Source organism: Marinicellulosiphila megalodicopiae (genome assembly GCF_045862395.1).
GTDB lineage: Bacteria > Pseudomonadota > Gammaproteobacteria > Pseudomonadales > Natronospirillaceae > Marinicellulosiphila > Marinicellulosiphila megalodicopiae.
Window position 1 is genome coordinate 3,287,274 of record NZ_AP023087.1, and the last position, 115,343, is coordinate 3,402,616.

Consider the following 115,343-nt stretch of genomic DNA (forward strand, 5'->3'; position numbering starts at 1 on the left):
TATGACTAAGTTCTGGATTATTGATATCTTCAAAGTCTTCGAATACAGGAAAAGCAGCAACTATAAAAACCAAACCAACAAATCTAATAAAAATATCCCTATGCATTAAATATTTCTTTTTTAGTGTAGGTCGGATTGAATTATATCGATAATCTGATCTTTTATTTTTATTATTTTTTTTCATTTTAATACCCATTAATTTCCCCCCCCTGCACCCATAAATATAACTGGGTACGAGGATGATTTTATTTCATATATCAAACTAAACCAACATGGCTGTCCCTTGTTGTTGCTGGCCCCCTCTTTAGACCTAATTCAACTCTAATCTGCAATACTTATATTTTCATTCAATGTTTGTTTATTAAAAAACGTTAAGAGCTTATCATATTTCTCTACAGAAATTTCACACCCGCCCTTGCCTCTTTCGTTCGAAACATATTTCATATGAGTTATTCTATAATCACACCAATCATTATTTAAATATAACTGAAGGTGATATGTTGATTGAAAACATAACCCCTGCCTAACATCACGTTTTATTATCCTTAAATCCCCATTGTATTTATTTATTACAACCTTAAAAATATAAAAAAGTACAATTCCAACCACAATTAAATGGACACAATCCATTGTAAACATAATATCAACCAAAAAGTTAACTATATAAAAAAACATAAATATTAATGCATAAACAATAAGCATACCATCGCTTTTACTCCCGAAAAATAATTTCGCTCTCTCCCTGGAATATTTTAAATTGATATGAAATTTATTGTTAAAAATATATTTAAAAAACTCCATCACTCCCATCTTTTTTATTCGGATCTTACTTGATTCAACAACAGTTTCAGTAATTTCTTTTTCCATAGTCAACCTATCAAAATCAATCATAGCATCTCTTTGCTCATCGATCTCTCTAAGATCTACCCAATTTGATTTATCAGTAGGTCCTAACGACTTATTAAATGAAAAACACTGAACAATTTTATAATAATGCTTGGATTTTAATTTTTTATTAGTCACCTTTACTATTTTATAATATTTACATCTACTTACTCTCCATAGGTAAAATATTAGCGCACAAGTAACAATCAACAGATAAAATGGAAGTTTCCAAATAACAACCATATGACTAAGTTCTGGATTATTGATATCTTCAATATTGTCAAATACTGGAAAAAAAGCAACGATCATGATCAAACTAAGATAACGAAAAAATATATCCCTAGGCATTAAATATTTCTTTTTTAGGGTCGGTCGAATTATATCAAAACACCCAGTCATGGTTTTATTTTTATTACGTTTTCGCATATTTTTACTCATTAATCCCCCCCCTGAATACATAAATATAACAGGGTACGGGGATGATTTTATTTTATATTACAAACTAAAGAAATCACACAACTTTCAGCACACCACCTTTTCCAATCTTAACTGCTTTACCATTAATTACTGCATTTTTTGTAGTAATAGTAAGATTATCAGGATTGAAATTTATTGTATGTTTACCATTTGATAGATGTAATTTTTGATTCTTTTTAGTTTGAATATGAACACCACCTGTTGATCTTAGTTCGATTTTTTGTTTTTCAAATTTTTTAGACTTTAAAATAATTTCTCCTCCTTTTTCACCAGCACCTTTGGCAGAACTAATTTCTACTTTATTATCATCCATTGTGAATAAACACCCAGCTTCATCACCTTTAATATCCCAATCACCTTCAGATTTTAATTTTTCCACATCAAGTTTTGTACCAATTTTAACCATGTTCTCATTCATAAAAATTTCATTTTTAATTATTTTTCCATCACCTATTGCCATACCAATAAAATCTTCTTGCATGACAAATTGTGATGGTCTCAAATGTTCCTCTTTTTGATTCTGTATATTTTCTTTCATTATTCTAGTTAAAACAGCAGCCATGGCCATGCTAGCCCCGTGCCCAAGACCTACATATGGCGCAGTCCCTTTACCTGACAAACCGCCTGATACAGTAACACCACAACCAATTGCAGCCAATCCTGCCCCCCATAATTTAATATTTGAGAGTTCTTTTTTCACATCAACAGTGGGATTTGCGTCCTTATCCACCACCATTTCAATTTTTTCAATAGCTTGTGTAAAGCTACTACTTGAAAAAGCATGATCCTCTTTTTCTACCCAATCATAGTTATTTTCTTTACCAAATTTAATTGAATTATCACCTTTAAACGAAATAGTTTGATCAAACCCAAACTCAACTTTCCCTCCCCATGACAGAGAAGTACTCATACCAACCATCGCATCCATTTTAAAACCTGCAAAAAATGTTTCTACATCGCCATAAGAGTAGGTATCTGAGCTGATATGCTCCACACAGGTTCTACGCCAGCCATAACCGGTATCATAAAATGATAAATGGTGTAAAGGTCCCGCATCTTCCGTACTCAAACTGCCTTTATTTATAATTAATTTATAAGGGCCGCCATTAATTATTTCGGTTTTTTTGCCTTCAGTTACAGTTGTTCTATTTCCTGAAGTGTAATCAACCCATCCAGTGCCTGCTGTGTCAATAACAGCCTCTCTGCCATCATTCAAATCTTGTCCGGTATATTTTATTATTTCCGAAGAACTTTCTCCGCCCATCCTCAAATATGAAACACCCGGTCTTAATGTTGGCTCGGTTTCACCAGTAATTTTTCTAGAAGACATATAAGGCACATTAATTTTAAAGTTGTTTGACCCTTCATTTTTATAAGTTTCTTGTGATTCAATTGTTTTATTATTTGTGATTATGACTTCATTTTGTTTTTGTTTTTCTAATTCAGAATAATGTTGAACTTCGATTGATTTTTTATTGTTGTTTATATCATCGTTCTTTATTTCTCTGTTATTTATTAAATCTGATTTATTTATATTTTGGTTATTTTGCTGCTGCGCAGCACCACCAGATGATGTGATCGCAGTAGATTCTTTATTCTCAACGCCATCATTAAAGCTCATCGTAATACCACTGTTGGTTCTTATGATATTACTTTGACTGTTTGCTGATGTTGTAATGGCTGGTTTAGCTGGATTATGTACTGCGCCTACAATAATTGGACGGTCCACATCACCATTTATACAGGAAATGATTACTTCGGTATCTTTAATCAGTGGAAAACTGATTCCTGTATGTTCACCTGCTGAAGGTTGTGCCATTCTCACCCATCTTGATGATTGCATAAAAAAAGGGGGTCAAAGCTTGACTTCGGACATCGCTAGTGTGTTCCTGCGGTCTGAAGTCAAATAGAGTAGAAGACAGCCACATCTAAAAAAACATGACAGCCTCCCCTCATCAAACCGTACGTGCGGTTCTCCCGCATACGGCTTTCCGATATCCTTCTTCTCAAGCATGCACAACTTTCCAACGCGGTTTTACTGGTGGCTGATACAACCCTAAATAACCGTACAAATACTGCCTTGGAAATTTATGATAACTCGCCCCTCTATTTCTCACCTTGTGTCTGTACCTTAGTTGGTGTCGCAGACTTTCTTCCATATAGTATCGGATCTTCTTTATTTTTCGATGACCGTAACCATAATAAAAATAATTGCACCAGCCTCTGACTGTTGCATTTAATTGTCTAACCACTTCATTTATCGGTACTGGATTCATCGCTCTTCGAGTGTAAAATTTAATCTTCTCACTTACTTTTTTCATCGGTTTCTGTGACGGCTCAACCATCGGGAATACTTTTCCTGATTGTTTGCTTTTTGCCATTGAAATTTCAAAACCTAGAAAATTAAACTTCTCTTTTAGCGAATCTACCACTTCAGTTTTGTCTCCATTAAGTTGTAAATCTAATTTACCCAAAACTTGTGTTAACACTTTATATGATGCATCTGTTTCATTTTTACAAAGAATCACTAAATCGTCAGCGTATCGGACTATTTTCGCTTTTAATTTAAATGCTAAATTGTGTTTGTCCCATATTCTATCCAATACATCCAGATAGATATTGGCCAATAATGGCGAGATAACACCACCTTGAGGTGTGCCTAATTTACTTTTCTTACCACCTGCAATAACCGTTTGTTTTCCGCTCTTTTCTACTTTGATCACCACCGACTTTAACCATTGATTTAATAACGCTAATACTTTCTTATCAGAAACTCTCAGCGATACTAACTTCATGAGCTTAACGTGCGCGATGGTATCAAAGTATTTCGACAGGTCAGCATCAATCACTTGTGTATGTCCCGATCTTAACGATTGAGTAATACTGTTCATGGCTTGATGAGCCGATCGATTAGGACGAAATCCGTAACTGTTATTACTGAAGCCCGATTCAAAAATTGGTTCAATGACAATTTTAACAGCCATTTGGATGATTCGATCTTCAATATTCGGGATACCCAACGGACGAGTTTCGCCATTACCTTTCGGTATGTCGACACGTTTAATTGGACTGGATTGATAGGAATTAAATTTAAGCTTAGATTGTAAAATATTTAAGTAACGCCACTTTGATATTTCTCGTTCTATTGTTTCAAATGTCACCCGATCTAAACCAGGTTTGCCATTGTTTTTCTTAACAAGTTCGTAAGCATATTGCAGGACATCCAAACGATAAACCTTGTCATAGATTGAATAAAAGCAAAATGTGGATTGTTGTTTGGCTTTTTGAAATAGTTTCCTCTGAAGGTCACCGACTCGTTTTTTCAAACTGGAAGATGTTAATAGCATAATGCAATCATCTGAGCCTTTTCCTCTTTGGTTACATGAATAAAGTAGAGCCACTTCCCTTGGGTGTCGTTATGTTGTCGCTCACCCTCAAACGGTACTATTAGCCCCTCTGACTTCCAATAAAGCCCGTCATCATTTCGCTCTTCGCTTATAAATGACCGTTGATTCTGCAAAAATCACCTTATTGGATCTCCCGTCCTGCACAATGTATCTTCCACCACATACCACTCTTATAACCCCGAAGGACTCTTTCGTTCATGCTCATTAAACATGTTTGTGACTGTCTAAAAAAGACAGATTAGAAATCATATTTTTGATTGAAAGATGACAGCTTTCCCCTTCAAATCAGAGAGTCAGCGTCCTTATTTAGTTAACGAGGCTAAACAGATTCACTTGCGTTGCGGTCTGCGGTTTCGCCTTTGAAAAACTTACAGCATCCAATTACTTGAACACTGCTTTTCAGTGCTACCTAGGTGAATGAGTAATTCCTAGGACAGGACTTTAACCCGCTAGATATATTGCCGGTAACGGCGTACGATTTGACCCTATTGAATTTCTTGACCCTATTGAATTTCAGGTCAAAGGGTCAGCGTCCTTATTTGGTTAACGAGGCGCTATTAAATTCAAAAGAGTAGATTCACTTGCGTTGCGGTCTGCGGTTTTGCCTTTGAAAAACTTACAGCATCCAATTACTTGAACACTGCTTTTCAGTGCTACCTAGGTGAATGAGTAATTCCTAGGACAGGACTTTAACCTGCTAGATATATTGCCGGTAAAGGCGTACGATTTGACCCTATTGAATTTCCAGCAAATTCAATTCTTAACGGCCTAGCCATACATTACCCGCCCATAATTCAAATACATTAGTATAAGTTAATATCGCGCCACGTCAAATGTAAGGCCTGACCCCAAAAGTATTTATGACCCTAATTTTTTTAGGATAGATCAAAATGGTTGAATGGCCATTTTTTATTTGTGTCTAAATATTTCAAACGTGTGTGTCAGACTAATGAGACAATAAGTTTGTTTAAATTGAGGCTTTTCAAAGTTTAGGAGGTTCCTTGTTATTTACCCTAAATGATTAATATGTATTAATTAAGAATTTCAATATCACTTGTGAAGTATCTATTTTCAAAATCAATAGCACTACTAATAATGGGAGCAATAACACAAGTAATTTATACTCAACATGTTTATTACCTTTAATATATTTAAAAAGTACAGAGCCGACCCCTAATAAAAATACATATAAAATAATTGCAAATATGTATATAAAAAACCAAAACTCTCTTAAATAACTCTCCCCGGCTAGCTGGATATAATATGTGAACTGAGTACCACTATTAGAACCAAATTGATAGCTATAAGTTTCATAAGTTATATTTGAATTAATAATCCAACCAACAGGAATAGTAAAAATCTCTGGGACAGATATTCCCATTAACACTATAAATATCGTTATCCAAAATACATATTTACCATTTTCTTTCAACAATTCTTTATATGATTTATTTTTCATACATTAACCTCCTTCAATCTAATTAGTGGACAACTACATTCTCTAACATTGGTACTTTATTTTAATAGCTACATGCACCATTTTTATAATTAATGTTTCATATTATAAAAAATGGAGCACCTAGAAAAAAGGGGGTCAAAGCTTGACTTCGGACATCACTAGAAAGAAAAAGGGGGGTCAAAGCTTGACTTCGGACATCACTAGTGCGTTCCTGCGGTCTGAAGTCAAATAGAGTAGAAGACAGCCACATCTAAAAAAACATGACAGCCTCCCCTCATCAAACCGTACGTGCGGTTCTCCCGCATACGGCTTTCCGATATCCTTCTTCTCAAGCATGCACAACTTTCCAACGCGGTTTTACTGGTGGCTGATACAACCCTAAATAACCGTACAAATACTGCCTTGGAAATTTATGATAACTCGCCCCTCTATTTCTCACCTTGTGTCTGTACCTTAGTTGGTGTCGCAGACTTTCTTCCATATAGTATCGGATCTTCTTTATTTTTCGATGACCGTAACCATAATAAAAATAATTGCACCAGCCTCTGACTGTTGCATTTAATTGTCTAACCACTTCATTTATCGGTACTGGATTCATCGCTCTTCGAGTGTAAAATTTAATCTTCTCACTTACTTTTTTCATCGGTTTCTGTGACGGCTCAACCATCGGGAATACTTTTCCTGATTGTTTGCTTTTTGCCATTGAAATTTCAAAACCTAGAAAATTAAACTTCTCTTTTAGCGAATCTACCACTTCAGTTTTGTCTCCATTAAGTTGTAAATCTAATTTACCCAAAACTTGTGTTAACACTTTATATGATGCATCTGTTTCATTTTTACAAAGAATCACTAAATCGTCAGCGTATCGGACTATTTTCGCTTTTAATTTAAATGCTAAATTGTGTTTGTCCCATATTCTATCCAATACATCCAGATAGATATTGGCCAATAATGGCGAGATAACACCACCTTGAGGTGTGCCTAATTTACTTTTCTTACCACCTGCAATAACCGTTTGTTTTCCGCTCTTTTCTACTTTGATCACCACCGACTTTAACCATTGATTTAATAACGCTAATACTTTCTTATCAGAAACTCTCAGCGATACTAACTTCATGAGCTTAACGTGCGCGATGGTATCAAAGTATTTCGACAGGTCAGCATCAATCACTTGTGTATGTCCCGATCTTAACGATTGAGTAATACTGTTCATGGCTTGATGAGCCGATCGATTAGGACGAAATCCGTAACTGTTATTACTGAAGCCCGATTCAAAAATTGGTTCAATGACAATTTTAACAGCCATTTGGATGATTCGATCTTCAATATTCGGGATACCCAACGGACGAGTTTCGCCATTACCTTTCGGTATGTCGACACGTTTAATTGGACTGGATTGATAGGAATTAAATTTAAGCTTAGATTGTAAAATATTTAAGTAACGCCACTTTGATATTTCTCGTTCTATTGTTTCAAATGTCACCCGATCTAAACCAGGTTTGCCATTGTTTTTCTTAACAAGTTCGTAAGCATATTGCAGGACATCCAAACGATAAACCTTGTCATAGATTGAATAAAAGCAAAATGTGGATTGTTGTTTGGCTTTTTGAAATAGTTTCCTCTGAAGGTCACCGACTCGTTTTTTCAAACTGGAAGATGTTAATAGCATAATGCAATCATCTGAGCCTTTTCCTCTTTGGTTACATGAATAAAGTAGAGCCACTTCCCTTGGGTGTCGTTATGTTGTCGCTCACCCTCAAACGGTACTATTAGCCCCTCTGACTTCCAATAAAGCCCGTCATCATTTCGCTCTTCGCTTATAAATGACCGTTGATTCTGCAAAAATCACCTTATTGGATCTCCCGTCCTGCACAATGTATCTTCCACCACATACCACTCTTATAACCCCGAAGGACTCTTTCGTTCATGCTCATTAAACATGTTTGTGACTGTCTAAAAAAGACAGATTAGAAATCATATTTTTGATTGAAAGATGACAGCTTTCCCCTTCAAATCAGAGAGTCAGCGTCCTTATTTAGTTAACGAGGCTAAACAGATTCACTTGCGTTGCGGTCTGCGGTTTCGCCTTTGAAAAACTTACAGCATCCAATTACTTGAACACTGCTTTTCAGTGCTACCTAGGTGAATGAGTAATTCCTAGGACAGGACTTTAACCTGCTAGATATATTGCCGGTAACGGCGTACGATTTGACCCTATTGAATTTCTCAATCGTGTGTTTCAGACTAATAGACAATGTCATTAAGCAACAAATTCCAAAATTGTATATGATAAATCAATTTTTAGTAAAATTAGAAAAATATAAGAAGGTGACCATATTATGAAAACTCTAAAACTAATCAACCATAATTTCTTTATCATGGTCGAGATTAAAACCAATATGGATATAATTGCTCCAAAAAAAATGGCACCAATTATATTGTAAGAAAGTGCATTTATTGGTTTCATTATGCCTTCATTTATCTGGTAGAAACTGGAAATTATATTCCCTGAAACAGAACCATATTGATAACTTTCACTAGTTTGGGTTACAACTGAATTAGTAAGCCAACTTAATGGTACTGTAAGTATTTGCTCAATTGACATTGAGGATAATAACAAAACAATAAACAATAAACTGAATACAATACCATTAATTGCCAATATAGTTTTAAAAGTATTTTTAATTACAAAATCATGCACAATCATATTTTTCACTCTTCATATTGTATTATCCTCTCAAAAACCGTTATAAATCAAAATGATTTTCTATATATTTAATCCAATTAAATAGATTACATATTTTATTCAACTGTTAATGAACTACTTTTACCCAATTTACATTTACCAGTAGATTTAATATCATCAGCTTTTATATTAATACTTTTTTTCTTTATAGTTATAGTTTGATTACTATTAGAGATCTTTAAATCTTCTCCATCTTTAGCTCGAAGCTGTACATTTCCTTTTTTATAAAATTTAATAAATTGTTCTTTATCAAATGTGCTTAATTCAATTTCACCGCCTTTACCCGAACGAATATAGGTTTTCTTTTCGTCCATATTTAAAAAACTACCCTCACATTTATTATCAACCACTTCAATTTCTGATTGGCTATCAAATTTATTTTTCTTTAAACCCGTTCCTATCGTAACTTTTTCATTATCTAAATAAACTTGATTATTTACTTTACTGCCATCCCCTACTGCCAAACTTGATAAAACTTTATCCATTTTTAATTGAGAATTTCTTTTTTCGGGTGTAAACCCTTTACTAACCTTACTATTTTTATTTGCAACTTTTGCTGCTAAGGCTAATAAACCTGCTGATAGTAACCAGCCGCCACCTGAAGATAATTTCTGTGCCGCTATATCTTCAATATCTCCACCGCCATCACTTGCACCTACCATACCTAAAGCAAAACCTCCCAGAGCTGCAACTGTAGAAACACCAGCCACACCATTTTTTGAAAAATCTTCGAAATCAGTATTTAGCGTATCATGATTAGCAACATACAAATCAACCTTATCATCAGCACCTTTTGAAACTTCTTTGGAAATTGACGTTATTGCCCCTTTAGTCCACGTAAGGTCAAGTGAAGCACCTACATTTACTTTCACATCAGCACAAACAGAAACTTGGGTACCTGTAGAAATATCAGTTTTCACACCTCCAAAATATGATGTAACTGACCCTATTATACCTTCTATTTTACCTCCTAAGATAAACTCTTCTTTATAGTCTCTTAGAAATTTACTTTGTTTAGTATTATCGACTGTGACCACTTTTGTTTTATCAGTACTTTCATCATATGAAATAACTTTTTTATAAGCAATTTTTTTCTTACTTTCCTCAGGTGTTGGGCTATACACAACAAAAGTACTTTTCCCACCATTAATAATTTCCGTTTTTTCACCATCAGTAACTGTAGTTCTATTCCCAGAAGTATAATCAACCCAACTAGAATTTTTTGTATTTATTTCAACATTTTCAGGGCTCGTTTGAGTATTACCTGCTCCATATTCAATTTTCTCACCTTCCCCATGGTTCCCCATTCTTAAATACGAAAACCCTTTTTTAGCTTCATCCACTACCCCAGTTTTATGATCCATATGCAAATAAGGCACATGCAATTTAAAATTATTCCCCTTACCTAATTGTTCATTCATTACATAATTATCTTGTTGCGTTAATAACACTTCTTGCTGTTGTTGCATTTCTAAAGATTGAACTGATGTTTGATTTATCACATTAAAGTCTTCAACTAATACTTTTTCTGTTTCGTCTAACTTAATATTGACACTATTATTTATCACTGAATATTTTTGTGTGTCTTTAATCTTTATTGAAGGTTCAGTATCAATTTCTTTTTCATGAAGTGCATTTTCACTAGTTTTTACATTTGAGTGTGTTCGGATATTTTCTACTGGCTCAATACGTTGATTGCCTTGCTGCCCATTTGATGAACCATTTGATTGTTGTGCGACTCCTTCACCATCGTTAAAACTCATGGTGATACCACTATGAGTTTTAATTATTGCGCTTCTGTTGTTATTTATATTGGTAGGGCTTCTATGTTCTGGGTTTGGAACGACACCAATAATAATTGGACGGTCAACGTCACCATCTATGCATGCCCAAATTATTTCTGTACCTTTTAAAATCGGAAAACTGAAACCAGCATTTGCTCCACCATAAGGTTGTGCCATTCTTATACGTTTTGATTTTTGACCTTCTGCAGTATCACTGATATCAAAAGGCATTCTTACTAAATAACGTCCCATCTCATCAAGATCGGCCCTAGTTCCGTCTTGTTCAGAATCAATAAAGCCATTCATTATTCCATACATTTTTGGAACTGCTGTATTTCGAATAGGCCTAAATTGTATGTCTGCTTCTGTTGATTCAAACTCATTATAATATTCTGTAGCACCTACATTTCCAGATGGATCTATCACTTGTTCCCCAAAATGATTTACCTTAGTCAGCAAATAATTAAAATCTTGTTTTATAGTTGAAATCATTAAAACTGATGCTGATTTTAAAGTGAATATATGACCCGCACTAAAACGTGGATTAAGCCCTTTGCCTTCAATACTGTTCATACGACAGGCTGACTCTTGTGTCCGTATTTCAGTAATCTTTTCTAATTCCTGAGGTGATTTACAATGTTCTCCATAGGTTTGTAAAACGCCAATTCCATTTGAGCTGCCTGTTATTTGCGCCTGCTGATTCACATGACTTTGCGTAAAACTAAAATCAGTTGAAATAACATTCGAGAGCACATGATTATGAATTTTATTTAATTCATAAATAATATTTTGTTGCGCTGATTTCACATTATAATCAGGGTTATAAACTGCAACAGAATCACCAGTTATTGGAAAGTCATCCATTTGATCACAAAAAACAATTCGCTCTTTATCTTCGAGTTGTTCAAAATAATAATAAATACCATGATGTTCAAGTAGCCTTGAAATAAACGCAAAATCTGATTCATTATATTGAACTTTATATTCTATTACGTCTAATTCTTCTTCTAATAAAAAGACAACATCATCTGATGACTCCCCTAATTGTGCTTTAGCCTGTGGGTTATCAGATACGACTAATCCATTTGGCGCTTCAAGTACTTCGTTTATTATTTCAATAATATTTTTATTTTGGAATATACGATATTGAGATGACTGGGTTGATACCCAAAGCTTAGGAGATAAAATAATTTTATAACGATATAACACCCCTTTATCGTCATCAAGTTTGATTGGCTTTAATTGACAAAATCTAGAAACCACTCCATGAATTTTTCTTTCAACTACATTCGAGTCAGTAATTAGATCTTTTTCACCAATAATTAAAGTACAATTGCTGCCCATAAAATCTTCATGTTCAATTTCATGATTTTTAACAGTTAATATGATCTCATACCTATATAATTCAGAAATTTCTTCTGTGCCTGAGAATTTTTCAACTACAAGTAGATCATTATTAATGCACCCTGAAGAAGTTTCAAATCTAAATTCATACATACTAAATACCTTTTAAATTTTGTAATTAATTACCGATTTCAATCATGCTTTTTTATTTTAAAATACTTAAAATTCACATAAATCTAATAAATTTTAATTATTAGATTAAATCCCCTTCGAGTTAATCCGAAGGGGGGATGTTCATTTAAACCATCACAAACTCATACTCAAACGTATTCGCTTTTTCGCCTTCGCCCACACTCACTGTCACAGTATCAATATCACCCTCTTCTAACATTTTGTTTAAAAATGCTTCTGATAAATCTGGCAAAATCGTATTGTTTATAATTTGATAAATATTACGCGCACCTGAGTCGACTTCGGTGCAGCGTTGTACGATATTAATGGCAACTTCGTCGGTAAATGTTAGTGTCGCGCTGTAGTTGTCTTTTACGCGTTTGCTTAGTTTACCTAATTGAATTTTGGTGATATTTAACAATACGTCATCTTCTAATGGTAAGTATGGTATCACTTTGATTCGGCCTAAAAATGCAGGTTTATACGCGCCTAATAAGTCATCACGAATCGCTTCTGATAAACCTTGTTCGTCTGGCATTGGCTGTCCAGATTTTTTAAGGTTCATGATGGTGTCGGTGCCAACATTGGATGTCATGATGATGATGCAGTTTTTAAAATCGATGTCTCGACCTTCTCCATCTTTTAACATGCCTTTATCAAACACTTGGAAGAAAATATCGTGCACACCTGGATGCGCTTTTTCCATTTCGTCTAATAATACGACGCTGTAAGGTTTGCGACGTACGGCTTCGGTTAAGATGCCACCTTCGCCGTATCCTACGTAACCTGGAGGCGAGCCTAACAATAACGATACTTTGTGCTCTTCTTTAAACTCTGACATGTTAATGACTGTCACGTTTGCTTCGCTGCCGTATACGTTTTCGGCTAAGGTTAATGCAGTTTCTGTTTTACCTACCCCACTGGTGCCTGCCAACATAAACACACCAATTGGGCGACTTGGGTCGGTTAATTTCGCTTTTGAGGTTTGTACGATTTTGGTGATGGCTTTTAGTGCGTGGTCTTGGCCCACTACTCGTTCGCGCATGCGATCTTCTAAATCTAATATGCCTTGTACTTCATCTGATTGCATACGCCCTACTGGAATGCCTGTCCAGTCTGCTACCACTTCGGCAATCACTTGGGCATCGACGGATTCAAATACCATGGGTTGGTTGTTTTGTAATTCTGATAATTGCGTTTGTTTCGCTTTTAAGTCTGCAGCTAATGTTTTGATTTTGTCTTGGTCGGGCTCTTGCGCTGCAAACTGTTCTTTTAGTTCGTCTTTTACGGCGCTGATTTCTTTTACTAACGCTAATTCGCTTTCAAGCAATGTTTGTAATTCGGACAGTTGTTTTTCTAATACGATGTCGTCTTCTTGGATGTCTTGAATTTGTTGTTCGTATTCACCTGTGACGATATTTTCACGCTCTAAGGAGGTTAACTCGGTTTTGTTTTTGAATAATTTGTAATTTAATTCTTCAATTCTTGCGGGTACGCCTGCTTGAGATAATTGCACGCGCGCACAGGCAGTATCTAATAAGCCAATGGCTTTGTCTGGCAGTTGACGACCTGTAATGTATCGATCAGACAATTGCACCGCTGCGATGACCGCTTCGTTTAAAATATCAACACTGTGATGTTTCATCATGGTGCCTGATAAGCCGCGTAACATTTGAATGGCTTTTTCGGTTGATGGTTCTTCAATTTTAACCACTTGAAAACGACGCGCTAATGCTGGATCTTTTTCAAAGTATTTTTTATATTCTGCCCATGTAGTTGCAGCAATGGTACGTAACTCGCCACGAGCTAACGCTGGCTTAATTAAGTTCGCTGCATCGCCTTGGCCGGCTGTACCACCTGCGCCAATTAATGTGTGAGCTTCATCAATAAAGATAATAATGGGTGTCGCGGATGATTGTACTTCTTTGATTACGTCTTTTAGGCGGTTTTCAAATTCGCCTTTTACGCCAGCGCCTGCTTGTAACAAGGCTAAATCTAATGTGCGTAATTCAATATTTTGCAAACTTGGTGGCACTTCGCCCGCAACGACTTTGTTTGCAAACCCTTCTACGACAGCAGTTTTACCTACGCCTGCTTCACCGGTTAAGATTGGGTTGTTTTGACGACGACGAGACAAAATATCGATGATTTGACGCACTTCATCGTCTCGACCAATCACTGGGTCAATTTTACCGTCGCGTGCACGTTGCGTTAAATTTACTGTGAATTGATCTAACGCTGGGGTTTTGCTGTTTGTGTTGTTTGAGCTGGATTGATTTGCAGAATTAGCGCCAAGTGGCTGCTCGCTTGAATCGCCAATAATCTCATTAAAGTTTAATTTTAAATGGGCTAAGTCAATTTTATCTAACTGCGCTGAAATAGGGTTGCCTGTGGTTAATGCGTTATTTTGTGACAATACAGACATTAAAATATAAACAGAGCGAATTTGAGTGTCACTGAATTCAAGTGACGCAATTGCCCAAGCTTCGTTTAGCACTTTGACTAAATGTGTTGAAAACGCTGGGGTTTCGTCGCTGCCCGTGCGTTGGTTTTCTAGGTATTTGTTGATGTCATCGACTACGGTTTCAAGAGATACGCTGTAGTAGCCAAAAATAAGATTAATGTCTGCTGTTGGCTCTTCAATTAGTTTCATCAACCAATGTTCGATCTCAACGTTTTGATGCGTTCGAGACAGGCATAAACCCGCAGCGCCTTCTAATGTGCGCTTGCAGTATTTGTTATTTTTAGAGATAAGTGTTTTAAGATTGACTTGTGACATGTCTATATCCTTTTAAGGGAGTAAGGGGCTTAACTATTTGGCTTGAGCCGATTAAAGGGTCAATTAAATAGAAACCATTAAGTGAATTTATCAAGGCAAACAATACCAAATTACCTCCATGAATACAGTAAAAAAATCCATCAATTTTTGTACATGGCTTGTATTTTTAAAAATTGCTAGTAAGAATGAAAGGCACTGGATCACCGATAACAAACCATCGAGGATGACCGATTATTTTAGTTTTTTTGTGCATCGATTGCATGCTCTTCGGCTTGGCATCCTCGATTATTTGTTCCAGACATAATTCTACTACCTAAATCGATTTAGGCATGCGTCGCTCTACCACCTAAGTCCATTTAGGCGCGCACAATTCTAATTAGTCACATCCCTTTGTCTATGAATCCCGAACCACAGATGGTTTTTTCGAATGAATCCGAAACCTACAGATTAAGGTTTGTTTTTTCACAATAAATCCCGAACTTACAGGGTCGGGATTCATTGTGAGATTTTCAACATATTTGGTTTTAATGATTGGGTTAGTTTTTTCGGAACGATTGCATGCTCCAGGCACAATTCTAATTAGTCACATCCCTGTGACGATAAATCCCGAACCTACAGGTGTGTTTTACAATTATTGAACGATCTAGGCACAATTCTAATTAGTCACATCCCTGTGTCTATGAATCCCGCACCACAGATGGTTTTTCCGAATGAATCCGGAACCTACAGAATGAGGTTAGTTTTTTCGGAATAAATCCCGAACCTACAGGTGTGTTTTACAATTATTGAACGATCTAGGCACAATTCTAGTTAGTCACATCCTTGTGTCTATGAATCTCGCACCTACTTTGATGGTGCAGGGCGAAAGGGATGGGTTTTATGCGGATTGATTGTTTCGATTAAAATCGGCTTTTACTAAATATTCCATTTTTTCAAGGGCGCTTGAATAGGAGATAAAGGCATCTAGGTAATTATCATTTTCTACGGACTTTTCTGATGCGTTTAAAAATTCTAACATTTGCATGGCTGATACAATGCCTTGCTCTTTTGAAAATAGTTCACGTACTAGCACAACTAAGTGTCCTATTCTAAAGTTGACTCCTTTTTTTTGTGCTGCGTCTATGTCGTCTTGGCTGTTAACAATCGAATATTGATCGCCTTCGATGATATACATTTTTGTTGAATCCGAAGGGATATTACGCACGTCCAACCAGTTTAATACAAACTCTTTATAATGTTTAATTCCAGCTGATATGTGGCTGTTCATTTGTTTGGTATCTTGTTTTGACTCAACTGATTGTTCAGTTTGTTTAACGGTATCTTGGGTCACTTAACACTCCTATTTTTATTAACAGTTTAAAACTTAGTTGCTAAATTTATTCAAAAAAAATGCGCTAAATTCTTAAGAATCTAGCGCATTGTTTACGGCAATTAAAGTGAGCTTAATGGGTTTTCTAAAAACCACTCAACTTTTTGTGAATTGCCTTCTTTCTTTTTGCGTTTACGGATATGGGTTTCTACTTCATCTTCTTCATCGTCATCTTGAACATTAAATTGACCATGAGAGAAAATCCAACCGCCATCGGTTTTAATTAATGTCGGTACAGTTGGTACTAATGAGGCAATCGTATAGTTACCGTCAATATCCATGTCATTAGAATTAACACCTGGTGCATAGACTTTACTTGAATCTTTTGAATCTACAGAATCCTCATCATCGGCTTGATCAAAACTGATCGTTGATAAAGTATTTGCAGTGTCAGTAGTTTCAATACGGTCTTTACGTGGATCAATCACTGTTAAACCAGGGGAGCTTACAATATTGGTTTGGGTTAAGTTATCAATATAAGCAATGGGTGCATCAACATTTAACGTAATGCCGTTTTCAATACTGACCACTAACGGATTACTTGCACTGACACCCACACCAGAAGAATTAATTGTTAACTTCTCACCCGTTACCACAATCGAATCATTAATGGTATTGCCTGTAAATACAGTGTCAGATGCGATGACCGTACCTGAACTATTTAAAACAACATTACCATAAGGGTTATCGATTTCAGTTAATTTAATGTCACCATTTAAAGCATTCACTTCAATATTACCGCCACCTGATTGAATCACTGAACCATCTTTATAGGATTCATTCATCGTGACGCTTTTACCAATAATGGTTAAGTCATATTCGTATGTATTAATTAAAGAGTTACTCAACAATACATCACCACCCACACCTGTTGATGATTCGTAAGACTTAAATGTCACATCTGACGATAACTCACCATTAATTGAATTAAACGACATACCTTTAGAGCCTGTTGACGTGATGTCTCCATCAAAAGTGTAGACACCTTCAAAGGTTAGGTAGTCTGCGCTGACGTTGCCGAGGATGATAGTATTTGTATTTTTTTGAGTTTCACCTGATTCATCGACCCAAATATAAGCACTATTGAATTTTAGACCTGAGTTGCTTAATGAACTGACTTTAACATCTGATAAATCTAAATCACTATAAGCATTCACATTTTCAGATAAAGTAAGATCATAACTACCAATATCCGAATCAGTTATAAACTTACCACCAAGTGATAACCTTGAGGAATCTAATGTAAGTGCTATGTTTTGGCCATTAATTATTTCATCAGCACTAAGTGTTAAACTACTGGAGGTTGAAATATTACCAAATAAATTCAGTTTACTGCTCTCTACTGATAATGATTTTATTTCACCAGCAAACCCAATATTTTCACCTAATGTTACCGAACCATTCGTTGAAAGTTTCAAATTATTCTGTGCATTTTCATTAACTTCAACATTTGAATTATTAAATTGATCTGTAGCTGAATTAAATCTAATATCACCTTGATCTAAATTTATTTCAGTTGTCGATGACAAACCAATCACACCAACATTAATTAGATCCAAGTCAATTGATTCATTACTAACAATGAATTGATCATCCACTATATTTTTAAATTCTGTATCATCAATTAAATTAATATCTTTAATATTTGAAGGTAGATTTAACTTATTTACATTAAAAGTAACATCATTCATTAGAACTATATCATTGTTAAAACTCATAACCGCGCTTGTTGCAGCAAAGTTTCCTGATAAATAAATATTTTCAGAATTTACATTTACAGACGTTGCTGCAGGTATTTTAATTCCACCATTAATTATTAAATTGGTTGTTGAAAAATCAAGAGTTAATAAATCACTTGCATTTACATTCCCTTTAATAATTGTAGTATCTGAATCAAACTTCAAATTAGCTTTTAATGCATTAGCTTCAAAATCACCTTCAATCTGGAATAATTCACCCTCAATAGAAGTTGACCCTATATTTAAAGTAGTAAATTTACCGTCCAAATCAAACTCATTCACCTTAAGGTTAAGGTCGCTGCCTATATTATTAAAGTTCAAATCCGCATTTACTGTAAATTTATTAGCATTTACATTTAGCTCATTATATTCAACAGAATCAGAATTCACATTTAATGAATTTACAGTATTTAATTCATTAATAATTACATTCTGTGCATTAATTGATACATCACTTTCTCTGACTTTTAAAGAAGTAGTCTTATCAAAATTGACTGCACCCGAAGTGTAAATATCTTGAGTTAAAATTACATCCCCTGAAGTGGCTGCTTTTAAAATTTTGCCTTCATCTAATATATTCTTATTATCATCAGTATGAATATCGTCAGTTGTAATAATAACTCTTAGCGAAGTGACTGCTTCGTTAATTTCACTTCCACCAACTTTACCTAAAGTCACATCACCACCAGCGATAATAATAACATTCTTATCTTTACTTGGTTTAGTAACATCACCAATGATATTAAACTGTGAAAGGTTCAAATCATTTTTTGACTGTAAGGTTAAATCATTTTCAATAATAACCGCTTCGGTAGTATTAAAAGACAAACTACCATTCGCAACTAATTTTGATTCTACACTTGTCACACCATTAACAAATGGCGATTGACTTAAATATTGTTTATCAGAATTAAGAGATAGATCATTATCAGTAGTTACATTACCAATAACGTAAGTTTCACTAATTGTTTTTTCAGTATTTGGATTTAATTTAAGGAAATCTTCTCCAGAATAACCAACATGTAAATTATCTACAATCAAGTCACCTTGTTTATATTTAAATAAATGATCAAAACTTGAATTCAATACAATATTATTTTCACCTAAAACCGATGATTGATATTCAGTACCAGTCACAGCTGCATCTGTTTTCATAACATCATCTTCAATATAATAAATGGATTCAACAGTACTACCAATAAAGACCTGCCCACCATCATTATCATTATCTAAATCACTAATATTTAAAAATAAATTTAAATCCAATGCTTTACTGTCTGATAGAGAAGCAAAATCACCTGCAACATAAACAAGATCGTCGGCTTTAAGATGCAAATTAATATTTTGATTACTTGTGAATGAATTAATTTTATCAAATTCAGAAAAAGTGAATTTGAATGCATCATCAATTGCATCATCATTTAGTGGTGCATTTACGGAATATACACCATCAGTTTCACTTACGGTTGCCCCATATAAATTATGAGATTGGAAAATTAATTTATTTTCATTTGTTGCAGTCAATGTGACAAAATCAGCACGAATTACACCGTTCAAATCCAAATCTGTTGCTTCAATATTAATTCGACTTTCACCATCATTTTCTGTAATTTCAGTAAAATAATATTCTGAGAAAAGAACCTCATCAAATTCTTCGCCACCTTCGTTAATTTTTACTTGTCGGATTATTTCTTTGTCGGCTAAATCACTTGCATTTTGATTTGCAATAATTTGTACATCGTCATTTATAATCAACCTACCTTTTTCATTTTTAATGTCGATATAAGATGAAGAAATACTGGTTCCAATTACGATATCTTCATTTACATTTTCTATTGTTAAATCTGTAGAAGACAAATTAGCATTACCGCTAAGTGATACACCATTATTAGCACTTATCATCAAATGCTCTGCATTTATGATATTACCTAAACTTAGCTTTCCAGTTTTTGAAACAATATTGTCAACATTATCAGCTGTAGCAGTCGCAAAATCTAAATTTCCTGAAACTGTTAAATCTCCACCCACTACAATATCGCTTGAGCTATTTATTTGAGAAGCCGTTAATGTCAATTCATGAGAATCAGTCACGTCACCTAAGTGAGCGTTAACGCCAGCAATAGTTATTTGTTTACCTGATTCTGAAGCAGAAATACTTGAAGGACCAGCTAAAGTAACTGTACCCAATGTGATATTTTGTGATCCAGACTGTAACGTACCTGCAATTTCTGTATTGCCCGTAATATGAGTTAAACCATTTATAAAGTTGGCTGTACCATTTATTGTTACACCGCCAGTATTAGTAAGTGTCGTAGCATTAATAATATTTGTACCATCTCCAAACACTATAGAGAAATTTTCATATTCAGAAGTTAAGTTTGTTGCAAATGAAGTGGCTGTTAATCCATTTAAGAATGCAATAGATTTAGCATCATTAGTCGCATTAACTACTACATCATTAGCAGTTACAGACTTTGAAAACTCCACTCCACCTGAGTTAGTAACGGTTAAATCGTTAACCGCCACTGCAGCTTCAAAATCAACTGAACCGGTGGAATTAATCACTAAATTTCCAGTCCCTGCATCACCTAATCCATCAGTTGTTGTAACAACACCTGACACGGTCGTTTTCGAACTTTTACCTAAGGTTAATGTGTTTGAACCTTGAATATCGGTGTCACCAATGTTTAAAGCATTGGTTCCAGCTGAGATTGTGACGCTTTTTTTAACAGTGGTTTTCCCTAAGGTTAAATCACCATTCACCGCTGTTAAATTACTATTTAAAATTAAATCCACGCCAGATAAATCATTTGCCCGAATTTCTTCTTGAGCAGTTACCTCTAATGATTGAGTACCAGTTCCGGAGCCAACTGAACCATTAAAACTAATTAAACCAATATCATTTGATTCAGTATTACTTGCATCTGAAGCAGTTATTGAACTTTCTCCAGCAATACTTAGTTCATTAAAAGTCACATTACCATTTGATGCCGATAAATCACCATTTAAAGTTGTGGTTGTAACATCTGAGTAATCTTGATTACCTGTGGTTGTTACAGATTTTAATGAAGCGGTATTTGCTGAAATAGTTAGGGAGTCTAAATTAATAACATTACCATCAATGTTTACAGCCCCTGTTGCAGTTGTAGTTAAACTTAATGCACCAGCACCATCAATTGTATTTAAATTAATATTTGCTGCGGATAAATCTCCATTCAAAATTGTATTGGTTACTTTTGTTAAGTTGATTTCTCCAGTCGCTGTTACAGTTTGAAGATCGACTGAATCAGATTCAATCACAACATTTTTAGCATTATCAATAGCAATAGTCTCAAAACTATTAGCTGAAATAACATTGATATTTTCAATATTATTAATAGCTGTTAGAGCCTGCCCATCTTTATTTTTAATAACAACATCACCTAAGCCAGCGACAAATGTAATTGATTCATCATCACCACCATCTTTTCCAGCTAATGTACCAATAATCGAAATATTCGTGTTTTTATTTGTACCGGTATTATCACCAAATAAAACATCGGTGCCGTCCATTATTTCAATATTACCTATAATTTCTAATTTTTGATTACCATCTATATCAACCGTACTAGAAGTTATTTCTATTAATTCATCATTATACTCATTACCAATAATTATATTGGTTGAGTTAATTTTCCCTGGAGATAGCTCCGTACTTTGGTCAATAAAAAATTGGTCAGCGATAATTGAAACGTCATTAACATTATCTGTATTATTTATTTTTAATCTTCCACCCGATGCAATTATCAATTCATTAATATTAATAATATCTTCGCTTACAGTCACATCTCCTGAAGATTTAATTGTAAGGTTAGTGCCACTTGCATTTGGATTTGGAACTAAAGTAGCCAGTCCAGTAATTGTCCCGTCAATCAGAATATCTCCAGCAGGATCTAAAATCAACTCTCGCAATTCTGGCTTCACATATCCATCATCACCTTCATTAGAGCCTCCTGTATAGTCACTAATTAAACTCAAAGATGTTTGAATAACAACGTCTGTTCCGCTACTAGTATCGCCAACTTTTAGATTTTCAAGTTTAATATTCCCTGATGTAGAAATTAACTCAGTCGAAACAGTTGTGGTACTTTTACTGCCTCCTTCTAATCCATCCGAATAAGTTTGATCACCCGTTGTATTAACAGAAGTTAATCCAATGGTATTTGCAGTGATCGTCAAAGATTCTAATTTATCTACCGCCTTATCAATCTTCACAGAACCGCCTAGAGCAGTAAGGGTTAAATGCTCAGCGTTGTTATTAGTAGTGTCTTGGCCAGTAACTGTTCCAGAAATGGTAATCGATTCAGCAGTTGTTTGATCATTATCTGCAGGGTTAATCTGAATTAAAGCATCAGAATTTGTTAATAATTCTAAATTGTTGATTGATATGGCTTCATTTTTAGTAATGATTGAACTTGCTTGACCTAATGAAATTGTACCCACACCACCCAAATCACCAGTACCAATATACTGACCATGTAGAGTCAATGAATCTGAATCATTAGCTGCGTTTAATGTTTCGATTTGAATATTTTGAGTATTATTTGTTTGACCTAAAATTAACGATTCATTCGCATCTAAATTTACATTTGTAAATGATAAATTATTTGAAGAATTAAAAGTGGCTGACCCAATGACATTTACAGTTGTAAAATCATTATTAAAATCAGAAGTTACCGTACCTTGTATCGCTAAAGTATCTACCCCAGTTACGCCGCCATTAGCATCTTTAAAAGAAATCGTGCCAGAACCAGCTTGAAGAGTTAAGGTATCACCAGCAGAGCCAACGACAGAATTAATTGAGATATTGCCACTACCACCAGTAGCATCAAGAACCAAGTTTGCTGATGCCCCGTTTGCTGGTGACCCAATAGTTAATTTATTTAAATTAATCGCACTGCCAGCGGTTAAATTTCCATTTACAGTTGTTATCCCAATAACATCTAAATAATTTTGTTCACCTGTACTTGTCACCGAACCTATGGCTGCTGTCGTACCTGCATCAATATCAACAGTATTTACGTTAGTCACTTCACCTGTTATCGAAACAAAAGTATTAGCATCTACATCAAATGTATTTCCATTACCTGTCACACCACCCGTAATTATGATACTTGTACCTGTCGCCGATAATGCCTCGTTAGTTAATAAATTAATTTCAGCAAAGCTCAAACTCGAACCACTTAACGCACCATTTAATGTTGCTATTCCAGAGTAATTTTGTAGGCCAGAAGTCGTCACAGTATTTAAACTGACGTTGTCGCCACTAGTCGTCAAACTCTCTAATTTTGTAACCTCACCTTTAACCGTAGTATTCGTTGAAGTTAACAAAACACTCTCTGTATTGTTTGCTGCCAAACTACCCTGCAATGTGCCGTTGATTACAATCGCACCTGCAGCTGAATTAATTGAAACATCTGTGGTTTTAGTTGTTTCAGCAATTTTTACATTCCCATCGACTTTTGTAATATTTGTCCCAGCTTCACGACCAAATGTAATATCACCTGATGTAGCTGTTAAATCCCCAGTCAAAGTCGTTGTACCAACACCTGAATAATCTTGACTGCCAGTACTTGTAATCGCACCAAGTATTGCCGTTGTTTTAGCATCAACATCAATGGATGAAATATCTTCTACTGCACCTGTTATCGAAACAAAAGTATTAGCATCTACATCAAATGTATTTCCATTACCTGTCACACCACCCGTAATTGTGATACTTGTACCTGTCGCCGATAATGCCTCGTTAGTTAATAAATTAATTTCAGCAAAGCTCAAACTCGAACCACTTAACGCACCATTTAATGTTGCTATTCCAGAGTAATTTTGTAGGCCAGAAGTCGTCACAGTATTTAAACTAACGTTGCCGCCACTAGTCGTCAAACTCTCTAATTTTGTAACCTCACCTTTAACCGTAGTATTCGTTGAAGTTAACAAAACACTCTCTGTATTGTTTGCTGCCAAACTACCCTGCAATGTGCCGTTGATTACAATCGCACCTGCAGCTGAATTAATTGACACATCTGTATCATTACCCGTTTCAGCAATTTTTACATTCCCATCGACTTTTGTAATATTTGCCCCAGCTTCACGACCAAATGTAATATCACCTGATGTAGCTGTTAAATCTCCATTTAAAGTCGTTGTACCAACACCTGAATAATCTTGACTGCCAGCACTTGTAATCGCTCCAAGTGTTGCCGTTGTTTTAGCATCAACATCAATGGATGAAATATCTTCCACTGCACCTGTTATCGAAACAAAAGTATTAGCATCTACATCGAATGTATTTCCATTACCTGTCACACCACCCGTAATTATGATACTTGTACCTGTCGCCGATAATGCCTCGTTAGTTAATAAATTAATTTCAGCAAAGCTCAAACTCGAACCACTTAACGCACCATTTAATGTTGCTATTCCAGAGTAATTTTGTAGGCCAGAAGTCGTCACAGTATTTAAACTGACGTTGCCGCCACTAGTCGTCAAACTCTCTAATTTTGTAACCTCACCTTTAACCGTAGTATTCGTTGAAGTTAACAAAACACTCTCTGTATTGTTTGCCGCCAAACTACCCTGCAATGTGCCGTTGATTACAATCGCACCTGCAGCTGAATTAATTGAAACATCTGTGGTTTTAGTTGTTTCAGCAATTTTTACATTCCCATCGACTTTTGTAATATTTGTCCCAGCTTCACGACCAAATGTAATATCACCTGATGTAGCTGTTAAATCCCCAGTCAAAGTCGTTGTACCAACACCTGAATAATCTTGACTGCCAGTACTTGTAATCGCACCAAGTATTGCCGTTGTTTTAGCATCAACATCAATGGATGAAATATCTTCTACTGCACCTGTTATCGAAACAAAAGTATTAGCATCTACATCAAATGTATTTCCATTACCTGTCACACCACCCGTAATTGTGATACTTGTACCTGTCGCCGATAATGCCTCGTTAGTTAATAAATTAATTTCAGCAAAGCTCAAACTCGAACCACTTAACGCACCATTTAATGTTGCTATTCCAGAGTAATTTTGTAGGCCAGAAGTCGTCACAGTATTTAAACTAACGTTGCCGCCACTAGTCGTCAAACTCTCTAATTTTGTAACCTCACCTTTAACCGTAGTATTCGTTGAAGTTAACAAAACACTCTCTGTATTGTTTGCTGCCAAACTACCCTGCAATGTGCCGTTGATTACAATCGCACCTGCAGCTGAATTAATTGAAACATCTGTATCATTACCCGTTTCAGCAATTTTTACATTCCCATCGACTTTTGTAATATTTGTCCCAGCTTCACGACCAAATGTAATATCACCTGATGTAGCTGTTAAATCTCCATTTAAAGTCGTTGTGCCAACACCTGAATAATTTTGAGCACCTGAAGTGGATACTGAGTTTAATGAAGCGGTATTACCTGTAAGCGTTAAGCCGCCTAATGAAGAAACAGTACCGTCAATTTCAATAGCATTCCCCTTAGCAATTATTGATAACGTTTCATTATCACCATTACCTGTCACAGTACCTAATACATTCACTGCACCACTTTGAGTGGTAATAGAAATATTTTCATCCACTACAACATTGCCAGCAACTGCACTTAATACAGGAGCTGTACTTGCTTCGCGACCAAAGGTAATTGAACCAGAGGTGGTTGAATGTAAATCACCATTTAATGTAGTTTGAGTCACAGCCGAGTAATCTTGCGCACCAGTGGTTGTTACAGAATTTAAAGTTGCTGAATCTGCATCCAATGTGAATGAAACTAAGTTTGATACAGCATCATTTAAAGCAATATTTGACAACACACCATCAGCATCATTTGCTGTAATTTCTAATGATTCCGTTCCTGCAGAACCTTGTAATTCAGAGTGAATCGTAATATTACCATTATTTGCAGTAATTGAATGTCCAGTAGTATTAACCGTTACTTTTTCAGTACCCGCACCATCACCAATTGTAATATCACCAGCTGCACTTACTTCCAATGAATTATTTAAAGCCAGTAAATTAACAGCTGAATAATCTTGTGCACCTGTTGTAGTCACCTGACCCAGTTCAGCACTTGCACCTGAAACAGTTAGCGAATCTAAAGATACTGATTGATAAGTATCTGTTGGTTGTAAAGTGAAATCTCCATCTTTAAAATAAACACTACCCGTACCTGCCGTCAAGTTTAGATGCTCTGTACCAGCACCAGCACCCGATCCATCTGAAGTGTCAACAATACTATCTAATTCACTTACTTCAGATAAACTTAAAACAGAACCTTTAAACTGAATATCGCCATCTGTCACACCACCACTAAGAACGGAATTTAATGACAATGTGACTCCTTCAGCTAATGCAACATCATTTTCAAAAATGAAATTTTGCCCTGCCGAATTTAAATTTAAAGTGTTATCAATTACGATTGTGTCGTTATATAGATCTGAATTATTAGTATCTGAAAAAGTAATATCCCCACCGTCAGCAGAACCACTTAATCCATTTAAAGTTAAATCTTCAATTCCATTTATTGCCCCACCTAAATTGATAGTGCCTGAGCCTGTTTGAATGGATACTATTTCGTCCTCAGCACCATAAACGGGAGTTGCTTCATTATCTATTACATCATCATAATTAGTCGCTTTTTCAGAAATATCACCTGAAAATGTAATATTTCCCGCTGAGTTTTCTCCAGTGGAAACAGTTAAATTTCCATCTTCTGCAATTAGAACATTTTCTTCAAAAGTAATATTATGATTGTTATAAGTTAAATTTAAATTGCTAACAGTTAAAACCTGATTCGCTTCTTCATTTACTTTATCCCTAAAAATTAAATTACCTGAGGCATCTAAATCAGCAGTAATATCATTAATAATGATTGTCGATAATCCAGTACTACTATAATTTAAATTATTTATAGAAATATTCGAAGCACCTGCTGATAATGTTAATGACTCTGCATCATTACCATCTACACCTTCAACATTATTTAAAGAAATACCCCCATCAGAATTAGTGATAGAAGCCGTTGTAGCTTCGGCAATTATAATTTTATCATCAGTTGTTGAACTAAAAGTAATGTCGCCCGTACTTGATGAATTTAATGAACCATTCAAAGTTAAGGTATTTACTGCTGAATAATCTTGTGCTCCTGATGTGTTTACATCACCAAGAAATAAAGAATTTGCAGTCACTGTTAAAGAATTTAAATCAGCATCACTACCAATATTACCAATAGTGATTATTCCATTAGTTGTATTTGCAGTTAATTGTAAATCTTGACCAGCTGCCGAAATGCTCCCAGCAGAAATATTTCCTGATGTTGAAGATAAAGTAGTTAAAGGCGCCGTTCCATTAGTTGTTAAAGTTGTTAAAGTTGTTACCTTTGAATAATCCTGATCATAAGTGGTTGTAACAGATTTTATATTTGCAGAAGTTGCATCTAAGGTTAAGGTATTTAGCGTTGCAGTTTCTGAATCTATATCGATAGTATCAGCAGTTAAATTTATATCAACTGAACTATCATTTAAAAGACCGTTAAGATTTATAGTTTTAGAACTACCTCCACCAGTTAAATAGGCTAAGTTTAAATCTTGGTCTGCTGTCAAACTGGTACTATCAATATCTATTTGGTTATTTGTTTCTTCTATATTAATTCCATTAACATCAAAATTTGTAATACTCGAAACTAAATTGCCAAACGTAACTTTGTTAAAACCCGCATCAATCGAAACCGTATCTAGATTAGATACTTCACCAGTAAAAGTTATTGCTCCACCAGTAGAAGTGACATTTAAAGATTCCTTAGCGTTAGTTGTTGCATCCCCAGTCACAGAAGCAAAATTAACAGCCTGATCAGATGACACTGACAAAGTTTTTCCGTCTTTTATTTGAAGTGCCGAAATGAAAGAAACATCTTGCCCAGAGAATTCAACGTTTAAGTTATTATCGATAGTTGTTGTAACAAATACTAAATCACCGTCATTGTCAACATTACCATCATCTACTCCATCAACATTAAAAGTGACATCCAATCCATTTAAATTAATTTCGCCAATATTTGCATTAACTAATTGATTATCAAATGTGATTTTTCCAGTAGCAGTACCACTATTTGTATCAAGAGTTAGATTATTTGAATTTACTGCATTAAAAGTAGTGCCTGCAAAAGTTATGTCACCACCTAGATAGGTTAAACCTAAGTTTGAAGATAAAACGCCCGATGAAAAATTCAATTCATTCACCGTCTCGCTATCAACAATAGTAGAAACGCCGCTCCCAACCATTCCATTTATAGTAATTGTTGAAAGTTTTTCTTTATCTCCATTTTTAAGTGAATTAACAGTATCTAACGAATTCTCGTCAAAGTTTGTTGATGTTAAAACAATGGCCTCTCCATTAGTATCAAAGGTTATTGATTCATCTGAATTTGCACTCTCATCCGTATTTGAAGTAGATTTAAATTCACCTGAAATTTCACCAGTAATAGTTGCTGTATACTTCCCTTTTGTCGTTACTTGTTCGTTTACTTTGGTACCTACATTAAAAGTCGCTTTAACTCCGTCCGTTACAACAATATTATTTGCTATAAATGCATCATCCCCTTCTGCATCCGAGTCAATTGTATAAGTTGTCCCTTGTAAATATGTAGTATCTACAGCAGCATAATTTTGATCACCACGGGTACTTATAACTCCAGTCTTCCCTAAATAAGCAGAATCAGCAGTTAAAGTTAATTTACCCACTAGGGCATTGCCGATTGCGATAGAACCTGATGCAACACCTTCAGAATCAATAGCATTAATGACTACTTGTTGATAAATATTGTTGTTATTAACTGTATTTAAAGAACCGATATTTATTACATTACCATCTACTGAATTAGTAACATTAACATTACTAATTGAAGCAACTTGATCACCAACATTTTTATTACTAAAAAAGCCACTATCCGCATCCGCTTGGGTTTTAATGTGCAGAAACTCAAGGTTTTCAGCATTCAACCCTCCGCCATCTGTAACGGTTTGTGTTGCTCCAGTAATAGCTAAATCGCCATAAACAGTAGTAATACCTGTATATTTTTGGCTTGAAACTGTCGTCACATTTTTAACTGAACTTGTTCCATTTAATTCAAATGAATTTAAATTAGTAACGTCCCCACCAATTTCAATATTATCAGCGGCAAAGCTTACGTTTCTTAATTCTAAGTCTTGAGAATTATCCGAAAGACCACTCGTTACTATTCTCGATGTTTTAGTTGTACCGATTTCAACAAATTTTGTTGAAAAACTGATATTTAAATCAGTACTTAATACTGAATCAGGAATAATCAAATCATATATTTGATTCCCATTCCCAGCATTTGTATATGCTGTTGTCACTGTTAACCCATTTAATTTTGTAAACATTAATGGATTTTCATTATTACCGTCACCAACACCAATCAAGTTATTAAACGACATCAAACCTGAACCAGTAGTTAAATCTAAGTTGCCATTGTCATCATCAACATCAATGATGATGTAACCATTAAATGTAATATCATTTCCTTCATTGACGACTGTTAAGTATGAATTATTATTAAAAGCTAAATTTTCTTCAAAAGTTAGCGTCCCAAATCCATAATTAAATTTAAGGGTATCGTTGACTATAAATTTTTCAGCATCTGAGGTCTTATCAGTACGTGACCCAGTAAAACTACCAAATGTTAAATTACCACTAATTGATGTAATTTCAGTAAAGTTATTTAACGTTAAACTTTGACCGGACTCCGTAGTTCCTACTGCACCAGTAAAATCAATTAACCCTGTCCCACTTTGAATACTTAAAGAATGACCACCTAAATTTAAACTGCCAAGTGACACTGCATCATCACTTGTCGTTAACGTTACAGTTGATCCTATGGTCACATCCCCAGATGCTGAATAATCCTGCGCACCAGAGCTAGTCACACTTCCATTTAGAGTTAAACTTTTACCTGTCACAGTTACAACATCAGCATCTGTTATCGCACCCAACGTAACAACACCGTCAGCACCAGCATCAACTGTTAAATCACGAGCTGTAGTGCCAGTGCCATTTGCATCAACTGCACCTAAAGTAATATCAGTACCTGTAGAGTCTAAAGTCACGTCTGCATTTAAACCTACCGCACCCAAATTTTGACTGCCACTAGTAGTTAAATTACCCGTTAAATTTGTATTAGTTGCAGACACCGTATTATTAGTACCAGTAACTTTCAATCCTTTAGTATTATTTTGATTTAACGTACCAACTGAGATACTAGAATTAATTTTTAACGCGTTTTGATTACTGGTTACTGAATTATTCTGTATGGTTAAAATACCAGTCCCGTTAGAAACTGTGGTGTTTTTAATGCTTCCAGATGTAATTTCACCTGTTTGATTTGCGCCAATGGTTAATTCTTTAGCATCTGTTATTGCTATGCTGGTCGCAAGAATCGCATTTGTTCCAGTATCTAACAAACTATTATCAGTAACAGAAACCACGCCTAAATTAGCAGCCCCCCCAGCAACTATCTTACCTTTCAAAGTTGTTGAACCTGCAGTAACACTGCTTGTTACATTAATGCCGTCAATAGTGGTATCACCATCACCATCATCAACAGTCAATGAACCTACATCAATATTTCCAACAATGCTCAATGTGTCATTTGATGTGATAGACAAAGCACCTTTATTTGTACCCGTATTTGTCGTTGTTTTTTTAATTCCGTTTGTGACAGTAACTTCTCCAGTTTGACTGCTATCAATCGTTAATGTGACATCATCATTAATAGTGATGCCATTAGCCTTTATTGTATTCCCACCAGCACTTAACGTGCTATTACCAGCAACCCTCACCAAACCAGTAAATGTAATATCGTCTTTTAATGTTAAATTTTGATTTAGAGTCGCAGTTGTAGCCGTTAATGTTGAACCAGAGTCTATTACTGATGCAGCATTTACTGTCAAAGCACCCAACGACAACCCACCTGTTGCCGTTAAATTACCTGACAAACTGGTTGCATTGGCCGTGACAGATGTTAAACCTGTTACACCAGATTCTTCATTTTGGTTGAATGTTTCAACATTAATAGCGCCAGTGATTGAAAGTGCATTACTAACGTTTGAATTATTTTGGATGGTTAACGTTTCAGTACCATTACCGCTTGACGCTTTATTAATACCTTGCGTTGCTGTAATTGCTCCCGAATGAGAGTTAGAAATTATTAGGGTTGTATTATTAGTTAAATCAATTTTGTTTGTATTTAAAGCATGGGTATTATTATTTAATGTTAGCGATGAATTGACTGTGACATCGCCCAATGTAGAAGTACCCGTTGCAGTGTAATCACCAGATAAATTTGTAACCCCTGAAGTAATGGTTTTATTGCCTGTAAGGTTCACACCTTGATCATCTGCAACCGTTAACGTATCTACATTAATTAATGCATCAATTTCTAAAGCACTTGCTCTTGAAGAGCTTTCAATTAAAAGTGTCTCTTTATTACCATCAGAACCATCACCTGTTTTATTAATACCGTTTGTTACTGTGATTTTTCCTGATTGGGTTGAGTCAATTGTGAGTGTCGCTCCATTATCCAAATCTATTTTATTAGCACTTAATGTGCCTGTGCCTGAAGTTAATGTATTTGAGCCTGATACTGTCATATCACCCAAGATATTATTACTTGATGATAAAGTAAGGTCTTTATCTAAAGTCACTGCACCTGTTGTAATCGTACTATTAGAAGAAATTGTAAGATCTGCTTGCAAATCAACAGCACCCAAATTTAAAGCGCCATTAGTTGACGTTAAATTACCATTTAGATAGGTTGCTCCGGCAGTAATGGTTGAGTTAGTTGTTAAACCACTTGCATGATCAACCTCTAATTTTCCGATATTGATTGCGCCATTCACATCTGCATTTGTTAATAATTTCAAGACACCTTCAGTACTGTCATTACCAAAACTATCAGCTGTGATTTCCCCGGTTGTATTACCGGATAATGTCAATTGATCAGTTGCGTTTGCGAAACGAACATTACCTAAGTTGATCTCACCTGTTCCAGAAGAAGTTAAAGCAACGGTACTCGCAATATTAACTGTGGTATTTCCTGTTTCAGTAAAACTTTCAGTGGTTGAACCATCGCCAGATAAACTACCATTTTTATGGATATTGATGCTTCCATTTGCAGTGGTAATATTTGTACCAGCACCTAGATTGATCGTACCTGCATCTGTGCCACCCGCTGATGTTTGTAAATTAACAGAGCCCGTTCCGCTTAAATTAATTTTAGAGTTTTCAATATTAATTTGATTTGATATCAGGGTAAAATCATTATCAACTCCACCATTAACAACAACTTCAGCACCAAGTGAGTCACCAACAGTGATAGAAGTTGTCGCAGCAAACGAAACAGATGAAGACAATAGTAAGTCGTTTATTTTTGCATCTGAAATAGTAAAGTCTGAATCACCATAGCTTAAAATAATTTCAGCAATGTCAACATCATCATTTGGATCAAGTGGGTCCCCCCCTCCAATAACATTATGTTCTATAGCAATAGTATCTGGGTCTAATAACAATTCACCTTTTTTACCATTGACAGCATCAGTCGATACACCACCATAAAAAGCTAAATTCTGTTTACCCGACACTTCAACAAAGCCACCATCTCCCGACTCAGAACCACCTTGAGCTGAAATATCACCGTCATATATAGTGGTTTGGTCTGCCCATACAATAACTTTACCGCCATTACCGCTTTGGGTAGCATCTGCTGATATTACAGAATCACTACTTACATAAGTATTGGTTGCGTTTTTAATTTCAGAGTTTGAACCTTGAAAGTCTCCCCCTATTAAAATTTCACCCCCACCTACTGCACCACTTGCATCTATGGTTGCAGACTCAGTAATTAAAACGGTGTCACCTAATATTTGCACCTGTCCACCAGTGTCAGTTGCAGTTAAACCGTCTACATTCACGGCACCGCTATTTTCAACAATACCAATACCACTTAGGTGAATCACCCCACCGATGTTTTCCATACGCCCTGCTGAAATCACGCCGTCGTTATTCACAGAGCGATCAAAAATGTCTTGTGCGACATTACCTTGCAATAACACCTGCCCACCTTGGGTAGAGATGGTGCCGCTGTTGTTAATGGCCGTGCCTTTTTGCACTTCGCCATGTTCATCAATGGTCGCAATTGAGTTTTGTAACACTTCACCAGAGACTTCAAATTTGATTAAGTTGCTGCCATCAAAATCCACCACGACTTTTTCACCCGAGGCTAAGTTCACCGAGCCATAGTTCGCAATGATCACTCCTTGGTTATCAACACCGTCTGCAACCAAATTGACCGAGCCGCCGGATGCCGCGTTGATTAAACCATGGTTGACCACCATACCGCCTAAGCCTTTACTTTCAGCAGTATGCTCTAAGTTATAATCACCCTGCATGAAATCATTGGCATTCACATTCATGCTGGTAGCCACAATATTGGCTACGTTCACCTGAGCGGTTTCACCAAATACCACACCATGCTGATTGGTTAAAAACACCGTACCGTTCGCATCAATTTGCCCGAAAATTTGCGAAGGGTTTTGATCGTTAATCTGGTTTAAAATCACCGAGCCCGAGCTGGGTTGAATAAACTGCACCGACTCATTGGCACCCACGTTAAAGCTGTCCCACTGGACAACCGCTTTGTTCGTGCTTTGGTTAATTTGAGTATGGTTTTGGCTTTGGGTAATCGTCGCACCACCATTGGTGACCACTCCACCACTTGGCCCTGCGATTGCAACACCCGACATCATAGATGCCGCCGCTCCCAATATTAAGACAGGTTGTTTTAAAGAGGCTAACAACGCACTATTAAGTGCGTGTCGTTTTACCATCAATGGTAAGCTCTCATTCCTTTTAGAATTCTGGATGTTAGTTTGTTTAGAATTCTTTGCTTTATTTAACTGTCTTAATTTCATTTTTTTACATCTCTTAAAATAATTTTTAATTTTTCACTTTGAAAAATTAAATTAATTTGTTGCGTCTTTGCATATTAATCGCAGGGAAAATCCCTTTAAACATTTGCGATTTTTTCTACCTTCGTCCTCGAGCATGACTCGAGGATCTTATATTTCATTAAATTTATTCTGCTGGTTTGAATTGCTGAAACCCATAAATCAAATACGCTTTACCTGCTCGACTAAACCCATTTGGATCTGGCCAGTTAGTACCAGTAATTAGATCATTGATGCCATCACCATTTACATCCCCTACATAATCTACGTTTTGTCCAAAATGATCATTTTCTTCTTCACCATCTATAATTAAACCTTCTTCAGCAGTCATTTCGAAAAGATTCATACTTGCAGGCCAAACTTGTTCTTTACCATACAATACATACGCACGGCCTACTAAATCTATTGAATTTACAGAGCTTTGCTGTGCACCAATTAATACATCATCAATGCCATCACCATTAAAATCACCTAAACCCGTTACATCTCGACCAAAATAATCCCCAGTGCTTTGCCCAAGTAAAACCAAACCATTAATTCCATCTAAACTTGAAAGATCTACAGTGGCATCCCATGAGGCTGACTTTCCAAAAATCAAATATGCTCGACCAATTCTGCTTGAGCTTTCCCCACCGTAACCTAGAAGTAAATCGCTCAGACCATCATTATTGATATCGGCATGTGATAGACGGTTTCCTATCAAGTCATTTTCTAACTCACCAGTCATTGAAAACCCATTTGTACCATCCAAAGCATTTAAATCTATAGTTTCAGTTTCTAAATTATTTCGGCCAAATAAAACACTTACTAAGCCTACTTGAGTCCCTAAAACCCTGTTAGCAAACATTACTTCGTTGATACCATCACCATTAATATCACCAGCACCACTTAACTCATACACCAAATCAATTGTCTGAGCATAATTAGATAAATTTTCAGTATCGGTTAAATCAATCATATCGGGCCAAGCTTCATCGCGACCAAAAAACAAATACGCGGTATAGCCAACGGAGTACCCAAAATCATCAATACCATCTCCATTAATATCTCCTAGGCCTGCCGTATATTGGTCTTCGTCAACAATTCCTTTTATTTGAAAACCCTTCTCTCCATTAACAGTACTCAAATCAAAACTCGCATCCCAACTCTCTTGATGTCCGAAAATCACATAAGTGTTACCTATATCATCAGACACCATAAAATCATCTATGCCATCAGAGTTAATGTCATTTAATTCCGAGATATTAACACCTAATTTGTCACCTGCATTTAAGCCCCTAATCTCAAACCCATTAATTCCATCTAACTCATCATCTATTGAAAAATTTAAATTAGCTTTATTTTTTGTTGCTGACCCAAAAAACACATAAACTTGACCTTTAAATGTATCTCCATCTTCAGTTTGACCAGCAGCTGGAAAAGCATAATCATCAAAACCATCTTTATTAATATCACCAAGCCCGGATAGATATTGTCCAACTACTGAAATAGCACCTTCACCCTCAACAACAAAACCATTATGCCCTTGTAATTGAGAGGCACTAATTTGATTAATTCCCAGCTCAACTTGATCACAGCCATCCATTGAATCGCTGTCGGCATCATCCCCATCGGCATCACTCCAACAATCTGCATCTGTAGGGTAATGATCAGAATTATCACCCACTCCATCTAAATCAGAATCAAGCCATTCACCCACTAAAAACACAAACGCATCATCCCCATCCAACACACCATCATTATCATCGTCGTCGTCATTTAAATTCGACACATAATCTTTGTCGGTATCTAACGGTTTGCTGAATTTATCTAGCGGGTCAGTGCCGTTATCGATTTCATCGGCATCGGTGTAACGGTCGTTATCGTCGTCTAAATCTGAAAAATCAGGATCACCGTCCAAATCTGTATCAACCGGTTTACTTTGATCATCAAACGGATCGGACATGGCCTCGGTTTCTACTAAATCTGAATATCCGTCATTATCGTCATCCAAATCGGCGTTATCACCTGTGCCGTCGCCATCAAAATCTGATGATTCTGTGGCGTCTAGTGGAAATGCATCGTTTTCATCATCAACTGAATCGCCATCTTTATCTAAATCTTGCACATCAGGAATCCCATCGGCATCGGTATCAAGGGGAGTGCTGGCTGAATCTAGCGGATCAAACTCTAATTCGATTTCGATTAAATCGGAAATGCCATCGCCATCGTCGTCTAAATCGGCATTATCGCCTGTGCCATCGTTGTCTGTATCAAGCCATTCAAGCTTATCTTTTGGAAACGCGTCTTGGGAATTTTTGACGCCATCGCCGTCATCGTCTTTGTCTCCTGCCTTGGTACAAGACACCGTACCCAACGCCAACACAGCAATTAACGCAGAAGAAGTTAAAGTTTTGACACTTAATAGCTGAGATATTTTTGACTTCATACTATTTTCAGACTCCAACAACTCTAAACATGTTCCAAATTTGACCACTTCAAACAATGACTTTTTAAATAATGGTAGCTTCATGATTCCCTCACAAACTGATGGTAACAAGGCCGATACGTAAGCAAGCACTTACTCGCAAAATCAACCAATTCAACAAACTAAACAGCTCGAAACAATATCAGATTTAGAACATCCGATACAGTAAAAAAGTGTCATTTTCTTGATTTCAGATGAGTTTTTTGTAACTGGAATTTACAATTGCAAACAGAGACATTGAGCCATTTTTATAACGCTATTTGGTAGAAAAAGGCATAACAAAATGGAAAGGATATTAAATGGCTGAATAAATTGGCAGCGGGCTGGATTTTTCGTGAGGGTTATACAAATTGGTTTTTTAAATGATTTTGATAGTTTTTTCAAATAAGCAAAAGTGGGTGTCTGTTTTGGGTCCGTTTTCAAATAAGCAAAAGTGGGTGTCTGTTTTGAGTCGTGTTTTGAGTCGTGTTTTGAGTCGTGTTTTGAGTCGTCTGTCTGTTTTGGGTCGTCTGTTTTGAGTCGTGACGATGAATCCGGAACGATCGTTTTCAACACTGTAGGCTCGGGATTCATTCCGAGGGTTTTTACTAATTTTGTTTTTTGAATGTTTTTGTTAGTTTTTCGGAATAAATCCCGAACCTACAGATTAAGGTTTGTTTTTTCGGAATAAATCCCGAACTTACAGGGTCGGAATTTATAGTGGGAGTAAGCAAAAGTGCGTGTCTGTTTTGAGCCTTCCTATATTGTAGGCTCGGAATTCATTCCGAGGGTTTTTACAAATTTTGTTTTTTTGAATGATTTTGTTAGTTTTTCGGAATAAATCCCGAACTTACATGGTCGGAATTTATAGTGAAAATAAGCAAAAGTGGGTGTCTGTTTTGAGTCGTAGTTTTCAACACTGTAGGCTCGGGATTCATTCCGAGGGTTTTTACAAATTTTGTTTTTTGAATGATTTTGTTAGTTTTTCGGAATAAATCCCGAACCTACAGATTGAGGTTTGTTTTTTCGGAATAAATCCCGAACTTACAGGGTCGAGATTTATTGTGGTAGTAAGCAAAAGTGGGTGTCTGTTTTGGGATCTTTGTTTGGTGTCTGTTTTGGGATCTTTGTTTTGGGATCTTTGAACTTACAGGGTCGGAATTTATAATGAGAATAAGCCAAAGTGGGTGTCTGTTTTGAGTCTTGTTTTGGGATCGGTGACGATGAATCATGTTTCTAAAGGTTTTTAGGCATTTTTAATTAATTTGTTTATTTGATCACTACCTAGCCCAGTAATTTCTTGAATAAATTCAACACTTGAGCCGCTTTGATGCAATGCTAATGCTGTTTTAATTTGATTATTGTATTCACCCTGCTCTAGCCCCTGCTCTAAGCCCTGCTCTAAACCATCATCAAATGCAGTATCAATTACGTTATTTAAATCACGGTAGTACTTTAAACTGTTTTCATAGGACATTTCAGTTGCAAACTCAGATCTGTCTCTATCTAGTGCTTTTTTAAACGATTCTTGAAAATCTCCCCGAATCGACTCATTTAGATATTTAGTTATTTCTTTCGACATTATTAATCTTGTTTTTTTGATAACGGTTTGATTTAGTTTTAAATCATTTTTTATAAAATAGTGCATATCAATTTCTAAGACATTATTTTTTTAATTTCAAGACCAGTAATTTCTTGAATAAATTCAATACTTGAACCGCTTTGATGTAAAGCTAACACGGTTTTAATTTGAGTATTTAGCTCTCCTTGCTCTAAACCATCATCAAATGCAGTATCAATTACGTTATTTAAATCTCTATAATATTTCAAACTATTTTCATAAGACTGTTTTGCCTCTGGCTCTAGCTGTGCAATCTCTGCTTTTTTGAAAAATTCTTTAAATATCTTCTCTTGTAGTTTATTTGGATATTGATCCAATTTTTCAAGATTTCTTAGTACGTATAAACAACGATCAAAATGCGTTTCTAATTCGTCAATTGTTTTTGAAAACTTTGGCATTTCTAAATAGATAAAGGTTAATTTATCGTAGAATATTTCATTTGTATCTATGTCTTTTAATTTTACTTTATAGAAATATTTATCAGGACTATTTTTATCCTCATCAAATACAAAATCTAAAATCCCAATGGTATAAACTGCCTTTAAATTATAATTCCAATCGCCCTTTAACGCTTGTTCGCGAATTGGGAATGTTGAGTAATATAAGCTTCGCTCTTTGAAAAAATTCTGTTTGGATTTTTGTAATTCGACAATGAATTTCTCGCCTTCTTGATTTTCGCAATACAAATCGAAAATGGCCCGACGATCAACAATGCTCTCGCCTAATTGTTCATTATTGATGAATGTTAAACTGACAATTTCTGATTCCTCACCCTGTAATAGTGTATTCAAGAAGTCTATTAACGCTTCTTTGCTAGACTCTTCGCCAAATAATTTTTTGAAACCAAAATCGGTAAACGGGTTAATGTATTTGTCAGTTAAACTTAGCATAATCACTCGATAACAGTAAAAGTCGTAGTCAGAAGTTCGAAATCCAATAATATCGTAATAGTTTAAATATGCCTTAAAAATTAGTGTTTTTGCGCTGATGGAACAAAAAGGCTGAATCAAAAAGGGAGATTCACTTTCATTGTTGATTAGCTTTAGATCAAAATCGCTGAATTCCCGACTGAAAAACCATCGAGAATAGCGAGCCGACAAAAGTGGCTGGGATATTGATGGTCCACCCTAGAGGATTCGAACCTCTCTCACACCCTTCGGAGGGTACAATTCATAAAACTTCGATTTATTAGAATAATCGAACACTAAATAAAAATACACTACATATACAGCATATTAATGAATTTCAAATAATTTAAAATCGATGACAATTTTAGCAATAAAAAATTTGTGACAAGATTGTGACAGATTTGTGCCAAAGCACAATTAATCAATAGTTTTTAAATGAAAATTGAGTGTTTTTTGACCACATGGTAAAAGTTTAATTTTAGCCTTTGATAAAACAACCAAACCCCATATAATAAATTCAATCCACCCTTAGTTTATTTGGATAAAATAAGCCCCTCCGAAGGGCTAGAGAGAGGTTCGAATCCTCTAGGGTGGACCAATTTCAAATAATTAAGTAACTCAGGTAACTTTTAAATTATCTGTATTTTCCCAATCTAACCAGCGCCTAAAACCCATCAATCTATATCTTACCAGCACTTTTCAGGAGTAAAAATCTGGAACCGATCCATCCTAAGTTATTTCAAACTTTGCTGATATAAACTCAATTAACAAAACGACTCGCACACAACCTTAGTTATACTTCGCCTAAATCAGCAACAATTAATATCACAATTATTTTTCCTACCATCTTTGTGAGACTCTTCATGTCCAGACTAGATTCATTTCATGCTGGGCAAGGCTGTAACTTTTACTTAATCAGCTTATACGATATAATAACCGCCTGACATTACTATAAAAGTATTAAGTGATTATATATGACGGATCTAGTCTTTAACGAAGCAGAATCGATAGCACTTCTAAAGTTTCATTTAAAAAAACAGGATTTAGAAAGCGCGCTTTCTTTAGGTAAACGGGCAGTCATTTCATTTCCCGAAAACAACATCATTCGATTTATATTGGCCAGTGTTCAAAGTGATATTGGACTATATGAGCAAGCACAAAAAGATTATTTACACTGCTTAGATGCTGACCCTGAGTTCCATTTAGCTCGATTCCAATTAGCATTAATGTATTGGAACCACTCACATCAAACACAATCAGTCGATGAATTTCAACAGATTGCAAATAGTGAACAGGAAACATTTCTCAACCATTTTTCTCGTGGTTTTATTCAACTAAGTGAAAACAACCTTTCTGAAGCAAAAACACACTTTCAAACCGGTATGACCAACAACCTACTATTACCAGATTTGAACACTGACATACAAAAATTGATCAATAATTTAGAAACTAATAAAACAGACAATAATGTAGAAAGTGAAATGTCTGATAACGCCGCATCAGAATCAATCACCCCGGCACATTTAAGTAAATACTTTTCATAATGAAAATCGATAAATACCAAGCACTTTCTCAAGTAACGAAAACAATAAATGAGAAAGTCGCTAAAAAAAAATCCGATCAGCCAAATAAGGTCAAGCTAAAGGTCTCTTTAGAGTCATTGTTAAAAGCGGAATTTATCGATCAACAAGATCTTGACCCAGAACAAACGGTTAAAAAATTTATAAAGGTTGTGTTAATCCAAGCGTTAGGTGAAACCATAATTGATCACAGTAGATATTCGGATATGAACCAAAGTATTTATGACGCTTTAAAATCACAATCTAAAACGTTACAAACATTAATCTCGGAGATTAAAGACTGTGTTAAATGAACATGATTTTAAGCAAACTATTAAAATTGCAATGAACGAATTAAGTACCGAGCAATTTGAATCTGCGTTAAATACGCTAAAAAATATTGAAAACGAAAATATCGCAAAAAACAATGAAATATTTTTAGGGCTTTTATCAAGTGTGTATTCAAGCCTGCAATTGTTTGATACTGCACGAGAGTATTTAGAAAAGATTTTAATGATTAACGCTGACAATCATTTAGCACGATTTCAAATAGGCATGACCCACTTTCAACAGAATAACTTAGACCAAGCTAAACAATATTGGTTACCTATTTTAAGTTACGAAAAAGATTTCACGACTCATTTTTATTTTTCATTTATTGAAGAAGCACAAGGCAATAAATCAAAAGCTTTAGAATTGATTCAAATTGCTAAACAACGCTGTGAGCCCAATCATCCAATTTACCAACAAATTATGAATAGAGAAACGAGCCTAGTATGAATAAAATTGAATTATACAAAGGCTATTTAGCCCAAGACCCGACTAATGAAATTCTTATTTTATCACTTGCTCAATTGCTTCATGAAAATGGTAAATTTACTGAATCTTTATCGTTATTAGATAATCTTTTATTAGATCAACCAAACCATGAAATTGCCTTATCTAGAAAAGCCAGTGTATTAATTTCTAATGGATCAGCCTCTGAAGCTAAAGAAATTTTACAAAGCTTAACTAACACGAATACTATATCGGTTGAAATCAAACATAATCTGGCTGTGGCAATTTTTTACAATAAAGAAATTGATCATGCAATATCAGAGTTTGAAAAACTCCAGGAGATTACAAACTTAGAAGCATCCAGCAATAAGTACTTAGCCGCTTGTTTTTATTCAAAAGGTGATTTTGAAAAAGCAATCGATTATATCAATAAGGCAATATCCATAGAGCCAACTGATTATTTGAAAGGGTTTGAATCGGTTATTTTATACACTAGCGGACAAATCAAACATGCAATTGAGGTTGCAAACTCGGTATTACAAACCTCCCCTGAAAACTTAGATGCTCTCTCAGTTATGGGGACCTATTGCATTGAGCAATTTGAAACAGCTAAGGCAATATCACATTTTGAAAAAATGAGATCTATAAATAAAAATGACTGTCGTGCATTTAATGGATTAGGTCTTTGCTTAATGCAAAATGGCAACTCACTTGAAGCCATTAAAAACTTCAACCAAGCCGTTTATTTATCTCCAACAAACCTAGGATATATCGCAGTTCTTGCTTGGTCTTACATCAACACTCAAAATTTTGATCAAGCAGTATCCACCTTTAAGCAAGCACTAGAAATCGAAAACAACTTCGCAGAAGGCCATGGTGGATTAGCAACTGCCTATATGTATCGCTCACAAATTGATTTAGCAGAAAAACATTGTGCTATTGCTTTTAAGTTAGATAAACAGTGTTTCAGTGCTATTTACTGCCAATCAGTTTTACTAACATTAAAAGGCAAAATGGAAGTAGGTCAAAAAATATTAGCAAAAGTATTAGACCAACCTCTTCGACCTGGCGAGCCGTCATTAGCTCAAATGATACAAAAACAAGCGTTAAAGCAACAACCTGCCACCACCAATCAATCGAGATTAAATTAATGACTCAAGAACTTGCCATCACTTTATCATCCGAATTACTTTGGCTTGCCATCAAAGTGATGGCACCTGTTTTAGGTCTTACTATGTTAGTTGGATTAATCATCAGCTTTTTTCAAGTGATTACACAAATCCAAGAAATGACGTTAACTTTCATACCGAAATTAGCCATTGCCGCGTTTTCTTTAATTGCTTTTGGTGGATGGATGCTAGCTTTATTAGTTGATTATGCTCGTGAATTGATCGCAAATATTCCTAACATGTTTTAAATATGGATTTAATCGAGCTTAACAATATTAATCAAACACTAATTGTCTCATTAAGACTATTACCTGTTTTTTTATTCAGTGCAGTTTTTGCATTTAAAGGCATCCCTTTAAATGTAAAAATTTTGTTAAGTATTGGTTTTGCTTTAGTGAGTGCCGGCATAGTATCTAGCCAAGTAATTTTTCCAAAACTCACGCCTATCATTGTATTTACTGAAATAATGTTTGGATTGTTTATAGTTCTTGCCATCAATATTACCTTTTCAACGTTCCAAAATGCTGGAAGAATGCTCGATCTTACAATCGGCTTAAGCACGGCTAATTTGATCGATCCTAGCACTAAAGAAATGGGGGCATTATTTGGTGTATTTTTAAATCTATTAGCAATCATAATGTTTTTTAGTATCAATGGTCACCACGCATTACTTAAAGCAATTTTTTCGATGTATGAAACTTATCCCCCAGGTAGTTTATTACAAAACAGTGCCTTAAATACAATACTGATATTATTCAGCCAAAGTTTTGCCTATGCATTCATGCTTATCACTCCGATCATAACCGCTGTATTTATTATTGATTTGATTATGGCCGTATCCGCTAAATCTATGCCTCAACTAAATATATTTATATTAAGCATTCCAATTAAGATCACGGTGGGCATCATAGTTTTAGCCATTTCACTTCAATACTTAATTCCATTAGTTAATCGTATTTTTTCCAATTTATTTATATCTCTTGGAGTTTTGTAATGGCAGATGAAGACGAGGACAAAACCGAACAAGCCAGCGAACACAAACTACGTGAAGCAAAAAAACAAGGCAATATTCCTAAAAGCATTGAGTTTAATAGTTGGGTAGTACTGGTATCTGGTCTAGTTGCATTATTATTTATTGGCAGTGAAATTTTAGAAGGCTTAAAACAACTTTGGTCGTTTTGGTTTTCACAATCTGCCAATATTCAAGTTAACATTCAATCCGTTGAATATACGTTTTATAGAGCTTTAAAAGTTATTGCTATTTTACTGTTCCCCTTTATTCTTATTTTAATCATTGCATCCATTATTGCTAACATTATGCAAACTGGACCAATATTTACTACTTTCCCAATTAAACCTGACATAAAAAAAATCAATCCAGTCACTGGGTTTAAAAAGCTATTCTCTAAAAAAACTCTGTTTGAAGCTGTAAAAACTCTGATTAAATTCACGGTTATATTTACAGCAGCAACATTGATTTTAATCAATGCCATTCCTACTTTTACGCAACTGCCCTCTCTTCCTTTAGAATCGGCTATGAAATTCATGTTTAATGAATTTAAATTCACATTAATTATATTATTAGCTGCATGGGCAGTGATTGCATTGATTGATTTAATTTATTCAAGACGATCATATAGTAAAAAAATGATGATGAGTAAGCATGAAGTAAAAGAAGAATATAAAAAACGCGAAGGTGATCCTGATATTCGATCAAAGCGCAAACAAATTCAACGTGAATTAAATGAACAATTAAAATCTCTTGGTAATGTCAAACAAGCAGATGTCATCATTACCAACCCAACCCATTTTGCCATTGCATTAAAATTTGATCGGTTAAAATCACCTGCACCAATTATTATTGCCATGGGTAAAAACAATCATGCTTTAAATATCAAAAAAGAAGGAAGAAAACATAATATTAAACTTGTTGAAAACAAACCATTAGCACGAAAAATATGGAAATCTGGTAAACTGAATCAAAATCTCCCAGCAGAATTATTTGCTGAAGTCGCCAGCATTTATATTAAACATAAATTAGTTAAGTAGTCATCTATGAAAATATTATCAACCATCAAACGCCTTTTTGGCAAACATTCAGACATTATTTTTGTACTGGGCATTATGGGTATATTAATGGTGTTGTTCACACCAATTCCTGCAATGTTATTGGATATATTAATAATCATAAATATAAGCATTGCGTTATTAATATTACTACTTACCTTTTATGTTGATAAACCGATTAGGTTTTCAACCTTCCCTTCTATTTTACTGATTGCAACACTATTTAGATTATCTCTCAATATTGCTTCAACACGACTTATACTAGACAACGGTAATGCAGGTGAAGTGATTAATGCTGTTGGTGATTATGTGATTTCAGGTAACTATGTCATTGGCTTAATTGTATTTATAGTATTAATTGTTGTGCAATATGTCGTTGTAACCAACGGTGCACAGCGTGTAGCAGAAGTTGCTGCACGTTTTACGCTAGATAGTATGCCAGGTAAACAAATGGCCATTGATGCCGATTTGAATATGGGCGTCATTGATGAAAAACAAGCTCAAGCAAGACGCAAAGAAATCGAAAAGGAAAGTAGTTTTTATGGCTCGATGGATGGAGCAAGTAAATTTGTAAAAGGCGATGCGATAGCAGGTATTATTATTGTAATAATAAATATTGTAGGTGGTTTAACCATTGGCATAGCACAGCTGGGTTTAAGCTGGGGAGAAGCATTAAACACTTATACATTATTAACAGTAGGTGATGGTATTGTAACGCAAATTCCTGCATTAGTTATTTCAACAGCAACAGGTATTATTGTAACAAGAGCCTCTTCTGATGCATTTTTAAGTAAAGAAATTCAAAGCCAATTTATTGCCCAACCTAAAATTTTATTTATAGTTGCCGCTACCTTGTTAGTCATGTTATTTCTGCCAGGCATACCTAAAGCACCGATCATTGTTATTTCAATCATTTTATTTGCTGTAGGATATTATGCCTATAAAAAGAAAAAAAATGGTGAAACGGTAGAGGATTCGGTTACAGGTGAAGACGATCAAAACGACCCCCTTGCATGGATTGATGTTCATGAATTCTCAATCCATTTAGGATCAGAAGTCTACCAAGCACTACAAAATCAATCGGCTTTATATCTACAAAAAATTGAAGCATTACGTGAAAAATTAGGCATGACTTATGGCGTCATCATTCCTGATATCAAATTAATTGAAACTAAGTCTATTGAAAAAACGAGCTATCAAATACAAATTCACGGTGTACAAGTTGCTCAAGGGGAGATTTTGTTTGGTAAATCGCTGGCCATTGACCTTGGAGTAAAAAACAAAATAACCGATGGGATAGAAACAACTGATCCAACCTATCAATTACCAGCAATTTGGATTGATGACACACAAATATCAATAGCAAAAAAATCAGGTTACAAAATAGTAGATGCAAGTACTGTTTTATTTACCCATTTGAGTGAAATTACTGAGCAAAAATTAGCAGATTTATTTGGCTTGTCTCAGATGGATTTGTTATTAGATCGAATGCGTAAACGTTCAGAAGAAATGGTCCAAGATGTGTTAACTCAAAAAGTACCTAAAGCGGTACTGCATCAAATACTTAAAAAGTTATTATTACAAAAAGTATCCATTCGTCGAATAGATCCAATCATCCAAACATTAAGTCAATTTGATAAAGTGTCAGCAGAAAATATTGATACGGCTATACAGTTAATACGTATGAACCTGTCAAACAATATCATTCAAAACCTATTAAATGAAAAACAAGCACTAGAAGTAAAAGTGCTTGCTCCAGATCTTGAAAGACAAATTATCAGTTCATTACAAAACAACAAAATATCTTTACCACCTAGTGATGCTGAAAAGTTAATCAGAGAGATCGCACAGTTCCATAAACAACGTCAGGCACAATCACTAGAAAGTATTATTGTGACGGCACCAGAAGTTAGAAGTGTATTTTGGGAGTATTGTTCAAGGTTTGTGCCTGGCATTCACATAATTAGTATGGGTGAAATTGGATCAACCACAAATGTTCAGTCTTTAGGCACACTTAAAATTTAATATCGGATATTAAACGTAACTCTTGTATAGATTGCTTATGGATTTGTGAGATACGTCCCTTGGATAGTTCAAGGGACTCACCCATTTGAGCAAAAGATTGTCCATGAAGATAGATGCCTTTTAATACTTGCTTGGCCTTTCCATCTAATCTTTCAATATTTTCATATAATCTACTGACATCTATCGCACTATCAATCTCGTTATAAAGTTTATCTTCTGCTTCTTCTGGTTCAATTATTTCATCTAAGATAAAAGAAAAAGCCAAATCAACAACTGTATTAGCTGCTTGATTTAAACTGATGGAATCTGAGTTAGGCGTAATAGATTTTTTACGTTCAGTTGTTAAATGTCGATTATATAAAGATAACTCTTCTGAATATTTAGCCAGTAAATTAAGTATCTCACCTTTTATTCTTTTTCCTGCATACCATTGAAATGGGATATCTTTTTTTAGATCGAACTTTTTCTCACAGATCAAAAGACCAACAAATCCACTTTGGACAAGATCAGAAAAATCAACGGATGCATTTTTAATTTTGATAAAAATGACTTTAGCAATAATTGTACAAATTTCGTGCTGTTCTTTATAACTTAGCATAATACATCACCGTTTATGTGAAACTACCAAGCAGACTTCTAGCGATTAAAGCCCAACCATCAATTAGAATAAAAATTAAAAGTTTAATTGGCAACGACATCATCATCGGCGGAACCATCATCATCCCCATTGACATCAATAAACTAGACACAATGATATCAATTAATAAAAAGGGTAAAAATATAATAAAACCTATTTGAAATGCCGTGAATAATTCACTCAACAAAAATGCGGGAGCCAGATCAAAAATATTGACTTGCTCAATTGATGTCGGCAACGATTCGGCTTTTAATTCGTATATTAATTTTAAATCTGACTCTCTGGTTTGATGAATCATAAATTCTTTAATCGGTTTTTGCGCCTCTACAATGGCACCATCAAAACTTAGTTCACCACTTTTATAAGGTTGATAAGCCTGTTCATAAACTTCCGTGTACACACCACGCATTGCAAAAAAAGATAAAAAGATAGCCAGGCTAATCAATACCGCATTTGGAGGGGTTTGCTGTAAACCTAATGCCTGCCTTAATAATGATAATACAATAATAATACGGGTAAATGCCGAAGTAATAATTAAAATAGAGGGCGCTAAAGAAAGCAAAGTAATGAAAAAAATAATTTCAATTGGACCTGCAATCGTTTGATCCGATACCGCAGAAATAGCATCCGATGCTAGGTTACTACTATCCGCAGCTGAAGCGTTTAAAAAAACAAATGGCAACAACAGTAACAATACGACACTAAATTTATTTTTTAGAAATTGAAACATGCTTACTAGACTCAGTTAAAATATATTGTTGACCATCACACTCAACAACATAAATTGAGGTAAACCTATTGATCATTTTTTTATCTATTACTTTAATATTGGAATCAGGTTGACCATCTTGTTTCATTTTATATTTTGCGTACATATAAGATGCAATAGCAATACACAATAAAACAGCGCACACGATAATGAACATTGTAAAATCAAAACCTTGTGTTTTTAAAGCTAACCCTTCATTCACAATTAAATACTCAGCGATGCAATATCAGTGACTTTAATTGAGAATTCACCATCCTCGATGGTTAATACTCCTTTACCCACTTCAATGCCATTGGCTTTTAAAACGACTAAATCATCTATACTTTGATTTAATTTTATTATTTCACCCGATTTTAATTCACTTAACGTTTTTAAACTAATCTCACCTTCACCTAATTCGATAGAAATTGGTACTTGAATCGATTCTTGAAGTTGATTAACACCAATAATTTGCGTGGATTTATCGCTATCTTGTACTAACTCTTGATACTCTATGTTTGATTCTTTTGATGATACATCAGTCATATTCGACTCCAATAGTAAGGATTTTTTACCCTGTTGCTGTCCTAAAAAACCAGTTAATTTTTGATCTAACACATGGATATTTAAAGGAATATTTATTTTGTGGCCGGATTTTAAAACGTCGCCTATTTTTAACGATTGAATCCGCTGATAACTGTGTAAAGTTGTCAGAGTACTGACCTCAACCTTTGTCAGTTTTTTTGAAATTAATCGATTAATATTCACCGAATGTTTTTTTGTCGATGAAGATTGCAGGCAAAACTTTTCAATCATTGATTGATTAGGTACCACATAAAACTGCAGATCTTCTTGTATATTTTTGATCGTAATATAAAAACCTAAATAAACATATTCTTGTGCTGGCAACTTAAGTGTATAACCGAAATTTTCAAATGCAGACTTTGAATTCTCAGTCCATTTTCGCTCCATAGCGTTTGGCACAGCGTTAAATTTCTGCTGAATTAAAAATGAAATATCATTTATATTATCAGAAACATTAATTGTATTAAGAGCAAATTCAATCGAGACATTATCAAAATCGAACCAGTTTTTACACCAAGACTTTAAATCTGTAGTCAGTTGATTTTCAATAAATTTTAAAAAATTATTACCTATTAACATCCATTAACCTTTAGTCGCTTCAAGCAATTGCTGTAACATTTCATTAGCTGTTGTCATAACTTGAGATGAAGCTTGATAACCACGTTGTACAATAATCATTTCTGAAAATTCCTGTGATAATTCAACGTTAGATAATTCCAATTTACCGCCTGAAATTGTTGCACCAATTGCTCTTGGGTCAACAAGTTTTAAATCCAATGAATTATCTAAACGAAACATATTATTCTCAAATGAAATTAAATGATCAGGCGAAGTTATATTTGTAATTGCTAATTGAGGGCCTGTTCGCTCCTCTTCATTACTATAATTGAATTGAAATCTTCCATACTCATCAATTGAAATATTTGATAACGAGCCAAGTTCATTACCATCTTGCTCTTCAAAAGCAGCGGTGCTTTCACCTGTATTTGAGTTTGAATTTTGAACACCTGAATATAAGCCTGCTTCACCAAAATTTATAGTAAAATCAGATTGTATACCTCTGTCGCTTTCAATCGACATCGAAATTTTATTAAAACCCTCTTTTGGCGTACCATTTTGTAAAAACTCAATAGAGACAGGGCCAGTTAATAATTTATCATCTTCATACACTTCAACAAACCACTGATTATCTATTTCAGTATCCAAAGTAGTCATTTCAATTGTCAGGGTTCTTTTGTTTCCAGATCCATCAATGACTATCACATCACTAATCGTATGATTATCATACTTAGTAAGTAACTTACCTTTTAATTCTACTTCAGATGTCACCTTGAATGGGCCATCTTGATAATTTTCTGAATTAACTTTTTGTAGAGATCCATTAACGTTGACCATAACAAACGCATCGTCATCTCTTAATGTTAAAAATCCATCTTGTGAAAATCGAAACTGTCCATCTCTCGTCAATAAATATTCACCATTTTTTTCAATGACAAAAAACCCAGCCCCTTCAATACTTACATCAGTGTTTTCACCTGTTTCTTTTAGGTCACCCTGAGCTAAAATCATTTGCGGGGCTAATGATTTTACGCCATCGTTTTGTGTTCCATTATGCGAAACTAATGATGTAAAACTGTTGTCATTTTTTTTATAAGCAGTTGTATTTAAGTTTCCAACATTTGAACTAATGCCACTTAACCCGTTTGAAAACGACAGCATTCCAGCTAGGCCTTTATAAATTGATCCAAGCATATTAGTTAGTCTCAGTATTTAAAGTATCGATAATTTCAATTTGTGACATCGTTATACCACTTTTAAAATCTCCTTGATCATCTACAATCGTGAATTCAGGTATGCCCTCATTGTAGGTAATCGTAATTACTTTCCCTTTAACCACCGCTTCTTCAGTTGTAGCTTGAATAATTCTGTCCAGTAAATCAATACCTAAATTAGAACTTGATATTTGAATTAAATTTTCAATACTATCATTAAGCTGCTTGGTTTGCTCCAAAGTCGTAAATTGAGCCAACTGTGCAATAAACTCCTGATTATCCATTGGTTTTAATGGATCTTGATAATTTAATTGAGTTAACAAAATTTTAAATAAATCTTCTGACCCAATACTGCTATTTGCTTCAACTGGCATATTATTTCTCCTGCACCTGATTCCCAGATACCACTAATTTTGATAATTTAATTCCAAACTCTTTGAAAATATTAAAAATACTATTCCCATCTTTTTGAATTAATTCATACTTTTTTTTGGTTAGAAAAAGCTTATTTTCTTTTTTAACAAAAAGAAAAGACCTAAGCACATCTTGATTTATTTCAGCCACAGGGACAGCACTTCTAGAAGAAGCATCCATTTTATTAATATTTGATTCAACGTTTTTTGTTTGCATGCTTTGAACAGGGGTACTTTTCACATCAATATTTACAATCTGTTTTGAATAAATACGATCACCAGAAATATTCATTGTTATATTAGAAACAGGTTGAATATTAGATTGATGTAGCGATTTGAATTGCAAAACATCTAATTTTTCATTCGCCACTAAATTATAAACGTCAGAATTTTCTAAAAGATTTTTTTCTTCCAACGTCTCATGTTCGACATCCGCATTTAATAAAGTCTCAAAGGTTTTATCTTGTTCACGTTTAAAAATACTATCATTTAAACTCTGTTTTTCAGTGATCAAAGTTTGAATATTCATATTTGGCCTACTAATTCACGGGAAATTGCTTGATCATTAACAATTTGATCAACGATTTTGTTTTGTTTCTTTTCTTTCAATTTAATTATAGATTTTGTTAAACTTTTTTGAGCATTTTCAAGTACATTTAACTCTACAATTTGTGTATCTTTACCTAACTCTTGCTTTACAATTTCTTTTTGTAGCAGTTCAATATGAAAATCTAATTTTTTAACATGCGCATCTATTAAATTTATTTGTTGAGTGACCATTTGAATAAGATTAAAATCCATACTTTGAGACTGATATAATTCATCACATTTTTGGGTATATTGGTTTAGTTTCTGATTAGCTTCATATTTTTCTGTTTCAATTGTTATTTTTTTAGCAACATACAGATCAATTTTTTTTTCGATTTCAATTAACTTTTGCTTCACTTCTAATTGTGAAAGTTCGATTACACTTTGCATCCTAACGCCCCACCAAACTGGTTAATTGAGATAAATTCACTTTTTTTTCATTTTGATACAAAAGTTTAATAATTTGTTTTTCTAATTTAATATCATTATCAAGTTGATTATTACTGCCCGTTTTATATATACCTAATTCAATGGCTTGACGATTTTCTTCAACATTTGAAAGTATATTAAGTACTTTTGTCACTACTATGTTTTCTGCCTGAGTATAAATTTTTGAAGCCAAGCGAGAACGGCTTTCTAAAATATCGATTGAAGGGTACAACCTTTTATTTGCCAATCGACGGGTTAATACAATATGCCCATCTAATGTTGCGCGCATTGTATCAGAAACCGGCTCATCAAAATCTTCGCCTTCAACTAATACAGAGTATATTCCTGTAATACTGCCTGAGTTTTTCTTTTTTCCTGCGCGCTCAAATAATTTAGGAATTTCTGTAAATACTGACGCAGTGTAACCACGGGTGGCAGGTGGCTCCCCTGAGTTAATATTTTTTTCTCTTAATGCCATCGCATATCGAGTCATGGAATCGACAAACAATCCTACTTTTTTATTTTTATCACGATAATATTCAGCAATTCGAGTGGCAGTTAAACAAGCATACACACGTTGAAGTGCAGGAGCATCACTGGTCGCAGCGACTACAATCGTATTTTTAATATTCCCGTTTTTTGTCAGTTGCTCATAAAACTCACTTACTTCACGTCCCCGCTCACCCACTAATGCAACCACGTTTATATCCGTTTGCATATTATTAATTAATTCAAGCATTAACGTGGATTTACCCACACCGCTGCCTGCAAATATACCAATACGCTGACCTTCTGCAATGGGTAATAGACAATCAAAAATTGGAATGTGGGTTTTGATCGGTTCAATTTTAGTGCAACGCTCCAAGGGGGAAATAGCACTGGATTTAGCTTCAATCATTTGTGACTGTGATTTATTTTTTAATTCAGTTTGCACGCGCCCTAAACCATCAAGCATTGAACCTAATAAATGATCACCAATTTCAAAAGATAATTTTCGACCCGTGCCAATCACTTCACTGCCTACTCGAATGCCTTCAATATCATCATAAGGCATTAGTACCACATTACCCTCTTTGATACCTATAACTTCAGCAAAAACTGGCGTTGAATCTAAGCCACAATATATTTCACAACATTCACCTAAAAAAACATCTGGACCTTTAGCCAAAATAGTATTACCAAAAAATTGCTGTATACGACCTATCTTACGGATGGTCTCGCATTTTTTGATGGATTGTCGCAAAGGTTCAAATATTGATTCAGCCAGCATGAGTGTCTCGAATAATAGGAGAACGAGCGTCATTTAAGCTTTGATGAATGGCTTCTAATTGTGCCTCTATTCGACCATCAAAAATAGCGTGATCCAATTCTATAATACATCCACCTAGTTTTACCGAATCGTCAGCAATTAATTTAAAATTAGCAATGGCTGGTAATCTTGATTGATAACGCTCAATTAAAAGTAATTCTTGAGGAGCAACTTTAATGATTATATTTTTTTGCGGACCGATTTTTTCAATTACTTTTTGAACAATAGCAAAAGGCACTTCTCGTTTAGTTAGTAACGAGCCTAAAATTTTACTAATCGCAACAAAGATAATATCGTGGACATGCTTACTTAATTCGTAAGTTAATTCACCCTGATAGGATGTCACTATTTGATTGATCGAAGCAATTTCAGTTGTAAATTCAGCTCTTATATCATGAATTTTACTTTCAACTTCTTGTTTTGTTTTTTGTTCCACTTGTTGATCAAAATTTGAAAATGTTTCAATTGTTTCTTTCAGAGTATTATTTTGACTGTGCAATAACTGATTTTCTTTTTTAACTTCAATCAACTGTTGTTTGAGCAATGCCAATTCTTGACAAACTTCATCATATTGTGTGGCCTCAATTAATCCAGACTTAGTCGGCAATGTCACTTTATCCATATTATCCATGCCAACTTTCCTTTATTGACTGCCATGCAGTACTAGGCATATTCGATTTTAGCACTTCCATTTGCAGTAACTCTTTTTCCAAAGAAGTCGCAAATAAATATTGATAATCCGAACAGGTTTCAACCAAATTAAAAACATTCTTTTCTCTATCTTCATCTTTTGAAGATTTAATTGTCATAAATTCAGTATTTAAGTTTTGTACCTGAATTATAAAAGCATCAGTACTAATAATTTGAACAGCTGTATGAATTTCAGCTAAATCTAAACAATTGGAATCATTAATATCATCTAATACTTCAACATGTAGGCTATCCAGTCTTACTAAATTAGGGCGCACTTTAGCTAAGTTTAAAAATTGTTTTAAAAATACTAAAGGGTTATCAATTGAATCTATTTGTTTTGCCATTTTTCAACCAATGCTGTTATTTGATCAGAATTAACATCTTCATTTTTAGATTGGTTAGTTTTTGTCAATCTAACAATCAAAATAATAATAAAACCAAATAGAATAATATAACCGGCCCACCAATATGTACTTAACCAAGTATTATTAATGTTCGCAGTTTGATGACTTTCGTTAATATCAGATGTATTTTCCATTGATGTTGATTCAGTAGTTTCAATGTCATAGACCGGCTCTTGTAATTTAACTTGAGTAAAACGACTTTTTGCTGCAAAAATAAACAATGAATCGCCACGTTGTTTATCTAAACCAATTGCAGATCTGACCAAATAATTCAACTGATCAATTTCTTGTTCTTTTAAATCTTCATCAATATAAATCGAAACATCCATTTTAGAAATATTATCTGCCAATTCTTCAACTCGGCTAATCAATTGATGATTAAACGCCCATTTTTCTTCTGTGGTAGATGTTGTATTACCACTTTGTTCAGATGTTTGTGATGTGGTTTTTGACAGTAATGCACCTTGTTGATTATTTACTGGTAACCAATTTTCCTCTTTAATTTCACTACGAGAATAATCATAACTGATTGTTGCAATCACTTTTATATTTTGTTCAGGCAAATAGCCTGACAAAATAGTGTGTACTTTTTTCTCTAAAGCTTCTTGAGCCTGATTGCCGTTTGAGCTTTGTCTACCGGTTAGTTCTACGCCATTATGATCAAAAACAGAAACATTCTCAGATGAAATCTCTGGAACTGAATTAGCAACCAACTGTTTAATCCCAGCGATCTGGTTGGTTGTTAAAAATTTATCAATGACTGTCCACATGGTGATTGCTGCAGAAGATGGCGTGCTCTCTTGAAATAACACTTGTCTTTGTATGGCCAAATGTACTCTTGCTTTTTGAACTTCAGGCATTGCCATTAAAGTGTTAGCAATCTCACCTTCTAAAGCACGTCGGTAATTGACCTGTTGAGCAAAATCCGTAATACCAAAATCTGATTCATCAAATAATTCATAGCCTTTTTGACGTTCTTCGACAACACCATTATCAAATAGCAATCCAGATACTTTTTGCGCGTCAGATTTAGCGACTTTAATTGTTTGAGTCTCTGGATCAATTTTGTAATTAATTTGATTGTGATCTAAGGTGTTTGTTGCTCTTGCCAAAGCAGCATCATCTAAATTACTAGCAACATTTTGATAGCCTTCTTTTGATGTCACCATGTAGATAACTATTATTGCAATGACCAAGATCACACCTGCAAAAACAGAGAACAACTTTACATTTTGCGAATTCATTTTAATCTCTTTTAGTTTTAATTTTTCTGCCAAAACACAATGATATTTTTTATAACTGCATTCTTAGTAATTCTTGATAACCTTCCAATAGTTTATTTCTCACTTCAACCATTAGCTCTAACTGCATACGACTACTTTGTATATCCATCATCACTTTATGGACACTGATATCGTCACCTTTAGCTAATTTTTCAAATGATGATTGCGCAACATTCACATCTTGATTAACTTTTGATAACCATTGGCCAAAGTCATCTTGAATCGATGATGTTTGAGTTTGAGTTAAACTTGAGCCTGCTACTTCTAAAGTATTAATTGAATTTATCGCATCAATCATTTACCTATCTCCAATGCAAAACCTGCCATATCTAGCGAAGCTTTATAACTTTTAACATTCGCTTCATATGCGCGACTTACCTTTAATAAATCAACCATTTCTGTCGCCAAATCTACATTTGCCAACTCAATCATCCCTTCACTGTTAGCCAGTGGATGATTAGGATCGTATTTTAATTTTTGATCATTATACCGGTTCACAACGGATACCACTTGATCTAAAGTCGATGCCGAGTCCAGTGCTTGAATGAATGAAACCGATTGAGCCTGATAGCCGTCACCCACTTTGGATGAACTATTTGCCATGGCAATATTCGTATTAATCAAATCCATTCTTTGTTGTTCTAATTGCATACCCAATCGAGAAATAGCAAGTAAATCAAAATCAGACATTAACGACCTCCTTTAATTGCAATTTGGTACAAACTCAACATTTGTCCCGTTGATTGAGATACTGCTTTATAACGCATTAAAATTTCAGAAGTTTCGGCCATCAAATCTGCAAGGTTTTCTTTGTCAGTGGATTGATTAACAAATTTTTTATTTTGTAAAAATTGTTCTGCTGATTCAACACCTTGAGAATGCAAAATGGAATTGGCTTGATCTAACACTGAAATAAAATCTATCGACTGGGTCTTAGCATTGGGATTGTTAATATTTGCAATATTGACTGCATTTAACTGATGTTGCAAAATCGTTGTATCTAAACTGATTTGCCCCACATTTAATATATTTTCGATCGACATAGTTTTTACCTTATTGAACCACTAATTCAGCATGCAAAGCGCCACTTTCTTTTAAAGCTTGCAACACGGAAATAATATCTCGACTTGAAAGTTTTACTTGGCTTAGCGCCACAATCAAATCTTCAATTTTTACAGAATCATCAAAACTGATGACATTGGTTGTTTCTTCATAGTCTAATGAGCTTCGCATAGTGGTGTCTCTGCTATAACCACTTAAATCATCTTCTTTATGCTCATAGGTTGAAATAGACGATCCGATTTGAATTTTCAATGCACCATGACTCAAAACGATTGGACTCACACGAACATTGGCTCCAGAAATGACCGTGCCTGTTTTTTCATTAATGACGACTTTACTAACAAAATCAGGCTCGATACTTAACGCTTGAATTTTCGATATGGTTTCAAAAATAGAATTACTTTTAAACTGCAAATTTATTTTGCTTGGGTTAATTATGCTAGCAGTCACATCAGAAGAAAGTTCGCTATTGATCTTTTTTTCAATTCTGATTGCGGTTGTAATATCGGCACTATTAAGTAATAAATGGGTTTGATGGTTTTCAAATAATGCACTTTCAATTTCAACTTCAACAATTGCGCCATTTGAAATGATGGCAGAGGTAGTATGATTTTTAGACACACTGACATTTTGATTGCCTTGTTGAAATCCTCCGACAGATAAAGCACCTTGAGCTAATGCATATATTTTTTGATCCGCGCCTTTAAGTTCAGTCAACAATAAACTTCCACCTGCCAAGCTTCTCGCATCGCCTATGGAAGTCACTGTAATATCTAATTTATCACCAGGTTGCGCAAAAGGAGGTATGATAGCTTGAATACTGACAGCCGCTACATTTCGACTTCTGATGTCCGTACTTGATACATTCACGCCAAATCGTTTAAGCATATTAGATACAGATTGCAACGTAATTCTATTGCCTGCGGAATCACCTGTTCCTGATAAACCGGTAACAATACCATTACCAACTAACATGTTATCTCTACTGCCTTCAATACGTGATATATCTTTAACACGTACGTCAACTGCAAAAGTTGACTGAGTCATCATGATCATTATTAAAAACAAATTAAGCTTTTTCAAAATATAAAATTCCAAAATTTTGTAAATAAACCCGGCTTCTCAGCTGAAGACAAATCCCCTTCACCTATAAATTCAATTTCAGCATTTGAAATGCGAGTTGAAGCTATGCTGTTATCTGAAGCGATATCTTCAGGTCTTACCGTGCCTTTAATTTTTATGTTGCGTGATTCATTATTTAAATGCAGTAACTGTTGCCCTTCAATATTAAAATCGCCATTAGAATTGATACCGATAATATTAACGGAAATACTTGCAACAATTTCTTCATTTCGAACGGTTGATCCACCACCATCAAATTTTCCGCTGATGCCAAAATCGCCACCCAGTTCAGAACCATCATCTTTGTACTTTAGGCCCAAAGAATTCGAAACTTCTGTTTTCGAACCTGCTTGAGAAGTAGCAGAGGATGATTCATAAATCATGACCGTAACAATATCACCAATTGCAAAACTCTGATGTTCCGACAACAAGGGTGTATAGGTGTCAGGGTCATATAAACTTTTACTTTGTACGTTAAAACATACAGAGCTTATTACCAATAAAAGAGCAATCGCTCTCATGATCCACCTCTAATTTCTACTTTATTTTGAGCAACAATTGTTGCTTGTATTTTTTGTTCATTATACTCAACGTAAATCGTCTCGTTTAAATTACCACTTTCAAGGGCGATGGCTTTAACAGTTAAGATCACGGCCCCTGCTATTGAAATCAACTCCACTTCATCACGCTTCCACACCATCATGGGAGATTTTATATCGCGCTCAGTAATGATTTGCCCTTTGCTTATGTAACCATTTGCTCGGCTATCCGGGGTAATGTTCAAAACAATCACATCGGAAGTCTGTTCTAAACTTTGATAAGCATTGGCTAAAATATTCGTCCCTGAAGCAATATCGTTTTTTGCTCGCCACACTAAAACGTCATGTTTTAATTCAAATTGATATTTTAGATGTTGAACTTGATCCAACCCATTTAATAAAAGTACATCGCAACGAGCATTTTTTTGATTAATTACAACACTCACACTTTGAATTTCACCAATAAATGTATCAGCTATTAGTTCATTTAATACCCAATTTCCATCATTGATAGCAGGTAAAGCATCTAAACATTGTTGTTTAATCAATTGTTTAACATTTTCTGAGTTAAACCCCTTGAAACTGATATATTCTGAATCCGAATCAATTTCTGGAATGCCCACTCTTTTTAATTTTTTATTAATCAACTCTCTTTTTATTTTGATCGTTTGATCCACAACCGGAGCAATAAACAAACGATGTTCAGGAACTTTTTCAAACCCAAAAGTTGAAGGGGTTATCCACGGACCTTCGACCAAAATTATTTCGCTATGGGCGTATAAATTAACGCTTAAGGTTATTAATAATGCCCAGAATTTCATCTGAAACCTGTAAAATTTTTGAGTTCATTTGATACGAATGTTGAGCCAGCATCATTTCACCCATTTCACTAATAATATCGACATTAGATGCTTCAAGAGAACCTTGAACAATCAAACTATCATTTGTAATTTCAGGATCACCTGATTGTTGCGTGGTATTATAAAAACCGCCGCTATTTAACTCTAAACCTTGTGGGTTTGAAAAAGACAAAATATTAATTTCGCCAATTTCTTTTAACACATTACTGCCAGGATACGTTGCTTTTACAGTGCCATCTGAATCAACCATTACACTGGTAGCATTTTCTGGCACACGAACATTGGTTGTTAAAAAATAGCCTTCTTGGGTTTTTAAATAGCCAAATTCATCAGTCACAAAACGTCCCAATCTTGTATACAAACGTTCGCCTTGAGCATTTTCGACTTCAAAAAACCCATCGCCTCTAATAGCAAAATCCAACGGCAACCCGGTTTGTTTTAAAGGACCTTCAGAAAAATCTAAATATTGATGACTACTGACACCCAATAATTGATTGGACGAATCAGTATTCACTAATTGTGAAAATTCCATACTGCTTTTTTTGTAAGCATTAGTATTTAAATTCGCCATATTATTTGAGATTTGATCAATCACTTTTTGTTGAGACTGAATCCCAGATTCTGCAATGGTAATTGCGTCTATCACTATAGACCTCCTAGTTGATCAAACGCAGATTGCGTCATTTTAGATTGTGTTTTAATCACCGTTTGGTAACTTTCTGTTGAGCGGGATACTTTAATTAACTCGATCATTTCCGCAGCAGGATCGATATTAGATTGTTCAATAAACCCTTGTAACACTTGTGTTTGGGTGTCCGTTAATTGAATTTTATCAATGAATGCATCACCCTGAAAAATACTGCCATCAGCTTTTACTGTCCAAGGCTCAGTAGCGTCAATTGAAATTACACCCGCTTGGCCTAACAAAAAATGACCATCACTTGTTTTTAACTGAGAGTTGATCACTTCAATACGAACCTGTCTTACAAATTGTTCGATGCCTTGTTGATTTTGCACGACAAATTGACCCAAGCCATTTAATGCTAATTGACCTTGATCCGATGTCGGCTTAAGCGCACCCTGACTATGATCAACAGCTGTTTGCATAATAATTTCGCCATCAACATAAGTCTCAAATGTTTTTTCAGACTTTGCACCAGGGCTAGATAAATTTGCCATATTTGCAGCTAAATCATTAAGCTGTTCTGTACGCCTTAGCAGTGCTTGCTCTACAGGACTAATTAACAATTCGCTCATAACTCTACCATTGAAGTGAGATAACGACTTTTGAATACTGGCAATACATCTGGAATCAACCAATGTTTGTAAATAACTGGGATTGAAATGGATTGATCTAAAATTTCAAATTGCTCACACAAATTCTTGTTATTAAGAGCATAACAACTCAATAATCGCTGTCCAGAAATCACCACTGGCTTGTATTGACAAATTTGAACATCACAATCTTCCAGTTCAAACCACTTAGCTTGATCAACACTTAAGGACCATTCAAATAGATCATTCTTTTGCAGGTACTTATTGGCCTGATTTGCAGAAATTGTTTTAATATTTGGCAAAATCAATACATCTTTTTGGGTTAAACCCAAATACAGAACATCAAGCGTTGCTAATTGTTGATGCAATGAGTTTGGAATCAACAAAGTATCACTTTTAATTTGTACATCTAAATTGTTTTGACCAATTTGAAATTGATACTGACCTGCTTCTAAATCAATACCTTGTTTAAATGCAGGACCAATATTTAGAATTCGGACTTTTTGATCGCTTAAAACATGCACTGCATGTGCAATTGCAAAATTACAATAAAACAAAAATAGCAGTACTACTGAAAATTTCATATTTAAAAACGATATGAAATTTCTGAAGTTATTTCTCGTTTTCCTTCATAATCATGAGCATATACAGAGCTACCAAACTGCAACATAATGCTCTCACTGATTTGATAAGCAATAGACATATCAATTGAGATTAATGGATCACCAGCTTCTGCATCCAGCTCAGCAAAATCAATCATTTTTTGGGAGTCAATAATATTTATAACTGGTGATATTCCAAATGTTAACTTACCACCCGCCATTTCAGAATCGCTGGTATCAAGTGAGATTGTCATAGGAAATGCAAAGTAGGTTACTGTCCCAGACAAGAACTTATTCGCTTCATTACGGTAATTAATTTGTTTAATGCCCATTAAACCTTGAACCCTACATTGAGCCCAAAAGTCAGCATCATCAAAATTACACATTTTCTTTTTGCGAATTGATTCAGTAGAAGTTGTGGATTTTTTATCTAAAAATTGAATTTGAAAATTTAAATCACCATCATCAATATCAGCCACTGCTGTTTGGATGAAATTTTTATAATTTTGAGGTTCACCATCTACAAGAATATTTCCGATGAAACGAGCAGGTAGTAATTTTGAATCACTTAAAGGAATATGCAATTCGAAGGGCGCTAAACGAACTTTACCAAAACCAGAGGCATCGTTATAACTGACATACCCCCAACTCCATAATTTATTGTCATCTGACAACTGTGGTTCAACCAAATACGTTTTTGCGAATGAAAAACTACTAGAAAGTGCCAATACGGCTAAAACAAGGAACTTCATACTTCTATCCTAATGCGAGTATCTATCTGAATTTTCAAAAGCGGCTAATTGTTGCCGCTTAATTTTGGTGCATAATACCAAACACCGAAGGCATAACAAATGTATTTTTAATTCTTTTTTCAATCTAACGCCATTCAAGCCACAAGTTACGAAGTAAATGAATGCTTATCCTTCTTACTGAATTGCCAACCAATGCAGTATTAACCATATCAAAATGCATTCATTTACTGCTTCATTATTTCATTTATTGTAATATACCCTTATACAATTAATCCCAACAGGTCTGAAAATGAAACAACTAATACTGGCTTTATTGACTTTTATTTTAATAGGATGTACAGAACAACAATACCCTCACCCCCCTCAAGAACAAAGCAATTTAACAACCTCAACTAATAAAGATAATATCCCAGCAAATGATACAGATACTTTCACTGAAACTAACAACGGTAATGAATTTAATGAGGAATTGCTATTTATCGATTTAAAAAATCCAAACTTTGATACTACTAAACAAATCAGCTCCCTATTAGAAGAACCTGTATCAAGTAATCAATTATCAGGAATTATTTCAAAACATACTGAACGATGGAATAGAACCTTTATATTTCATGTAAATATACTTCGTGAAGAAATTCTTGATAACAGCTCGATTATAAGTGAAGAATCGACCTTTGATAGTGATTTAATTGAAACTAGCTCCATTATCAGAAACTGCGAAGATGGTGGCACAGTCACTATTAAAATTATCGAGAATACCTACCTCGAAATGATAACGCATAATTGTATGATTGATGGCAGAGAACATTTTATTGAACTAGTAGAATACCCATCTGACAAAACAATTATGAATTTTGAATTTATAAATTCAAAAGACCTTCTTGTAAAAGGAAGATATGTACAAATTTTTCACGAAGGGTATTATGGTTTTTCTCCACACACTTATGAAATTTTTGTAGATATTGAAAGTAGAGGAAGCTTTTTTGCAACTGGTGAAGGAACTGATGATATAAATTTTTCATATTTCGGTGCAATGGATACTTATGGTTATCAACATTATAGAGATACACCTAATTCAATTATACCATGTCAAATCGAAGAAATAATTGTAACTACGACTATTGACGAATATAAAGAATCCCTTAGATCTACAGATAATACATGCAGAAACGAAGAAAATTTTATTGAGCTCCCTTGGAAATCACCTGGTGAAACAATAATATATGAATTAACCGTTGACCCTAAGGATGATTTAGGTACAAGAATGACTGAAATTGCATTTTTAGTAAGAGATGCGAAAGTTAAAGGAGGTAATGAATTATTGCTAGTTATTGCTGATAGTAATAATGAATTAGAAAGAATAAGCTTTAACCCTTCAAGACTTCAAAAATTTGAATATAGTCATACAGCTTTAGAATATACTTATTCAAACCAAAACTTTAATACTGAAAAATATTATTTGTATTTGAATAACTTTCAAAGTAATTGGAATTCTGAAATGTCACAGTCCATTTTAGTTGATTACGAATCTGATTTTAATGACAGAATTACATTTAAAAAAATTGGTTACATCAAAAATGGAGAGTTCATTACCCCTATATCCAATCAGAGATACACTTCTAAGAATGAAGAAAATTATTCTGAAACTTTTATTGTTACTGAAGAGGGGTATTATTTTATTGAGTTAGATGACATTTATGATACTAACAAAATAGATGAAGAGTATTATTTAAATGATGCATTTGGTTTCAGAAACTACAAAGCTCAATTTTTTCTCTATAAAGATGAAAAAAAAATTTATCCAATAAGTAATTGGATTACTGCTTCAACTTCACCTATTGAAGCTATCTCGTTTAATGGGCGTATTTTTGCTTATTATTTTTTAGAACTAGGAACTTATGATATCAAATATAATTTTGAATCTTTTCCTAGTGCCGATACAACAGGGAAAAAAGAAATTTTAGATTATTCAATAATCATTGATAAGATTGAATTTGGTACTCACAGCATCATTTATGACTAATTATAAATTCGTACTACTCAACTATAGACAATAGATATTTATACAATACATTAGTTCTTTATGAAGAATAATACGGTTTTATTTCAGACCAACCGGCTTAAGTGTAAAAATTTTATGCTTAAGTTGCCTTTACAACAAATAGTATTTTATAAATGATTCAAACTTAATCGGGTTGTAATCCGTTTTATTTTTAAGAACGGACCAAGCCACGCGCGCAATTTTATTAGCTAATGCGACAGCCACTTTATTGTGAGGCTTCTTTTCTAATAGCGATTGAATCCATAAACTGATTCGATCCGTTTTGTTGGCGCAATATCGGATGACAGCTTTTGCACCTAATATTAGATTTTTCCTCAGCGTACTATTGCCACGCTTACTAATCCCAAGCATTTTCTCTTGATCGCCACTTGAATGTTGCTTTGGCGTTAATCCTAAATAGGCTGAAAATTGAATAATCTATTATATTCGTCATTATTTTTCATTAAAGCTCGTGATTGCTTTTCTATAGATTTTATCTTTTTATCAAAATTAATTAAATCTTCATAAAGCTCATTTAAAAAACGCCTAGACACTATAGTTAATTCATTGTCAGCATCTTCTAAAATGTAAGGAATTTCATTTCTTAATTTAATGACTGTTTTATCAAATATAATGCCGTATTCAGACATTAATCCTCTTATTTGATTAGTTAATGCAGTGCGTTGCTTAATTAACCTGTCTCTGATTTTAAATAAGCATTGCCCATCTTGTTGTTCGATGGTTTTAACGGGTACAAATTTGATGTTTGGCCTCATTGAAGCTTCGGCAATGGCGAGTGCATCGTTATGATCGTTTTTATTGCCGTTTAGAAATGGCTTAACTAAGCGAGGAGGTATTTAATCAACTTGAAATCCAAGTTTGATAAATTCACGACCCCAATAATTAGAGCTGTAACAAGACTCCATAACAATACGCTTGGAATCAGATTGCATAACGGTCTCGATCAGTTTTTTTCGCGTGACTTTTTTATTGCTAATTACTTTATTATGTTCAATAAGAATGCAAACTTGAAAAACGTTTTTTGCTAAATCGAGACTGATTAGTTTATGATTACTCATAGATGGATGCCTCTGGTTTTATAATTTTTGGTTGAAGATTAATTATACTATTTACGCATTATGACGCATACCTTGGGTGTCCATCTCATCACACTCATCACACTGACTTAAAAATTCACGCTATTGGCAAATCACATCCTCAATATTAATTCTGAGTTTTCAATAAATTCAACTTATTTATGGATAAGATATTTGATATTCTGAAACCAACGTAAGTTTGCTGTTTTTAAGACACGCGAATTTACTAATTAAACGAATTAGTATTTTGAGATTAAAACAGGAATATTTTTATCTATTTTGTGGATTTACTAAAATAATACAAACAACTCGATACATTCAATGCGCGTTCACGCCCAAAGTTTTTTACAGTATCTATTATAGATAAAGATTCACCCACAATACCTTTAAAACTAGATTCAAAGCTCGATGTGATATGCATCCATTTAACTGGATCTATATTTAACCTTGTCATCAACTCAGGAATATCGGAATCAATTTTACCTAATTTTCCTTTTCGTGATTGTCGACCTGTCCATTCCACCAATTCAATATAAGTGGTTAATCGGCAAGGAATCCCTTTTGGCATATCTTTTCTAGCCCAGCCTGCAAAATTCATTAAACTATCAACCTGTTCTTTTTGATTATTAGGTTTATCGCTTTTTAAAGATTGTTCGATGCGTTTTTTAATACTGGTATGCGCCGATTTCTCCGGTGTTTTTGCCATTTTAGCTCTCACCGGATTTAAATCCACATAAGCCATGCAGGCCAATAATGCTTTTTCATCAAGTAATGCTTGAGACTTAAAACGCCCCTCCCAAAATTTACCTGTGCAATTGTCTTCTTGATTAGCAATGCGCGCTAACGGCTCATTAATACATTTCATGAACCAACCCAAATCCATTAAACGGCTACGATATTCATCGGCACGCTCTTTTACTAAATCTATTTCAATTTCTGATAAAAGCTCACCTTTAACGTATTTTTGAGTTAACACTGTGCCTTTGTAAACCTTATGCCAGCGTTCGATTACCTGAAGATCGCTCAGGTTTTTAGAAGCATCAAGATCTACAAACACAACTAAATGGAAATGATTTGACATAATCGCATAGGATGCTATTTTTATATTAAAGATCGTTGGTAATTCTACTAAACGATTTTCAATCCATTCTTGTCTGTGTGAATAATCCTTTTTAGTGACTGAATCTTTACCCAAGATAAAGCATCGCCTGCAACAACGACTTACCAAATGATAGTATGGTGTAGCTTCAATAGATACGAGTTTCTTTCTGGCAATTGGCATTATTCACCTTCTTAAAAATATTCATTTTTTGAATTAATCAATCTTTTTTAAAGAATAGTTTAAGACGGTGATTTCGCTCTCCTAGTTTTGTGACGTTTTGTTGCTTATTCAGTGTGTCTTGATAGGTTTTTTTTGATAGGTTTTTCTGTGTGTCTATGTAGTTATTTTGTTGCTTAGGTTGTGTGTCTATGTAGTTACTTTCTGTCTATCTTACCTCGTTTATTCGCTTTAATGTAAACGCTGAACGAACCACATTCTAGAAAACCACCAACTCACTGTTTAAACTAGCCTCTTTTTTAAATGAGGTATCGAACATGAGCACTAAAAAATATAACTGGGATGAAATTATCTCAAATTTCCAACAAAGCAAATTATCACAAGCTGAATTTTGTCGACAAAATCAACTAAATGCAAAATATCTCAATCTCCAGCTAAGTAAACGAAATTTTACAAAATCTAAAAACACTCAATCTGACGCCACTCATAAAAAATCAGTATTTGTGAAAGCCATTCAATCCAATCCCCAGGCAGCTTCCAGCTCATTAATCATCATCGAATTGAATCATATCAAAATTAAAATCCAGCAGAACGATCCAATTTGGTTGGCTGATTTTTGTAAGGCGCTTAGCTTATGAAATCTCATTTTGATTTTGAACACATCTATTTGCACCGTGATCCTGTCGATTTTCGCAAAGCTATTAATGGACTATCGATGATAGTCACTGATGAACTCGAACAATCTTGCTTTCAAAATGCACTGTTCATTTTTTGTAATAAACATCGTGACAGGCTTAAAATTCTGTATTGGGATCAAACTGGTTTTTGTCTTTGGCATAAACGTTTAGAAGAAGATAAATTCAAATGGCCAAAAAAACATAGCCAAAATTGCATTGAATTTACAACTGAACAACTAGATTGGTTATTGCGTGGTTTAGATGTATCTAAGCTCATTCCACATTCGAATAAAATTTATGATGATTTATAAGGAATAGATCATTAAAATATAACGCATGAAAACGATGCCAGAATTTGAAAGCGAAATAAAAGAACTCAAGGAAAGAATTGAATCTAAAGACGAGCGCATTCGTAAATTAGAAAATTTAGTCGAGCAATTTAAACATCTAAAATTTGGCACTTCCAGCGAAAAAACAACGTCTGAACAAGCTAATTTATTTGATGAAGCGGAATTAGAATTCGACGATCAAATTGAATTAATCGAGCAAGATGAAGCAGAAATTGAAGTGCCGGCTCATAAACGCAAAAAGAAAAAGCGTCCAGCCATTCCTGAAGATGCACCCGTTGAAGATATCATTTACGATTTAACCGATGAAGAAAAAATCTGTTCGATTGATGGTACTCAATTAGTGAAAATGGGTGAGGAAACACACAAGCAAGTTAAAATCATTCCTCAGCAAATCAAAGTGATTCGTCATGTGCGCTTTAAATATACTTGTCCTTGTTGTGCAAAATCAGAAAAAAAGACATTTAAAACCGCACCAAAACCTGCATTACCTATCGAAAAAAGCATCGCGACACCCAGTTTACTGTCATATATCATCACCAACAAATATTGTGATGGCATGCCACTTTATAGACAGGTAGAAACATTTAAGCGATACGGGTTTGAATTTGATCGAACCAGTTTTGCTAATTGGATGATTAAATGTGGTGATTTAGTACAAGTTTTAATCAAGTTGATTCAAGAAAAAATTATTGATCAGTCGGTCGTGCATATCGACGAAACACCTGTGCAAGTTTTAAAAGAGCCCGATAAAACAGCGCAATCGCAAAGTTATATGTGGGTGATGAGTACGCCAGAATATTGCGAACAAAAAGCAGTGATATACAACTATACAGCAAGAAGAAGTGCGCAACACGCTATTGATATGTTGGATGGTTTTCATGGTGCATTAATGGCGGATGGGTATCCTGGATATAATAAAGTGGCCCGAGAATTGAATTTAAAATTACTGGCTTGCTGGGTACATGCGAGACGATATTTTAAAAAAGCACAATTAGATAAAAGCTATATAAAAGGAAAAGTGAATAAGGCCGACATGGCACTTAATTATATCGCCAAACTTTATGCGATTGAAAAAAGAATTAAGAATATGTCGGTACAAGAAAAATATGAAGTAAGACAGTCTGAAAGTAAAAAAATATTGGACGCATTTAAAAAGTGGTTAGATAAGCAAAATGAAACACCTAAGTCAGATTTGGGCAGAGCCATTAATTACACGCGTAATCAATGGGATGGATTAGTTAAATATATCGAAAGTGGCGAATATCCAATTGATAATAATTTGGCCGAAAATGCAGTTCGCCCATTTGTGATTGGTCGCAAGAATTGGTTGTTTTCAGACACACAAAAAGGAGCGACGGCTAGTGCAAATTTGTATAGTTTGATTGAAACTGCGAAAGCCAATGGATTAAATACGTTTGAATATTTGGAAAAAGTGTTAACGGATTTGCCTAATGCTAAAACAGTGGAAGAGATCGAAGCACTTTTGCCTTGGAATATCTAGGACGTACTTCGTTCTGCGCTTACGCTTTAATTTGCCTTCCTGTCCACTCAACTAATTCAAGATACGCAATCAATCGACATGGAATACCTTTTGGCATATCTTTTTTGGGCCTACCTGCAAAGTTCATCAACCCTTTTGCTTGATTGGTTAAAGCATTTGGATCACTTACTTCACTTGCTTTTTTACAACGTTTTTTGATGGAAGTATGTGCTGAGGTTTCTAATTGTCGGTGCATTTTTGCACGAATAGGATTTAAATCTACATAAGCCATACAACTTAATACCGCCTTCTCATCGAGCAGTGCTTGTGATTTATATCTGCTCTCCCAAAATCGACCTTTACAGCCATCTTCACTGTTGGCCTGCCTTGCAATTGGCTCATTTATATTTCGCATCAACCAGCCAATTTCAAATAATCGCTTTCGCCAAATCTCAGCCTTAATCGCAACGGCGTCTAATTCAACTTCACTTAATGGCTCACCTTTAATGAATTTATTAGTTAAAAGTGTGCCTTTATAAAGACGATGCCAGCGAGTAATTACTTCAAGTACATCCCAGTTTTCAGCTTGTGCTTTATCGATTGCCAATACGATATGATAATGATTACTCATAACCGCATAAGCTGCGATATCAATTGCAAAAATGTCGGCTAAAAACATAATTCGATCTTCAATCCATTGGCGTCGGTGATCATAGTTTTTATTGGTTTTAGGATCATTGCCAATTAACCAGCCAGAGCGGACGACACGGCAATAACAGTGGTAGAAGTTGGTGGCTTCTAAACAAACTTGAGTGCTTCTGGCTTTAGTCATTTCGTTACCTTTAATTAATTGGTTATTAAAGATAACGATAGACCGAGTTACGTGGATGTCAAATATTACGAATGGGTGTCCTTAGTTGTTACTTAGTTGTTCATTGGCGTTGGGTGTCCTTTCTTTCCGTTTAGATCTTCTATTAAAATGGCACATCGTACTTACCATGTTCTTCATTCCAATACATTTCTTTATCACCAACTTTAACAGACCATTCAGCGCCTATTACAGCCAACCTAATAGATGATATTAAATCGAACCATGTTTCAACAATGTAAATAAAATCATCAATTTCATCAGGAAAATATTGAGTTGGTAATTCTATATTACTAAACAGAATACAACCTATTTTTGCATTTTGTTCAATTTCTAAAAAATCTCCTCCTCCATTTTTTAATAAATCAAGGAACACTTCATTCTTTCTTAATTTTTCAATTAATGAATCAATTTTTTCAGATTCAAGCGCTGATAAATTTTTATTTCTTAAAACCTCTATCGTTAAATAGTACAATTTTCTTCAAACTCCAATATTGCTTCGACAATTTCTTCATATAAATCAAACAATTTTACCAGTATCTCTTTTGCTTCTTCATAATCACTGAATACAGGGGATCTAGTTCCTCTACTTACTCCGAGTAATTTATTACAAGCAAATGAAAAAGAGGAACCCATATTATATTGTTTATCGTTAATAGAGTGGCTGTGCCATTGAGCATGAAAATTCACTTTACCAAAATCGAATAAAATCATTAAAGAAACCAGGCCAGTATTTTTTTTATTATTCAAAATAATGATTTGTTTGTCTTTTTTATTTGTCCTATTTTTATATCCTAACTCATTTATAATATTTGACAAAATATTAAGATCAGGAACATCCAAACTATTATCGAAATCATTGTGATCATTTAGGATCGCAATGAATTTTTCATAAAAACTAATTTTTTTAAATAATTCTAAATAATTATTATTCATAATTCTCTCTTAATTTTCAGGCGCAAACTTAAGTTCAATGCCATATTCAGATGCTATTTTAATATATTCATCAATATTTTGTAATTTTAAATTAATATCTGGTAATTCTAAATACATTTGCCCTTCTAGTTTATCCACTCCTTTTACCAACCCTTTATCTTGATATTTAGTTGAATTAATAATTGTACCAGGAGCGTATTTTTTGTTCATTTCAGCCAAGTATGTTCTATACGTTTTAATTGAAATATCCCCTAAATTTGTTGCTTTTCGTGAAACAATTGCTTCACCTGGTGTATAGGAATCAAGACGCTTTCCATTTGCTAAATGAATTTCATTATATGGATACCATTCTTCGTTTACAGCTTTTTTATTAAAAGCATTTCCTCTAGCCATTGGCGAATCATTCAACCAATAATTGCGAACTTCTAACCAATCTTCTCTAGTTCTTGGAATTTTATCATCTTTTATTTTGCGTTGCTGATATTTAATATAATCTGCTTCTAGATCGGCATCTTTGAACAAATTATCTTTATTTAAAACATTATTCTTATTATCAAGCTTAAATGGTATTACCAATGGGTTAGAATAAACAGTGCTCCCGTCCAATTTACTACCATCAAAGGTAATATCAATATTATTAAGATAATCATACCCCCCCTTAATAGAAGAAGGACTCAACATTCGAATCTTACTCAACGCCCCTACACCACCAAGCAATAATGATCCTGGCTCAGCTGCATCATAACCAGCCTGAGCATACTCACCATTTTTTAAATGCTCAAGGGTTGAAGTACTATCATTCCATAAAGAATTCCCCATGGATTTAATATCATCCCAGTCCATCATAAATAAATCTACAGCACTATTTTTAGCAACTGTTAGCAATTCTAGAGGGTCATTTTTCAAAGTGCCCATAAATTGATGGGCTGGTACACCGATTAATTTTTCGCCAAAAGAAAGCCCGAAAGTACCCGCTTTTTGTGCCATATTAAAATCTTCACCATCACGTCTGATCGATTCATTAATATAGAAAGTAGTAGCATCTTCACCGATTCCATCCCAAGTGTCAGTCGTGCTATTTTCTGAAAGAATTTTAGAAATTGAATAAGCGTGAGCTTCATAATTAACCGCCCTCATATCCAACCCAAGTTCACCAGCTTTATTTGCAAAAAGATTTAAATAAGACTCAAATATCAATTCTCTTTTTTCTTGTCTTTCTCTAGCATTGCCTGGCACTTCACGGTCATTAAAGTTCAATACAGTTGCACCACTACCAAACAAATTTTTATCAAATAACCCTAAAGAATCTTTGAATTTATATTGAGAGAACCCATCTGCAAGATCAGAAGCTGCACCGTCAATATATCCATCGGACAAATCTTCAAATATTGGACCAATCGCATTAGTCATTAAAACTGAGTATGCTTCATTAAACTGCTCTTCTGATAAATTAAACTCAGGTTTACTAGCCCATTTTAACCATGTACTTATTTCTTCCAATTGAACTGTTTTAGGTTGTATATTGCTAGGGTCAGGAGCTGCGTCAAAATCAACATAGCCTTCTTCATCATTGTAATATTCAAAATTATAATCTCGGTCAAAATGAAGTTTTAATGTGTGGATAACATCAAGGGGGTTGATAGTATTTTCTGTTGCAGAAACCGTGCTAGGCGCAGTGACATTAGGTATTTCAGTAGATGATTCAATTACATTACTAGCACTGTTAGATGAATTTCCACTACCAATTACTTTTAATCTTTCGGCATCATAATTAGTATTGAAATTAACATTTTCTAATTGATTATTTGCTATTATTTGCTGTTGAGAAGCATACTTACCCTCAGCATTAGCCTGCTCACTAGCCAAATACTCAGCATTAAAATCTTGATTAAATGCATACCCTAAAGAAGAACCTGACTTGCCATCATATTGACCATCTTTTATTCGATTTTTAATACTGGTTTGTTCATGCTTATTTAAATTATTGTCTTTCGCGTATTGATTTGCAGCAAGCTGCGCATCATAACGACCTCTATTCTGAGCCCTACGATCATCAATAACACCATTTAAACTGTTACCCCCAATTTCTAAATTATTAATCCCATTCCCAAGCACCGTACCAAACTGATTACCGGCATAGTTCTTAAAGAAATCAAACGCAGCGTCTTCATCCGCACCTGATGCTGCCCCAGCAAATATGCCCGCTGCGGTAGTTCTAGCAAATGCACCACCTAACTGCTGGCCAAAGCTTGCCTCACCACCAGCTGGATTGTCTTTCACTTTATGATCCAAGAACGCGGTAAACGTACCACCAATGGCTTCAATCCAATCTGCTGAACTTAATTCTTCATCATCTTCCAAGCGAATGGCAGTTTCAGCTAACTGAACCCAAGGCGTGATATAAGACTGTGCAGTATTAATCGCTTCAATGGTTTCTGCGCTTGCGCCAGCGGCTGATCCAATTACATCAACTGCACCGGCAGCTACTGCACCTAAAATAGGGGTCCAGTTATCAATTTCACCGGTTTCAGGGTTTTTATTTTGTCTAACTTGGTCATAGACTTTTACAGAATGTTTTAATGCTTTAAATAAATTAGCAATGTCTTTCGTGGTTTCAGCCGCTTTCGCTAATTCTCCAAAACCAGCTGCTGCCCCCGCATAGGCACCTGAAATCGCATCTTCTTTAACCTGCTCCCAAAAATCTTCGCCACCTTCTGGTAATTTACCAGTGAGAATCAATGAGGTTGCCGTTTGCTTTAGAATACTGGCACCCGCTGCTATTACAGCACCAGCAATAGCTGATACCGCTACCGTTGCCACTACGCCTAATAAACTAGTTCCAAACGCACCAGCAGCAAGGGCCGCCGCCCCACCCGTTAAGGCAGTCGCCACCACCACAATCGCAATAACAGCCACCACTGCCATCACTTGCTGACACTTAGATGGCTTAGGCGGTACCTGGTCTAAACCAGGCGTGGTACTGCCAACAATTTCAGATTCTGAATATTGTTTGTGAGTTTCACTATCAATTTTAACGCTTTCAATAGATTGCGGAATCTCAATAGTTTGACCCGCCACCAAGGTACTGTTGGCATCTAACCCGTTTGCTTGAGCGATCACAAACCAAAGGTTTGCGTTGCCCAGCATATTGGCAGCAACTTGTTGTAAGGTTTCGCCGCCTTGTGCGGTGTAACTGCCAATACCTGCGGTTGGATTCAGTTCACCAGGGGTTTGTACTAGGCGGAATGAACCTGTGCCTAATTCAACAGTAACAGCACCTTCTTTATCACCATCATCATTGATTACAAACTCTTTTTTACCTAATTGGTTGCCATTGGCGTAAAAATATTCACCGTGTGCGCCGCCAGGGCCTGCTTTAGGCTCTTTACCACCTACTGAACCACCTGAAATCGTTCTTCTTAAAATTTGACCTTCTGTGTTATAGATGAAGTTTTTAGTTGTGGCTGCGGTATCGCCACTTGCATCTACCTCTACTTTTGTTAAATTTCCGTTTGCATCATAGGTATATGATGAGTCAGTTGCTTTCACATGTTTCATGTTACTGGAGTTTGTGGTTTCGGATGTTTTATTGCCTAAACGGTTGAATCTAATATTGGTGTAATAATTTAAGTCTTTACCATCGGTGATTGTATTTTTGGTAGATCGACCTTTATTGTCCAACGTCATTGTGGTGGTTTGCGTTTTTGTGTCGTCTCGTTCATCACCGCTTAATCCGCGTCTATCGAAAGAAGTGGTTTGCCACTTTTGATTATCGCTTGTATAAGATGACTCTTGTCTAAACTCAACCGAGCTTCCTTTTTTCTCTTCGTATTTGTCTAGATTACCTCTTGCATCATAATCCCATGAAGCAGTCCAGCCACTCCAAGATGCACTTTGAATTAACCCATTTGAACGATAGTAGTAGGTTTTCGTTGTAGTATGCTCGCTGTCAGAGGTCCTGTCTCGAGAGGTTTTAACTTGACCATTATCGTAGTAGGTATACTCAATAATTGGTGCTGGATCGCCTTTTTCGTAAATGGCTGATAATTGCCCTTTGTTATTATAAATATACGTTTCTTGATCCACTAAATTGCTTAATGAAGTTGCGTAAGTTTTAACGGATTGAAGTTTGTTGGCGTCGTCATATTCCCATTTCACAATATGATGATCACTTGTGCTGTCACCACTCACTCCAAAACCAGCAATATTTAATTGAACTAAATTACCACGTTCATCATGAGAATAAGTTAACTGTTGGCTTAAATTACTTGCGGTGACTAATTCGGTTGCTCGGTTGCCATCTACATCATATGTATATTCAGTCGATTTAATCACGATCGTATCGGACACTCGAATTAGGCGACCTAAGTCATCATAGGCTTTTGTAATATTTGTGTCTGGGCTATTAGAAGAACCGGTGTATTCACGAGTCACGCGTCCAAAATCATCATATTCAAAGGTTTTGACTGCTCCGATCTCATTGGTTTGGGTTAGAATTCGACCAAACTCTCCATAAGTGGTTGCAGTGGTATAACCCATTTCATCGGTTGTGGATATTTCGTTACCAAGGATATCGTATGCAGTCGTAGTGGTGATGTTTTTTGCAGCAACGTCATTGTATTCACTTCTGCTTATTTTAGTGTGTACCACTTGACCAGCTTTATTAAATACTTGGGTTCTTAGTACCCCCTCTTCGTAAGTAATACCCACTTGATTGCCACGACTATCTAAATTGAAGCTTGTTGTGATTGCATCACTACCTGTACCTTTAGTGATACTGGTTTGTTGGTCGGCTTGGTTGTATGCATAAGAAATATTTTGCTCAGTACTAGCATCTTCTTCAGCAGATGATGCTGCATTAGAATACTGAACGGTCACACGTCCGAAATTATCAACATCGTAGTGTTTATATACATTTGCACTTAACGTTTGATCACTATTAATTAAATATTCATGGGTTACCGTACCTGAAGCATCGTACACTTTTGCTGTGCCTACGCCTTCACCACCAGTTCCTTCAGTTGTACTTTCACCGGTACTTGCCTCAACCCCAGATCCAACACCATTTAACTTCACCACTTCACGTGAATGAATGTCTAACAATATTCGATCAGTGATGCCTTGGTTTTCTCCACCACCGTCAAAACGTAATGTACTGGATGTTTCTACGTTGAATACGTTGTATTCATATTCTCGATATGATCCATTGCCATAATGCTCAAGCACTAAGTTGTTTACTGCATCGTATTCATTTCTAATAATGGATTGAACGGTGCTAGCGGATGAGCCTTCAAATAATGCGCCATAAGTAACAGCGGTATTAAACTGAGCCGTCATATTGCCTTTACTGTCATATTGCGAGTACATAACAATATCGTCAGCGGTTGTGCTTGCGTCCCCTACTTGCGTGGTTTGAATGGCATTACCGTATGCATCATTTTTGAATGTACGCCAAATGCCATCGTTTTCGTTTGTGCCAATTAAATTACCACTGTCATCGTAATCGTAGTTGGTGAAATAGCCTGTGCCATCGCCTGTAATGATTTCAATGATTGATTGGCCAGAAATTGCAATGCTTGAATTAAAGTGGGAAGAACCTAATTGAATGACTTCGTTTGATCTAAAGCCTGTTTCAAAACTGTAATTACCATTAGAGTCAGAAATACTTGAATTTAATAAAACTTCATCCACTACAAAACTTTTTTGAGTATAAGTTTCAATTTCTTGTTCAGTTAAGTTAACTGAATAATCTAAAACATTGATTAAAACTTCTTTGCCTTGCGTGGAGGTAAAATACAGTTTGTATTGTTTATTTGAATTTAACGATTCAAAATGTGTGATGGTTGCAACGTTATCATCACTAGAGGCAATATCTTCCCAGCTTTGATCGTTATTGTCTCTTGATGCTAAATGCAGATTACCTGAGCCTAGTAATGCTATTTCTTCAGCACTTAAATTGACTGTAAATGTAATGTCTTCACCAATTTTAGCGCCTTTATCTTCTGCTAACTCTTCGTCATTATTTTCATAAACGGCTATGCCTTCAACAGTAAACTCACTTTCATTTGATAGATAATTACCAATGTACATATCTATTGGTTTATCTTCATAGTTTTGAATTAAATCTAAAGTAGCATAATTACCTTCAGTCACTTTTTCTTCAAGTAATTTGGACGCATAATTAATCAATACACTTTGAGTATCGTTTGGTTTTTCTATGACAACATTATTAACTTCATAGCCCGTTGATGTGACATCAAAATTATGAACAATAATGTCGCTCCAATTTTCATCCACTGCAATTGTTTCCACATCACCTTGGAAAACGGCAAATTTAATGACTAGCTTGCCATCAAGTGGCGTTTCAATATCCTCTAATGTAAATTCATATTCTTCGATATCAGATTCAATTGGTCGAACATGCTGCTCATCACCAATGTAGAATTTAATATGCGACGTGCCTTCAGGAATATACTCTGGAGAAATTGAGAACGTGTAATCGCCATTTTCAACATTAGCTTTTATATCATCAACGTTTACAGTTGTTTCAACTAATGAATTGGGATCAAGTACGTACCCTTGTTCCAAATCAATGACATAACCTGTCAATCTATCGACAACTTGGTTTGTGTCGCCTAGTTGAGTATAGCGACCTTCAACATTGCTAGCTTCATATACAGACTCATACTCGGCAGCACCTTCAACTCCGAACTTGCTATATGGATTGTAATCAAATTCTATTTCGACTAAATGATCTACTTCTCTTGAGTAGTTATCATCCCCTAGGTAAACAGGATCAAAATCATCAATAAAATCTAGTAAATCTTGTGGCGCTAGAATATGACCATTCTCATAAGAATAGCCACTTTCCATCTGTTCTCTTGTGAATTCGATGTCTCCCGAAACTTGCATCAATGGCGTTTGTGTTTCTAATCGAATTGTTTTACTAAATACTTGTGAATCAATTATCCAACTTAATTGATAAGAACCTGATAGCTGAGCAATATCTTGGATGATTTCACTTGTGAATGTCAGACCGTTTTTTTCAAAAGAATAGATTTGATTACCAATAGTTAATTCAACTGACTCAACAGGAGCATTGAAGTCAAAGTTTAATCGAGCGTCATCTGAATTAACCGCAGACCATGATTGTGTGGTTGGTTGCGGAACATGGTAAACCGTATTTTGGAATGAAGAGCGCTTATGATTACCCTCATCAACCGCAACTAAGTGAACATAGTACGTTTCACCTGGAATGGCATCTTGATAAGTATAACTCGTTGATGTACCTGCTAAATTAATGATTTCTAATGGATTTAAATCATTCAGTTCTTCAATAGTTGTATCTTCATTAGCGTTTAAGTTAGTTGTAGATATATACAGTTTCCAACTCGTTACATCGCTGTAGTCGTCTTCTTTTTCAGTTAATGCCCAATCTATACTTAATCCTTCTAGGGAAGAATTTATTTGATTAAAGTCAATTGAGAAATTTAATTTACTAACGGTTTGACCAGTAAATGCTGAGACTACATTGCCTCTTGCATCAATCTCTTTAACCGTTTCAGAACCATTAGGCTCTTTTGATCGAACAATGTCTCCATTACCGTTATGTGCCCAGTATGTATTATAACTAAGCTCTTCGACGTTAACTCCATATGTTGTTAACCCTTCATATAATTCGCTTATGGAAGTGAATTCATTCATACCTTCCCAAGTTTTATTACCAATTTCGTCGAAACCATAACTAGTTCGAATGTCTTCACCGCCAACTGCTGTATAAACATCTTCAGCACCATTAACACCTTCGGTAATGGTATCTTTACCTCCCATAACTAAGGTTTTTTGATCGGCACGGTTATGGGCGTTAAACGATATAAGCTCCAGTTTATCTTTTGTGCCATTCATTGTAATGGCTATCAAAGTGTCTAATGAATCTTGACCCAATACTCCACGCCACCAATTTCGCCCCATATATAGGTAATAGAATTTAATGATATTCATTATTTTCTACGTTATTATTACCTTTTAATTAAAACAGGGCTGTCCAATGATTAGAGTTATCTTCCTTATAGTTATATTTCTTTCTTTTTCGTGCAGTGATCCAGGCAATTCGCCTAAGGATTCAATGATTGATAACGCTCTAACTGCTGATCCCGATGACACAAACACCCATACCACGGACAACACTGAAACTGATACTCAAATCGATGAAAATTTATTTTATATTGAACTTGAAAATCCAAACTTTGATGAGTCCAAACAAATCAGCACTTTATTAGAACAGCCCGTATCGAGTAATCAGTTATCGGGAGTTCTTTCTAAAGATTCCTTGTTTATAAGAAAAGTCATGTTCGATTATGTTTTAGATGCAAGGGAAACTGTTCGTAATTTTAGCACTGTTGTGAGTTCGACAAGGGTATATGATAATGACGATGTTGAAACATTAGAAATTATTGAAAATTGCATGTATGGCGGTACAATTTATATTAGAAGAATTGGAAAAACATTTTATGAAATGATAGCAACTGACTGCGTAGCATATAACACTACATATAATTTCCATGCGATTGATTATATTGATGACAAAACAGTTATGACATTCAATTTTTCAGATGGTAATTACACATTTAAAGGAAATTATGTAAAAACCGATAACGCTGAAGTTGGTTTGTACGAAAAACATGAATTTTTTGCAGAATTCTCTGGATCTTTTGAGGCAACTTATTTTGCTGCCGGCGCCGTTAATATCAGCGAATCTTATTCAATTTTTGGAGCTTTAGATACATACTCTCACTATAAATATAAACTTGAGCCAAATGCCATTACACCTTGTTTAATTGAAAGACTTGGAGTAGAAGAAACTGTTGAAGGAAAAACTGAAGAATTAATATCTACTCAGGATAAATGCTTAAATCCCGATAACTTTATTGAACTTCCATTTAGTAATCAAGGTGACACTTTGGTTTATGAACTTTCAATTTCCCCCTCTGATAAAAATTTAATTGACTACCAAGATATTAAATTTTACACACGAGGGGCACAAAAAAAAGGCGGAAATGAGATTTTATTAGCTTTTGCAGATACTGAAAATAATATTAAATATTTTGATTACTCACCTTCCAAACATGATATCACGGCAACATACACTAGTGATTTTTATTATACCTTTAATACTTTAGTTCTGAATAACTCAACTAATGAAGTTGTGTCCTATTATTTATATTTAAATAACTATGCTGGTAATTGGAACACAGAACTATCTGATTCAATTTTAGTAGATTATCACAAAGATTTTAATAATAGACTAACACTTAGAAAAATAGGTACCATTTCAAATGGTTCTTTTATCACTCCATATTCAATGCAAAAATTGAATATGGATAATTCTCTTGATGAAAACACATATAGTGATCCTATCAATATTTCTGAAGCAGGGTATTATTTTATAAGGTTAGAACATGATTACCTTGCCGATGAATTTTCGAGCTTTTTTGATTTAACAGATGACAATCAAACCATTACACCTACCCCTATTGGGTCCACTGATTTATACAATTTATTCCATTACGATAATATTGATTATAGCGCAGATTCTTTTTACGGCCCCTTATATGCGGTCTATTACCTAGAACCAGGAAATTATGAGTTAGAATCTACATTTAGGAATTGGATGTATGGTAATAGTATTCAAGAAATCCCTGAAATTGATTACACAATAATTATTGATAAAATTGAGATTGATTCTGGCAACATTTTACTTGAATAGCTATAACGAGCATAGTTTAGATACGCATCATAATTTGATCATGAAATCTATTTGGTCTTTTATGGCGTATTTACTATGTGTGTTAGACTAATCAGATGAATTCAGAAATGCAGCCTTTATAAATTTATAAGTGCTATATATTGAAAATATTGCAATGACTATTGCTTTGAAATTTTAATACTATGATTTATTCTGTGGTTAACTTGGGATATAAAAGCTCTTTAATCAATTATCATAAAAAGCCAGTGTAGATCAAAAAGGTGTCAAGTATTACTTGAAAGTCATTAATATTCATAATTAACCATTTAACATTAACAAGAATTTAACTTTACCCTTGTATATTAATCTTTTAACTCATTTACAGTAGAGGAAAACATGAAAATCCATTTTACAATTCTATTTTCTATATTTATTTTATATACATCAACAAACACATTTGCGGAATCAAAAAATATTTTAATCGGTGCAGAACTTAGTAATTCACTATTAGGTGAACCAGTATCTGATTATTATTTTGAAAGTGGTAAACATGATATCACCCGAATAAATGAAACCCTTTTATTGGGTCCAACCTTTGAATATTTAATTAATTCAAGCTTTTCGATTCGTGCTAGTACGCAAATTCAATTTAAATATAAAAACATACAAGCTAAAAATCGAACTTTTTCTTCTTTTTCAGTCCCAATTGATTTTCAAGGTTTTTATTGGATAAATAATTTTTTTAAAATAGGAGGGGGGATGAATATAATTACAGCTCATTCGTTAACAGATGAAAGACCCACTACAATTGAAGTTATTGACTCTCCTCAAGTGACAGATACTTATCAATTTAAAACGTCGGCGGCACCTATTTTTACAATTCAGTTTCACGACTGGTTCACACTACAAAATAATAAAGGCGTTTCTTATATAGGACTAAGCTATTCAGCTAATACATTTTATATTGAAAACTATGATTCTAATATGTTGTTAGATCAAAAAATAAATGGTGATAAATTCATGATCACTTTTGGGTTTTCTTTTCTAAAGAAAATATAAACTAAATAGGCCAAGAATTACCTTGCCAAACTAATATTTTAAAACGATTTCTGACATTTCTAATGTATGATGAAATAAGAGAGTTAATTAAATGAAATTAATATTTACATCCCCAATCAATATTTTAAATAATAAAAAGGTATTAACAGATCCGGACTTTTTAAAACATTTTAATGAGGTTTCTTTTAAACAAGAAACGTCAATTGATTTGATGTCAAAAGCTTATATAGAAAACAATGATTTAAAGGGCCTTAGCGAAGGCCATTTGGGCTTAAGGTACGATGCTGAAAGTAATGTGGTCAACCTTATGGTGCCATATGATTTACCAAGGGATTTTACCGATGTTCAAATTCAAACACTGGGCCAAAATTTACTGACTCAATTTAATACGTTACTTGGTCCTAAATTTTCTCAAGAACTTAATGATAATATTCAAATGGAGCTTGAATACCCAATTGAAGAACTGAGTTTCTTTAAAGTGAATATGGATGATTTATAGTAATTTTTTTATGTTTGATATAAAAAAGGCCACAAAATTGTGGCCTAATGTGATCAAAATTTTAATATTAAAATTCGACATCTAACGAATAGTAAGTATCTCCATCATCGTTATATGGATTGGGTTTGCGAGGGCAAGTACCCATTAATACCTGAGAAAAATAAGCATCCAAATGTTCAGCAGGATTTTTTAATTCTTTTAAATTATCAAATCCAGGGCCTATTGAAAGATAGAGTTTCTGATCGTTATTTTCAGTATCAATTAAAATGTGATCAAAACAACCTGTGCGCATAATGACGGACATTTCATTACTTACTCGATTTTTTAGATATGACTCTGTATAAGGTAATACAGTTTCTGTATCTATTATGTTTTCCATTTTTCTGAAACTACCAACCATTTCAATTAACACCGGAGAAAAAGGTTCGTCAGCTGTATCAAATTTTGAAAAATAATTAAATGTTTTATACAATTCTAAAAATATTAAAGGTAATTTATCACCTAATTTTTCCTGTAGAAAATCACTTCTTACTTTCATATTGGCATTTGTACCAGGAAAAGAAAAATTTAGCATCTGATTAGATTTACTAACTACACTAAAATAATATAAGTAACTAAATCCCCCTCTTTCTTTACCGCCTAAAGTATGATCAATCATTTTCTCTTCCACAATCACAAGTTCAGAACAGTTATTAATTAAGCTGTTATAAAATAAGGGGAAGTTTTCTTTTAAATGCCCAAAATAGAATTCTTTTCCTTTATCAAGAGCTTCAAATATCCAAGGATTTGCTTTATGGGTATCGATATCATCTACACCTTCCACACCATCAAATAATTCCTTTGGCAATTGCGAAGAATCAGTGTAAAAATTATTTACCCATGATGATCTATGCTTAAATTCACTAAATCTTTTATACACTTTAAAATCCTCCAGTTTGTGAATCATTTAATTTATTTATATATTGCTGTAACATCAATGAAGTATTTGTTTGTTTCTTGGCCAAATCATTTTGATAGCCTTGATCAAATTTTGAATTTCCATGATTAAATACATCGTCATGGGCTTTATTTGGACCATTATAACCAGGCCACTCATCATTGTTTAAATTTTTTCCACCTTTAGACTGATTATACATCGATGGCATATTCTGAATATTATCTTTATGATAAATGACCTTCATTTGGTTTTCTTTGGTTAATGCTTTAAATCCATCCATTTCTTTAATCTGATTAACCGGTGTCACATGATCTGGAGAGAACTTAATCCCATCATCCACCATTTTCTGTGTGACGGTCTCTACTTTGTTAGTGTAAGGATTCACATATTCTGAGCCTACAGCATTTGATTCATTACGCATTTTTTGTGTAGTGGTAGAGAATTCTAAATCATCTTTACCAGCAACCGTAACATTACCATCTCGATCAAGTCTTAGTTTTTCACCAACCGTTTTATCTTTACGGCTAATGACGATTCCACCTTTAGTACTTGAAACCGTGTAATTCTGAACATTATCCTCACCTAATTTATTTTCAAGCTTTTTATAAGTATTCACTTTATCAACATATTCAGATTTAGAAATTTCGCCTTTATCTAATTTGTCTTTTAAGTCAACTGCCCCGTTCTTTTATAAAGAGCGCACCCATATATTAAACACATTTCCCCTAGATATAAAAAAGGCCACTAAAAAGTGGCCTAATGTAATCAAAATTTTAATATTAAAATTCGACATCTAACGAATAGTAAGTATCTCCATCATCGTTATATGGATTGGGTTTGCGAGGGCAAGTCCCCATTAATACCTGAGAAAAATAAGCATCCAAATGTTCAGCAGGATTTTTTAATTCTTTTAAGTTATCAAATCCAGGGCCTATTGAAAGATATAGTTTTTGATCATTTCTTTCTGAGTCGATTAATAAATAATCGAAGCAACCAGTTTGAATAATAATCGACATTTCATTACTGACACGATTAGATAAATATGATTCTTTGTATGAATCATACTTGTATTCAAGATTATTTTCCATTTTTTTATAGTGACCAATATTTTCAATTAAACTATTTGAAACGCCATCTTCTTCCAAGTCAAACTTATCAAACCTATCAAATGAATAATACAATTCTTGAATTACTTTCGGCAAACCTTCTGTTTCTTCAGATACTTCATTTATTCTATCGTCCATATCATCAAACACCCCTGGAAGGGAAAAGCAAATCAATTGACTTGCTGAGCTTACAATAGCAAATGAATAATCCAATCTATATCCTCCGTTTTTGTTCCCAGCCAATGAAAGATCTTTAGTTTTTACTTCAATTAAACTTAAATCAGAGCATTCTTCTATCAATATTCGATAAAAATTCGGAAAGCTATTTTTTAAATGCCCAAAATATAGCTCTTTACCTGAATTTAAAGCTTCAAAAACCCATGTATTAATTTTAGGGAAACCATTATTATCCAATCCATTAAATAACCCTTCAGGGATTTCATAAGATTTATTAAAAGATCTCGTTACACTAGAACGATTATTTGAAAAATCTGTAATTATTTTATACAAACCAGCCACCTTATTTATTAGATTTATTTAATTGTTTAATCAATGATTGTAATATTTTTTGTTGATCGAATTGTGCTTGTTTCAAATCTTTCAAATACCCTTTATCAAATTCAGTCTTACCATGATTAAACTGATTATCAACCTTAGTATTTGTCCCATCATATGAATTCCACTTATCTCCAGAATTTAAGTTCTTACCACCTTTTGATTGATTATACATTGACGGCATATTTTGAATGTTACTGTCATGATAAATCACTTTCATTTGATCTTCTTTAGAAAGTTTATCAAAACCCTTCATTTGTTTTATATCTTTTACTGGTACTACATGATCTGGCGAGAATTTAATCCCATCATCCACCATTTTCTGTGTGACGGTCTCTACTTTGTTAGTGTAAGGATTCACATATTCTGAGCCTACAGCATTTGATTCATTACGCATTTTTTGTGTAGTGGTAGAGAATTCTAAATCATCTTTACCAGCAACCGTAACATTACCATCTCGATCAAGTCTTAGTTTTTCACCAACCGTTTTATCTTTACGGCTAATGACGATTCCACCTTTAGTACTTGAAACCGTGTAATTCTGAACATTATCCTCACCTAATTTATTTTCAAGCTTTTTATAAGTATTCACTTTATCAACATATTCAGATTTAGAAATTTCGCCTTTATCTAATTTGTCTTTTAAGTCAACAGCCCAGCAGTTGGCATTATGCACCCAAATATTTAACTCACCAACAAAGTAAGTATGGAAACCTAATACTTCGATATTATAAACGGTTTCAATCTCATCGGTCTTTATCATCGATAACACAATGGCATCACGATTTTCAGAGTCGACTAGAACATTACCTTCTGTTAAATCCGCCGCACGAACCCAACCGTGATCTTTGATCCAGAATGGATGCTCTTCAGTTGTTGCGTAGGTTTCGACTTTACCTGCATGGTTTTGTATTTCTACTTTGTAGATTTGTTGCTGCTTGGTTTGTTTGGTGTTGATTACTCGTTTATATGTGATTTCGCCTGTTTGTTCGTCTCGGGCAAGTACCTGATCACCTATTGCAAAGTCTTCAATGGCTTTTAGGCCGTTATTGGTTTGTACCGTTGTACCAGCAGTGAAACATGCTTTACCTTGAGTTATCAATGATGCTTCTTCCACAGTTTTGGCGTTTGCTTCCGTTCTAAGTAATTTTTGATCTGCTTTTGCTGTTTTAACTGCAGTTCCTGCATCCACTAAGTCATCAATTTTTGCTGTTTTAGCTACAGTGCCAGCATCGGCTAAATCATCTACTTTTGAGAATTTTGATGCTAGTTTTGGTGCGTCAGTTATAATTTTACCTGTTGCAAGTGATCCTATTAAACTACCAACCGTTTCACCTTCATCTAATTTGAATAAGGGCTCAATTTGATATGCTTCACTATCTAAAAAGAATTGGCCAAATTCTTCATCACCAGTCACTATTTGAGCTATTTCAACATATCCATCAGCTGTTAATTTTACTAAGCCAACTGCGCCGTTAAACATATCTGGACCAAAATTAGCCACAGCCTTTGCGTTACCCGTGACAAATTTCTTAGGATCATCTATTAAGTCACCACCTCCACCAATTAGTGAAGTACCAACATTACCTAATGCTCCCATAGTATCGAAGAACATAATTTTCCCGAAGTTTGCTAAACTTCCATCTAATTCAACTGAGTCACTTTGTTCACTCCAATAATTACTGGTTGTGGTTTTCAATTGATTGGCTTTCTTATATTCCAATTCCGCTTGTAATTTTTTCTCTAATTGCATTTGTGCCAAATTGGCTTGCTCTTCGTCATACAGAACATTGTCATAGAATACTCTATTATCGTTTTCCATTTTGTCTCGATATGCTTGTACACCTGCAGCTCGCTCTAACATTGACTGTTGCATATTATCAATTTTGTTCAGCTCTGCTAGTCTTTGTGCTTGCTCCTCTTGAACAGCCTGCATGCCTTGACCACGGGAAATTGCAGAATTTTTCATGGACTCTAATTTTTTAGCGTCTTTTGCGTCTATGTCTGCAATTATTTTCGTATTTAATAACGCTTCATTTTTACGATATGCTTGCATTCCCTGTCCGCGACTTTCGGCATTAGCCTGTTGGTCGGCTAAATACTGTGCATTAAAATCTTTGTTTAGTGCAAACTCTAATGATGAACCTGATTTGCCGTCGTACTGCCCATCTTTAATGCGCCTTGTTAGACTTGTTTGTTGATGCTTATCTAGATTATTTTTCTCACTGTATTGGTTCGCTGAGTTTCTGATTTCACCGCGTTCATAATACTTGGCTGTGCTATTATCTCTAAAACTAGTTAAACTGCCCGCACCAAAATCTATATTTGCAATACCATTACCGATTGCCGTTCCAAATTGTTGGCCGGCATAATTTTTAAAGAAATCAAACCCGGCCTCTTCATCTTCATTACTCGCTGCCAGTGCAAATCCAGCTGCAATACCCGTCCTCAGAGCTGCGCCTTTGAGTGATCCTGCGAATGTATTTTCATCATCTCGGATGATATTTCTATCTAAGAAGTTGGTGATTGTGCCTCCAATCGCATCAATCCAATCAGCAGACTCTAACTCTTCACCATCTATAGCTTTGACAGCAATGTCTTTCCATGGTGTTACGTAACCTTCATATTCATTATATATTTTACTAGCTTTGCTCACGAAACTTGTACCATCTGAAACAGGTCCAGCAATACCATATGCACCAATCAAAGCTTTAGCCACGATACCTATTTGATTATCAACATCCCCAGTTTCAGGGTCGGTATTTTGATGTATTTGAGTTCCAGTATTAATGGCTAATTGAGTTAATTTAAGTACTTTTGCCCAACCTGCTGTCACATCCGCCAATTTAGCAGCGGCTCCAAAACCAGAAGCGGCGCCTGCAATAGCACCCGCGATGGCTTCTTCTTTAACAGCATCCCAATCAATTTCTTCGGGTAACTTACCTGTGAGGATCACGGACGTCGCAACTTGTTTAACGATACTTGCGCCTGCTGCAATTATGGCACCTGCAACTGCAAATCCAACGACGGTTGCAATCACTCCACCACCAAGACCAGCAGCAAATACAGCTCCAACACCAGCGGTCAATATACCAGCCACAACCACAATCGCAATAACAGCCACCACTGCCATCACTTGCTGACACTTAGAAGGCTTCGGCGGTACTTGATCTAAACCAGGTGTGGTACTGCCAACGATTTCAGATTCTGAGTATTGTTTGTGAGTGCTGCTATCAATCTTAACGCTTTCTACAGATTGCGGGATTTCAATGGTTTGGCCTGCCACTAAGGTACTGTTGGCATCTAGTCCATTTGCTTGTGCGATCACAAACCAAAGGTTTGCGTTGCCCAGCATATTGGCTGCTACTTGTTGTAACGTTTCGCCGCCTTGTGCGGTGTAACTGCTGATGCCTGCTGTAGGATTATCATCACCTGGAACTTGCACTAAACGAAATGCACCTGTCGCTAGCTCTGTTGTTCGACTTCCCTCTCTGTTTCCATCATCATTTAATAAATGCTCAGAGCGACCTATTTGATTTCCATTTGCGTAGTAATATTCACCAACTACACCATTTGAACGTACTGCATCATTATCATCATCTTCAGCATTAATATTACCGCCAACTACGTTTTTCTTGATAATTTGCCCATCATTATTTAAGACAAAGGTCTTAGTCGATGCTGTGGTGTCTCCGCTTTTATCAATTTTAACCTGGGTTAAATTGCCATTTGCATTGTATGTAAAGCGTGAATTGGTTGCTTTAACATGCTCCATGTTGCTGGAGTTGGTTATTTCAGATGTTTTATTACCTAAACGGTTATAACCAATATTGGTGTAGTAATCTAAATCACCTCCATCTGATATATGATTTTTTGTAGAGCGCCCTTTATTGTCTAGGGTCATTGTGGTGGTTTGGACTTTTGTTTCTTTCTTTTCGTCGCCAGTTAAACCACGAACATCATAAGATGTTGTTTTCCATTTTTGGTTGTCAGTTGTGAACTTAGACTCTTGATAGAATGCAGCATTGTTAGTGATCGCTTTGTTTTGATCACTAACGCTTTCTTCCGATAGAGCGGCATCATAGTTTGATTTTGTGATTTCTACATATTTAGTTAAGTTACCTCTACTATCGTAACTCCATGTGGATATCCATCCACTCCATGTAGCTTTTAAAATTAAACCATTTGCATTATAAAAATATGTTTTAGTTGCTGTATTATCACTATCTGCTGATTTATTAGTGGCTGTTTTAATTTGCCCATTGGCATAGTAAGTGTAATTAATAATTTCACTACCATTTTCTAGAATGCTTTGAAGCTGACCTTTATCATTATAGCGATACGTCTCTTTATCGGTTGTTGTGCCATAGGTTGAAGTGACTTCTAGTAGTTTATTACCATCATCATATTGCCAATTTACGGTTTTAGTTGTGTCCTCTGAATCCACAATCGTAACATCTGTCATGTTGCCACGTGCATCAAACTTATATGACATTGACTGAGTAAAACCATCTTTAGCACTTAGTCTTTCCGTTGCACGATTACCGTCAACATCGTAGGTGTATCTAGTTGAAGTGCTTTCTTTAATATCATTTACTAATATTAAACGACCTAATACGTCATAGTCTTTTGCAATATCAGTCGTGATAACGGAAGCAACCACTGTATATTCACGAGTAACGCGTCCAAAATCATCGTATTCAAATGTTTTTACATGGCCATTGGCATTGGTTTGTGTCAATACTCGACCAAACGCGCCGTATGTTTTACTTGTGATGTAACCCATTTCATCAATAGTCGATAACTCATTACCTAATACATCATAATGTGTTGTTGTTGTGATTTGCTTTGTAGCGTTATTTCCAGAGGTAGTTTCATTTCTTTGGATCTTAGTATGTACAACCTGACCTGAGCGATTAAACACTTGAGTACGAACTACACCATTTTCATAAGTAATGCCAACTTGATTTCCTTGGCTATCTAATTCAAAGCTTGTTCTTAGCTCATTATCGCCTTTACTTATATGAGTCACTTGGTCTGCTTGGTTATATTGATAATTTATAGCTTGACTAACATTCGCCATTTCTATTTGTTTGGTGACTCGACCAAAATTGTCTACTTCATATTCTTTGAAAATATCTTGGCTTAATGAACCATCTGCATTAACTAAGTATTCTTTAGTCACTTTGCCTAGAGTATTATAAACCTTAGCTGTGCCTACACCTGTTTCTTGTTGATTTGGGCTTTCAGAAGTTTCACCTAAACCCACGCCAGCACCATCTTTTTTAATAATTTCTCTAGAGTGAATATCCAACAATGTTTCAATTGAAATTTTTGCACTGCCTACATCATATTGTAATGTGTTTTTAGTTTCGACATTAAATATGTTGTATTCAAATTCACGATAAGAGCCATTGCTGTAATTCTCTTTGACTACATTATTAGCTCCGTCGTATTGCATGGTAGTGATTGATTGAACGGTTGAACCTGTTGAAGCGTAGGTAACAGCCATATCATATTGTGCGGTTTTATTGCCTTTACTATCAAACTGAGAATATTCTGTAATGGTATCGGAGGTGTTGCCTTCTACGCCTACTTTTACAGTTTGAATGGCATTACCGTATGCATCATTTTTAAATGTACGCCAAACCCCGTCATTTTCATTTGTTCCGGTTAAGTTACCACTATTATCATACTGGTAAGTTGTGTAATAACCTGTTTCATTCCCCTGGACTTTTTGGGTAATCTCACTATCTATGACTGTCCAATTAGGTGTCACACTTAAGTTTGTTAGCGATATAGATTCATCAGATCGATAGCCTGGTTCTACACTGATCGAATCGTTATTTGAAGATAAGCTTGAATTTAAAATGATGGTGTCAACATCAAAACTTGCTTGGGTTCTAGTGATATTTAGGTCAGTGTTATTTCCATCTAATAAAATAATATCAAGTAAAACTTCTTTGCCATCAGTAGCTGTAAAATACAATTTATATTGCTTTTGTGAGCCAATATTTTCAATAATATTAAAAGAAGTTTCGCCATTAATTACATTATTTGAAGAAATATCATCCCAGCTACTTTCATTATTAATTCTTGAAGCTATTTGAATATCACCAGCACCTAATAGGTTAAGCTCTTCTACATTTAATTTTATGTTGAAGTTTAAATATTCTTCTATAGTTGAAGCGATTTGGATTGGTAGATCAGTCTCTTCGTCTATTTCGGGTCCGTCAATCATAACGGGTGAATTTGTCACTGAAATGACATGCGCACCGGTCACTAATTTATTAATGGTTGTTGCTAAATCAATTTCGATTTCAATTATTTCAAAATCAATTTCATCGCCATCAACCGTTTTATAAGATAATTTATATTGTTTATTTGTTTCGTCATCTTCAAGAAGGGTTACTTGCGAGTTAGAGCCAGTTAAATTATGCGAGGACTCATCTTCCCAAGAAGAAGCACCCACTATTCTTGAACTCACAAAAATCTCATTATTTGCGACTAACGCTTTTTGTTCTGGAGTTAATTCAATATTAAAGATAATGTTTTTTTGAGAAGATGATTCAACTAAAATCTCATCTCCATTATCATCTAATTTAGGATTACCAAAGAAATCTAGAACATGAACCATAAATGGCGCATCTGAAACAGTGACAACATGATGATCAAGTAATTGCTCTCCCATGTAAACGTCATAGGTTTCATCAAATTGTGTTTCAATAATGGCGTATTTACCCGTTAAAGAAGTATTTTTATTAAATATTTCTGAATTGGATCTATTTACATTTAGCCAAATATCATTTGTAGATTCAGAGGCAAGGGTTATCGCATTTTTAATATCAACCGTATTTTCAGTAAAATTAAAATCATGCGCGACAATATCATTCCACTCACCCTGCTGTTTGACTGCAAATCTTACTTCTGAAATTGGGTAGTCTTCTAACTTGCCAGTAGACACATTACTTAAAGCGAATTGATATAATTCTGTTGTAGCTTCAACTGAACGAATATGCTCTTCATCAAATATAATTGAACCAGGGTTAAATCTATCTTCAATTTGTGAATTGTATAGATACACTTTTACTTCAGTTGCATCACTAGGCAAACTGTTCGCATCGATTGTGAAAGTAAAATCACCCGTTCCAGAATCAATTTGTATAAACTGATTAGTCTCATAGTCAAATACATTATTATAATCCCTTTCAAAATTTATATTCGCTTCTACGTATGTAAAAGGGGATTGACTGCCTAACTGAACTTGACTTGAAAAAGTGGCTCCCTCGAATTCCCAATTCAGAGTATATTCACCTGATAATTGAGCTATATTTGCAATAACCTCACTTGTATATGTTAATCCATTCGCGCTAAACGTATAGGTATCGTTGCCTATATCTAAGCTAACATTGGATACTATGTGATTGAATTCGAAGCTTAAATTTGCATCATCAGAATTAGCAGCACTCCATGACTGATTAATAGGTAGTGGTGCATGTTTCGTTTCAATTTGACCGGTAGATCGTTTATTTTGAGCATCATCAACAGCAACTAATCTAACAAAATAAGTCTCTCCTGGTGTTGCACTTTCATAGACATAACTTGTTGTGGCAGCTGACAGGTTAATTACTGCTAAACCATCAACATCGTTTAAATCTCTTGGTAATTCATTAGTAGAAATATAAAGTTTCCAACTAGAGACTTCTTCCATTTCTGGCCATGTAAATTGTAATCCACTTATCAATGATGCTGGTTGATTTATATTAATTTCATTAACAAGCTTAGTATCTGCCTGTCCAGTATATGCACTTTCAACATTCCCTCTTGCATCAAAGGTTTTAAATGTTGCCGATCCACTCGGTTCTTTGGCTATGTTAATTTCGCCATTGCCGTTATGAGACCAGTAAGAGGTTGAATTTAAATTATCTAAATCAACATCATAAGTTGATAAATTTGTATATTTAGTTTTAATTGAATCAAATTCAAGCACTTCTTCTTGCGTTTTATTACCCACTGCATCGTAACGATAATTGGTTAGAATATCTTCTTCGGTTAAAGCCAGCGTTTTACTTTCAGCACGATTATGTGCGTTATAGATATAAGAGGTCTCTTTATCATTTGTCGTATTTTCTTTCAAGAACTCAACGATTACTGAAATATTTTGATTTTCAAATGCATCGAAAAAGCTCTGGGTTGTTGCAGTTATTTTATCGAAATACACTTTATCACTTGTAATATTTCCATTTTTATCAAAACCCGAATGCGTAACCACGCCTGCAGGGTCGATAAATAACTCTACTCGTCCAGCATCATCATAAAAATAATATTCTGTTAATTCTTGATTAGAACCGGCAGCTCGAGTTCGACTTAATTGATTTCCTCGATCATCATAAGTATAGGCCGTGACATATGCTTGGGTATCACTTTCAACTAACGATATAGTGCCGTTAACATCTTTTACTTCCCAAAAGGTTTCCTGCCCTGTTGTTTCTGTAATCAATCGGTTAGCCGTATCAAATTCTCGATAAGTGGCTAAAGATTTCGAAGTTAAAACTGGCTCACCTAGTGTTAAATCATGTTTACTGGCATCATATTTTTCTTCTATATACGACACTTGCTTAACGATATTATCCTGTCTGTCGTATTCAAAGAATGTCATAAATCCTTCGCTATCAACCTCAGCTGACACTCGATTATTAGCGTCATAAAATTTATAGGTTGTGGCACCATTTTTATCGACTAGTGTGGTTTGATTGCCCCACTGATCATAACCAAAAGATTCGCGTAACGATTCAGAGTTTGAAGTCACTCCTGTTGCTACATCATTTACATCATATACTAATTCAGAAACTTCGGTTTCTGCGTAAAACACATCTTTTAGCTGTCCTAAAATATCGTAATTATACGTTGTTGTGACTTTATTATTTTCTACTCCAACAGGCGCTTCATTCACTTGATTTGCTAAAATTTCATGAATTTCACTTGTTTGAAATTCATTATAAAAATGTTCTTTCGTTTTATTATTGTATCCATCATATTCATAAGTGGTTAACACATTAGTTGCATCTGCAAAGGCAATTAAACGATTATTTGCATCGAACCATTGTGTGACGCTGTACCCACTTGCATCCGTAACTTGGATCTCATTGCCAAATGCATCATAGGTATGCTCTCTTGTGATTCTTTCTTCATTCTCTTCTAAAGTTTCTGCAGTTATTGTTTCCCATTCATAATTTTCAGTAACAGAGTTATAAACAGCGCGTGTAATATCTACATACGGCATAACCTCTACAAGTAACTGACCTTTGTTATCGTACTCAAAAGTGTATTCAACATCACGTGGATCTACTTTAGAAACCATATTAGCAGCAGCATCGTACTTATATGTAGTTGTGCTTACTTGTTCTCTTGCCACCTCTGATTTGTTTCCTTCCTCATCGGTAAATACTTTAATAATTTGCGATTCAGTTTTAACTAATCCATTTGCAAAGTGCGTATAACTTGTAACAATGCCTGACCCTTCAACTAAACTGATTCCATTATCTTGATCATAGTTAATTTGTGCGGCTTCAATAAACTCTACTTTATTACCCGCTAAATCATAGCTGTACGCTTGTACAATTTCTAAGCCTGGTACCGCTCTATATTCTGCAAGTTCTTGCTCTGTCCATCCTTCAAAATCTTGTTCAATGTTTTTTCTATCGCTCACTGAGATTAATTCACGGTTTGCTTTATCGTAGACGTATTCAGTGGTTCTAAATGTATTATTAATATTTGGTGCATCAAAAGCTTGTAGTGTTTCTGATGTTTTATTATTAAACTCATCATAGGTATAAGACGTTTTCACACCTTCTGAGTAGGACTTTTCACCGGTCTGTGCATTCACTACAACCGCAGTTGCATTTGCTACAGAATCATAGGTTTCGATCAAACGTGATGCATTATCATAAACGAAAGTTGTTGTTCTTGTGTCTGTACCATATGTCGGTATTTGAGTCTCAGTAATTAAATTACCTTGGGAATCATATACATTTTGTGTATTTGAAGACGCGCCGACTCTGTAACCCAAACTGCTTTCTGTGGTTTTTACATTATTGTTACCGTCATATTCACTTGATGTTGATTGACGATCGAATGCTGTACTTAGATCAAATACTTGAATGTCACTTGCAAGCGTTTGGTCTTCGTCATTCCAAACTAGCTTGCCATCTTGAGCCGCTTGTAAGATATCATTTTTAGTTTCGTCAGATGCAAATATGCTTCCTTCGTTATAACCGTAAGTTAGCATATTTTTAAACTGTACGGAGTTAATGACATTACCCACACTGTCGTAGTTATAAATAGACAGATTTTCAACTGGATCTAACGTAGCGGATAATTGATTAGCATTGTTATAAATTAAATAGGTAATGGCACCGGCTTTTTCTAAACGTATATTATTACCATATGCATCGTATTCAAAATTCGTAACGACTTGTTCACCATCAGTTTCTTTTGTTTTACGGTTTAACTTATCGTACTCATACGACATCGCTTGTGATTGTCCATCATCTTGAGAAAGCTTACCTTTTATACTTGCTGCTACATTTCCAAATGCATCATAAACGGTATGCATTTCAAAATTTTTAAAACCGTTCCCCATATCGATAATAGAAGAAGTTTGCATACCGCGACCGTTGTATGTGTAACTTGTTAAATTTACAACTGCATCTTCTGTAAGTTCTGAGCCTATTGTTGGCGCAACACCTTCTCTAAGTACGGTTACTGTTTCTAGCTGTCCCAAAGAATTATATGCATTTAATACATATCCTCCAGCCGCATTTCGAACTTCAGATTCACGACCCACTGAGTCAAATGTGGTTACTTTATGATGAACTCGATCGGCATCTCGATCTTTGATTCCATCAATTATTAGAACACCTTCGATCGTCTCTGTACGATTTCCAAGCGCATCGTAATAAAATTCAGTAATGGTTTCTAAGGCATCCGTTGAACTGGTCATTTGACCTAATTCGTTATAAGCAAAGGACATTTCTACTTCTAAAACACGATCGAGTTTATCTTGATTAAAACCTTCGTCACCTGCTACTAATTCATAGCTACCTGATTTCACATAGGTTTGATTATTCATCCAATCGTAGTGAATATTCGCTGTATAACCTTCTGCATCCGTAATTTTTGTTTGATTGCCACGTAAATCGTACCCATAAGTAGTGGTACGAACATCACTTTCATCAATTTCAGTGTCGACATTATCAACAGCAAAGTCATCATTTAGTACATCAGTATCTTCTGCCCAACCAGTTGTAGTTGATTCTAATCGACCTAATTCATCGTATGTATTGACTTGCTTAGTGCCACCTGAACTAATTTTAATTTCTAACTGTCCAATTTCATTATAATAATTTTGTTGAACTTGACCTTCTTTAGACTCGGCAATGACATTACCTAATGAATCATATTGATAAGTCGTGATGTAACCTTCAGCGTCCTGCATAAATACAACACGGTTTTGTTCATCGTAACGATATTGAGTCACTTGATGCTTGTCTTCAGGTTCTAATTCAACTCCTACGATTTGTGTTAATAGATTTCCTGAATTATCGTAGTTATAGGCAGTGGTGAAAGTAACCGGTTCGCCATTTTCATTTACATCATTTTTAATTTGTGCTGACAAACGATTTTGTAAATCGTAACGGTAATCAACTATGATTTCTTTGCCCGTTTCGTAACCTAGAATATCTCTTGTTTTATTACCTGCAAAATCATACTCATAAGTAGTAACGGTTTGTTCGTCCCCTTCACCTTGCGTTTGCGTTAACATTCTACCGGCTAGGTCATACGTGTTAACGGTAATAAAACCATCAACCATATTGTCGACTACAATATTTTCACCATTTAATATATTGAATTCCTGGTTTGGAATATCAGTTACTTCATCTTCTACTACAGTAGACGGGATATATTTACCTGTTGCGCTATAAGCTAATTGGCCAAACTCATCATATTTATTAACAAAATAGTTTTCAGAATATTCACCTTGCTCATCTGTGACACCCACTTTTTGTGTGAGTAACTGTCCTCGACCATTATAAGTGGATTCGGTTTTACGACCCCAAGATTCAACACCATCAATTACTTGGTAATTCTCAAATTGTGCGCTGATTTGATTAAGGGAATTATATTCAAAATACGTACGCACTTGATCGATTGTGCCATATGCTACATATACATCAGTTTGTCTATTTAGATCATCAAATTCAAAATGTGTCGTTACGCTTACTTCATCTGAAGTTGCACTTTCTTTACCAATTTGATGTTGGTTAATTACATTACCCGCACCATCATATTCGGATTCGTAGCGCATAAATGCACCATCACCATAATGTGAAATGCTAGCTGTTTGACGATTTAAGTCGTCGTATTCGAATTCTTGATGAATGAATGTATTATTTTCTGGAAGAAACGCTTCTATTTCTGATGCGCTATAAGTCGTATCATCATCTAATTTGGTTGTTAAAGGCAGTTGTGCTGAATACACATCTTTGACATTACCATGGCCATCGTAATGTGTTTGTGTCACGTATCCTTCTGGCGATACTGACAATGTTTGTTGATTTAGGTTGTTGTAGAACATTAACGCTCTAGCTTGCTCTAACTGATCAACACCTTCTGCATCTTGCGTCATTACCCATGTTGATTGGCTGGTTAGATTACCTAAATTGTCATAAGAATATCCTGCTTGATCAATCCACATATATTCATCACTTGATGATGAATCGGTATTGAACAGACGGATTTTCTCTAGAATGACACGATTTTCATTGTCATATATGTATTGCATTTGACGCGAAATATCACGACCTTGATCATCAACTTGACCAAATCCTTCAATCTTAAATTCTAAATTTCCGAACTCATCGTATTCATATTTGGTCGTTGTGAATTCATTGGCACTTAACTGTAATGTTTCTTCTGAAACACGACCTGCTGAATCATAAATATAATCGGTTCTTGGGTAGTTTTCTGGTGAGACGCTGTAATCACTAGATGACTTAAATTCTAATAATCCAGAATTGTGATAACGATAGAAAGTTTCGATTCCATTATTCGTTTCTTTAAATAACTGCCCATCGGATAAATAGAGGTATTCCATACGACTTATTGCGTTGTTATTTGGCATTAATCCATAAACAGCAGTCACTAATTTATCAAAAGAATTATAATTGAAAACATTTTCAATATTACTTTCGTTATTGTTTGCATCAAAATGGACTTGAGTTTCTTTTATTTTACGGCCACGGCTGTCGTATTCATATTCCATTTGCGAAATATGTTCTTTTGCTTTTAGATCAGAATTATCATCAGTCACTGTTAATAAAAACTCACCTGAACGTTGAGTTTCAATTTGGTTTTGCCAGTTATATGTCATAACTGTACCAAATCCTAAGCTGTCTACTGCTTTTGTCTGATTGCCTTTAATATCGTATTCGAATGCTTGCGTTTGAATACCATCCGCTAATTCGGTATTTTCAGTTTTTATATCCGTTAATCGACCTAATGCATCATAAACATGTGTTGTTTTAAATTCACCGGAGATTATTTCAAATTCTAATCTTGAACCATCATCAAATCGGCGTGTTGTGATTTGTTCATTTGCACTATTTAAACCATTTGTTTCTGTTATGACATTATTGAAAATATCATATTCATAGTGAGTCACATTTTGTAATGCACCTTCTGAAGCATTTGTTTTTTTAGTTAAACGACCTGCTAAATCATACTCAAAAGATTCAACTAATCTTGTATCTAATTCATCTTGAACAGGTAAATTTCCTGATTTTTTGGTGACAACATTACCCGATGAGTCAAATTCAAATTCAGTCGCAACTTTGTAATCCGTTGTATCTAATCCACCTTCTAAAATCATTTTCTGACGATTATCTAAATCATAGATATAGCTACTTACAACAGAATTTTCACCCATCCCTTTAATTGTAGATGTCATGTTACCTGCGCTGTCATATCCGTAACTAGTTGTAATATTGTAAAGTGATGGATTTCCGTGTTTGGTTTCGGTTAAAAGTTTATTATCATCATTATAAATAAAATTTGTGATTTCTTGACCACTTCTTCCGCCAGCAGATTGGATTCGACCATCATCAAAGAATTCATATTGGAATGTTACTGTACTACTTACATTTCCATGTGCATCATAGTATTTACGAGTGCCGATATTAACTAATTCAAAATCGTCAGTATTTCCATCTATATAGGTTTTAACATCGCGAGAAATTTCATCTTCAACTCGACCATTACCATCGTAAAAATAAGTGGTTTTCGCGCCATAAGAAACGACTTCCTCCCCTGATTGAGCATCAATAGCAACCGAATAATTATCAAATCTATGCTGGGTTTGACCGTGAACATTTAATTCATAGTGAGTACTCACTGCTTCATCATAATTTAAAACCGGTTGATTGGTTTGATTATCTAAGACAACCTCATACTCGCCATTTACTTCTTGTGTTTCAACACCAATGGCAATAGTTTGATCGGTTAAACGACCAGCATCATCAAATTTAAATGTGCTAATTCTTTCTAAAATAGTGCCAGCTGCATCTCTTTGCACAACCATATCTGAAAGTAAATTATATTCATAAGCCGTAGTTTTGATCGGGTCAGTCATAGACGTTAAACGACCCGCAGCATCATATTCATAATGATTAATAATGGCTGTTGTTACTTCAACACCATCAACAATCTGTGTTGTCGCAGGCTTAACAGGTGCAACGGTAACATCCGTTAATGTAATTGTATCTTTGAATAAGAATGAATCGGTTACTTGGCCAAATTCATTGAATTCTTGGACAGTTAAATAACCAAATGCACTTAATGTGTGAGTATTTTGATCTAGATTGTTGTACCAAAATCTTTGAATTGCTTCTTCTTCAACACCTGGTGCAGTTTGCACCCAAGTATGAATTTCTGTCTGTCTATTTAAATCATCAAAAACAAATTCTGTACGATTACCTTCACCCGTCACAATAGCAGTTTGGCGGTTTAATAAATCATATTCAAACTGAGTGTGTTTTTGAGTGTCTTCACCCAATAAATTATTACCTGATAACCCATAACCCGTAAATTGGTCTGTTAAATTACCTACCGCGTCATATTCGTAATGGGTAACATTATCAATTGTATAATTACCCTCTGCATCCACTAATTTCTGAGCGGCAATCATATCTGTACGACGATTATCTAAGTCGTATTTATACTCAACTGTTTTGGCATCATCAGTGTCATAACCTGAGGTTTGGGTAACTAAATTATCTGCACCATCATAAATATATTGAGTAACATTATTCTCACCATCGGTCATGAATGCTAAGCGACTATCAGCATCGTAAACGTACGAAGTGATTCTTGCTTCTTCTGTACCATATGCATTGGTGGATGATGTTTTATTACCTAACGCACCATAAACATGTTTGTCGTGTCGAATAACGGCTTCAATTAACTGCCCTTCATCATTTGTATATGCATTTTCTAATGTTGTAAATTGATCGGTTAAACGATTATTTGCATCGTAATCATAAGTGGAAGTACGCGCGTTTTGATCTGCTGTAAAATTATCACCGTCAATTGTGATGTCACCCGAAACGGATAAAACAACATTACCTACTGCATCATATTGTTGATACGTATCAAACTCTTCAGTGTCATTTAATGTCACTGTCGTCATTCTTAGGCGATTATTATCGTAATAAACAAAGTCGGTTGTACGAGCATTTTCAGTTTCGTACGCTTCGATTTTTTGACGAATTTGTCCTAGTTCATTTAATTCAAAATGCGTTTGTACTTGATCTTCAGTTTCAAAAGCTTGGAATTGATCCGTTAAGCGATTTGCTGCGTCATATACAAAATGCGTAGTGCGCTCTTCAGGTAAACCTAAAGCTTCAATAATATCTGTACGATTACCGATATTATCGTATTTGTATTCAGTAACAATTCCACCTGGAGAGGTTTCTAAAATTACTTGATTTCTAAAATTATATTCAAAATGTGTATGTCTAGTTTCATTTATAAAGCCTTCATCATTGGCCCCAGCAAATACTAAAATATCATCTTCAAGTATTACATTTAACTCTGAATCAAGTTCGGCTTTTGCACCATAACTGTATGTATCAGTTACATTACCCAATGCGTCATATTTGATTTCTGTGACATAACCTTCAGCACTGATTTGATATACAGGACGATTTAATGCGTCATAAATAGTTTGAGAGCGTTGTTCAACTTGATCAGAATTTCCATCTATTTGATTTGAAATTTCAGATTCAATTAATGTACGAGTGGTTAATGGCTGTTCAAATTGACTTGAAGCTATAACATTACCGACTAAATCGTACTCTACTTTTTTAAGCCCTAACTCACCATCTATTTGGTAAGCTAAACGACCAAGCTCATCATAAATAAAGCTATTTTCAGATTTAATATTGGTTTCATTTAAGTTTTCAATAAATGAATCTAGTTGATCCGAAATTGAGTCTTCTAATGTGTCATCAATCTTAGTTGGCGATGTTACATTTGCGTTATAAGTAATTTGACTTTCAATTTTACCTGCTGCAGTGTAGATAAATTGTGTAACGTATCCTTCACCATCAATTTGGTATTGTATTTCATTCGCTTCATTATAAATTGATGTTTGTTGAACGATGCCACCTACCACATGAGCAGCTACCTCTTCACCATTCACAATGGCCGCTTCAACAAAAGTACCGCCACTAATTACCTGTACACGGTTACCTGATTCATCATATCGGTATTGTGTTGGATGCCCTTGCGCATCCACAATAATTGAAACACGGTTTAACGCATCGTAAACATAACGAGTTTCGTGATCTAACGCATTCACTTCTCGAATCATATTATTATTGTCATCGTAATAATATGTTGTGGTATTACCTAGAGCATCCGATTGTGTTCTTAATTGACCGTCATCGTAATAAGTAAATGATTGCGCAACAGATCCATCTGGATTAAAGATTTTGCTTTGACGCTCCAGCTTATCGTAAGCAATCTTGACTAAATTATTTCCAGCATCTGTGGTTTCTAATAAGTTACTTGATGCATCATAATAAAACTTAGTGTATTGGTTTTTAGCATCATAAGTGCCCGTCACATTATTATTGGCATCATAAGAGCTTATTCTTGTTTCATTGCCTAATGCATCAGTTGTTTTTTCTAAACGATTTAATTGATCGTATTCCCACTGAGTAACATTTCCGTTTTGATCTTCTGTACTGATTTTTCTAGATAGTTGATCATAAGTATGAGTAATTTCATTACCCTGTGCATCTGTTACTTTATCAACTAAGTTGTCTGCGCGGTATTCAAAATGTGTTTTTACTTCATCATTCGACCCAAAACCTGTGACCACTGTAGATTGTCTACCAAAGTCATCATAAATCACTTTAGTAATACGAGTTTCACCATCGACTAATTGATGGGTTTCGGTAACTTTGTTTTGGAAGTCATACACAAAAGAGGTGTAATTATCTCGTGGATCTTGAATACGTAATTGGTTACCAACCGCATCGTATTCAAATTTTGTTTCATTGGTTAATGCATCGACGGCTTTTATAATTTGATTACGAGAGTTGTATAGAGTTTCTGTTGTATTGCCATTTGCATCTGTGACTTTCCAGCGACGACCAAACTCATCGTATTGATAAGAAACTTCTTTTTGTTCTTGATCAAACATAGACGTCATACGATTCATATTGTCATATAAATATGACGTCGACACCTCCATGTTATGTAAGTATCCATTGGCATTAAATTGCTGGACATCTTTGTTTTTTATCTCTTCTAATAGATTACCAAATGTATCGTAAACATTGGTCGTTATTAGCGGATAAATTGGCGCACCATCCTCATCTTCTAACACCGTTATTTCGCGAGTAATCGTTAAATTACGATTCATTGCATCGTACGTACTCGTACTAATTTTATTATTGTTATATTCTTCTTTTACAACATTGCCATTGCCGTCATACCATTTTTCAAGATTGGACCAAGATCGGTCTGAACCCGAAACTAAACGGTTTAACCCATCGTAATTATAAGAAGAAACTTCAGTTTCATTATTAATTTCCTTAATCATCAACCCTAATTTATTGTAAATAAATTGCTGGCTATTTTTTTGAATTAATTTAACTTTTTCTTCTGGTGAAATATCTGAAACTTGATCATCTGCACTTATTTCATTTGGTAGAATTTGAGAGCGAATTAATGCGTATTTTTCTTCATTTGAAAATAATAATTTATGGCCTAATGCACTTACTGTTTCTACAAGTTCATTAAATTCGTTATAACGGTAACGAGTAATTTGTGCATGGGTATCATCGACACTCACATGTAATTCATTCGCATCGAATAATCTTACCCAATTTACATAAATGTTATATTCATCTGTTGGGCTTGTAGGAACAGAAGTAGTACTATGTCTTGCTTCCCAAATACTACCGTTATAAGTAATTTGATCGCCACGTAAATACGTTTTCCCTTCTTCCCATTGTGGAGCTTGATTCGGGTTTTGAATAGTATTAACACGGTCAATAATTGGCTGAACATTACCATGCTCATCAATTTCTTCATCAATCGTTATGTTAATTCTTACAGAGGTTTGGCGATTTAATTGGTCATAACTATAAGAAGTATATACCCAGTTTTCTGAACCATCTGCGCTATCTGTTTCATGCTTATGACGCATTAGAATTTTATTATTGCTTGCGTCATACCAATATGAAGACGTCACTCCATTTTCATCAGTAACCGCTATCTGATTATTATTTGCGTCATATGCATACTGTCTTGTTGATGTCGTTAATGTAGATACATATTCCTGAGTGTCTTCATCAAACTCTAACACTTCAGCTTCTGGTAAAATCTCAGTAACTAATCGATTTTTTAAATCGTAAATAAATTCAGATTTAATTTCACCACCCTGGTTACCCACCAAGATTTGTGAATTCATATTACCCACTTCATCGTAGGTATATTCAGTAGATGTATTATCTGGATTAGTTTGACGAATTAATTGGTTTTCTTCATCGTAAACAAATTCAGTAATTTGTTGCTTATGATCAAACGCAGTACCAGCTAATTGCACACCTGAAATAATTTTTACTCGATTGCCATTATCGTCAAACGACACTTTCGTTTCATGACCATCTGCACTAATGGTTTTAATTAATAAGCCATCTTGATCATAAATAAATCGAGTGGTATGGCCATTATTATCATTTACCCAAATTTGACGGCCTTCGCCATCGTAACCGTATGTAGTTTCGTAACGAATTAACTGGTCGTTTACATCATTAACTTGTGTAGAAATCACTTTTACCAATTGATTCGCTGCATCATATTCGTAATTTGTCGTATGCCCACCTGCATTGGTCATTGACTTAACATTGCCATAGACATCATACGTATAAGATGTAACTCGATCTTTTGAAGTGTTTTCTTTCGAAACTAATGTTTCGGACATTAAGCGATTATTTGCATCGTATAAACGGCTAATGACATTATTATCAGCATTAGTGGTGGTTAAAATATTTCCAACGGCATCGTAAGCATAAGTAGTAATATTTCCTTTGGCATCCTGCATACTCGCCATACGATGATCATTATCATAAACCATCGTAGTGACACCTTCGTTAGCATCTTGCGTAGTACGAAGATTACCAAATGCGTCATATACAAAATGAGTAGTACTTTCTTCTGCTGCGTCTAAAGCCTGAGTAATGCTCGTAACTTGTCCTAAATCATCGTAAGTATATTGGGTTATTTGTTGAACAGTTTCACCATCTTGGTTTGTGACTGTCTTAATTTCTTGTTTTAATTGGCCGTAGTCTCCACCTGTTTCATTTTTATAATACACATAATCAATTCTGTCGCCGCCTGCACTTAATGAATATTCAATTAATTGGGGATCATCAACATCATAAACATTACGACTTGTATATAAATCTAATAATTCTTGGCGATGTGTATCACTGATTGGATTTTCTTCATCAATAATCGCTTGATAACCCAATTCAACACGTAAATCTTGATAGTGCTCTTCGTTTGATGTAACTAATGCGTGTCCTACTGCCGAGATTACAGTCTCTAGGCGATTAGATTCGTTGTACGAGTACTCTATAACACTTCCATCGTTATCAATGAAGAATTGCAAGTTACCATTATCATCATAACGATATTCACTTCTAAATAACTCTTCTAAAGCAGCTTTAGCATCCGGGTTTTGATTTAATTCCGCAATAGATTCAGCAAAACCTAATTCCACACGAAGCGCTCTCATTTCTGATGAATCAGAGCGTGTAATTGCCCAACCTTGAGCATCTAACTTAAATCTTAAATTATCATCTTCATCATCATATTCATAAACAGTATGGTAACCATTTTGGTCAACCACTTCGACAATATTTCCATTATCATCTGTGGCATAAATCATACTGTGTTGAGCTAAAATACGTTGCTTCGTTAAAAGGTCATTACCTGATAAACCTTCTGAATGCCATTCATAATAGCCATTAGCATTACGCCAATCTCTATACTCTTGCTCGTTTGAGGTAGCTCTATTATTCCCTAAAGCATCGACAACTTGAGTACGCGCATATTCTGTTCCTGTCACCCAATCTAAAGAAGAAAAACCTTCAAACGTATGAGTCACTGTCACTTCTTTTTCAGGAATAACCACCTTTTCCCAAACATTTGCTATACCAGGAATATCACTTGCTTGAGCGTACCATTTTGAACGATAAAGATTATCTTCATAAATTACATATTGACCGCCCGAGTTATAAACTTTGCTTTCCCACTGCATAGCAAACTCTGCCGCTTCATGCCCGGTATAATCTAATTCCGTCCCTAAAACCTCAACAAAGGTTTCATCTTTCTTTAATTCAATTTGATTAATGTCATCGTATAAAAAAGTAGTTTCATTGCCATCTGCATCTTTATAGCTTGATACAAGAATCACTTCTTCATTATCGATGGTTTTAACTACGTACGAGAACTCAATTGAGCGAGCAATATCATTAGAACCATCTGATTTGGTTTGCGGATAATCAATCTTGCTTAGCAAACCATCATTATTGTAAGAATAGGTAGTGACATCATCATTAAAATCGGTACTGGTTTTTAATTTGCCGATATTTGTACCTGAGTCATAATAAGTGTATGACACCAAAATCGACTCACCTGCAGCAGATTCACCTTCCGCTAATTCACCTTTTAAAGCTGCTTCATTTTTATCAGTTGTAATCGAAGTTAATTTGCCAGCGGTATAATTAAAAGTAATGTTATGGTCATTGCTGTCATTAATTAATTTTAAATTATCACCATCATACTCATAAGAAATTTGGTAGCCGTTAGTATCTGTTTTAGAAGTTATATTATTACTCGAATCAAATTGCCAAACAGATTGGTCGGAAGTTAATAAAGACCAGCCACCCTCATTTAACTGCGTTAGAATTTCATATGCACCCGCACCATCTGTCGAAGCATAAGTACGTGGTGATTCATCACCATTATGTTTAAATTCCTTTTTAGTACCATCACCATATACAACTCGTATTAATGAACTATCATTTTCATCCACTTCTACATTAACAGAAGCTGATAAACGCCAGTCTTCTGATTGAGAGTTATAAGTTCTATTTAATAAAAAGTCTTCACCTGAACTGGCTAAGAAAGCATCTCGAGTAGAATAAACAAGATTGCCCTTTGCGGCATTTACAAACACACCACCTTCTTGTTGACCTGCTGCGGCCGTTTGATCGTTACGTCCTAATGTTGCTAAAGTTGAGTCCAATAAACCTAATTGTGCGCCGCCGATGATAGATGCTGACATATTACTCTCCGTAAAAACTTCAAAGATGAAGGTATAAAATATTTAAGTTACCTATTAATCATGTGTTTTTAGAAAGTGTTTAATAAAAAAGTGAAATTAATTTGATTTATTTAGAATATGGTCTACATGCTCCTTTTTGCGCCGTTATTAGATCCGATTCAGAACTTCGATTTTTTAAATCGGATAAACTAAAGTTACAATGATCTAACCTTTCAATCTCTTTTAAGCCGTAAGTGAGCTCCTAATACCTTTTTTATTACCTAAAACTCCTAAGTAGTATAGTGATTTACATGTTACTCCCTTTGATCTCTACAAAAGACCCGAATCATTGTTTGCATCTGATATTTTGTAAGCTGATTATGTATGCCACATCATAGTTTGGCCACCCATACACAGCAAAGTTTGACCACCTTGCTACAAGCCTTTTGATATAAGGGCTAGAGTGAAATCAGGCTAATTATTTAGAGATTTCACGTATAAACAAATGGCCAACTGCACAATTTGGACATTCTAAAGAATGACGCTTCATATCAGACCATTTGTGCTGACATTGAGTGCATTGGTAATAATAACTTCTATATATGTCCTCCGGTAATTCAGATGGAGGGCATTTGTGCTTTTTGATTGCATCATTGAGTTTAAAACTTTCATTTGGATGATATAACCAAACCCGCTCACCATCATTAAGAATAAAATCAGATACAGCATCAGAGAATCTAAGGGATCGATCGACTTTAATCTCTTGCGATTCAAATAAATCCAAACTAATACTTAAGACGCCCATTTTTTTCTGCTTAATGGTATTGATCCCGCTAAAATCAGGGGATGGCTTTTTCTTATGTGTAAATAATATTAAAACGCTGTGAGAACCTACCCTCAAAGCATAATCAAATATTATATTATCGAAAGTCATTTTTGTTTCTACAGATTCAATTTTTAGATCAGTCGCTTCAGTAATTGTAATACTTTCATTTTTTAGTGGGCAGCATTCATATTTATGAGTCAATTCGTAATCGGCAGTTCGAAAAAATTTACCTGGTAATGATTTGGCAAGTTCCATTGCCATCATTGATACAGCTACCGCGCCACTAAAATCGCAACGATTCTCTGGGATAGCATTAATATGCTTTGAATCATGTGCAAAATGGGTTCTATTAATTGTAGAGTGCCTCGAAAGCAACGGTGCCTTACATCCAGGGCATTTACAATTACACGCTCTGCCTTTTTTAGCATCTTCTGGTTCTATTATTTCATCTGTGTCGATTTCGATTCCGAAGGGTATTAATAAGTCTGACATGGCTAAACCCGTTATAAATCTGCATCCATACAATTAACGATTTCTTTTAAAAGAACCTGACACTTTTCAACATCTTGTTTTTTAACCAAGTGACCGTCTTTTTTATCAGCTGATCGATGTACAGATTCGCCACGCAATTTAATGAAGCCATATAACTCTTTACGAACTCTCGCTGGTTCATAATTATTCCATTCCCAAGATTCCGTGATATCCCGATCAATTATTTGCTCATATAGTTTTTTAACATTATTAGGATTTGGGTTATGAAAGAACCTTAGATCCTTCTCTAATTGTGATTGTACAAATTTAAAGATCGTTGATCCCTCTAATAACTTAGAATTATCATATAAGTATTCTCTTATTCGATCCTCTACATAAGTTTCAAATGAAGTAAGTGCCATAACTAAAGAAGAGCGTTTTAGAACTTCAATTTGATTATCATCTTCTTTGTCTTTTAGAGAATCAAATATTGACATTAATTTTTCCGAATCTTTTATCGACTCATCAAATGCTATTTTTGAATTAGAACTAGTTTTCATTGCTTTTCTCTTGTATTAAATCTAACCATTGATCAAAGTGATGTAATGGGTCACAAACAGCTTTCATAGCTGATGCGTTATTACCAACTATTACCCCTTGAACCGACAAACCTTTTTCTTTTTTATAACGACGAATCTTACTTATCAGATTACTATCATTTGGGAACTCGCCATCACTCACAAGCAATAGGTCGGCGTTTACCCACTTTTTATTCTTTGTTTTCTCAAGCGCCTTATTTAATGGGCCAACAACATCTGTACCACCAGAGAATGACATGCATAAAAATGATATCAGATCATCTAAGTTATGTTTATCAAATTTCAATTCAAACTCTGCCACATCACCTGGGCCACTAAACGTGTACACATAACAGTGCCTTTTTGCTTTGGTGCATGTAATCAAACACTGCAATACAATGGCTTTGGCAATACTTTCAGGGTTACCTTGCATTGAACCTGATGTATCTAAACATATCAATATTGGGCCTTGATTCAGCTTTTTTTGTTGTTTTTTAGAGCCTGCTTCTTCTATTTTTTCTTCTACTTCGATTTTTTCAATCTCAGTACCTTGAACGGCATAGGTTACTAACGCCTCTTCAGCTCTTTTGACATGCCATAGCTTTTTAAGTGTTGGATTGGTTAATAACATTAACTCTTGAGGTAACATCCTTTGAATATTACCACTTCGTGTAATACCATTTATCTCTTCAGGTACAAAAGGAGAGCTTATCGGTTTATCAATTAACCTAATTTTAATTAAGGTTTCGCAAATTTGAACTAATCTTGATTCTTCAGATATTTTAGCTCGACCCAAAGATTGAATTACTTTTTTAAGGTCAGGAATATTCTTAATAAACTCTTGTAGCTTTACAATATTCATCCAACCATGACTTTGAAAGAAACCCCTAGATAAATCCCAGCCAATACTTGTAATTATTTTCATGTCACTAAAAAACAATGAAATTTCATTCCAAATTTCTATTTTCTCACTCCATTGTATTGAAACCAATGAATTTGAAGTGCCACTTAATTTGTTCCAAGCTTTTATTGAGGCCTGTTCAGAGATTATGGAGAGTTCTTTCTCTGTTAATTTAATGGTCTTCTTTTTTTTGTTTTTAGTTTTTTCACTGGTATTGTCAGATTGTTTAGATTTATTCTCTAATTGATTTTTCTCTGCTATTTTTGTCTCGACTAATTTCTGCGATAAATATTGAGGCTGTAACCCCTCTAAAGCATTCAGCATATCAATTATTACTGCATCAACAATTTGTTCATTATCAAAACAATATTCTAATAAACCAGTATTAGTTAATTGTGTTTGGAAATTTTTCATTACAGGTTCAGGTAACCAACCTGTGTTAAGCATATTTTCTATATTACCAGTAAGTAATGATTGTCGAATTTTGGACACTGCATTAGTACGTTGATTTAATTCACCAATAGAGTTAGTTATTACAGCAGGTAACAATGTTGAAGGTAATTGATTAAAATCCACTATTTTTTCTAAGAATTGAGATTCTAACCTATTAGCTAAAGTGGTTTTATTTTGCATAATATCCACCTTAAATCATGACTCTATTGCATTTATTGATGCTTCAATATCAATTTCTAAAGGTAGTTTTTCATAACCTTCAACTAAAGCATCACTTCTTTTCAATAATTGATTTACATCATCTATAGCATTCTGCAAACCGTTATTAGCTACCTCAATTAACGAATTATCAATCCAGATATTCGATTCAAGATTGTTACTAACATTTTTAGCTTCAAAGCTTAAATTATTCAATAAAACTGTTACTTCATTTTTTAAAGTAGTAACAGCAGTAACACGACCTTCAATGTGAGCTTTTGAATATGTTCTATCGAAATATAATGGTTCATAATTAACCATTTCTTTAATTTCTTCATTACCATATTCACTAGTCGTTTCTCTTCCATGATAATCTTTATACAATTGCTCTCCGCGGGAGTTTTTCTTAAGTAATTTTTCTTTAGATTTTGTTGTATTTGTCCCATCAGGTTTTAAATATAATAACTTACCATTCTTATCTTTTAAGTGTTCACTGCCAACACTTTCAGTTATCAATTGTTCTTCCCAAACAACTATTTGAGAAACGAGCTGGCTAGGATTAAATTCACCTGAATAACAAATCTTACTTTCAAATAATTCATTTAACTCATTATACTGTTCAGGTTTCTGCCATAAACAATGAGGGATTAACCAGCCATCGTAAATACTTACTTCTGTTTGTTCATTACTAATTGCTGCAACTTTCAACAATTTAATAATTTTTCGCCATCTTCTATCAGACACATAAATATCACTGGCATTTAGATGTGCTCTATATTCTCTACATAAATCCAATATGGATGAGCTTAATTTAACTTGCTCTGCACCTTCTTGAATGTCCTTTAAATCGTTTTGGTTTAATTTATTATCTAAACTAGGTTTGCACTTAATGGAACCTGATGTAAGTAAAGTTTCAAATGCATCATCACTAATTGGATTGACATAACTTCTTAATAAAAAACGATCGTATAACGCGGCTAATTCTTCGCCTTCTGGAAGCTCGTTACTCGCTGCTACGATAGATACAAGTGGAATATCAATACGCTGACTACCATTGTCGAACTGACGCTCATTCAATACTGTCAATAGACTATTTAAGATTGCACTGTTTGCTTTAAATATTTCATCTATAAACGCCACAGTACAGCTTGGTAAGTATCCTTGAGTTAAACGCTTGTATTGATCTTCCTCTAAGGCTTTTATTGAAAGAGGGCCAAACAATTCTTCAGGTACTGAAAATCGTGTTAATAATCTCTCGAAATAGTTTGCTTCAAAAAAAGCAGATTTTAAACGTTTTGCCAATTCACTTTTTGCAGTGCCCGGTGGGCCTAATAATAGAAGGTGTTCACCTGATATTGCTGAAAGTAGTAATAATTTAACTTGTTGTTCACGCTCAAGTAGACCTTCTTGTAGGTCTTCTATTAAGTGACTTAGCTTTTCTTTACGTGTCGTGGTTACTGCTAATTCTTTACTCATTTTACTTGTCCTATATTTATTGAGGAAAACCTCATTATATTATTTATTTTTAACTTATAGCACGCCTTGTGCCAGCATCGGAATATTTAGTTAAACCTTTGATTTATATACATAGATTACAACTATGGAGTAAATTCACCTCGGTCAGGTTTAAAAATAATAAGTTATTTTATGCTTATATAAAAATTCATATATTTATAGTAATTTTCGTATTTTTAGTGTGACCTGGCCAATTAAGTTCCAATAGATCGTTCATTCTTTCATCGTTCCAATCAATGTATTTAGTGATGAACTCTTCTGATGTACAAATAATACATGGCTTATTTATCTTTTTTGACTTAAATATTGCATTACCCTTTTGTAAAAAACCTTTGTCGTTACTAATAATAAAATCACAATTATATGCCTTCGAAATATGGTAGCCATCGTATTTTGAAGCTCTAAATCCATCATACTTTTTATTGATTTGATCATACTTATCTCTACAGTAATCGACTGAGTTTAACAAATTATAAAGCATGACAATTCTATTCTCTGTATTCATGCCTTTTTTAAATGTATCTTCTTGAATTGCTTCTAATTCATCAAATGATAATTTTTCGATCAAATAATCAACTACTTCACTCTCTTCTTTTAAATGTAGATCAGGGACTTTAACTTTATTTTCTTCGCGCATTTCTTTACTTGTGAAGTTAACCGAATCAATTTTTTCAAACATTTCGGGTTTCATATTTTTTATTTGCGAATCTATTTCGTTACTAATACTTTGCCGAATCATTTCTACATCTAATAATTCATTATATTCATTCGGTTTTTCAAAAAAGGAATCGACAGTACTCAATTGCATTTCTTTTGCTTTTTCTAATAAACTTAATAAGTTATTCATGACTGGATCTAAAGTATTTAACCCCATCAGCCCCCTCATTGATTGATCCATTACATCAGCAATATCATCAAATCCGGATCTAGTATTATCTTGTTTATTTTGTAAAAAGTTGTTCCATCTACGCCTTACAGAGTCCTCATTGTATATTAATTCTGCATCTAGAAATTTGGCATTAAATGAATCCAATAATTCAATATGCTCTTCTTTGAACCCTTCTTGCTTTACTTTATCTTTGAGTTCAATCTGATCTATTTCTTCTAAATGAATATGAGAATAACAAACATCTACTTCTTTATATTTTAGAAATTCATTCAGAATTTTTAAGCTTATAGCTCGTCTAATATCTTTAACTTCGTTAAGATTTTGATTTAGTTTTCTAGGCCTAAGTTCTGTGAGTACATTCTGATCTAAGTATATTTTCATCCCCAATTAACACCTTGTTGTTATCCATTTTTCATCAATATGCGAAAGATCGATTCTATTTTGACAGGTTTTGCTAACATCAAACGGTGCAATCCAAAGCCTTAACTTTTCTTCATTATCAAAATAAAAACTTTTCTCAATAGGATTTTCAAAATCTTCATGTTTTGGGTAGATTAATATCAGGTTACCTTCACCATTTAAATACTTATGGCCATAGGCGAACATTTGGTAAAAATCTGATTGTGATAGTCCATATTTATTTTTCGAGTCGTTTTCGTTGATCATTTTCCATTTTGTATCCAATACACATACATTATCATTTTTTCTTCCTGCTTTAATAGATTGAATCATTAAATCGGGTTTTAATTGGAATAGATCTTTATCCTTATGAATCACTAAATATTCTGAACTTGCTTGTGTTTTTAGGTTAAATCCATCCATCATTTGTTTTTTAAGTGTACTAGCAACAAAACTTTCAAATACAGCTTCCATTGGGAACAACAATGAAAAGGCTTTGTTTTTACCTTGCATGGTTAAGGGGGAGAATCCTTCTAGTATTAATCGCGCCCATGCTAGTGGTGATTCATAGTAGTTCATTGCTCGGTCAAGCTTTATGCTTGAGAAGTCTTGTTTGATGTTTTTGCTTTCAGGTATTTCTGCAAAGGCGAATAACAACTCTTGGGTCATTTTTTGATTGTTAGCACTTCGGCTATATTTGCTGACTTTTTTTAATGCGCTATGAACCAAACGGTTAACTGGGCGGTCGTGTAGGTATTCGTCGTATTCTATATAGAATTTATGTTTGTTGATGAAGTTATGCTGTATTTGTTTTCCTAGCAGTAGCTTACCTTTTAAGAAGCCTACGTTGTCTTCTTTTCGTTTGTAATCACTGCGTAAACCTCGCTTAACCAATGTATTAACTGCACCTAGAAACTGGCTTATAAATACCTCTAACAGCGGCATTTTGTTTTTTGATAGATTCGCATTTTGGGTTTGTAGGTGTCTGAATTGTTTTAATGCTTTTAACATCATCAATAAGGAGTCACGAGAGGCTTGTTTGCCTTCTTCTTTTGATTGATGTTTAGCGACCTTGGGTAATACTTCTACTTGAGTACCATCGGGTGTGAATATCACACCCGCATAGTTTTTGACCTGTAATACTTCACAGCTATCTAACTGCCTAATGCGTAAAAATCGACTTTCCGATTCATCGCATAAACATAGGTTCTTTAAGTATTGATAGGCTGATTTAGATATCTCTTCAATCACGTTAGAGGATTTTGCCTTTTCTCCACAACCTAGATAACCAAATTCAAATACTGTTTTTTGCTCTTTGACCAATAACATTAGTTTGATGCTTCATTTTTTAAATCTGAGTCTTTCTTTTCTTTTGGCAAAACATTAGTGTCATATATTGCTTGATAAGCAATTTTTTCATGCCATGCAGAATTTTCATCGTCAAAGTCGGCTAGTTTATAAGTGGTTGTTTTGTCCTCATAAGTTTCTAAACAATGATTCTTACCAAAAATATCACTGTATTTATACGTTTGTGTTTTCACGAATTCATACTGACTTAAAAGACTAGACTCTTTATGATTATCACCCAACACCAATCGAATTTTATTCCAATCTTCAAAGAAGTATTCTTCTAATAATGGGATTATTTTATTTTTGAAAACATTTTGAAGTTTAATAAACGCTTCCTTTTGATTCTGATCCTTACCATTCATTTTTTCAACAACAGGCATAAAGAACGCATGACCCAGTGTATGCTCACGATCATAAAGTACTTCAATTCGTTTATTTATTGCTTCAAGCATTTTATCTAGTTCAATGCCATTCACAATTTTTCCTGAAAATAACTCAGGTTGTGGCATCATCTCGACAAAATCAAAACGACGACGTAATGCGGTATCCATCATAGCCAATGAACGATCCGCGGTGTTCATAGTGCCAATAATGTAAAGATTATCAGGTACTGAAAATGGTTCGTTTGAATAGGGTAATACTAATTCAACGCTTTCTGGTTGGCCTTTGCGCTTAGAGGGTTCAAGTAATGTGATTAGCTCACCGAATATCTTTGAGATATTACCACGGTTGATTTCGTCGATAATTAATACGAAATTTTCCCTTTTTAATTCAGTATTAGAATCGTCGGTAATTAATTGTTTTAAAAATTTGATTAGAGCTTGGTAATAACCACTTAAACCACCTTTTAATTCACGCTCTTGATTGAAAATAGATTTTAAAGTTGACACTTTTAGCGAATGAGTAGATTTTCCAACTTTTTTATCAAATCGAATCGTTTCGTTATTAATGTCATAAATATTAATAAACGATTTTCCAGACACAGTAGGTACTTTTATTCCATTTTCTGAATCTTCTAATTGTTCAAGAAATTCATCCCAGCACATGTCAAAATTATCTGAATTTTTAACTGTCTTTGACTGACTGAACATTTTTGCTTTATCACAAATTTGCTTAAACACACCGGGCATTACATCATAACTAATTTGCCCACCTTCAGTTTGTGCACTTAATCCCTCTACAAATTGTTCGTAACCATAACTTTGATGAAAAGTCACAAAACGAATTCTGCCATCTGAAACTAACTCGTCGTATTTTTGTTTTATTTGATTACGGGTAGCATTATGTAAATCAAAAGTGGGTTCTGCAGCTTGTACAGCAGTGTCAATTGAATGGTATGTTTTACCTGTTCCTGGTGGGCCGTATA

At 34.7% G+C, this 115,343-nt stretch carries 67 protein-coding genes, 1 tRNA gene and 1 pseudogene (2 of these 69 cut by a window edge); 16 read left to right on the forward strand and 53 right to left on the reverse strand.

The features are described 5' to 3' along the window. The 14 genes from TYM08_RS14215 to TYM08_RS14280 all read right to left on the reverse strand — a co-directional run. Window positions 1-196, reverse strand: the 5' portion of a protein-coding gene (locus TYM08_RS14215; RefSeq protein WP_422379811.1) for a hypothetical protein. Its footprint begins 836 nt before the window's first position; 196 of the gene's 1,032 nt are visible here — the first part of the coding sequence; its start codon is at window positions 194-196; its stop codon lies off the left edge, out of view. A 125-nt stretch (window positions 197-321) separates the two neighbouring features. Next, window positions 322-1,323, reverse strand: a complete 1,002-nt coding sequence (locus TYM08_RS14220; RefSeq protein ID WP_422379812.1) for a hypothetical protein — start codon at window positions 1,321-1,323, stop codon at window positions 322-324. 73 nt (window positions 1,324-1,396) lie between these two features. Continuing rightward, window positions 1,397-3,205 carry a phage baseplate assembly protein V gene (locus TYM08_RS14225; RefSeq protein ID WP_422379813.1) on the reverse strand — a complete coding sequence of 603 codons (1,809 nt, stop codon included), beginning with the start codon at window positions 3,203-3,205 and terminating at the stop codon, window positions 1,397-1,399. A gap of 163 nt (window positions 3,206-3,368) precedes the next feature. Further along, on the reverse strand, window positions 3,369-4,709 hold the full coding sequence (gene ltrA / locus TYM08_RS14230; RefSeq protein WP_422379814.1) for a group II intron reverse transcriptase/maturase: 1,341 nt from the start codon (window positions 4,707-4,709) through the stop codon (window positions 3,369-3,371). A 1,081-nt stretch (window positions 4,710-5,790) separates the two neighbouring features. After that, window positions 5,791-6,228, reverse strand: a complete 438-nt coding sequence (locus TYM08_RS14235; protein WP_422379815.1) for a hypothetical protein — start codon at window positions 6,226-6,228, stop codon at window positions 5,791-5,793. A gap of 328 nt (window positions 6,229-6,556) precedes the next feature. Beyond that, a complete protein-coding gene (ltrA, locus tag TYM08_RS14240) occupies window positions 6,557-7,897 on the reverse strand; it encodes a group II intron reverse transcriptase/maturase (protein WP_422379814.1) in 1,341 nt (446 codons plus the stop codon). 591 nt (window positions 7,898-8,488) lie between these two features. Continuing rightward, on the reverse strand, window positions 8,489-8,935 hold the full coding sequence (locus tag TYM08_RS14245; protein ID WP_422379816.1) for a hypothetical protein: 447 nt from the start codon (window positions 8,933-8,935) through the stop codon (window positions 8,489-8,491). 95 nt (window positions 8,936-9,030) lie between these two features. After that, window positions 9,031-12,255: a type VI secretion system Vgr family protein gene (locus TYM08_RS14250; protein ID WP_422379817.1), complete on the reverse strand. Its 3,225-nt coding sequence runs from the start codon at window positions 12,253-12,255 to the stop codon at window positions 9,031-9,033. 145 nt (window positions 12,256-12,400) lie between these two features. Then, window positions 12,401-15,052: a type VI secretion system ATPase TssH gene (tssH, locus tag TYM08_RS14255; protein ID WP_422379818.1), complete on the reverse strand. Its 2,652-nt coding sequence runs from the start codon at window positions 15,050-15,052 to the stop codon at window positions 12,401-12,403. An 877-nt stretch (window positions 15,053-15,929) separates the two neighbouring features. Beyond that, the gene (locus tag TYM08_RS14260) at window positions 15,930-16,382 is read right to left on the reverse strand and encodes a hypothetical protein (protein WP_422379819.1); all 453 of its coding nucleotides are present in this window, start codon (window positions 16,380-16,382) and stop codon (window positions 15,930-15,932) included. A gap of 101 nt (window positions 16,383-16,483) precedes the next feature. Next, window positions 16,484-34,183, reverse strand: a complete 17,700-nt coding sequence (locus TYM08_RS14265) for a filamentous hemagglutinin N-terminal domain-containing protein (protein WP_422379820.1) — start codon at window positions 34,181-34,183, stop codon at window positions 16,484-16,486. 163 nt (window positions 34,184-34,346) lie between these two features. Further along, on the reverse strand, window positions 34,347-36,731 hold the full coding sequence (locus tag TYM08_RS14270) for an integrin alpha (protein ID WP_422379821.1): 2,385 nt from the start codon (window positions 36,729-36,731) through the stop codon (window positions 34,347-34,349). Window positions 36,732-37,911: 1,180 nt separating this feature from the next. Then, window positions 37,912-38,247 (reverse strand): hypothetical protein, encoded by a 336-nt coding sequence (locus TYM08_RS14275; RefSeq protein WP_422379822.1) that lies wholly within the window; start codon window positions 38,245-38,247, stop codon window positions 37,912-37,914. A gap of 74 nt (window positions 38,248-38,321) precedes the next feature. Then, window positions 38,322-39,176 (reverse strand): Rpn family recombination-promoting nuclease/putative transposase, encoded by an 855-nt coding sequence (locus tag TYM08_RS14280; RefSeq protein WP_422379823.1) that lies wholly within the window; start codon window positions 39,174-39,176, stop codon window positions 38,322-38,324. Between the two features lie 540 nt (window positions 39,177-39,716). Here TYM08_RS14280 and TYM08_RS14285 point away from each other — a divergent pair. The 9 genes from TYM08_RS14285 (at window position 39,717) to TYM08_RS14325 (ending at window position 46,791) form a co-directional block, all read left to right on the forward strand. After that, window positions 39,717-39,792 (forward strand) — tRNA-Arg (locus tag TYM08_RS14285). A gap of 376 nt (window positions 39,793-40,168) precedes the next feature. Further along, on the forward strand, window positions 40,169-40,738 hold the full coding sequence (locus tag TYM08_RS14290) for a hypothetical protein (RefSeq protein ID WP_422379824.1): 570 nt from the start codon (window positions 40,169-40,171) through the stop codon (window positions 40,736-40,738). After that, entirely contained in the window at window positions 40,738-41,067 is a 330-nt protein-coding gene (locus TYM08_RS14295) for a hypothetical protein (RefSeq protein ID WP_422379825.1), read from the forward strand. Before TYM08_RS14290 ends, TYM08_RS14295 begins: the two co-directional genes overlap by 1 nt. Further along, window positions 41,057-41,533: a tetratricopeptide repeat protein gene (locus TYM08_RS14300; protein ID WP_422379826.1), complete on the forward strand. Its 477-nt coding sequence runs from the start codon at window positions 41,057-41,059 to the stop codon at window positions 41,531-41,533. Before TYM08_RS14295 ends, TYM08_RS14300 begins: the two co-directional genes overlap by 11 nt. After that, a complete protein-coding gene (locus tag TYM08_RS14305; RefSeq protein ID WP_422379827.1) occupies window positions 41,530-42,681 on the forward strand; it encodes a tetratricopeptide repeat protein in 1,152 nt (383 codons plus the stop codon). The genes TYM08_RS14300 and TYM08_RS14305 overlap by 4 nt, the downstream gene beginning before the upstream one ends. Then, window positions 42,681-42,947 (forward strand): flagellar biosynthesis protein FliQ, encoded by a 267-nt coding sequence (gene fliQ, locus TYM08_RS14310; protein WP_422379828.1) that lies wholly within the window; start codon window positions 42,681-42,683, stop codon window positions 42,945-42,947. Before TYM08_RS14305 ends, fliQ begins: the two co-directional genes overlap by 1 nt. A gap of 2 nt (window positions 42,948-42,949) precedes the next feature. Next, entirely contained in the window at window positions 42,950-43,693 is a 744-nt protein-coding gene (locus TYM08_RS14315; RefSeq protein WP_422379829.1) for a flagellar biosynthetic protein FliR, read from the forward strand. Next, the gene (locus TYM08_RS14320) at window positions 43,693-44,748 is read left to right on the forward strand and encodes an EscU/YscU/HrcU family type III secretion system export apparatus switch protein (RefSeq protein ID WP_422379830.1); all 1,056 of its coding nucleotides are present in this window, start codon (window positions 43,693-43,695) and stop codon (window positions 44,746-44,748) included. The genes TYM08_RS14315 and TYM08_RS14320 overlap by 1 nt, the downstream gene beginning before the upstream one ends. 6 nt (window positions 44,749-44,754) lie before the next feature. Then, a complete protein-coding gene (locus tag TYM08_RS14325) occupies window positions 44,755-46,791 on the forward strand; it encodes an FHIPEP family type III secretion protein (RefSeq protein WP_422379831.1) in 2,037 nt (678 codons plus the stop codon). On the opposite strand, the gene TYM08_RS14330 is transcribed toward TYM08_RS14325, so the two are convergent. Genes TYM08_RS14330 through TYM08_RS14435 form a run of 22 tightly spaced genes read right to left on the reverse strand, consistent with a single transcriptional unit; the run spans window position 46,781 to window position 61,864 of the window. Then, the gene (locus TYM08_RS14330; protein WP_422379832.1) at window positions 46,781-47,389 is read right to left on the reverse strand and encodes a sigma-70 family RNA polymerase sigma factor; all 609 of its coding nucleotides are present in this window, start codon (window positions 47,387-47,389) and stop codon (window positions 46,781-46,783) included. The two genes, TYM08_RS14325 and TYM08_RS14330, sit on opposite strands and share 11 nt — an antisense overlap. Window positions 47,390-47,402: 13 nt before the next feature. Beyond that, window positions 47,403-48,158, reverse strand: a complete 756-nt coding sequence (gene fliP, locus TYM08_RS14335; RefSeq protein WP_422379833.1) for a flagellar type III secretion system pore protein FliP — start codon at window positions 48,156-48,158, stop codon at window positions 47,403-47,405. Next, window positions 48,136-48,399: a flagellar biosynthetic protein FliO gene (locus TYM08_RS14340; protein ID WP_422379834.1), complete on the reverse strand. Its 264-nt coding sequence runs from the start codon at window positions 48,397-48,399 to the stop codon at window positions 48,136-48,138. Before TYM08_RS14340 ends, fliP begins: the two co-directional genes overlap by 23 nt. A gap of 2 nt (window positions 48,400-48,401) precedes the next feature. After that, entirely contained in the window at window positions 48,402-49,340 is a 939-nt protein-coding gene (locus tag TYM08_RS14345; protein ID WP_422379835.1) for a FliM/FliN family flagellar motor switch protein, read from the reverse strand. Window positions 49,341-49,343: 3 nt separating this feature from the next. Continuing rightward, a complete protein-coding gene (locus TYM08_RS14350) occupies window positions 49,344-50,513 on the reverse strand; it encodes a flagellar hook-basal body complex protein (protein ID WP_422379836.1) in 1,170 nt (389 codons plus the stop codon). Window position 50,514: 1 nt separating this feature from the next. Continuing rightward, on the reverse strand, window positions 50,515-50,907 hold the full coding sequence (locus tag TYM08_RS14355; RefSeq protein ID WP_422379837.1) for a flagellar hook assembly protein FlgD: 393 nt from the start codon (window positions 50,905-50,907) through the stop codon (window positions 50,515-50,517). Window position 50,908: 1 nt separating this feature from the next. Further along, the gene (locus TYM08_RS14360) at window positions 50,909-51,475 is read right to left on the reverse strand and encodes a hypothetical protein (protein ID WP_422379838.1); all 567 of its coding nucleotides are present in this window, start codon (window positions 51,473-51,475) and stop codon (window positions 50,909-50,911) included. Further along, a complete protein-coding gene (locus TYM08_RS14365; protein ID WP_422379839.1) occupies window positions 51,472-51,924 on the reverse strand; it encodes a hypothetical protein in 453 nt (150 codons plus the stop codon). Before TYM08_RS14365 ends, TYM08_RS14360 begins: the two co-directional genes overlap by 4 nt. Window position 51,925: 1 nt before the next feature. After that, window positions 51,926-53,233 carry a FliI/YscN family ATPase gene (locus TYM08_RS14370; RefSeq protein ID WP_422379840.1) on the reverse strand — a complete coding sequence of 436 codons (1,308 nt, stop codon included), beginning with the start codon at window positions 53,231-53,233 and terminating at the stop codon, window positions 51,926-51,928. Continuing rightward, on the reverse strand, window positions 53,223-53,903 hold the full coding sequence (locus TYM08_RS14375; protein WP_422379841.1) for a FliH/SctL family protein: 681 nt from the start codon (window positions 53,901-53,903) through the stop codon (window positions 53,223-53,225). The genes TYM08_RS14370 and TYM08_RS14375 overlap by 11 nt, the downstream gene beginning before the upstream one ends. Further along, complete coding sequence (locus tag TYM08_RS14380) at window positions 53,896-54,309, reverse strand: hypothetical protein (protein WP_422379842.1); 414 nt, start codon at window positions 54,307-54,309, stop codon at window positions 53,896-53,898. The genes TYM08_RS14375 and TYM08_RS14380 overlap by 8 nt, the downstream gene beginning before the upstream one ends. Next, window positions 54,294-55,613: a flagellar basal-body MS-ring/collar protein FliF gene (fliF, locus tag TYM08_RS14385; RefSeq protein ID WP_422379843.1), complete on the reverse strand. Its 1,320-nt coding sequence runs from the start codon at window positions 55,611-55,613 to the stop codon at window positions 54,294-54,296. Before fliF ends, TYM08_RS14380 begins: the two co-directional genes overlap by 16 nt. A 49-nt stretch (window positions 55,614-55,662) precedes the next feature. Continuing rightward, entirely contained in the window at window positions 55,663-55,950 is a 288-nt protein-coding gene (gene fliE, locus TYM08_RS14390; protein WP_422379844.1) for a flagellar hook-basal body complex protein FliE, read from the reverse strand. Further along, complete coding sequence (locus TYM08_RS14395) at window positions 55,947-56,342, reverse strand: flagellar basal body rod protein FlgC (protein WP_422379845.1); 396 nt, start codon at window positions 56,340-56,342, stop codon at window positions 55,947-55,949. Before TYM08_RS14395 ends, fliE begins: the two co-directional genes overlap by 4 nt. After that, window positions 56,342-56,695 carry a hypothetical protein gene (locus TYM08_RS14400; RefSeq protein WP_422379846.1) on the reverse strand — a complete coding sequence of 118 codons (354 nt, stop codon included), beginning with the start codon at window positions 56,693-56,695 and terminating at the stop codon, window positions 56,342-56,344. Before TYM08_RS14400 ends, TYM08_RS14395 begins: the two co-directional genes overlap by 1 nt. 10 nt (window positions 56,696-56,705) lie before the next feature. Beyond that, window positions 56,706-57,797 (reverse strand): flagellar basal body P-ring protein FlgI, encoded by a 1,092-nt coding sequence (gene flgI / locus TYM08_RS14405; RefSeq protein ID WP_422379847.1) that lies wholly within the window; start codon window positions 57,795-57,797, stop codon window positions 56,706-56,708. Beyond that, window positions 57,794-58,357 (reverse strand): flagellar basal body L-ring protein FlgH, encoded by a 564-nt coding sequence (locus TYM08_RS14410; RefSeq protein ID WP_422379848.1) that lies wholly within the window; start codon window positions 58,355-58,357, stop codon window positions 57,794-57,796. Before TYM08_RS14410 ends, flgI begins: the two co-directional genes overlap by 4 nt. Continuing rightward, window positions 58,354-59,196 (reverse strand): flagella basal body P-ring formation protein FlgA, encoded by an 843-nt coding sequence (locus TYM08_RS14415; protein ID WP_422379849.1) that lies wholly within the window; start codon window positions 59,194-59,196, stop codon window positions 58,354-58,356. The genes TYM08_RS14410 and TYM08_RS14415 overlap by 4 nt, the downstream gene beginning before the upstream one ends. Next, a complete protein-coding gene (locus tag TYM08_RS14420; protein ID WP_422379850.1) occupies window positions 59,159-59,881 on the reverse strand; it encodes a flagellar hook-basal body protein in 723 nt (240 codons plus the stop codon). The genes TYM08_RS14415 and TYM08_RS14420 overlap by 38 nt, the downstream gene beginning before the upstream one ends. Continuing rightward, window positions 59,881-60,492 carry a flagellar basal body rod C-terminal domain-containing protein gene (locus TYM08_RS14425; RefSeq protein ID WP_422379851.1) on the reverse strand — a complete coding sequence of 204 codons (612 nt, stop codon included), beginning with the start codon at window positions 60,490-60,492 and terminating at the stop codon, window positions 59,881-59,883. Before TYM08_RS14425 ends, TYM08_RS14420 begins: the two co-directional genes overlap by 1 nt. Next, window positions 60,489-61,094 (reverse strand): hypothetical protein, encoded by a 606-nt coding sequence (locus TYM08_RS14430; RefSeq protein WP_422379852.1) that lies wholly within the window; start codon window positions 61,092-61,094, stop codon window positions 60,489-60,491. The genes TYM08_RS14425 and TYM08_RS14430 overlap by 4 nt, the downstream gene beginning before the upstream one ends. 2 nt (window positions 61,095-61,096) lie before the next feature. Beyond that, window positions 61,097-61,864, reverse strand: a complete 768-nt coding sequence (locus TYM08_RS14435; RefSeq protein ID WP_422379853.1) for a hypothetical protein — start codon at window positions 61,862-61,864, stop codon at window positions 61,097-61,099. A gap of 289 nt (window positions 61,865-62,153) precedes the next feature. Between TYM08_RS14435 and TYM08_RS14440 the strand changes: the two genes are divergently transcribed. Further along, window positions 62,154-63,887 (forward strand): hypothetical protein, encoded by a 1,734-nt coding sequence (locus tag TYM08_RS14440; RefSeq protein WP_422379854.1) that lies wholly within the window; start codon window positions 62,154-62,156, stop codon window positions 63,885-63,887. Window positions 63,888-64,016: 129 nt separating this feature from the next. On the opposite strand, the pseudogene TYM08_RS14445 reads toward TYM08_RS14440, so the two are convergent. Beyond that, window positions 64,017-64,984: pseudogene (locus TYM08_RS14445) on the reverse strand (IS110 family transposase). A 292-nt stretch (window positions 64,985-65,276) separates the two neighbouring features. After that, window positions 65,277-66,197: a transposase gene (locus TYM08_RS14450; RefSeq protein WP_422379855.1), complete on the reverse strand. Its 921-nt coding sequence runs from the start codon at window positions 66,195-66,197 to the stop codon at window positions 65,277-65,279. Between the two features lie 401 nt (window positions 66,198-66,598). On the opposite strand from TYM08_RS14450, the gene tnpA reads away from it, so the two are divergent. The 3 genes from tnpA to tnpC are packed head-to-tail and all read left to right on the forward strand — an operon-like array spanning window position 66,599 to window position 68,809. Further along, window positions 66,599-66,919, forward strand: a complete 321-nt coding sequence (gene tnpA / locus TYM08_RS14455) for an IS66 family insertion sequence element accessory protein TnpA (RefSeq protein WP_422379856.1) — start codon at window positions 66,599-66,601, stop codon at window positions 66,917-66,919. Continuing rightward, window positions 66,916-67,269, forward strand: coding sequence for an IS66 family insertion sequence element accessory protein TnpB (gene tnpB, locus TYM08_RS14460; protein ID WP_422379857.1), 354 nt, complete (start codon window positions 66,916-66,918; stop codon window positions 67,267-67,269). The genes tnpA and tnpB overlap by 4 nt, the downstream gene beginning before the upstream one ends. A gap of 25 nt (window positions 67,270-67,294) precedes the next feature. Continuing rightward, window positions 67,295-68,809, forward strand: a complete 1,515-nt coding sequence (tnpC, locus tag TYM08_RS14465; RefSeq protein WP_422379858.1) for an IS66 family transposase — start codon at window positions 67,295-67,297, stop codon at window positions 68,807-68,809. 19 nt (window positions 68,810-68,828) lie between these two features. Here the strand turns inward: tnpC and TYM08_RS14470 are convergent, their stop codons facing one another. The 4 genes from TYM08_RS14470 to TYM08_RS14485 all read right to left on the reverse strand — a co-directional run bounded on the left by TYM08_RS14470 (window position 68,829) and on the right by TYM08_RS14485 (window position 78,593). After that, window positions 68,829-69,620 carry a transposase gene (locus TYM08_RS14470; protein ID WP_422379859.1) on the reverse strand — a complete coding sequence of 264 codons (792 nt, stop codon included), beginning with the start codon at window positions 69,618-69,620 and terminating at the stop codon, window positions 68,829-68,831. A gap of 142 nt (window positions 69,621-69,762) precedes the next feature. Continuing rightward, window positions 69,763-70,131, reverse strand: coding sequence for a hypothetical protein (locus TYM08_RS14475; protein WP_422379860.1), 369 nt, complete (start codon window positions 70,129-70,131; stop codon window positions 69,763-69,765). Continuing rightward, complete coding sequence (locus tag TYM08_RS14480; protein WP_422379861.1) at window positions 70,119-70,592, reverse strand: hypothetical protein; 474 nt, start codon at window positions 70,590-70,592, stop codon at window positions 70,119-70,121. The genes TYM08_RS14475 and TYM08_RS14480 overlap by 13 nt, the downstream gene beginning before the upstream one ends. A gap of 9 nt (window positions 70,593-70,601) precedes the next feature. Then, window positions 70,602-78,593 (reverse strand): hypothetical protein, encoded by a 7,992-nt coding sequence (locus TYM08_RS14485; protein WP_422379862.1) that lies wholly within the window; start codon window positions 78,591-78,593, stop codon window positions 70,602-70,604. 46 nt (window positions 78,594-78,639) lie between these two features. Here TYM08_RS14485 and TYM08_RS14490 point away from each other — a divergent pair, with 46 nt between their 5' ends. The 3 genes from TYM08_RS14490 (at window position 78,640) to TYM08_RS14500 (ending at window position 81,895) form a co-directional block, all read left to right on the forward strand. After that, the gene (locus TYM08_RS14490) at window positions 78,640-80,358 is read left to right on the forward strand and encodes a hypothetical protein (protein ID WP_422379863.1); all 1,719 of its coding nucleotides are present in this window, start codon (window positions 78,640-78,642) and stop codon (window positions 80,356-80,358) included. A 375-nt stretch (window positions 80,359-80,733) separates the two neighbouring features. After that, window positions 80,734-81,396, forward strand: a complete 663-nt coding sequence (locus TYM08_RS14495) for a hypothetical protein (RefSeq protein WP_422379864.1) — start codon at window positions 80,734-80,736, stop codon at window positions 81,394-81,396. A 91-nt stretch (window positions 81,397-81,487) separates the two neighbouring features. After that, window positions 81,488-81,895, forward strand: coding sequence for a hypothetical protein (locus TYM08_RS14500; RefSeq protein WP_422379865.1), 408 nt, complete (start codon window positions 81,488-81,490; stop codon window positions 81,893-81,895). Between the two features lie 67 nt (window positions 81,896-81,962). Here TYM08_RS14500 and TYM08_RS14505 read toward each other — a convergent pair whose 3' ends face one another. From TYM08_RS14505 to TYM08_RS14555, 11 genes are all read right to left on the reverse strand, one after another. After that, complete coding sequence (locus TYM08_RS14505; protein ID WP_422379866.1) at window positions 81,963-82,841, reverse strand: hypothetical protein; 879 nt, start codon at window positions 82,839-82,841, stop codon at window positions 81,963-81,965. Beyond that, window positions 82,816-83,448: a hypothetical protein gene (locus TYM08_RS14510; RefSeq protein ID WP_422379867.1), complete on the reverse strand. Its 633-nt coding sequence runs from the start codon at window positions 83,446-83,448 to the stop codon at window positions 82,816-82,818. The genes TYM08_RS14505 and TYM08_RS14510 overlap by 26 nt, the downstream gene beginning before the upstream one ends. A gap of 163 nt (window positions 83,449-83,611) precedes the next feature. Then, window positions 83,612-84,448 carry a hypothetical protein gene (locus TYM08_RS14515; protein WP_422379868.1) on the reverse strand — a complete coding sequence of 279 codons (837 nt, stop codon included), beginning with the start codon at window positions 84,446-84,448 and terminating at the stop codon, window positions 83,612-83,614. A gap of 10 nt (window positions 84,449-84,458) precedes the next feature. Further along, window positions 84,459-106,418: a polymorphic toxin-type HINT domain-containing protein gene (locus tag TYM08_RS14520; RefSeq protein WP_422379869.1), complete on the reverse strand. Its 21,960-nt coding sequence runs from the start codon at window positions 106,416-106,418 to the stop codon at window positions 84,459-84,461. 457 nt (window positions 106,419-106,875) lie between these two features. Next, window positions 106,876-107,715 (reverse strand): hypothetical protein, encoded by an 840-nt coding sequence (locus tag TYM08_RS14525; RefSeq protein WP_422379870.1) that lies wholly within the window; start codon window positions 107,713-107,715, stop codon window positions 106,876-106,878. A gap of 11 nt (window positions 107,716-107,726) precedes the next feature. Next, window positions 107,727-108,254, reverse strand: a complete 528-nt coding sequence (locus tag TYM08_RS14530; RefSeq protein ID WP_422379871.1) for a HEPN domain-containing protein — start codon at window positions 108,252-108,254, stop codon at window positions 107,727-107,729. Continuing rightward, window positions 108,244-109,806 carry a VWA domain-containing protein gene (locus TYM08_RS14535; protein ID WP_422379872.1) on the reverse strand — a complete coding sequence of 521 codons (1,563 nt, stop codon included), beginning with the start codon at window positions 109,804-109,806 and terminating at the stop codon, window positions 108,244-108,246. The genes TYM08_RS14530 and TYM08_RS14535 overlap by 11 nt, the downstream gene beginning before the upstream one ends. A 15-nt stretch (window positions 109,807-109,821) precedes the next feature. Further along, the gene (locus tag TYM08_RS14540; RefSeq protein WP_422379873.1) at window positions 109,822-111,300 is read right to left on the reverse strand and encodes an AAA family ATPase; all 1,479 of its coding nucleotides are present in this window, start codon (window positions 111,298-111,300) and stop codon (window positions 109,822-109,824) included. Window positions 111,301-111,487: 187 nt separating this feature from the next. Next, complete coding sequence (locus tag TYM08_RS14545) at window positions 111,488-112,609, reverse strand: hypothetical protein (protein WP_422379874.1); 1,122 nt, start codon at window positions 112,607-112,609, stop codon at window positions 111,488-111,490. A gap of 6 nt (window positions 112,610-112,615) precedes the next feature. Beyond that, on the reverse strand, window positions 112,616-113,956 hold the full coding sequence (locus TYM08_RS14550) for an McrC family protein (RefSeq protein WP_422379875.1): 1,341 nt from the start codon (window positions 113,954-113,956) through the stop codon (window positions 112,616-112,618). Next, window positions 113,956-115,343: the 3' portion of an McrB family protein gene (locus TYM08_RS14555; RefSeq protein WP_422379876.1), read on the reverse strand. Its footprint extends 1,057 nt past the window's final position; the window shows 1,388 of its 2,445 coding nt (coding positions 1,058-2,445); the start codon falls outside the window, past its right edge; it ends in the stop codon at window positions 113,956-113,958. The genes TYM08_RS14550 and TYM08_RS14555 overlap by 1 nt, the downstream gene beginning before the upstream one ends.

Excerpts from the sequence above, each read along its gene's own strand:
- TYM08_RS14430 (WP_422379852.1), bottom strand. The coding sequence starts at position 61,094 with ATGAAATTTTCAGTAGTACTGCTATTTTTGTTTTATTGTAATTTTGCA.
- TYM08_RS14265 (WP_422379820.1), bottom strand. The coding sequence starts at position 34,183 with ATGAAATTAAGACAGTTAAATAAAGCAAAGAATTCTAAACAAACTAAC.
- TYM08_RS14435 (WP_422379853.1), bottom strand. The coding sequence starts at position 61,864 with ATGAAGTTCCTTGTTTTAGCCGTATTGGCACTTTCTAGTAGTTTTTCA.
- TYM08_RS14370 (WP_422379840.1), bottom strand. The coding sequence starts at position 53,233 with ATGCTGGCTGAATCAATATTTGAACCTTTGCGACAATCCATCAAAAAA.
- TYM08_RS14295 (WP_422379825.1), top strand. The coding sequence starts at position 40,738 with ATGAAAATCGATAAATACCAAGCACTTTCTCAAGTAACGAAAACAATA.
- TYM08_RS14535 (WP_422379872.1), bottom strand. The coding sequence starts at position 109,806 with ATGCAAAATAAAACCACTTTAGCTAATAGGTTAGAATCTCAATTCTTA.
- TYM08_RS14275 (WP_422379822.1), bottom strand. The coding sequence starts at position 38,247 with ATGTCGAAAGAAATAACTAAATATCTAAATGAGTCGATTCGGGGAGAT.
- TYM08_RS14480 (WP_422379861.1), bottom strand. The coding sequence starts at position 70,592 with ATGAATAATAATTATTTAGAATTATTTAAAAAAATTAGTTTTTATGAA.
- TYM08_RS14320 (WP_422379830.1), top strand. The coding sequence starts at position 43,693 with ATGGCAGATGAAGACGAGGACAAAACCGAACAAGCCAGCGAACACAAA.
- TYM08_RS14540 (WP_422379873.1), bottom strand. The coding sequence starts at position 111,300 with ATGAGTAAAGAATTAGCAGTAACCACGACACGTAAAGAAAAGCTAAGT.
- TYM08_RS14525 (WP_422379870.1), bottom strand. The coding sequence starts at position 107,715 with ATGTCAGACTTATTAATACCCTTCGGAATCGAAATCGACACAGATGAA.
- TYM08_RS14360 (WP_422379838.1), bottom strand. The coding sequence starts at position 51,475 with ATGAATATTCAAACTTTGATCACTGAAAAACAGAGTTTAAATGATAGT.
- TYM08_RS14520 (WP_422379869.1), bottom strand. The coding sequence starts at position 106,418 with ATGTCAGCATCTATCATCGGCGGCGCACAATTAGGTTTATTGGACTCA.
- TYM08_RS14505 (WP_422379866.1), bottom strand. The coding sequence starts at position 82,841 with ATGATTCACAAACTGGAGGATTTTAAAGTGTATAAAAGATTTAGTGAA.
- TYM08_RS14550 (WP_422379875.1), bottom strand. The coding sequence starts at position 113,956 with ATGTTATTGGTCAAAGAGCAAAAAACAGTATTTGAATTTGGTTATCTA.
- tnpB (WP_422379857.1), top strand. The coding sequence starts at position 66,916 with ATGAAATCTCATTTTGATTTTGAACACATCTATTTGCACCGTGATCCT.
- TYM08_RS14245 (WP_422379816.1), bottom strand. The coding sequence starts at position 8,935 with ATGATTGTGCATGATTTTGTAATTAAAAATACTTTTAAAACTATATTG.
- TYM08_RS14315 (WP_422379829.1), top strand. The coding sequence starts at position 42,950 with ATGGATTTAATCGAGCTTAACAATATTAATCAAACACTAATTGTCTCA.
- tnpC (WP_422379858.1), top strand. The coding sequence starts at position 67,295 with ATGAAAACGATGCCAGAATTTGAAAGCGAAATAAAAGAACTCAAGGAA.
- TYM08_RS14330 (WP_422379832.1), bottom strand. The coding sequence starts at position 47,389 with ATGCTAAGTTATAAAGAACAGCACGAAATTTGTACAATTATTGCTAAA.
- TYM08_RS14225 (WP_422379813.1), bottom strand. The coding sequence starts at position 3,205 with ATGCAATCATCAAGATGGGTGAGAATGGCACAACCTTCAGCAGGTGAA.
- TYM08_RS14415 (WP_422379849.1), bottom strand. The coding sequence starts at position 59,196 with ATGAAATTCTGGGCATTATTAATAACCTTAAGCGTTAATTTATACGCC.
- TYM08_RS14380 (WP_422379842.1), bottom strand. The coding sequence starts at position 54,309 with ATGGCAAAACAAATAGATTCAATTGATAACCCTTTAGTATTTTTAAAA.
- TYM08_RS14250 (WP_422379817.1), bottom strand. The coding sequence starts at position 12,255 with ATGTATGAATTTAGATTTGAAACTTCTTCAGGGTGCATTAATAATGAT.
- TYM08_RS14290 (WP_422379824.1), top strand. The coding sequence starts at position 40,169 with ATGACGGATCTAGTCTTTAACGAAGCAGAATCGATAGCACTTCTAAAG.
- TYM08_RS14235 (WP_422379815.1), bottom strand. The coding sequence starts at position 6,228 with ATGAAAAATAAATCATATAAAGAATTGTTGAAAGAAAATGGTAAATAT.
- TYM08_RS14395 (WP_422379845.1), bottom strand. The coding sequence starts at position 56,342 with ATGTCTGATTTTGATTTACTTGCTATTTCTCGATTGGGTATGCAATTA.
- TYM08_RS14345 (WP_422379835.1), bottom strand. The coding sequence starts at position 49,340 with ATGTTAATAGGTAATAATTTTTTAAAATTTATTGAAAATCAACTGACT.
- fliE (WP_422379844.1), bottom strand. The coding sequence starts at position 55,950 with ATGATTGATGCGATAAATTCAATTAATACTTTAGAAGTAGCAGGCTCA.
- fliF (WP_422379843.1), bottom strand. The coding sequence starts at position 55,613 with ATGAATTCGCAAAATGTAAAGTTGTTCTCTGTTTTTGCAGGTGTGATC.
- TYM08_RS14485 (WP_422379862.1), bottom strand. The coding sequence starts at position 78,593 with ATGAATATCATTAAATTCTATTACCTATATATGGGGCGAAATTGGTGG.
- fliQ (WP_422379828.1), top strand. The coding sequence starts at position 42,681 with ATGACTCAAGAACTTGCCATCACTTTATCATCCGAATTACTTTGGCTT.
- ltrA (WP_422379814.1), bottom strand. The coding sequence starts at position 4,709 with ATGCTATTAACATCTTCCAGTTTGAAAAAACGAGTCGGTGACCTTCAG.
- TYM08_RS14500 (WP_422379865.1), top strand. The coding sequence starts at position 81,488 with ATGAAATTAATATTTACATCCCCAATCAATATTTTAAATAATAAAAAG.
- TYM08_RS14355 (WP_422379837.1), bottom strand. The coding sequence starts at position 50,907 with ATGCCAGTTGAAGCAAATAGCAGTATTGGGTCAGAAGATTTATTTAAA.
- TYM08_RS14490 (WP_422379863.1), top strand. The coding sequence starts at position 78,640 with ATGATTAGAGTTATCTTCCTTATAGTTATATTTCTTTCTTTTTCGTGC.
- tnpA (WP_422379856.1), top strand. The coding sequence starts at position 66,599 with ATGAGCACTAAAAAATATAACTGGGATGAAATTATCTCAAATTTCCAA.
- TYM08_RS14545 (WP_422379874.1), bottom strand. The coding sequence starts at position 112,609 with ATGAAAATATACTTAGATCAGAATGTACTCACAGAACTTAGGCCTAGA.
- fliP (WP_422379833.1), bottom strand. The coding sequence starts at position 48,158 with ATGTTTCAATTTCTAAAAAATAAATTTAGTGTCGTATTGTTACTGTTG.
- TYM08_RS14470 (WP_422379859.1), bottom strand. The coding sequence starts at position 69,620 with ATGACTAAAGCCAGAAGCACTCAAGTTTGTTTAGAAGCCACCAACTTC.
- TYM08_RS14280 (WP_422379823.1), bottom strand. The coding sequence starts at position 39,176 with ATGCTAAGTTTAACTGACAAATACATTAACCCGTTTACCGATTTTGGT.
- TYM08_RS14305 (WP_422379827.1), top strand. The coding sequence starts at position 41,530 with ATGAATAAAATTGAATTATACAAAGGCTATTTAGCCCAAGACCCGACT.
- TYM08_RS14350 (WP_422379836.1), bottom strand. The coding sequence starts at position 50,513 with ATGCTTGGATCAATTTATAAAGGCCTAGCTGGAATGCTGTCGTTTTCA.
- TYM08_RS14400 (WP_422379846.1), bottom strand. The coding sequence starts at position 56,695 with ATGTCGATCGAAAATATATTAAATGTGGGGCAAATCAGTTTAGATACA.
- TYM08_RS14425 (WP_422379851.1), bottom strand. The coding sequence starts at position 60,492 with ATGAGCGAATTGTTAATTAGTCCTGTAGAGCAAGCACTGCTAAGGCGT.
- TYM08_RS14270 (WP_422379821.1), bottom strand. The coding sequence starts at position 36,731 with ATGAAGCTACCATTATTTAAAAAGTCATTGTTTGAAGTGGTCAAATTT.
- TYM08_RS14375 (WP_422379841.1), bottom strand. The coding sequence starts at position 53,903 with ATGGATAATATGGATAAAGTGACATTGCCGACTAAGTCTGGATTAATT.
- TYM08_RS14530 (WP_422379871.1), bottom strand. The coding sequence starts at position 108,254 with ATGAAAACTAGTTCTAATTCAAAAATAGCATTTGATGAGTCGATAAAA.
- TYM08_RS14440 (WP_422379854.1), top strand. The coding sequence starts at position 62,154 with ATGAAACAACTAATACTGGCTTTATTGACTTTTATTTTAATAGGATGT.
- tssH (WP_422379818.1), bottom strand. The coding sequence starts at position 15,052 with ATGTCACAAGTCAATCTTAAAACACTTATCTCTAAAAATAACAAATAC.
- TYM08_RS14495 (WP_422379864.1), top strand. The coding sequence starts at position 80,734 with ATGAAAATCCATTTTACAATTCTATTTTCTATATTTATTTTATATACA.
- ltrA (WP_422379814.1), bottom strand. The coding sequence starts at position 7,897 with ATGCTATTAACATCTTCCAGTTTGAAAAAACGAGTCGGTGACCTTCAG.
- TYM08_RS14410 (WP_422379848.1), bottom strand. The coding sequence starts at position 58,357 with ATGAGAGCGATTGCTCTTTTATTGGTAATAAGCTCTGTATGTTTTAAC.
- TYM08_RS14220 (WP_422379812.1), bottom strand. The coding sequence starts at position 1,323 with ATGAGTAAAAATATGCGAAAACGTAATAAAAATAAAACCATGACTGGG.
- TYM08_RS14365 (WP_422379839.1), bottom strand. The coding sequence starts at position 51,924 with ATGCAAAGTGTAATCGAACTTTCACAATTAGAAGTGAAGCAAAAGTTA.
- TYM08_RS14325 (WP_422379831.1), top strand. The coding sequence starts at position 44,755 with ATGAAAATATTATCAACCATCAAACGCCTTTTTGGCAAACATTCAGAC.